At 73.8% G+C, this 114,225-nt stretch carries 111 protein-coding genes and 1 riboswitch (1 of these 112 only partly in view); of the genes, 41 read left to right on the top strand and 70 right to left on the bottom strand.

Annotated features, from left to right (window positions below; all coding sequences use genetic code 11):
* Positions 1-136: the beginning of a PEP/pyruvate-binding domain-containing protein gene (locus NHG27_RS03865; protein ID WP_497014810.1), read on the bottom strand. The gene continues 1,148 nt to the left of window position 1, outside the view; the window shows 136 of its 1,284 coding nt (coding positions 1-136); it begins with the start codon at positions 134-136; its stop codon lies beyond the left edge, outside the window.
* A 57-nt stretch (positions 137-193) separates the two neighbouring features.
* Between NHG27_RS03865 and NHG27_RS03860 the strand changes: the two genes are divergently transcribed.
* The 5 genes from NHG27_RS03860 (at position 194) to NHG27_RS03840 (ending at position 3,282) form a co-directional block, all read left to right on the top strand.
* Entirely contained in the window at positions 194-628 is a 435-nt protein-coding gene (locus NHG27_RS03860) for a DNA-binding protein (protein ID WP_497014809.1), read from the top strand.
* Positions 625-1,257 carry a transcriptional regulator gene (locus tag NHG27_RS03855; RefSeq protein ID WP_497014808.1) on the top strand — a complete coding sequence of 211 codons (633 nt, stop codon included), beginning with the start codon at positions 625-627 and terminating at the stop codon, positions 1,255-1,257. Before NHG27_RS03860 ends, NHG27_RS03855 begins: the two co-directional genes overlap by 4 nt.
* Positions 1,258-1,365: 108 nt before the next feature.
* Positions 1,366-1,833 (top strand): hypothetical protein, encoded by a 468-nt coding sequence (locus NHG27_RS03850; protein ID WP_497014807.1) that lies wholly within the window; start codon positions 1,366-1,368, stop codon positions 1,831-1,833.
* 81 nt (positions 1,834-1,914) lie between these two features.
* Positions 1,915-2,601 (top strand): DUF6766 family protein, encoded by a 687-nt coding sequence (locus tag NHG27_RS03845; protein WP_497014806.1) that lies wholly within the window; start codon positions 1,915-1,917, stop codon positions 2,599-2,601.
* A gap of 102 nt (positions 2,602-2,703) precedes the next feature.
* The gene (locus NHG27_RS03840) at positions 2,704-3,282 is read left to right on the top strand and encodes a Dps family protein (protein WP_193719694.1); all 579 of its coding nucleotides are present in this window, start codon (positions 2,704-2,706) and stop codon (positions 3,280-3,282) included.
* A gap of 127 nt (positions 3,283-3,409) precedes the next feature.
* On the opposite strand, the gene helR is transcribed toward NHG27_RS03840, so the two are convergent.
* From helR to NHG27_RS03805, 7 genes are all read right to left on the bottom strand, one after another.
* Complete coding sequence (gene helR / locus NHG27_RS03835; RefSeq protein WP_497014805.1) at positions 3,410-5,662, bottom strand: RNA polymerase recycling motor ATPase HelR; 2,253 nt, start codon at positions 5,660-5,662, stop codon at positions 3,410-3,412.
* A gap of 185 nt (positions 5,663-5,847) precedes the next feature.
* On the bottom strand, positions 5,848-8,238 hold the full coding sequence (locus NHG27_RS03830) for an ATP-binding cassette domain-containing protein (RefSeq protein WP_497014804.1): 2,391 nt from the start codon (positions 8,236-8,238) through the stop codon (positions 5,848-5,850).
* Between the two features lie 137 nt (positions 8,239-8,375).
* Positions 8,376-10,154 (bottom strand): MMPL family transporter, encoded by a 1,779-nt coding sequence (locus NHG27_RS03825; protein ID WP_497014847.1) that lies wholly within the window; start codon positions 10,152-10,154, stop codon positions 8,376-8,378.
* 8 nt (positions 10,155-10,162) lie between these two features.
* Positions 10,163-10,525, bottom strand: a complete 363-nt coding sequence (locus NHG27_RS03820) for a hypothetical protein (protein ID WP_497014803.1) — start codon at positions 10,523-10,525, stop codon at positions 10,163-10,165.
* A 115-nt stretch (positions 10,526-10,640) separates the two neighbouring features.
* Positions 10,641-11,906, bottom strand: coding sequence for a kynureninase (locus NHG27_RS03815; RefSeq protein WP_497014802.1), 1,266 nt, complete (start codon positions 11,904-11,906; stop codon positions 10,641-10,643).
* On the bottom strand, positions 11,903-13,000 hold the full coding sequence (locus NHG27_RS03810; RefSeq protein WP_497014801.1) for an amidohydrolase family protein: 1,098 nt from the start codon (positions 12,998-13,000) through the stop codon (positions 11,903-11,905). The genes NHG27_RS03815 and NHG27_RS03810 overlap by 4 nt, the downstream gene beginning before the upstream one ends.
* Positions 12,997-13,860 (bottom strand): tryptophan 2,3-dioxygenase, encoded by an 864-nt coding sequence (locus tag NHG27_RS03805; RefSeq protein WP_497014800.1) that lies wholly within the window; start codon positions 13,858-13,860, stop codon positions 12,997-12,999. The genes NHG27_RS03810 and NHG27_RS03805 overlap by 4 nt, the downstream gene beginning before the upstream one ends.
* 75 nt (positions 13,861-13,935) lie before the next feature.
* Between NHG27_RS03805 and NHG27_RS03800 the strand changes: the two genes are divergently transcribed.
* A complete protein-coding gene (locus NHG27_RS03800; protein ID WP_497014799.1) occupies positions 13,936-14,499 on the top strand; it encodes a GNAT family N-acetyltransferase in 564 nt (187 codons plus the stop codon).
* Between the two features lie 133 nt (positions 14,500-14,632).
* A complete protein-coding gene (locus tag NHG27_RS03795; RefSeq protein WP_497014798.1) occupies positions 14,633-15,841 on the top strand; it encodes a beta-ketoacyl-[acyl-carrier-protein] synthase family protein in 1,209 nt (402 codons plus the stop codon).
* A gap of 132 nt (positions 15,842-15,973) precedes the next feature.
* Here the strand turns inward: NHG27_RS03795 and dapA are convergent, their stop codons facing one another.
* The gene (gene dapA, locus NHG27_RS03790) at positions 15,974-16,948 is read right to left on the bottom strand and encodes a 4-hydroxy-tetrahydrodipicolinate synthase (RefSeq protein ID WP_497014797.1); all 975 of its coding nucleotides are present in this window, start codon (positions 16,946-16,948) and stop codon (positions 15,974-15,976) included.
* A gap of 124 nt (positions 16,949-17,072) precedes the next feature.
* Here dapA and NHG27_RS03785 point away from each other — a divergent pair, with 124 nt between their 5' ends.
* Both NHG27_RS03785 and NHG27_RS03780 read left to right on the top strand, forming a co-directional pair.
* Complete coding sequence (locus tag NHG27_RS03785) at positions 17,073-17,591, top strand: hypothetical protein (protein ID WP_497014796.1); 519 nt, start codon at positions 17,073-17,075, stop codon at positions 17,589-17,591.
* Positions 17,588-18,070, top strand: coding sequence for a hypothetical protein (locus NHG27_RS03780; protein ID WP_497014795.1), 483 nt, complete (start codon positions 17,588-17,590; stop codon positions 18,068-18,070). The genes NHG27_RS03785 and NHG27_RS03780 overlap by 4 nt, the downstream gene beginning before the upstream one ends.
* Positions 18,071-18,121: 51 nt before the next feature.
* Here NHG27_RS03780 and NHG27_RS03775 read toward each other — a convergent pair whose 3' ends face one another.
* From NHG27_RS03775 to NHG27_RS03765, 3 genes are all read right to left on the bottom strand, one after another.
* Positions 18,122-18,880, bottom strand: a complete 759-nt coding sequence (locus NHG27_RS03775) for a DUF4118 domain-containing protein (RefSeq protein WP_497014794.1) — start codon at positions 18,878-18,880, stop codon at positions 18,122-18,124.
* Positions 18,881-18,985: 105 nt separating this feature from the next.
* On the bottom strand, positions 18,986-19,909 hold the full coding sequence (gene yidC, locus NHG27_RS03770; RefSeq protein ID WP_193719684.1) for a membrane protein insertase YidC: 924 nt from the start codon (positions 19,907-19,909) through the stop codon (positions 18,986-18,988).
* Positions 19,910-20,018: 109 nt separating this feature from the next.
* On the bottom strand, positions 20,019-20,378 hold the full coding sequence (locus tag NHG27_RS03765) for a hypothetical protein (RefSeq protein WP_497014793.1): 360 nt from the start codon (positions 20,376-20,378) through the stop codon (positions 20,019-20,021).
* 113 nt (positions 20,379-20,491) lie between these two features.
* Between NHG27_RS03765 and hrpB the strand changes: the two genes are divergently transcribed.
* The 3 genes from hrpB (at position 20,492) to mgtE (ending at position 25,166) form a co-directional block, all read left to right on the top strand.
* On the top strand, positions 20,492-23,035 hold the full coding sequence (gene hrpB / locus NHG27_RS03760; RefSeq protein WP_497014792.1) for an ATP-dependent helicase HrpB: 2,544 nt from the start codon (positions 20,492-20,494) through the stop codon (positions 23,033-23,035).
* 120 nt (positions 23,036-23,155) lie between these two features.
* Positions 23,156-23,716, top strand: coding sequence for a dihydrofolate reductase family protein (locus tag NHG27_RS03755; protein ID WP_497014791.1), 561 nt, complete (start codon positions 23,156-23,158; stop codon positions 23,714-23,716).
* 121 nt (positions 23,717-23,837) lie between these two features.
* Positions 23,838-25,166, top strand: a complete 1,329-nt coding sequence (mgtE, locus tag NHG27_RS03750) for a magnesium transporter (RefSeq protein WP_193719681.1) — start codon at positions 23,838-23,840, stop codon at positions 25,164-25,166.
* Positions 25,167-25,202: 36 nt separating this feature from the next.
* Here mgtE and NHG27_RS03745 read toward each other — a convergent pair whose 3' ends face one another.
* Positions 25,203-26,363 carry a CAP domain-containing protein gene (locus tag NHG27_RS03745; protein WP_497014790.1) on the bottom strand — a complete coding sequence of 387 codons (1,161 nt, stop codon included), beginning with the start codon at positions 26,361-26,363 and terminating at the stop codon, positions 25,203-25,205.
* Between the two features lie 193 nt (positions 26,364-26,556).
* On the opposite strand from NHG27_RS03745, the gene NHG27_RS03740 reads away from it, so the two are divergent.
* From NHG27_RS03740 to NHG27_RS03720, 5 genes are all read left to right on the top strand, one after another.
* Positions 26,557-26,829 (top strand): hypothetical protein, encoded by a 273-nt coding sequence (locus NHG27_RS03740; protein ID WP_497014789.1) that lies wholly within the window; start codon positions 26,557-26,559, stop codon positions 26,827-26,829.
* 295 nt (positions 26,830-27,124) lie between these two features.
* Complete coding sequence (locus NHG27_RS03735; protein ID WP_497014788.1) at positions 27,125-28,732, top strand: SulP family inorganic anion transporter; 1,608 nt, start codon at positions 27,125-27,127, stop codon at positions 28,730-28,732.
* A gap of 156 nt (positions 28,733-28,888) precedes the next feature.
* On the top strand, positions 28,889-29,557 hold the full coding sequence (locus NHG27_RS03730) for a GAP family protein (protein WP_497014787.1): 669 nt from the start codon (positions 28,889-28,891) through the stop codon (positions 29,555-29,557).
* 14 nt (positions 29,558-29,571) lie between these two features.
* Complete coding sequence (locus tag NHG27_RS03725) at positions 29,572-30,090, top strand: Fur family transcriptional regulator (protein ID WP_193719676.1); 519 nt, start codon at positions 29,572-29,574, stop codon at positions 30,088-30,090.
* Between the two features lie 430 nt (positions 30,091-30,520).
* A complete protein-coding gene (locus tag NHG27_RS03720) occupies positions 30,521-30,982 on the top strand; it encodes an HNH endonuclease (protein ID WP_193719675.1) in 462 nt (153 codons plus the stop codon).
* A 3-nt stretch (positions 30,983-30,985) separates the two neighbouring features.
* Here NHG27_RS03720 and NHG27_RS03715 read toward each other — a convergent pair whose 3' ends face one another.
* The gene (locus NHG27_RS03715) at positions 30,986-31,186 is read right to left on the bottom strand and encodes a hypothetical protein (RefSeq protein WP_193719674.1); all 201 of its coding nucleotides are present in this window, start codon (positions 31,184-31,186) and stop codon (positions 30,986-30,988) included.
* A 198-nt stretch (positions 31,187-31,384) separates the two neighbouring features.
* On the opposite strand from NHG27_RS03715, the gene NHG27_RS03710 reads away from it, so the two are divergent.
* Positions 31,385-32,113, top strand: coding sequence for a PAS and ANTAR domain-containing protein (locus NHG27_RS03710; RefSeq protein WP_497014786.1), 729 nt, complete (start codon positions 31,385-31,387; stop codon positions 32,111-32,113).
* Between the two features lie 120 nt (positions 32,114-32,233).
* Here the strand turns inward: NHG27_RS03710 and NHG27_RS03705 are convergent, their stop codons facing one another.
* The 3 genes from NHG27_RS03705 to NHG27_RS03695 all read right to left on the bottom strand — a co-directional run bounded on the left by NHG27_RS03705 (position 32,234) and on the right by NHG27_RS03695 (position 34,578).
* On the bottom strand, positions 32,234-32,998 hold the full coding sequence (locus NHG27_RS03705; RefSeq protein ID WP_497014785.1) for a GAF and ANTAR domain-containing protein: 765 nt from the start codon (positions 32,996-32,998) through the stop codon (positions 32,234-32,236).
* A gap of 137 nt (positions 32,999-33,135) precedes the next feature.
* Positions 33,136-33,552 carry a CBS domain-containing protein gene (locus NHG27_RS03700; protein WP_193719671.1) on the bottom strand — a complete coding sequence of 139 codons (417 nt, stop codon included), beginning with the start codon at positions 33,550-33,552 and terminating at the stop codon, positions 33,136-33,138.
* 162 nt (positions 33,553-33,714) lie between these two features.
* Positions 33,715-34,578 (bottom strand): SDR family oxidoreductase, encoded by an 864-nt coding sequence (locus NHG27_RS03695; protein ID WP_497014784.1) that lies wholly within the window; start codon positions 34,576-34,578, stop codon positions 33,715-33,717.
* A gap of 223 nt (positions 34,579-34,801) precedes the next feature.
* Here NHG27_RS03695 and NHG27_RS03690 point away from each other — a divergent pair, with 223 nt between their 5' ends.
* Positions 34,802-36,631, top strand: coding sequence for an FAD-dependent oxidoreductase (locus NHG27_RS03690; RefSeq protein ID WP_497014783.1), 1,830 nt, complete (start codon positions 34,802-34,804; stop codon positions 36,629-36,631).
* 162 nt (positions 36,632-36,793) lie between these two features.
* On the opposite strand, the gene NHG27_RS03685 is transcribed toward NHG27_RS03690, so the two are convergent.
* Entirely contained in the window at positions 36,794-37,546 is a 753-nt protein-coding gene (locus NHG27_RS03685; RefSeq protein WP_193719668.1) for an endonuclease/exonuclease/phosphatase family protein, read from the bottom strand.
* 88 nt (positions 37,547-37,634) lie between these two features.
* Here NHG27_RS03685 and NHG27_RS03680 point away from each other — a divergent pair, with 88 nt between their 5' ends.
* Positions 37,635-38,255 carry an L-threonylcarbamoyladenylate synthase gene (locus tag NHG27_RS03680; RefSeq protein ID WP_193719667.1) on the top strand — a complete coding sequence of 207 codons (621 nt, stop codon included), beginning with the start codon at positions 37,635-37,637 and terminating at the stop codon, positions 38,253-38,255.
* Between the two features lie 24 nt (positions 38,256-38,279).
* Here the strand turns inward: NHG27_RS03680 and NHG27_RS03675 are convergent, their stop codons facing one another.
* On the bottom strand, positions 38,280-38,483 hold the full coding sequence (locus NHG27_RS03675) for a hypothetical protein (RefSeq protein ID WP_193719666.1): 204 nt from the start codon (positions 38,481-38,483) through the stop codon (positions 38,280-38,282).
* A 193-nt stretch (positions 38,484-38,676) separates the two neighbouring features.
* Here NHG27_RS03675 and NHG27_RS03670 point away from each other — a divergent pair, with 193 nt between their 5' ends.
* On the top strand, positions 38,677-40,089 hold the full coding sequence (locus tag NHG27_RS03670; protein WP_497014782.1) for a UTP--glucose-1-phosphate uridylyltransferase: 1,413 nt from the start codon (positions 38,677-38,679) through the stop codon (positions 40,087-40,089).
* A gap of 166 nt (positions 40,090-40,255) precedes the next feature.
* Here NHG27_RS03670 and NHG27_RS03665 read toward each other — a convergent pair whose 3' ends face one another.
* Positions 40,256-40,927, bottom strand: a complete 672-nt coding sequence (locus NHG27_RS03665; RefSeq protein WP_497014781.1) for a YigZ family protein — start codon at positions 40,925-40,927, stop codon at positions 40,256-40,258.
* A gap of 93 nt (positions 40,928-41,020) precedes the next feature.
* Between NHG27_RS03665 and NHG27_RS03660 the strand changes: the two genes are divergently transcribed.
* Both NHG27_RS03660 and NHG27_RS03655 read left to right on the top strand, forming a co-directional pair.
* The gene (locus NHG27_RS03660) at positions 41,021-42,235 is read left to right on the top strand and encodes a Fic family protein (protein WP_497014780.1); all 1,215 of its coding nucleotides are present in this window, start codon (positions 41,021-41,023) and stop codon (positions 42,233-42,235) included.
* 72 nt (positions 42,236-42,307) lie between these two features.
* Positions 42,308-42,961: a tyrosine-type recombinase/integrase gene (locus NHG27_RS03655; protein WP_497014779.1), complete on the top strand. Its 654-nt coding sequence runs from the start codon at positions 42,308-42,310 to the stop codon at positions 42,959-42,961.
* On the opposite strand, the gene NHG27_RS03650 is transcribed toward NHG27_RS03655, so the two are convergent.
* The 7 genes from NHG27_RS03650 to NHG27_RS03620 form a co-directional block, all read right to left on the bottom strand.
* Positions 42,933-43,448 carry a VOC family protein gene (locus NHG27_RS03650; protein WP_497014778.1) on the bottom strand — a complete coding sequence of 172 codons (516 nt, stop codon included), beginning with the start codon at positions 43,446-43,448 and terminating at the stop codon, positions 42,933-42,935. The genes NHG27_RS03655 and NHG27_RS03650 overlap by 29 nt on opposite strands.
* 235 nt (positions 43,449-43,683) lie before the next feature.
* Entirely contained in the window at positions 43,684-44,241 is a 558-nt protein-coding gene (locus NHG27_RS03645; protein ID WP_497014777.1) for a hypothetical protein, read from the bottom strand.
* Complete coding sequence (locus tag NHG27_RS03640) at positions 44,238-45,575, bottom strand: DUF58 domain-containing protein (RefSeq protein ID WP_497014776.1); 1,338 nt, start codon at positions 45,573-45,575, stop codon at positions 44,238-44,240. Before NHG27_RS03640 ends, NHG27_RS03645 begins: the two co-directional genes overlap by 4 nt.
* Positions 45,572-46,561 (bottom strand): AAA family ATPase, encoded by a 990-nt coding sequence (locus NHG27_RS03635; RefSeq protein WP_497014775.1) that lies wholly within the window; start codon positions 46,559-46,561, stop codon positions 45,572-45,574. The genes NHG27_RS03640 and NHG27_RS03635 overlap by 4 nt, the downstream gene beginning before the upstream one ends.
* Positions 46,562-46,586: 25 nt before the next feature.
* A complete protein-coding gene (locus NHG27_RS03630) occupies positions 46,587-47,099 on the bottom strand; it encodes a hypothetical protein (RefSeq protein ID WP_497014774.1) in 513 nt (170 codons plus the stop codon).
* Positions 47,096-47,863, bottom strand: a complete 768-nt coding sequence (locus tag NHG27_RS03625) for a DUF4129 domain-containing protein (RefSeq protein WP_497014773.1) — start codon at positions 47,861-47,863, stop codon at positions 47,096-47,098. Before NHG27_RS03625 ends, NHG27_RS03630 begins: the two co-directional genes overlap by 4 nt.
* Positions 47,860-49,032, bottom strand: a complete 1,173-nt coding sequence (locus tag NHG27_RS03620) for a DUF3866 family protein (RefSeq protein ID WP_193719656.1) — start codon at positions 49,030-49,032, stop codon at positions 47,860-47,862. The genes NHG27_RS03625 and NHG27_RS03620 overlap by 4 nt, the downstream gene beginning before the upstream one ends.
* A 35-nt stretch (positions 49,033-49,067) precedes the next feature.
* Between NHG27_RS03620 and NHG27_RS03615 the strand changes: the two genes are divergently transcribed.
* The 9 genes from NHG27_RS03615 (at position 49,068) to lnt (ending at position 60,354) form a co-directional block, all read left to right on the top strand.
* Complete coding sequence (locus NHG27_RS03615; protein ID WP_497014772.1) at positions 49,068-50,135, top strand: helix-turn-helix transcriptional regulator; 1,068 nt, start codon at positions 49,068-49,070, stop codon at positions 50,133-50,135.
* On the top strand, positions 50,128-51,120 hold the full coding sequence (locus NHG27_RS03610; protein WP_497014771.1) for a helix-turn-helix transcriptional regulator: 993 nt from the start codon (positions 50,128-50,130) through the stop codon (positions 51,118-51,120). The genes NHG27_RS03615 and NHG27_RS03610 overlap by 8 nt, the downstream gene beginning before the upstream one ends.
* A gap of 10 nt (positions 51,121-51,130) precedes the next feature.
* The gene (locus tag NHG27_RS03605) at positions 51,131-51,457 is read left to right on the top strand and encodes a hypothetical protein (protein ID WP_193719653.1); all 327 of its coding nucleotides are present in this window, start codon (positions 51,131-51,133) and stop codon (positions 51,455-51,457) included.
* A 45-nt stretch (positions 51,458-51,502) separates the two neighbouring features.
* Entirely contained in the window at positions 51,503-51,700 is a 198-nt protein-coding gene (gene tatA, locus NHG27_RS03600) for a Sec-independent protein translocase subunit TatA (RefSeq protein WP_193719652.1), read from the top strand.
* 42 nt (positions 51,701-51,742) lie between these two features.
* Complete coding sequence (gene tatC, locus NHG27_RS03595) at positions 51,743-52,489, top strand: twin-arginine translocase subunit TatC (RefSeq protein ID WP_193719748.1); 747 nt, start codon at positions 51,743-51,745, stop codon at positions 52,487-52,489.
* Positions 52,482-53,528 carry a diacylglycerol/lipid kinase family protein gene (locus NHG27_RS03590; protein ID WP_497014770.1) on the top strand — a complete coding sequence of 349 codons (1,047 nt, stop codon included), beginning with the start codon at positions 52,482-52,484 and terminating at the stop codon, positions 53,526-53,528. The genes tatC and NHG27_RS03590 overlap by 8 nt, the downstream gene beginning before the upstream one ends.
* A gap of 100 nt (positions 53,529-53,628) precedes the next feature.
* Positions 53,629-56,673, top strand: coding sequence for a DEAD/DEAH box helicase (locus tag NHG27_RS03585; protein ID WP_497014769.1), 3,045 nt, complete (start codon positions 53,629-53,631; stop codon positions 56,671-56,673).
* 75 nt (positions 56,674-56,748) lie between these two features.
* Positions 56,749-58,413: an amidohydrolase gene (locus tag NHG27_RS03580; protein WP_497014768.1), complete on the top strand. Its 1,665-nt coding sequence runs from the start codon at positions 56,749-56,751 to the stop codon at positions 58,411-58,413.
* 339 nt (positions 58,414-58,752) lie between these two features.
* Entirely contained in the window at positions 58,753-60,354 is a 1,602-nt protein-coding gene (lnt, locus tag NHG27_RS03575) for an apolipoprotein N-acyltransferase (RefSeq protein WP_497014767.1), read from the top strand.
* A 180-nt stretch (positions 60,355-60,534) separates the two neighbouring features.
* Here lnt and NHG27_RS03570 read toward each other — a convergent pair whose 3' ends face one another.
* On the bottom strand, positions 60,535-60,879 hold the full coding sequence (locus NHG27_RS03570; protein WP_138824427.1) for an RNA polymerase-binding protein RbpA: 345 nt from the start codon (positions 60,877-60,879) through the stop codon (positions 60,535-60,537).
* Positions 60,880-61,223: 344 nt separating this feature from the next.
* Between NHG27_RS03570 and NHG27_RS03565 the strand changes: the two genes are divergently transcribed.
* From NHG27_RS03565 to NHG27_RS03535, 7 genes are all read left to right on the top strand, one after another.
* Positions 61,224-62,468 carry a Fic family protein gene (locus NHG27_RS03565; RefSeq protein WP_497014766.1) on the top strand — a complete coding sequence of 415 codons (1,245 nt, stop codon included), beginning with the start codon at positions 61,224-61,226 and terminating at the stop codon, positions 62,466-62,468.
* Positions 62,469-62,569: 101 nt separating this feature from the next.
* A complete protein-coding gene (locus NHG27_RS03560) occupies positions 62,570-63,655 on the top strand; it encodes a site-specific integrase (protein ID WP_193719646.1) in 1,086 nt (361 codons plus the stop codon).
* Between the two features lie 450 nt (positions 63,656-64,105).
* A complete protein-coding gene (locus NHG27_RS03555; protein ID WP_497014765.1) occupies positions 64,106-64,372 on the top strand; it encodes a DUF1905 domain-containing protein in 267 nt (88 codons plus the stop codon).
* Positions 64,373-65,127: 755 nt separating this feature from the next.
* Positions 65,128-65,574 carry an iron chaperone gene (locus tag NHG27_RS03550; protein WP_497014764.1) on the top strand — a complete coding sequence of 149 codons (447 nt, stop codon included), beginning with the start codon at positions 65,128-65,130 and terminating at the stop codon, positions 65,572-65,574.
* A gap of 727 nt (positions 65,575-66,301) precedes the next feature.
* Complete coding sequence (locus NHG27_RS03545; RefSeq protein ID WP_497014763.1) at positions 66,302-66,640, top strand: hypothetical protein; 339 nt, start codon at positions 66,302-66,304, stop codon at positions 66,638-66,640.
* 202 nt (positions 66,641-66,842) lie between these two features.
* On the top strand, positions 66,843-67,988 hold the full coding sequence (locus NHG27_RS03540; RefSeq protein ID WP_497014762.1) for a tyrosine-type recombinase/integrase: 1,146 nt from the start codon (positions 66,843-66,845) through the stop codon (positions 67,986-67,988).
* A gap of 81 nt (positions 67,989-68,069) precedes the next feature.
* On the top strand, positions 68,070-69,323 hold the full coding sequence (locus NHG27_RS03535; RefSeq protein WP_497014761.1) for a phospholipase D-like domain-containing protein: 1,254 nt from the start codon (positions 68,070-68,072) through the stop codon (positions 69,321-69,323).
* 266 nt (positions 69,324-69,589) lie between these two features.
* On the opposite strand, the gene NHG27_RS03530 is transcribed toward NHG27_RS03535, so the two are convergent.
* Together NHG27_RS03530 and NHG27_RS03525 are read right to left on the bottom strand one after the other, a co-directional pair.
* Positions 69,590-70,486, bottom strand: coding sequence for an MBL fold metallo-hydrolase (locus tag NHG27_RS03530; RefSeq protein WP_497014760.1), 897 nt, complete (start codon positions 70,484-70,486; stop codon positions 69,590-69,592).
* A 66-nt stretch (positions 70,487-70,552) separates the two neighbouring features.
* Complete coding sequence (locus NHG27_RS03525) at positions 70,553-71,113, bottom strand: TetR/AcrR family transcriptional regulator (protein ID WP_497014759.1); 561 nt, start codon at positions 71,111-71,113, stop codon at positions 70,553-70,555.
* Positions 71,114-71,166: 53 nt separating this feature from the next.
* Between NHG27_RS03525 and NHG27_RS03520 the strand changes: the two genes are divergently transcribed.
* Positions 71,167-71,979, top strand: a complete 813-nt coding sequence (locus tag NHG27_RS03520) for an SDR family NAD(P)-dependent oxidoreductase (protein WP_497014758.1) — start codon at positions 71,167-71,169, stop codon at positions 71,977-71,979.
* A gap of 81 nt (positions 71,980-72,060) precedes the next feature.
* Here NHG27_RS03520 and NHG27_RS03515 read toward each other — a convergent pair whose 3' ends face one another.
* The 9 genes from NHG27_RS03515 to clsA form a co-directional block, all read right to left on the bottom strand.
* Complete coding sequence (locus NHG27_RS03515) at positions 72,061-75,459, bottom strand: pyruvate carboxylase (protein WP_497014757.1); 3,399 nt, start codon at positions 75,457-75,459, stop codon at positions 72,061-72,063.
* 233 nt (positions 75,460-75,692) lie between these two features.
* Positions 75,693-76,283: a MerR family transcriptional regulator gene (locus NHG27_RS03510; RefSeq protein ID WP_193720243.1), complete on the bottom strand. Its 591-nt coding sequence runs from the start codon at positions 76,281-76,283 to the stop codon at positions 75,693-75,695.
* Between the two features lie 266 nt (positions 76,284-76,549).
* Entirely contained in the window at positions 76,550-77,050 is a 501-nt protein-coding gene (locus tag NHG27_RS03505; RefSeq protein WP_193720265.1) for a bifunctional nuclease family protein, read from the bottom strand.
* A 123-nt stretch (positions 77,051-77,173) separates the two neighbouring features.
* Positions 77,174-77,986 carry a transcriptional regulator FtsR gene (gene ftsR, locus NHG27_RS03500; RefSeq protein WP_497014756.1) on the bottom strand — a complete coding sequence of 271 codons (813 nt, stop codon included), beginning with the start codon at positions 77,984-77,986 and terminating at the stop codon, positions 77,174-77,176.
* Positions 77,983-78,474 carry an FHA domain-containing protein gene (locus tag NHG27_RS03495; protein ID WP_497014755.1) on the bottom strand — a complete coding sequence of 164 codons (492 nt, stop codon included), beginning with the start codon at positions 78,472-78,474 and terminating at the stop codon, positions 77,983-77,985. Before NHG27_RS03495 ends, ftsR begins: the two co-directional genes overlap by 4 nt.
* Before the next feature lie 186 nt (positions 78,475-78,660).
* On the bottom strand, positions 78,661-80,055 hold the full coding sequence (locus tag NHG27_RS03490; RefSeq protein ID WP_497014754.1) for a DUF881 domain-containing protein: 1,395 nt from the start codon (positions 80,053-80,055) through the stop codon (positions 78,661-78,663).
* A gap of 7 nt (positions 80,056-80,062) precedes the next feature.
* Positions 80,063-80,395, bottom strand: coding sequence for a small basic family protein (locus tag NHG27_RS03485; protein ID WP_056651935.1), 333 nt, complete (start codon positions 80,393-80,395; stop codon positions 80,063-80,065).
* The gene (locus NHG27_RS03480; protein WP_497014753.1) at positions 80,392-81,327 is read right to left on the bottom strand and encodes a DUF881 domain-containing protein; all 936 of its coding nucleotides are present in this window, start codon (positions 81,325-81,327) and stop codon (positions 80,392-80,394) included. Before NHG27_RS03480 ends, NHG27_RS03485 begins: the two co-directional genes overlap by 4 nt.
* Positions 81,328-81,392: 65 nt before the next feature.
* Positions 81,393-82,022, bottom strand: a complete 630-nt coding sequence (clsA, locus tag NHG27_RS03475; protein ID WP_193720239.1) for a cardiolipin synthase ClsA — start codon at positions 82,020-82,022, stop codon at positions 81,393-81,395.
* A gap of 398 nt (positions 82,023-82,420) precedes the next feature.
* Here clsA and NHG27_RS03470 point away from each other — a divergent pair, with 398 nt between their 5' ends.
* Entirely contained in the window at positions 82,421-84,343 is a 1,923-nt protein-coding gene (locus NHG27_RS03470; protein WP_497014752.1) for a DEAD/DEAH box helicase, read from the top strand.
* 83 nt (positions 84,344-84,426) lie between these two features.
* Here the strand turns inward: NHG27_RS03470 and NHG27_RS03465 are convergent, their stop codons facing one another.
* From NHG27_RS03465 to NHG27_RS03315, 31 genes are all read right to left on the bottom strand, one after another.
* Positions 84,427-84,579 (bottom strand): hypothetical protein, encoded by a 153-nt coding sequence (locus NHG27_RS03465; RefSeq protein ID WP_497014751.1) that lies wholly within the window; start codon positions 84,577-84,579, stop codon positions 84,427-84,429.
* 52 nt (positions 84,580-84,631) lie between these two features.
* Positions 84,632-85,111 (bottom strand): PH domain-containing protein, encoded by a 480-nt coding sequence (locus NHG27_RS03460; RefSeq protein WP_497014750.1) that lies wholly within the window; start codon positions 85,109-85,111, stop codon positions 84,632-84,634.
* Between the two features lie 189 nt (positions 85,112-85,300).
* Positions 85,301-86,155 carry an ATP phosphoribosyltransferase gene (gene hisG / locus NHG27_RS03455; protein WP_193720236.1) on the bottom strand — a complete coding sequence of 285 codons (855 nt, stop codon included), beginning with the start codon at positions 86,153-86,155 and terminating at the stop codon, positions 85,301-85,303.
* 170 nt (positions 86,156-86,325) lie between these two features.
* Positions 86,326-86,589, bottom strand: coding sequence for a phosphoribosyl-ATP diphosphatase (locus tag NHG27_RS03450; RefSeq protein WP_030151355.1), 264 nt, complete (start codon positions 86,587-86,589; stop codon positions 86,326-86,328).
* Positions 86,590-86,663: 74 nt separating this feature from the next.
* On the bottom strand, positions 86,664-87,131 hold the full coding sequence (gene ribH, locus NHG27_RS03445; RefSeq protein WP_193720235.1) for a 6,7-dimethyl-8-ribityllumazine synthase: 468 nt from the start codon (positions 87,129-87,131) through the stop codon (positions 86,664-86,666).
* Positions 87,128-88,537: a 3,4-dihydroxy-2-butanone-4-phosphate synthase gene (gene ribB, locus NHG27_RS03440; RefSeq protein WP_497014749.1), complete on the bottom strand. Its 1,410-nt coding sequence runs from the start codon at positions 88,535-88,537 to the stop codon at positions 87,128-87,130. Before ribB ends, ribH begins: the two co-directional genes overlap by 4 nt.
* On the bottom strand, positions 88,534-89,250 hold the full coding sequence (locus NHG27_RS03435) for a riboflavin synthase (RefSeq protein WP_497014748.1): 717 nt from the start codon (positions 89,248-89,250) through the stop codon (positions 88,534-88,536). The genes ribB and NHG27_RS03435 overlap by 4 nt, the downstream gene beginning before the upstream one ends.
* A complete protein-coding gene (ribD, locus tag NHG27_RS03430) occupies positions 89,250-90,422 on the bottom strand; it encodes a bifunctional diaminohydroxyphosphoribosylaminopyrimidine deaminase/5-amino-6-(5-phosphoribosylamino)uracil reductase RibD (RefSeq protein ID WP_497014747.1) in 1,173 nt (390 codons plus the stop codon). Before ribD ends, NHG27_RS03435 begins: the two co-directional genes overlap by 1 nt.
* A gap of 112 nt (positions 90,423-90,534) precedes the next feature.
* Positions 90,535-90,660: riboswitch (FMN riboswitch) on the bottom strand.
* 145 nt (positions 90,661-90,805) lie between these two features.
* Positions 90,806-91,468 (bottom strand): ribulose-phosphate 3-epimerase, encoded by a 663-nt coding sequence (rpe, locus tag NHG27_RS03425; protein ID WP_497014746.1) that lies wholly within the window; start codon positions 91,466-91,468, stop codon positions 90,806-90,808.
* A 99-nt stretch (positions 91,469-91,567) separates the two neighbouring features.
* Positions 91,568-93,205 (bottom strand): RsmB/NOP family class I SAM-dependent RNA methyltransferase, encoded by a 1,638-nt coding sequence (locus NHG27_RS03420; protein WP_497014745.1) that lies wholly within the window; start codon positions 93,203-93,205, stop codon positions 91,568-91,570.
* Positions 93,202-94,155, bottom strand: a complete 954-nt coding sequence (fmt, locus tag NHG27_RS03415) for a methionyl-tRNA formyltransferase (protein ID WP_193720230.1) — start codon at positions 94,153-94,155, stop codon at positions 93,202-93,204. The genes NHG27_RS03420 and fmt overlap by 4 nt, the downstream gene beginning before the upstream one ends.
* Positions 94,156-94,242: 87 nt before the next feature.
* Positions 94,243-94,893, bottom strand: a complete 651-nt coding sequence (locus tag NHG27_RS03410) for an HAD family hydrolase (protein WP_321575420.1) — start codon at positions 94,891-94,893, stop codon at positions 94,243-94,245.
* Positions 94,890-97,193 (bottom strand): primosomal protein N', encoded by a 2,304-nt coding sequence (locus NHG27_RS03405; protein WP_497014744.1) that lies wholly within the window; start codon positions 97,191-97,193, stop codon positions 94,890-94,892. The genes NHG27_RS03410 and NHG27_RS03405 overlap by 4 nt, the downstream gene beginning before the upstream one ends.
* A gap of 52 nt (positions 97,194-97,245) precedes the next feature.
* A complete protein-coding gene (gene metK, locus NHG27_RS03400; protein ID WP_497014743.1) occupies positions 97,246-98,454 on the bottom strand; it encodes a methionine adenosyltransferase in 1,209 nt (402 codons plus the stop codon).
* Between the two features lie 65 nt (positions 98,455-98,519).
* Positions 98,520-99,755 (bottom strand): bifunctional phosphopantothenoylcysteine decarboxylase/phosphopantothenate--cysteine ligase CoaBC, encoded by a 1,236-nt coding sequence (gene coaBC, locus NHG27_RS03395; protein ID WP_497014742.1) that lies wholly within the window; start codon positions 99,753-99,755, stop codon positions 98,520-98,522.
* A gap of 64 nt (positions 99,756-99,819) precedes the next feature.
* Complete coding sequence (gene rpoZ / locus NHG27_RS03390) at positions 99,820-100,092, bottom strand: DNA-directed RNA polymerase subunit omega (protein ID WP_193720226.1); 273 nt, start codon at positions 100,090-100,092, stop codon at positions 99,820-99,822.
* A 164-nt stretch (positions 100,093-100,256) separates the two neighbouring features.
* Positions 100,257-100,871: a guanylate kinase gene (gmk, locus tag NHG27_RS03385; protein WP_193720260.1), complete on the bottom strand. Its 615-nt coding sequence runs from the start codon at positions 100,869-100,871 to the stop codon at positions 100,257-100,259.
* A gap of 1 nt (position 100,872) precedes the next feature.
* Positions 100,873-101,184 carry an integration host factor, actinobacterial type gene (gene mihF, locus NHG27_RS03380; RefSeq protein WP_193720225.1) on the bottom strand — a complete coding sequence of 104 codons (312 nt, stop codon included), beginning with the start codon at positions 101,182-101,184 and terminating at the stop codon, positions 100,873-100,875.
* Between the two features lie 128 nt (positions 101,185-101,312).
* Complete coding sequence (locus tag NHG27_RS03375) at positions 101,313-102,209, bottom strand: tyrosine-protein phosphatase (protein ID WP_497014741.1); 897 nt, start codon at positions 102,207-102,209, stop codon at positions 101,313-101,315.
* 131 nt (positions 102,210-102,340) lie between these two features.
* Positions 102,341-103,228: an orotidine-5'-phosphate decarboxylase gene (gene pyrF, locus NHG27_RS03370; protein ID WP_497014740.1), complete on the bottom strand. Its 888-nt coding sequence runs from the start codon at positions 103,226-103,228 to the stop codon at positions 102,341-102,343.
* Positions 103,225-106,572 (bottom strand): carbamoyl-phosphate synthase large subunit, encoded by a 3,348-nt coding sequence (carB, locus tag NHG27_RS03365; RefSeq protein ID WP_497014739.1) that lies wholly within the window; start codon positions 106,570-106,572, stop codon positions 103,225-103,227. The genes pyrF and carB overlap by 4 nt, the downstream gene beginning before the upstream one ends.
* A gap of 3 nt (positions 106,573-106,575) precedes the next feature.
* Positions 106,576-107,829: a glutamine-hydrolyzing carbamoyl-phosphate synthase small subunit gene (gene carA / locus NHG27_RS03360; RefSeq protein ID WP_193720221.1), complete on the bottom strand. Its 1,254-nt coding sequence runs from the start codon at positions 107,827-107,829 to the stop codon at positions 106,576-106,578.
* Complete coding sequence (locus tag NHG27_RS03355) at positions 107,826-108,389, bottom strand: PH-like domain-containing protein (RefSeq protein WP_497014738.1); 564 nt, start codon at positions 108,387-108,389, stop codon at positions 107,826-107,828. Before NHG27_RS03355 ends, carA begins: the two co-directional genes overlap by 4 nt.
* The gene (locus NHG27_RS03350) at positions 108,386-109,732 is read right to left on the bottom strand and encodes a dihydroorotase (protein WP_193720219.1); all 1,347 of its coding nucleotides are present in this window, start codon (positions 109,730-109,732) and stop codon (positions 108,386-108,388) included. Before NHG27_RS03350 ends, NHG27_RS03355 begins: the two co-directional genes overlap by 4 nt.
* A complete protein-coding gene (locus NHG27_RS03345; RefSeq protein WP_193720218.1) occupies positions 109,729-110,751 on the bottom strand; it encodes an aspartate carbamoyltransferase catalytic subunit in 1,023 nt (340 codons plus the stop codon). Before NHG27_RS03345 ends, NHG27_RS03350 begins: the two co-directional genes overlap by 4 nt.
* Entirely contained in the window at positions 110,748-111,401 is a 654-nt protein-coding gene (pyrR, locus tag NHG27_RS03340) for a bifunctional pyr operon transcriptional regulator/uracil phosphoribosyltransferase PyrR (RefSeq protein WP_193720217.1), read from the bottom strand. The genes NHG27_RS03345 and pyrR overlap by 4 nt, the downstream gene beginning before the upstream one ends.
* Positions 111,402-111,655: 254 nt before the next feature.
* Positions 111,656-112,072, bottom strand: a complete 417-nt coding sequence (nusB, locus tag NHG27_RS03335) for a transcription antitermination factor NusB (protein ID WP_193720216.1) — start codon at positions 112,070-112,072, stop codon at positions 111,656-111,658.
* A gap of 1 nt (position 112,073) precedes the next feature.
* Entirely contained in the window at positions 112,074-112,637 is a 564-nt protein-coding gene (efp, locus tag NHG27_RS03330; protein ID WP_056652011.1) for an elongation factor P, read from the bottom strand.
* 198 nt (positions 112,638-112,835) lie between these two features.
* Positions 112,836-113,387, bottom strand: a complete 552-nt coding sequence (locus NHG27_RS03325) for a hypothetical protein (protein WP_193720215.1) — start codon at positions 113,385-113,387, stop codon at positions 112,836-112,838.
* Entirely contained in the window at positions 113,384-113,998 is a 615-nt protein-coding gene (locus tag NHG27_RS03320) for a helix-turn-helix domain-containing protein (RefSeq protein ID WP_497014737.1), read from the bottom strand. Before NHG27_RS03320 ends, NHG27_RS03325 begins: the two co-directional genes overlap by 4 nt.
* Before the next feature lie 114 nt (positions 113,999-114,112).
* A partial coding sequence (locus NHG27_RS03315; RefSeq protein ID WP_497014846.1) for an integrase core domain-containing protein occupies positions 114,113-114,225 on the bottom strand: 113 nt, incomplete at its 5' end.

Genomic DNA, 114,225 nt, shown 5'->3' with positions numbered 1-114,225 from the left:
GAGGTGTCTCCCGGTAGGCGTCGAACGGTACGACGAACCCGTCCGGAACAGGCAGGCCGTCGCGCAGGAGCACGCCGAGCGCGGTGGCCTTGCCCCCGCACGTCTCGCGCGCGGCCTGCGCCAGGGGAACGAGCACCTCGACCGCCTTCAATAGAACGTTGACAACGATTCATTGATTGTGCAGGATCGTCGCATGCCCCGCAAGGACGAGGCCGCGCAGGCGGCCCACCACGACGAGTCGCCCCGGGCCGCCCATGCCGCCGCGAGCGCCGACCACGACCAGGCGCGCCGCGAGCAGGAAGCGCGCCGGCGCCTGCTCGCGCAGGGCGCGGACGCGCTCGACCCCCGTCCGTGGCAGCCCGCGAGCGTGCCGCCGTCCGCCGGGGACCTCGCGCGGTTCGCGCTCTGGAGGTCCGCCGACCTGCCCCCCGACGACCTGCTCGGCGCGCTCGCGCTGCTGCCCGCCGCGCGCGCAGAGGTCGACGGGCTCGAGGCCGGCCTGCTGTTCACGGCCCGCGGCGCAGGCCTGACCTGGGCGCAGATCGCGGACGCCATGGGGTTCAACTCGCCGCAGGCCTGCCAGCAGCACTTCCAGCGCCTCACCTCCAGGACGGACGGGCACCCGTGAACCCCTCGTCCACCGACGTGCTCGTCCTGCACGCCGTGCGCGTCACCGGGTTCGCCGACGTCCCTACCCTCGCCACCCGCTTCCGTCTGGACCCTGCCGGCACGGACGAGCTCCTGGGCGACTTCGAGGCCTACGGGTGGGTGCAGCGTTCCGCGTTCGCGGACCTCGAGGGGTGGTCGCTGACGCAGGCGGGACGCGTCGAGAACGAGCGTCGGCTCGCCGCCGAGCTCGCCTCCACGGGGCGCGGGGCGGAGGTCCGGGCGGTGCACCGCGAGTTCCTCCCGCTCAACGCCCGGCTCCGGCAGGCCTGCACCGACTGGCAGCTGCGCCCCGCCGCCGGGAGCAGGCTCACCCCCAACGACCACGCCGACCCCGCGTGGGACACCGCGGTCCTCGAGTCGCTCGCGACGGTCGACGACGCCCTGGGGCCGCTCGTGCACCGGCTGAGCAGCGTCCTCGCACGCTTCGAGGGGTACGACGCCCGCTTCGCTCACGCCCTCGACCGCGCTCGCGCGGGGGACGGGACGTGGGTCGACGGCTCAGACGTCGACTCGTGCCACCGCGTGTGGTTCGAGCTGCACGAGGACCTCGTCGCGACGCTCGGGATCGACCGCGGCCACCCGGTCTGAACCCGGGTCCGGCCACCGTCCGGCGCCCCGCAGCCGGCCCCGCGTCCGCCCCCTCTGCCTGGGGCCGTTCACCGGGCGCCGACCGGCCGGGAGCGCTACCGTCCCGGTATGTCGGTCGTGTCAGGTCTGGGGCAAGTGCGCCGAACGGTCGCGTACGTCCTCGCAGGAGCCGTGGCGCTCCTGTCCACCGGCTGCAGCCCGGGCCCGGGAGCCGACGACGCCGTCGGGGCGGCGCGGGCCTTCTTCGCCGCGGTGAGCGCGCACGACGCCGAGGGTGCGTGCGCGCTGCTCGCCCCGGCCACGCGTGAGTCGTTCGAGCAGGACGCGGTGTCGCCGTGCGAGCAGGCGCTGCTCGACGGCGAGGTGGGCCTCGTGCTGGCCCCCGTGACCCAGCGCGTCGAGGACGCCGACGGCCGCGGCGACTCGTCCGTCACGGTCGCGGGCCGCCAGGCCCAGGTCCTCCTGGGTGGCGAGGTCACCTTCCTCGCGGCGTCCGGCGGCACGTGGCTCGTCACCGCGACGGGTTGCGTCGCGCGACCCGAGCGGCCGTACGACTGCCTCCTGGAGGGGGACTGAGGTGCGCGGCGTCTTCCTCGGGCTCCTGGGCGGCGTCCTCGTCGCCCTCGCGTGCTTCCTCGCGGTGGGGCTGCTGCAGCGGTGAGCGCGCGGACGCCCGCGGCGCTGCGGGACAACGGGCTCACGCTCCTGTTCGTCGCGATCTTCGTGCTCGCGCTGGCCGGTCAGGCGGTGTTCGGTGTCGCGCTGTACAACCAGGAGCAGGTCTCGGCGGGCCTCGACCCGATCACGCTCGCCCAGTACGTCACGACGTCGGCGTTCGCGGTCGACGTGACCGAGAACTGGCAGTCGGAGTTCCTGCAGTTCCTCCTCTACGTCCTGGCGACCGTGTGGTTCGTCCAGCGGGGGTCCCCGGAGTCCAAGCCGCTCGGCCGGGCGGGTCGCGAGTCCGACGAGGACCAGCACGTCGCGGAGTTCTCGACACCGCAGTCCCCGTCGTGGGCCCGCGTCCGGGGATGGCGGCTCGCGCTGTACTCGCGGTCGCTCAGCCTCGTCATGGGGTCGATCTTCGCGCTGAGCTGGCTCGCGCAGTCCGTCGCGGGCTCGGTCACCTACAACGAGGCGGCGATGCGGGACCTCCAGGACCCGGTCACGTGGACGGAGTACCTGACCCTGCCCGACTTCTGGGGCAGGACGCTGCAGAACTGGCAGTCCGAGTTCCTCGCGGTCGCCTGCATGGTGGCGTTCTCGATCTACCTGCGCGAGCGCGGGTCGCCCGAGTCCAAGCCCGTGGGTGCTGCGCACACGGCCACGGGCGTCGAGGGGTGAGCGTGACCCGCCTCACGACCCCTCGCGCTGCGAGCGCCGACCACCGGGGCCACGATGGGAGGAGCGCAAGGCGCTGAAGGACCGAGCACCGAGGAGGAATACATGGCTGTCCGCAAGGAGCTGCCCGAGTACACCGTCCCGTCGCTGACCCTGAAGGAGGGGGGCAAGGTCGCCGAGATCCTGCAGAAGCGTCTGCACGCGCTCAACGACCTGGCGCTCACCCTCAAGCACATCCACTGGAACGTCGTGGGACCGCACTTCATCGCGGTCCACGAGATGATCGACCCGCAGGTCGACGCGGTCCGTGGCATGGTCGACGCCACGGCCGAGCGCATCGCCACCCTGGGCGTCCCGCCTCGCGGTACCCCGGGCGCGATCGTCGCCGAGCGCACGTGGGAGGACTACAGCCTGGGGCGCGCCTCGACCATCGCCCACCTGGGTGCCCTCGACGAGGTCTACCAGGGCGTCATCGCCGACCATCGCAAGGCGGCCGCGGACACCGAGGAGCTCGACACCGTGACCAACGACCTCCTGGTCGGTCACCTGCACGACCTCGAGCTGTTCCACTGGTTCGTCCGCGCCCACCTCGAGTCCTCGGGCGGTGAGCTCTCGACCACGGGCGCCACGACCGAGACCGGTGCGGCCCGCAAGGCGGAGTCGGCGGCCAAGAAGGAAGCCTGACCGACCCACGAGGCCCCTCTGCCTGCACGGCAGAGGGGCCTCGTGCTGCCCCGTGCCCGACGACGGCGCGCACCTCCGGTGACCGGGTCCCGGCCGCGCGGGCCGCCCGGGAGATGCTGTCGGGGGGTCAGGTGAGCGACGGGGCACCGGGCTCGAGGACCACGAGCTGCTGCGTCGCGCGGGTCATGGCGACGTAGCGGTCCACGGCCCCCTCGACGCCCTCGCCGAACGCCGCGGGGCGCACCAGGACCACGAGGTCGAACTCGAGCCCCTTGACGAGCTCCGGTGCCAGCGACCGCACGCGGTCCGTCGCCTCGAACGTCGGATCGCCCACGACGCACGCGACGCCCGGGTGCCCGGCGAGCCACCGGTCGAGGACCGCGCCCAGGTCCTCGGGCGCGCCACGCAGCACGGGCGCGTGAGCGCTGCGGACCGACGTCGGGACGTTGGCGTCCGGCAGCACCTCCCGGATCACGGGCTCGGCGGCGGCCATGACCTCCTGCGGCGTGCGGTAGTTGATCGTCAACGACGCCACGTCGACGCGTGCGAGGCCCACGCGCCCGAGCCTCTCTCGCCACGACTCGGCGAACCCGTGCCGCGCCTGCGCGCGGTCGCCGACGACCGTGAGGCTGCGCGAGGGGCAGCGCAGCAGCAGCATCTGCCACTCGGCGTCGGTGAGCTCCTGCGCCTCGTCCACGACCACGTGCGCGAACGGCCCCGCGAGGGGGTCCTTCACGGCCTCCGTCGGCCCGGGATCGTCGACCAGGGCGACCTGCAGGTCCTGTCCCCGCAGCATCGACATGACCTGCAGCTCGGAGTCGTCGGCCGCGACCAGGTGGTCGACGACCCGGTCCATCTCCGCACGCTCGGCCGCTGCAGCCGCCTGCCGCCGGCGCCGCCGCCGGGAGGCCTCGGGGTCGCCGAGGCGTTGCCGGGCGGCGTCCAGGAGAGGCAGGTCGGAGACCGTCCACGCCTGCGGCTCGGTGCGCTGCAACGCCCGCACCTCGTCGGGCGCGAGCCAGGGAGCGCACATCCGCAGGTAGGCGGGCACGTCCCACAGGTCCCCGACGAGGTCGGTCGGCTCGATCAGCGGCCACGCCGCGTTGAGCGCCTGGGCCAGGTCGTGGTGCGTCTCGAGCGACCGGCGCACGAGCCCCCGGGGAACCTGGTCGTCCCGGTCCTCGTCGGGGACGCCGTCGCCGCCGAGCTTGTCCAGCAGGATCGTCACCAGGGCCTCCCAGACCACGTCGCGGGCCTCGTTGTGCGGCGTGCCGGGGTCGGGGGAGGCGAAGGCGTCGGCCCAGTCCTCGGGGCCGAGCCACAGGTCGACCCACGGGGTCTCGACCGTCGTGCCCGTCCTGGGCGGCCTCTCGTACAGCCGCACGGCCGGCTCGATCGCCCCCACCATGCGGGCCGAGGACTTCAGGGCGGCCACGACGGGGTCCGCCTCGACCGTTGCCTGCGCCCCCTCGGGGACGAGGTCGCGCAGCGTGCACGTCCGCACGCCCTCCTCGCCCAGGCTCGGCAGGACGTCCTCGACGTAGTCCAGGTACGGCTGGTGCGGCCCGACGACGAGCACCCCGCCGTGGTGGCTCCCCAGGTGCGGGTCCGAGTAGAGCAGGTAGGCCGCGCGGTGCAGCGCCACCACGGTCTTGCCCGTCCCCGGGCCGCCGTCGACCACGAGCGTCCCGTCGGAGCCCGCACGGATGATCGCGTCCTGGTCCGCCTGGATGGTGCCCAGCACGTCGCGCATCCTCGCGGACCGTTCGCTGCCCAGGCTCGCGATGAAGGCCGACTGGTCGTCCAGGGAGGCGGGGGAGACCAGGGAGAGGGCGCCCGAGGCACCGTCGGCGCCTGCACCGCTCCCCGGTGCCGGGTCGTCGGTCGTGAAGACCTCGTCCCAGTAGTCGCTGACGCGGCCCCGGGTCCAGCGGTAGCGGCGCCGGCTCGAGAGCCCCAGGGGCTGGGCGGTCGTCGCGCCGAAGAACGGGGCGGCGGTCGGGGAGCGCCAGTCCACCAGCAGGCGGCGCCCCGCGTGGTCCGTGAGTCCCAGGCGACCCACGTAGACGGGGTCGGAGCCGTCGGTGCCGACCATGCGGCCCAGGCACAGGTCGACGCCGTAGCGGCGCAGCGTGTGCAGGCGGGAGGACAGGCGGTGGATCTCCTGGTCCCGTTCCAGGGCGAGCGTCCCGCTGCCGCCGGGCGACCTGCGGGCCGCGTCGAGGCGGGCGGACACGTCCCTGGTCGCGTCGTCGATGCACTGCGCGACGGCCGCGAGGTGCTCCTCGTCCCGCGCGACCAGCGCAGGGCTCGCCTTGGCGGACAGGTGCGGCGGGAGGGCGAACACGCTCGTGCTGGAGGTGGGCGGGGAGGTGGTCATGGCGGTGGCTCGTTCCGTCGTGCGGGGCTGGCCGACCATCGTGCGCCACGACGGGGGCCTTGCCGCAAGACCCCCTGTGCGCTGTAGATTGACAGTGGCGAGAGGTTCGACGAACCGCTCGCCACTGCTGTGCCGGGAGCCGGCGTGCCGGAAGCAGCCGCCGTGCCTGCGCCGTGCCCGGCCCCTCAGGCTCCGACGTACTCCGCGAGGTGCTGGCCCGTGAGCGTCGAGCGGGCCGCGACGAGGTCGGCGGGCGTGCCCTCGAAGACGATGCGACCTCCGTCGTGCCCTGCGCCGGGGCCCAGGTCGATGATCCAGTCGGCGTGCGCCATGACGGCCTGGTGGTGCTCGATCACGATGACCGACCGCCCGGCCTCGACGAGCCGGTCGAGGAGCCCGAGGAGCTGGGCGACGTCGGCCAGGTGCAGACCCGTGGTCGGCTCGTCGAGGACGTAGATGTCGCCCTTGGCGCCCATCTGCGTCGCGAGCTTGATGCGCTGGCGCTCGCCGCCGGACAGCGTCGTGAGGGGCTGGCCCAGGCTCAGGTACCCGAGCCCGACGTCGACCAGCCTGCTCAGGATCGAGTGGGCCGCGGGGATGCGCCCGTCACCCTCGGCGAAGAACTTCTCCGCGTCCGTCACCGACATCGCGAGGACCTCGGCGATGTTGCGCCCGCCGAGCGTGTACTCGAGCACGGCGGCCTGGAACCGCTTGCCGCCGCACTCCTCGCACGTGGTCTCGACCGTGGCCATGACACCCAGGTCCGTGTAGATCACGCCCGCGCCGTTGCACACCGGGCACGCGCCCTCGGAGTTCGCGCTGAAGAGCGCGGGCTTGACCCCGTTGGCCTTGGCGAACGCCTTGCGGATCGGGTCGAGCAGCCCCGTGTACGTCGCGGGGTTGCTGCGCCGGGACCCACGGATCGCGCCCTGGTCGATCACGACGACGCCCTCGCGGTCCGCGACCGAGCCGTGGATCAGCGAGCTCTTCCCCGACCCGGCGACGCCCGTGACGACGCACAGCACGCCGAGCGGGACGTCGACGTCGACGCCCTGCAGGTTGTGCTCGGTCGCGCCGCGGATCTCGAGCCTGCCGCTCGGGGTCCGCACGACGTCCTTGAGGGTGGCCCGGTCGTCGAGGTGGCGGCCGGTCACGGTGTCGGACGCGCGCAGGCCGTCGAGCGTGCCCTGGAACACGACCTGGCCGCCTGCGGTACCGGCCCCGGGGCCGAGGTCGACCACGTGGTCCGCGATCGCGATGGCCTCGGGCTTGTGCTCGACCACGAGCACCGTGTTGCCCTTGTCGCGCAGCTGGAGCAGGAGGGCGTTCATGCGCTGGATGTCGTGGGGGTGCAGGCCGATCGTCGGTTCGTCGAACACGTAGGTGACGTCGGTGAGCGAGGAGCCGAGGTGGCGGATCATCTTGGTGCGCTGGGCCTCGCCGCCGGACAGCGTCCCCGACGGGCGGTCGAGCGAGAGGTACCCCAGCCCGATCTCGGCGAACGAGTCGAGCAGGTGCTGGAGGCCCGTGAGCAGGGGAGCCATGGAGGGCTCGTCGAGGCCGCGGACCCACTCCGCGAGGTCCGTGATCTGCATCCTGCAGGCGTCGGCGATGCTCGTGCCCGCGATCGTGGACGAGCGGGCCTCGGGGCTCAGGCGGGTCCCGTCGCACTGGGGGCACGTCTGGAACGTCACGGCCCTCTCGACGAACGCCCGGATGTGGGGCTGCATCGCGTCGACGTCCTTGGACAGGAAGGACTTCTGGATCTTGGGCACGAGACCCTCGAACGTGACGTTGATGCCGTCGACCTTGATCTTGGTCGGTTCCTTGTACAGGAGGTCGTGCAGCTCGCGCTTCGTGAAGTCCTTGATCGGCTTGGTGGGGTCGAAGAACCCGGAGCCGCGGTAGATGCGCCCGTACCAGCCGTCCATGGTGTACCCGGGGATGGTGAGCGCTCCCTCCTCGAGCGACCTGGTGTCGTCGTAGAGGGCGGTCAGGTCGAAGTCGGTCACGTTGCCCATGCCCTCGCACCGCGGGCACATGCCGCCGAGCTGGTGGAACGTCGCCTTCTCGGCCTGGGTCCTGCCGCCCCGCTCGATCGTGATCGCGCCGCTCCCGGAGACCGAGGGCACGTTGAACGAGTACGCCTGGGGTGAGCCGATCTGCGGCTGCCCGAGCCGGCTGAACAGGATCCGCAGCATCGCGTTGGCGTCGGTGACCGTCCCGACCGTCGAGCGCGGGTTGGCTCCCATGCGCTCCTGGTCGACGATGATGGCCGTCGTCAGGCCCTCCAGGTGGTCGACCTCGGGGCGGGCCAGCGAGGGCATGAAGCCCTGCACGAACGCGCTGTACGTCTCGTTGATCATGCGCTGGGACTCCGCGGCGATGGTGCCGAACACGAGCGAGCTCTTGCCCGAGCCCGAGACGCCCGTGAAGACCGTGAGCCGGCGCTTGGGGATCTCGACGCTGACGTCCTTGAGGTTGTTCTCGCGTGCCCCCTGCACGCGGATCATGTCGTGGCTGTCGGCGAGGGGCAGTGCGGACGACGGCTCGCCCGTCCTCGTGGCCGTGCTCATGGGCTCTCCATCTGTCGGGTCGGGGCGGCGCGTGGCCCCTGGCTCTGCCGGGCGGTCGTGGTGCGTCCAGCCTAGGTCGCGTCACCGACACACGGCAGGGGCAGGAACAGGGATCGGTCCGTCCGCGCCTTCGCGTCTCAGCCCGACGGCGTCACGTCCGCGACGTCGTCGGGCACCGGTCCGGGCGGGGGCACGGGGGCGGCGACGGCGGTCCGCCGGGTGGGCCACCAGAAGGTCCGGCCCTCGAGCGCGGCCAGCGCGGGCACGAGCAGGGGCGCCATGAGGAACGCGGCGGCCACGATCCCGACCGCTACCCCGAAGCCGAGCTGGGCCAGGTTCGCGATGCCCGTGAGCATGAGCGAGGCGAACGTGCAGGCGAGGATGATCCCGGCCGCGGCGGCGGTCGGTGCGTCCTGGGTGATCGCGACGCGGGCGGCCTCCCGCGGGGTCGCGCCGGCGCGGTACTCCTCGTGCATGCGCGCGGCGATCAGGATGTTGTAGTCGGTGCCGATCGCGACGACGAACAGGTACAGCACGATCGGGATCGAGAAGTCGATGCCCGCGTAGCCCAGCGCGTGCAGGTACAGCAGGACGACCGCGCCCAGCGTCGCGGTGAAGGTCAGGGCGACGCACACGAGCAGGCTGACGGCGCCGAGCACCGCGGTCAGGAGCAGCCCGAGGATGACGACGATGATGACGGCGGCGACGGGGAACACGCGTCCGGTGTCGGCGCGGAGCTGGTCGCGCACGTCGACGAACGCGGAGGTCTGGCCACCGACGTACACCTCGGCCCCGGGGACCGACCCGTGCGCGGCGTCGCGCAACGGCCCCTCGACCGTGGCCATCGCGGCGTCGGAGTAGGGGTCGTCCGCGAGCACCACGGTCAACAGTGCCGTCGTCCCGTCGGTCGTCGTGGTGGGCGGGGCGACCGACGTCACGCCGGGGACCGCCGCGAGGTTGGTCGCGAGCGCGGTGAGCGAGGCCGGGTCGAGCGGCGCCGTCCCCACGACGTAGACCTGCGTGGGGCTCAGCGCGCCCGCGGGGAACGACGCGTCGAGCGTGGCGTAGGCCTGGCGCGACGCGGTGTCGGCCGGGAGCTCGTCGAGCGTGTCGTAGGTCGCCTGGTACCCCGAGGCGAACAGCGTGAGGACCACGAGCCCGGCACCGACGGCGAGCGCCGGCACGGCCGGGCGACGGGCCGTGAACGAGCCCACGGCCGCGAACGGGCTGCGTCGGGGGTCGTGGCCGGGGCCGAGGGGCCAGAACAGGGCGCGGCCGAGCAGCACGAACACCGCGGGGATCAGGGTCAGCGCCGTCACGAGCATGACGGCCACGGCCACGATCAGTCCCGGTGCCAGGGTGCTCAGCGACTCGAGCTGCGCGAAGAGCAGCGCGGCGAAGGCGCCGATCACGGTCAGGGCGGAGGACGCGACGACCCGTCCCACGGTGCTCACCGAGGCGTTGAGCGCCGCGCGGTGGTCCTCGCCCCGGCGCAGGTGCTCGCGGTAGCGGAACAGCACGAACACGATGTAGTCCGTGCCGATCCCGAACAGCACCACGACGAGGATCGGCTGCAGGGTGTCGCTCACCTGGAAGTCGAGCAGGTCGGCGAGCCACGCCGTGAGGCCCGTGACGACGGAGAGCACGACGCCGATCACGAGGATGGGGACGACCGCGATCACCGGGCTGCGGAACACCAGGCCGAGCAGCACCACGATGAGCAGGACGGTCGCGATGGTGATGGTCCGCTCGGCGCTCGCGTAGGCCGTGGTGGTGTCGACCTGGATCGCGGCGTTGCCCGTGAGCGCACCGGTCAGGTCGGTGCCCGCGAGGGCGGCGTCGGTCGCGGTCCGCAGGGCGGGCACGGCGTCGTCGACGGCCTCGTCGCCGGGCTGGCCGTCGAACGCGACGGACAGGGCAGCGGTCAGGCCGTCCGGGAGAAGGACTGCGGCGTCTCCTGCACCGAGACGACCCCGGGCACCGCGTCCCCCTGCAGGGTGGTCACGAGTCCCGCGACCGTCGTCTGGTCGTCCGGGGTGAGGGCCGCGCCGTCGGTCCGGACGACCACGAGGCTGCCCGTCGCCCCCGACTGCGCGGGGAAGCTCTCGTCACCCGTGTCCTGGGCCTTGACCGACTCGAAGGACGCCGGCAGGAACGACTGCTGGTCTCCCGTCGTGTAGTCGTCGAGGCTCGGCGAGAAGACGACGACGGCGGCCGCGAGGAGCACCCAGACGCTGATCACGCGCCACGGGTGAGCGATCACCGTGCGAGCGATGCTGGCGAACATCGGTGCGCCTTCCTCGGCGACGTCCCGGTACCACGACCCCTCCAGCGTGGCACCGGCGCCGGGGCGCGACAACCGGGGCCACGACCGGCCGACCACGACCGGCCGGTCGGCCCCCTCAGGCGCTCGCGGGCTCGTCGAGGAGCGCCGTGCGGATCGCCTCGACCCCGACCTGCACCTCGGTGAAGCTCGTCGACAGGGGCGAGAGCCCGAGCCGCAGGCCGTCGGGCCGCCGGAAGTCCGGGACGACGCCCTGCGCCCACAGCCGCCGCAGGACCTGCTCGAACGCCGCGTGGTCGATCGTCACGTGGCTGCCGCGCCGCGCCGGGTCGCGAGGTGAGGCGACGCGGACCCCGAGCGGGACGAGCAGCTCGTCGACGAGGTCCAGGGCGAACCCCGTCAGTCGCACGGACTTGGCCCGGACGGCGTCGATGCCGGCCTCCGCGAGCAGGTCGAGCATGTCCTGCATCGCGAGCATCCCGACGACAGCGGGCGTCCCGCTGAGGAACCGCCGCACGCCCTCGTGCGGCGCGTACGCGGGTCCCATCTCGAAGGGGGCGTCGCTGCCCATCCAGCCCTGGATGGGCTGGGTCATGGTCGCCTGGAGGCCTGCGCGCACGTACCCGAACGCGGGCGACCCGGGACCGCCGTTCAGGTACTTGTAGGTGCAGCCCGCCGCGAGGTCCACGCCCCAGGCGTCGAGCTCGACCGGGACGGCCCCCGCCGAGTGGCACAGGTCCCACAGCACGAGCGCCCCCGCGTCGTGGGCGAAGCGTGTGATCGCGTCGGCGTCGGCGAGGTGCCCGGACCGGTAGGCGACGTGGCTCAGGACCACGAGCGCCGTCCGCGGCCCGACGACGCCCGCGACCTGGGCAGGGGTCACGCCCGCGTCGGGCTCCGGGGAGAGCCAGCGCAAGGTCGCGCCCCGCTCCGCCGCGATGCCCTGGAGCACGAACCGGTCCGTGGGGAAGTTCCCCGTGTCGACCACGATCTCGGTGCGGTCCGGGCGCGCGTCGAGGGCCGCGCGCACGAGCTTGTAGAGGATCACGGTCGTCGAGTCGCCCACGAACGTCTGACCCGGCGCCGCACCGAGCACGGTCGCCCCGATCCGGTCGCCGACCGTGAGCGGCAGGCCGTACCAGGACTCGTCCCAGCCGCGGATCAGGCGCGCGCCCCAGTGCTCGGTCGCGAAGCGTGCGAGGCGCTCGGCGCTCGCTCGCGTGGGCCGGCCGAGGGAGTTGCCGTCGAGGTAGGCGACCACGTCCTCGGAGGGCACGAACTCCTCGCGGAACCGGGCGAGCGGGTCGGCCCGGTCGAGGGTGGCCGCGCGCTCGGCGGGCGAGCCGGTGGAGGTGGTCGGGGACGCGCCGGGCGAGCTGGTCACGGGAGGTCCTCACTGTGGGTGGGCGGGGTGGGGTGCGGGCGGCCGTGCAGGTCGTGGGGCGTGAGGACACGGGCACCGGCGAACCAGGCGGCGAGCTCCTCGGGGGAGGCCCCGGGCCCGGGGCGGGGGCCGGGCAGGTGCGTGAGCGCGGCGGTCGCCGGACCCGACGTCAGCGCACGCAGCAGCGCGTCCTGGGTGAGCCCCACCGCCAGGAGCGCGCGCAGCTCGCGCGCGTCGATCCCGGCGGGCAGCGGACCGTTGCCCTGGTCCGTGCCGTAGACGACGGTCCCGCCGGCAGCGACGAAGCGCGTCAGGTTGTCGAGCGCCACGGCGTGCTGGTCCGTGGGCTCGCCCCAGCCGTGGACGTCGAGCGTGCTGACCCACGTCTGCCCCCTGGCCATGGCCGCGACGAGGTCGTCGGTCAGGCGCTCGCTGAACGGTGCGTGGGCGAGCCGGTCCACGCCCGCCACGAGCGCGCGCCGGGCCTGGCCCGCGCCCTCGGTGTGCGCGACCACGGGTCGGCCCCGCTCGTGGGCGCGACCGACGAGCGTGCGCAGGGTCGCGTCGTCGGGCACGGGGCCCGCCCCGGCGTGCAGGGCGACCTTGACGAAGCTCGCCCCGGCCGCGACCTGACGGTCGACCGCGGCCACGGCACGGCCCGCGTCGGCGACCTCCACGACCGAGCCGCGCGGGGCCCACGAGCGGTCGGAGGGGTAGCCCCCGGGAGCCGTGAGGAAGGCACCGGCGAAGCGGACCTCGGGCAGCCCGGGCGCACCGGGGCGGGGGACGGGCCGGGCCGCGCGGGCAGCCAGCGCGGCCAGTGCCACGGGGTCGCCGCCCAGGTCGTCGACCGCCGCGAGGCCGCCGCGGGACAGGGCCTCGGCGTCGACCAGCCCCAGGTGCACGTGCGTGTCACGGAAGCCGGGCAGCAGGGCGCCCGCCAGGTGACGGGTCGGTGCGGGGTCGGCACCCGACGCGGGCCGGAAGCCGTCCGGGGTGGCGACGAGCGCCGTCGGGCCGGACCACCCCGTGCCCCGCTCCCACCGCGCGTCGACCGTGACGGTCACCGCGCGGGCGGGCGCGACGTCGCTCACGCCCGCCCGATCTCGGTGCGCACCGCGAACAGCTCGGGGACGAAGGTCAGGCCGAGGGCCCGCTCCAGGAAGCCCACGCCGCTCGAACCGCCCGTGCCGCGCTTTGTCCCGATGATGCGCAGCACGGTCTTCATGTGACGGAAGCGCCACAGCTGGAAGTTGTCCTCGAGGTCGACGAGCTCCTCGCAGCTCTCGTACGCGAGCCAGTTCCCCTCCGGGTCCTCGTAGATCGCGCGGATGGTCCCGACCACGTCCTCGTCGAGCGTGTACCCCTGCGTCACGTCGCGCTCCAGGACGCGGGCGGGCACGTCGTGGCCGTGGCGCGCGAGGTAGCGCAGGAACTCGTCGTAGACGCTCGGCTCGTGCAGCAGACGGTCGAGCCCGGCACGCGCCGCGGGCTCGGCGTCGAACACCGACAGCATGCGCGCGTTCTTGTTGCCCAGCAGGAACTCGACCGCGCGGTACTGCCAGGACTGGAACCCCGACGCGTGCCCCAGGAAGCCCCGGAACTGCGCGTACTCGCTCGGGGTCAGCGTCGCCAGGACCGACCACTGCTCGGTGAGGGTGCGCTGGACGTGCTTGACCCGCGCGATGCGCTTGAGCGCGGACTGCAGGTCGTCGGCCGCGATGAGCGCGCGCGCCGAGACCAGCTCGTGCAGGACCAGCTTGAGCCACAGCTCGGTCGTCTGGTGCTGGACGATGAAGAGCATCTCGTCGTGGTGCGCGGGCTCGCTGACCGGGACCTGCGCGTCCAGGAGCGCGTCGAGACGCAGGTACGAGCCGTACGTCATGCGGTCGCGCAGATCGGTCACGATGTCTGGCTCGAGCGGGCGCTCGGCGCCCGGCGACGGCGTTGTCATCTCCCGAGAGTAGGGCTCGCGCGCGCCGGGCGTCAGGGTTTCGCGGGCCGCGGGCGCCCGACGTAGGGTCTCCCGGTGACGGACGAGACCACTGGGCGAGCGACGAGCATCGACGTCGGGATGCTCGACGACCTCGCGGGGGACCCGCCCGCGCGCCGCGACCTGCTGCGAGCGCTGCGCGGCGTCACGGGCGCTCCCGGGCAGGACCGGTTCTCCGCGTCCGCCACCAGCATCCTCACGCTCGCCGAGGCGGGCCCCGCACGCCACGTGCTCGTCGTCCGGCACGACGGCGACGTCGCGGGCCTCGGGGTCCTGCACCCGGGCGGCGCGAACGACCGGATGCTCGCCCTGCTCGACGGCGCCCGCCCCCAGGACGTCGTCCTGTTCCGCGGGTTCCTCGTGGACCACCGCCACCAGGGGGTCGGCGTCGGGACCGCGGTCGCGGCCGCGCTCCCGGGCCTCGTGGCGGCACTGGCCAGGCGGACCGGTCGCGAGGCGTTCGCCCTGGTCGTCCTCGTCGTCGACGCGGAGAACGCCGCCGGCCTGCGCGCCTACACCCGCGCCGGGTTCGCGGCCCGCGGCACGTACGTCGACGAGGACGGGCACACGCAGACCGTCATGGCGCTCGCGGCCTCCTGAGCGCGCGCCCTGAGCGCACCTGCGCGGTGGGATCGCTCCCTCGCCCATCGCGCGCCGCGGAGCGAGTCCGGGACGCGCGTCCTACAGTGCAGCCCAGGACCGGGCGGTACCGCGACGGCGACGGGAGCTGCGGATGGCACGCGTAGTGGTGACAGGCCTCGGGGCCGTGACCCCGCTCGCGACGACCGCGCCCGCGACCTGGGCCGCGCTCGTGCGGGGCGACCAGGGTGTCCGCGCGGTCGCGGACGACTGGGCGCGCGACCTCCCGGTGCGCATCGCCGCCCGGGTCGACGACACGTTCGCGGACGGTCTCGGGGTCCGGGTGCTGCGCCGGACCGACCGGGCCGAGCAGCTCGCGCTCGTCGCAGGCCGGGAGGCGTGGGACGACGCGGGACGCCCCGAGGTCGACCCGGAACGGCTCGCCGTCGTGGTCGGCTCGGCGAACGGCGGGATCGCGTCGACCCTCGCGCAGAGCCGCCTGCTGGACACGCAGGGCTACCGCCACGTCTCCCCGCACGCCGTGACCATGCTCATGGCCAACGGCCCCGCGGCATGGCTCTCGATCGAGCTGGGGGCCAAGGCGGGGGCTCGCGCCCCGATCAGCGCGTGCGCGGCGGGCAGCGAGGCGATCATCACGGGACGCGAGATGATCCTGGCGGGAGCCGCCGACGTCGTGGTGTGCGGGGGAGTCGAGGCCGGTGTCGAGGCGTTCTCCCTCGCCGCCTTCGCCCGGGCACGGGCCATGTCCACGCGCAACGACGAGCCCGCGCGCGCCTCGCGGCCGTTCGACCTGGCCCGCGACGGGTTCGTGATGGGCGAGGGGGCCGCGCTCGTCGTCCTGGAGAGCGAGGAGCACGCCCGCGCGCGGGGTGCACGGGTCCTCGGCGCCGTGGCCGGGGCCGCGCTCACGTCGGACGCCTTCGACATCGTGGGCGGCGACCCGGTGAATCAGGCGCGCACGATCACGCTCGCGCTGCGCTCGGCGAGGCTGGACCCCGGCGACCTGGGGCTCGTGCACGCGCACGCCACGTCGACCCCGGTCGGCGACCGCAACGAGGCCGACGCGCTGCGGGCGGCCCTGCCCGACCCCCCTCCGGTCACCTCGACCAAGGGGGCGACCGGCCACCTGCTGGGCGCGTCCGGCTCGCTCGGCGTCGTCGTCGCGCTGCAGGCCCTGCACCACGGCGTCGTGCCGCCCACGCTCAACCTCGACGAGCTGGACCCCACGATCGGCCTCGACGTGGTGCGAGGCTCCGCCCGCCCCACCGCTGCTCGCCACGCCCTCGTCGACGCGTTCGGGTTCGGCGGGCACAGCGCGAGCATCGTCGTCTCGCGCGACTGAGCCGGCGGGCGGCAGGGCTCGTGCCGCGGTGGCCGCGTGGCGCACGAGGCTCCCCGGCCCCTCCGGGCCTTGCCCGGCACGTGCGGGCAGTGCAGGGCAGTGCGGGCAGTGCGGGGGTGGGGCGACGCGGACCTACGCGTCGACGAGCCGGGCGGCGACCGCACCTCCCGCGGCGGCATCGAGGTCGAGGCGGACCCCGGTGGTCCGGGCGTCGGGGAGCGAACGGACGCGGTCGAGCTCGCGGCTGACGGCCCTCGCGGCCCGGGGGTCCGGCCCGACCAGGGGCAGCCGGACTCGTGGGCTCCCGATGCGCCCGAGCGCGTGGAGCACGAGCTTGGTGGCGACCGCGGGCGGCATGAACGTGTTGAGGGCCCGGGCGAGCGGCTCGATGCGCTGATGGACGCCCGTCGCCGCGCGGAGCTCCCCGGCCGCGACGGCGTCGAGCAGCTTCCGGTACGAGCCCGGCGCGACGTTGGCGCTCACGCCGACGATGCCCGCACCGTCGATCGCGAGGGTGGGGAGCGCCGCCGCGTCGGACCCGGCGAAGTAGAGCAGGTCGCCGCTGCCGATGAGGTGCGCCGCCCTCGCGAGGTCGCCGTCGGCGTCCTTCACGGCGCAGACGTTCGGATGCCTCGCGGCCGACAGGAGGGTCGCGAGCTCGAACCCGGTACCGGTGCGGGCCGGCACGTCGTCGAGCATGACGGGCAGGTCGGTCGCGTCGGCGACGGCGCGGACGTGGGCCAGGACGCCCTCCTGGCCCGGGCGCACGTACGCGGGAGACGCGACCAGGAGGCCGTCCGCGCCGGCCGCCTCGCACGCCAGGTGGTGCGAGATCGTGTGGGCGGTGTCGCTCGACCCCCCTCCGGCGACCACGGTCGCGCGCCCGGCCGCCACCTCGCGGGCGGTCTGCACGAGCCGGATCTTCTCCCGGTCGGTCAGGGTGCTGGACTCTCCCGTCGTGCCCGCGACCACGACGCCGTCGGCCCCTCCGGTGACGACGGCGTCGACGAGGCGCTCGACATCGGTCCACGCCACCTCGCCGTCGGGCGTGAAAGGGGTGACGAGAGCGACGAGGAGCTGACCGAAGGGGTTCTGCTGAACAGGCATGCGTCCACGCTAGGGCGACCCGAACGCCCAGGTCTGTCCGAGAACCGTCAAGATCGCGGCGGTGCCCGTCCGGGTTCCGTCAAGACGCGCGACGCCGCGCGGGCGCCGGCCGTAGACCGGGACCATGACCTTGACATCGATCCTTCCCACGCTCCGTGCGAGCATCCCCGACCCGATCGCCACCGACCGTTGGCCCGTGGGCACCCGGGCGACCGTGACGGACGTCCTGGTGGCGGGCGTCTCGCTGGCCCACCTGGCCGCGCTGTGCCGCACCCCGTGCGTGCACGTCGCAGACGTCGCCGCACCGGCGCCCGGGCGTCCCGGCGACCCCGCGGGGACGGTCGTGGTGACCTCCGTGACCGCGGTCCACGACGTCGGTACCGGCCTGCCCTGGCTGACCCTCGACGCCGACGTGCCGGCCGGTTCCGCGTCGTGGTCCGAGGTGCGGCTCGTCGGGCGAGCCTCGACGGCCCGCCACGCGCGCGCGAGGCTCCGGGGCGGCGGGCACGCGACGCTCACGCTCCCGGCCGACGTCCGCGCGGGCGACCTGCTGGCGGTCCCGTGCCGTGGTCTGCTCGCGTTGCGAGACGTCCGTGTCGCGCGGACCGCGACCGACGCCGCCCCCGAGGGGAGCCTGGTGTGACTCTCCTGCACACGATCCTCTCGAGCCGCGTCGCGGCGCTGCGGTCCGCCGAGACCCTCCTCTGGCCCGCCGGGACCCTGCTGACCCCGGAGGACGTCCTGGTCGCGGGGACCTCGCTGGCCGACCTCGGACGCACGGTCGGGACCCCGGCCCTCTGGTCCGACGGCGCCCCGGAGGCGCAGGGCGTCCCCGGGGCCCCCGGTCGTCGGGTCGTCCTCGTGGTCCAGGTCGAGGCCGTGGTCCCACCGCTGCACCGACACAGCGAGGCATGGGTGGACGCCGAGCTCGAAGGCTGCTCTGCGCTGCTGCCCGCGGTGCGGCTGCTGGGGCGGGCAGGGTCTGCGCGCACCACGCGCTACCGGCTCCGACCGGACCGGGAGGACGCGCTGCCGGGCCTCGTGCGCCTCCCGGTCGACCTGCACCGCCACGACCTGCTCGCGAGCCTGGCGCCCGTCGCGCTCGAGGACGTCGCGCGCTGAGGTCCGCGTCGCCAGGACCCGCCCAGGTGCGTCCGGACGGACCTCCGGCGGTTAGGCGCGGCGCTCGCCGCTGCGGGGTGCGGCGAGCGCCGCACCGACGAGCTGTGCGAGGGTGACGGCGACGACGCGCTGGTCGAGGTCGGGGCGACGCACCCGGGTCGACGCGTCGAGGAGGAAGCGGCCGTGGACGGCCCCGGCATGCTCGATCAGCAGCTCGATCCGGTCGCCCGTGGGCAGACCTTCCCGGTCGACGTCGACGACGCGCCCACCGCTCGTCACGCTCCCGTCCGCGTGCAGACGCGGGTGGGCCCCACCGGTCGCGGTGTCGAAACGGCACTCGTCGACGTCCAGCGCCTCGACGACCTGTCGCTGGACGTGGTTGATCAGGACCGACGGCGGGGTGTCGGCCGCGGCGACCAGGCGGGCCGATGACACGATCCCCGCGAGGAAGCCCACGCGACGGCTCGACCGCGCCTGCTGACGCCGGCCCCACAGGGCGATCTCGGTGACGGCCACGCCCACGAGCAGCAGCAGGACCGTGGTCTCGACGTCGGTCCGGTCGGTGATCGTGAGCCGGTGGTGCGGCTCGGTGAGGAAGTAGTCGAACCACACGCCGCTCGACAGGGCCGCCCCGATCCCCGCGGCCCTGCGCCCGGTGGCTGCCGCGCCCACGACCACGAGGACCAGGACCAGGGCGGCGTTGGTGTTCGCCACGTCCGCGCGGAACGGTGCGAGCACCGCGCACACGACGAAAGGTGCGACCAACGCCCCCGTCACCACCAGGACGGCCCGGCGAGACCTCGTTCCCATCTCTCCATCAACCTGCCGCGGCGCGTCGAAGTCAAGGCGCCTTGACGGGATCCTGACGCGTGCCGGCCCGGGCGCAGGCCTTGGTCCCCTCACCTCCGGAGGCGCTCACCCCCGGCGTCCTCGCCTCGTGCCGCCGCGCCGCGGCTGCGGGCGCTGACCGCCGCGCGGTCCGGCGGTCGCGGGGGCCGACGTCGCGGGCCCACCGACGTCCTCTCCTGCGCCCGTGCCGGTCAGGAGCCGCCCGACCACGAGCTGCTGGCCCAGCCCCCACAGCGAGGACGTGGCCCAGTACAGGACGACACCCACGGGGAAGCCCACGGACACGACCGCGGAGACCGCGGGGAGCACCAGCATGAGCACGCCCTGCTGCCGGGCCATCGGGTTCGTGGGGTCGGCAGGCGGGTTGCTGCGGGCGCTCAGCCGCTGGGTCAGGACCTGCGCGGCGTACATGACGACGATCAGGACCGCGGGCACCAGGACTCCGGCCAGTCCTCCCGCACCGCCCAGCGCCGCGGTCAGCGACCCGGACAGCGGTGCGCCGAGGAGCGCCGCGGCGTCGGCCTCGCGCACCAGGTCACCGGTCAGGGCACCGACGGGCACCTGGCGCCCGATCCCCGAGAGCACCGAGTACAGCGCGAAGAGGACCGGCGCCTGCACGAGCACCGGCAGGCAGCCCGCGAGCGGGTTGGCCCCGGTGCGCGACATGAGCTCCTGCTGCTCGCGGCGGGCCGCGTCCCGGCTCGCAGGGTCCGTCTTCCCGCGGTACCTCTCCTGGATGCGGCGGATCTCGGGCGAGGCCGCACGCATCGCGCGCATGCCCCGGACCTGTACGACGACGAGCGGGACGAGCAGGACCTTGACGACCACGACCAGGCCCACGATCGCGAGGCCCCACGCGGCGCCTCCGGCGGGATCGAGACCGAGCGCGGTCAGCGCCGAGTGGAGATGGACGAGGGTCCAGGCCACCAGCAGCTCGAGCGGGTGGACGAGCGTGGACAGGGTACGGGTGAGGGCATCGACGACGGGCACGGCAGGACTCCTGCGGGTGGAGGGGAAGGGGAGCGCGAGGCTCCCGCGCCAGTTCCGCAGGGAAGTCCGGCAGGCCCCGGCCGTCGACGGCTCGGGACGTGCTGGTGGTTCAGGCGGCGCGCGGGAGCGGGGCCGCTCCCGGTGCTCGCGGCTGAGGGCGCCCGGGCGTCGTGGGGCTGTGCTGCCGCGCGGGGGCGGGCAGCGGCAGCGGCTCGGGGCCCACGGGCACCGCGAGCAGCAGCAGGACGGCGACCGCGACGCACGCGAGCGCGACGCCGAGCACCCCCGCGGTGGCCGCGAGGGTCGCGGCTCCGAGCAGGGACAGGACGCCGCCCAGGGACGTCGAGCCGAACGACTGCCCGACGGTGAGCGCCAGCACCAGCACGAGCGGCACCAGGGCGACGGCTCGCGCGGAGGAGGCGGACGTCAGGCGGTCGTAGCGCTCGCGCAGGGCATGTGCCGTCGCCATCCTCGCCACCTCCTGTCGTCCGTCCACGGTCCTCAGGTCCTTGCCCACGGTACCGGTCCACCGTGTCCGGTCAGCGTACCGCCCGTCGGTCGGGCGGCAGGGACAATGGCCCCGTGGACCTGGACCCGATCACCCGCCTGCTCGCCTCCCCGCCCGACCTCCCGGTCCGCCACCACCTGGACGACCTCGTCGACGCGGTGCGCGCCCGGGGCGTCGCGGTGCTCCAGGCCCCGCCCGGCACGGGCAAGACGACCCTGGTCCCGCCGGCGCTCGCGGCCATGACCGCTTCCCCGGCGACGGGCACGACCGCGGGCACGGGTCCAGTGCCGGCCGGCCCCGCGTCGCCCGGGCCGGCCCGTGCCGGTCGCGTGGTCGTGACCCAGCCCCGACGGATCGCGGCGCGGGCCGCGGCGCGCCGGCTCGCGCACCTGCTGGGCGAACCCGTCGGGCGCACGGTCGGCTTCTCGGTGCGTGGCGAGTCCCGCACCGGGCCCGAGACCCGCATCGAGGTCGTCACGACGGGCGTCCTGCTGCGTCGTCTGCAGCGCGACCCCGAGCTCGCGGGGGTGGGGGTCGTGGTGCTCGACGAGGTCCACGAGCGGCACCTCGACGCCGACCTGACCCTGGCCCTGCTGGTCGACGTCCGGGCGACCCTGCGCCCCGACCTGGCCGTCGTCGCGATGTCCGCGACGATCGAGGCAGAGCGCACCGCGAGCCTGCTGGGCGACGGGGCCCCCGCCCCGGTCGTGGTGGCCGACGGCAGCCTCTTCCCGGTGCGCGAGGTGTGGGCGCCGTCGCCCGGCCCGCGACTCGACGAGCGGGGCGTGCCGCGCGCGTTCCTCGACCACGTCGCGGCGACCACGCGACGGGCGCTCGCCGAGCAGCCCGGCGACGTCCTGGTGTTCGTGCCCGGCGCGGGCGAGGTCGACGGCGTCGCACGGCGGCTGGGCGGGGTCGACGCGGACGTGCGCCCCCTGCACGGGCGGCTGCCCGCGCGCGAGCAGGACCTGGCCCTGACGCCGGGCCCGCGTCGCCGGGTCGTGGTCTCGACGGCCGTCGCCGAGTCGTCGCTCACCGTGCCCGGGGTGCGGGTCGTCGTCGACGCGGGGCTGTCGCGCGAGCCACGCACCGACCACCGTCGAGGCCTCGCGGGGCTCGTGACGGTCCGCGTGAGCCGCGCGGCCGCCGAGCAGCGCGCCGGCCGTGCCGGGCGCGAGGGGCCCGGCGCGGTGTACCGGTGCTGGTCGCCCGGCGAGCACGCCCAGCTCGTCGCGCACCCGACCCCCGAGATCCTCACCGCGGACCTCGTCGCGTTCGCGCTCGAGCTCGCCTGCTGGGGGAGCCCCGACGGTGCGGGCCTCGCGCTGCTCGACCCGCCGCCCGCGGCCGCGATGGCGGTGGCCCGCGCGACGCTCGAGGCGCTCGGGGCCGTCCACCCCGACGGCACGGTGTCCCCCCGGGGGCGTGAGATCGCTCGCGTCCCGGCCGACCCGCGGCTCGCGCGCGCCCTCCTGGACGCGAGCGACGTCGTCGGGCCGCGGCTCGCCGCCGAGGTGGTCGCCCTCCTGTCCGACGACGTGCGTGCGCCCGGGGCGGACCTGGTCGCCGCGCTGCGGGACGCCCGCCGCGGCGGCCCGGCGAGCGGGGCGTGGCGGGCGCAGGTCGAGCGCCTCCAGGGGCTCGTCCCGACGGCCGGACGGGGGCGCCGCGAGGACCTGAGTCTGGACCTGGCGGTCGGGCTCGTGGTCGCGCTCGCGCACCCCGACCGGGTCGCCCGTCGGCGGGCGAACGGCTCCACGTACCTCATGGCCTCGGGCACGGGGGCCGCCCTGCCGCCCGGGTCCCCCCTCGCGGGCTACGACTGGCTCGCCGTCGCGGACGCCGACCGCGGCGCCGGCCGCCGCGACGCGACCGTCCGGTCGGCCGCCCCGATCGACGAGGACCTCGCGTACGAGGCCGCGTCCGCGGCCCTGCGCGAGGACGAGACCGTCACGTGGACGGGCGGACGCGTCCAGGCTCGGCGCACGACGCGCCTCGGCGCGATCGAGATCGCCTCGCAGCGGATCACCGACCCGCCCGCCGACCGGGTCGTCGCGGCGCTGCGCGACGGGCTCGAGCGCGACGGGCTCGACGTCCTGCCCTGGCGCGAGTCCGCCCGCGAGCTGCGGCACCGGCTCGCGTTCCTGCACCGTGCCCTGGGCGACCCGTGGCCCGACGTCGGCGACGACGCGCTCCTCGCCGGCCTCGACAGCTGGCTCGGACCCGACCTCGCCCGGGTCCGCACCGCGGCCGACCTCCAGCGCCTCGACCTGACCGGCGCCCTGCGGCGGCTGCTGCCCTGGCCCGCGGCCGGCCGGCTCGACGAGCTCGCGCCCGTGCGCGTCGACCTGCCCGGAGGGCGCGGTGCGCGCCTCGACTACACGGGGGACCAGCCCGTGCTCGCGGTCAAGGTCCAGGACGCGTTCGGGTGGCGCACCACGCCCCGCGTCGCCGACGGGCGCGTGCCGGTGCTGCTGCACCTGCTGTCCCCGGCCCGCCGACCCGCGGCGATCACCGCGGACCTCGAGTCGTTCTGGCGCACGGGGTACGCGCAGGTGCGCGCCGAGCTGCGCCGCCGCTACCCCAAGCACGACTGGCCGGAGGACCCGACGGCCTGACCGCCTGAGCACGCACCCCCGCGCACGCCCCGTGCACCGTGCGTCCTGCCCCGTGCGCGGCCTACCCTGGTCGGGAGCCGCGCCGGGGCCCGTACCGCCCGGGCGGGGGAGGAGCGCACCGTGGCACACCTGACCTGCACCGGCATCATGTCCCTCGACGGCTACGTCGCCGACGCCTCGGGCTCGTTCGGGTGGAGCGCCCCCGACGAGGAGGTGCACGCGTTCGTCGACGACCTCGAGCGCGACGTCGGCACCTTCCTCCTGGGCCGCCGCGTCTACGAGGTCATGCGGGTGTGGGACGACCCCGCCCTGCTCGAGGACGACTCGCCGGCCGTCCGTGACTACGCGCGCATCTGGCGCGCGACGGACAAGGTCGTGTACTCGACCACGCTCGACGACTCCGGCGCCCCGCGCACCCGGCTCGAGCGGTCGTTCGACCCGCAGGCCGCACGCGCCCTGGTCGACCGTGCCGAGCGTGAGGTCGGCATCGGCGGGCCGACCCTCGCCGCGCAGGCGCTCGCGGCCGGGATCGTCGACGAGCTGCGGATCCTCGTGCACCCGGTGCTCGTGGGCGGCGGGACGTCGTTCTTCCCGGCGGGCGTCCGGCTCGACCTCGAGCTGCTCGACGAGCGGCGCTTCACGGGCGGCGTCGTGTACTCCCGGTACCGGCTGCCTCGCTGAGGCCCTGAGGCCCTGAGGCCCTGCGGCGCGGCGCCCCGGGCCGGCGCCGGGCGGCGTGCGCCTGGTCACGTCGGGCGCCCTCGCCGGGCCGTGGTCCCGCAGCCTTTGAGAAGGTGGGGCCATGCGTGCACACCCCGACGTCCGGACCGAGCTCCCTCGCGACCTGGAGGACCTGCAGCACCGCATCGCGGGCATGGACACCCAGGAGGTGGTCGACGAGCTCGGGCGCCTGGGCGACCAGCGGCGTGCGGTCGCGTTCCGGCTGCTGCCCAAGGGGCGTGCGGTCGAGGTCTTCGAGGACCTCGACCCGGCGATCCAGGCCGAGCTCGTCGAGGCGCTGCGGTCCGAGGCGACCGCGGAGATCTTCGCGGCCCTCGACCCCGACGACCGGGCGTCTCTGCTCGACGAGCTGCCCGCGGGCGTCGCGGCCCGTCTCCTGGGCGGCCTGGGGCCCGACGAGCGGGCCCTGACGACCGCCCTGCTGGGGTATCCGGAGGACAGCGCGGGGCGACGCATGTCTCCCCGCGTGGCCTCGGTGCGGCGCGGCACGACCGTCTCGGGGGCGCTCGACGCGCTGCGCCGGGCGGGCGACGACGTCGAGACGATCTACACCGTGCCCGTGCTGGGTCCGGGGCGGGTCGTCGAGGGTGTGGTGTCGCTGCGGCGCCTGCTCGTGAGCGACCCGGGCGCGCTGGTCGAGGACGTCATGTCCCCGGCCGTGACCGTCGAGGCGACCGACGACCAGGAGCACGCGGCCAACGTGGTGCGCGACGGCGGGTACGTCGCGGTGCCCGTGGTCGACCACGAGCACCGCCTGCTGGGGGTCCTCACGGTCGACGACGCGATGCGCATCCTCGAGGCCGAGGACGACGAGGACTCGGCCCGGGTGGGCGGCTCGGAGCCGCTGCGCCGCCCGTACCTGACGGTGTCCGTCCTGGGGCTCGTGCGGGCTCGCGTGGTCTGGCTCCTGCTGCTGATCGTCGCGGCGAGCCTCACCGTGGGCGTGCAGAGCTACTTCGAGGCCGAGCTCGACGCGGTCGTCGCCCTCGCGCTGTTCATCCCGCTGCTCATCGGCACGGGCGGGAACGCGGGCTCGCAGGCCGCCACCACGGTGGTCCGCGCCCTGGCGGTGGGGGACATCCGTCGGGGTGACCTGCTGCGCGTGGTGGGTCGCGAGATGCTCACGGGCCTGCTGCTCGGGACGGTGCTCGCGGCGGTCGGCTTCGGTCCTGCGGCGTGGGTCGCGGGGGTGCAGATCGCGCAGGTCCTCGCGATCACGGTCGTGGGCGTGTGCCTGCTCGCGACGACGGTCGGGTCGAGCATCCCGATCCTGGCGCGCCGCGTCGGCATCGACCCGGCGATCGTCGCGGCCCCCTTCATCTCGACCTTCGTCGACACGCTGGGCCTGGTCATCTACTTCTCGGTCGCGAAGGTGGTCCTGGGCATCTGAGCAGCGCTCGGGGCTGCGCTACCGCGCGGACGGCCCTCAGTCCTGCGGTGGCCGCGCCCTGCGGACCTGCGCCGACCGGCGACGGGCGCCCACGACGCTGAGCGACATCGCGGCCAGGACCGCGAGGGCCGCGATCACCCAGCCGTAGGCGGGCACGGCGGGGAGCGCCTCGTCGGTGGGGGAGCTCGGGCCCGGGCTCGGCGTGGGGCCGGAGGCGCTGCCCGACGGCGCCGCGCCCCGCGCGTCCTGGGCGCGGTCCGCCGCGCTCACCTCGCGCGCCGCGGCGGCACGGTCGGCGTCGGTCGGCCCGGCGGGCGGTGCCTGCGCCTCGGGGGACGCCGGGGCGGGCGTGACCGGCGGTGCCGGGTCGAGGGCCAGCGCGGCCAGGGTCGCGGGACCCACGATCCCGTCCGGGTCGGGGCCCCGGGTCCTCTGGAACGCGATGACGGCGGCCGCGGTCGCGGGCCCGTAGGCGCCGTCGGCCTCGAGGACCTGGCCGTGCACCTGCAGGCGTTCCTGGAGCGTGCGGACGTCGGCGCCCGACGCACCGAGGACGAGGCCCGTGGGGGCACGGGGTGCGACCGCCGCGCCGCTATCCGTTATGTCCCTTTCGCTCGCGCGACCCGTGCTCTCCGTGCCGTCGGCGCCCCCCTGTCCTCCCGCGCCTCCCGCGCCTGTCGAGGACGTGTCGGGGGCAGCCTGCGCGGGCGGCGGCTGCGGGGCCGGTGCGGCGGCGCCCGGGTACGCCGCGAAGACCTCGGCGACGTACGCGCCCCCGGCGCCGTCGGTCGCGTACCCGACGCCCACCGACGTGAACGTCGGCGACAGGATGTTCGCCCGGTGCCCCGCAGACCCCATGAGGTTCGCGTGCAGCCCGGCGGGGGAGGGATCGGTGGACCAGGCCACGTTCTCGGCCCAGGCCGACCAGCCGCCCGGGATCCGGGCGCCCGTCGACGGGTTGTGGCTCAGGGAGCCGTCCGCGGCCATCTGCTCGGCCCAGGCCTGGGCGACGCCCGCGAGCCGGGAGTCCGGCGTGAGGGGACCCAGCCCCGCGGCCGAGCGGGCTCCGTTGACGAGCCCCGTCACGTCCCCGGCCCCCGCGGCGCGCGCCGGTGCGCTCGCGCCCAGCCCCACCGTGACGGTCAGTGCGGCGGTCGTGAGCGCGACGAGGAGCAAGGTCAGCCTGCGTGCACGCACGGGATCTCCCAGGTGATCGGGCGTGGACGGGTCGGATCCACTGTGACGTGCCCTGGCCGTTCGCGCGCGCGGGCGCCCTGGCCGCCCGGTGCCCCCGGCTCCGGCCCGCGGGTGCCCCCCGCCCCGGACAGGTGTGTGAGACCCTGGCGCCGTGCGCGCGACGACGAGGAGGTGGAGGAGCACCGTCAGGCAGGTGCTCCTGCTGCTCAACGAGGTGGACCCGTACGGCCTGGAGCCCGGCCTCCCCGAGGGGGCGCCCGAGGACGAGTACGAGTACGAGGCCGCCCCCATCGCCGTGCGGCTGTTCAAGGACGGCACCATCACCGCGGCCCAGGTCGACGCGATCTGGCTCCGGTGGTTCGGCGAGACCCTCACCGAGGCCCTCGGCCCGGCCCGGGTCGACCAGCTCGTGGCGCGGCTCGACAGGATCGTGGAGCCCCACGACCGTGCCACGCGCACGACATGACGTCCCCCGGGACGTGAGCGGCGCCGTCGGGCAGCACGCCGCCCCCTGACGCGCTCCTGATGCCGAGCGCGGCCCGCGCGGATACGTTCGCCCGGAGGCGCGCACCGCGCCCGCGGGCGAGAGGCAGGGCGCATGCCGACCAGCACCAGGACGACCACCCGGCGGCCGTGGCCCCTGTTCGCGTCCCTGCAGGGGTACCGCGGGGCATGGCTGCGCCGGGACGTCCTCGCGGGCCTGACCGTGTGGGCCGTGCGAGTCCCTCGCCTACGCGACGATCGCGGGCGTCTCGCCCGTCGTGGGCCTGTACGCCGCGGTCCCCTCGCTGGTCCTCTACGCGGCGTTCGGCAGCTCGCGCCACCTGGTCGTGGGGCCCATGTCCGCGACCGCGGCCCTGTCCGCGAGCGTCGTCGCGGCCTTCGCGCCCGGCGACGACGCGGCGTTCGTCGCGCTGACCACGGCCGTCGCGCTCGTGACCGGCGTGCTGTGCCTCGTCGCGGGGATCGCCCGCCTGGGGTTCCTGGCCTCGTTCGTCTCCGAACCCGTGCTCAAGGGCTTCATCGTGGGCCTGGCCCTGACGATCGTCATCGGGCAGGTGCCCGCGCTGCTGGGCGTCGACAAGGGCGAGGGGAACTTCTTCGAGAAGCTCTGGGCGATCCTCACCGAGCTCGGCACCGCGCACCCCCTGACCGTCGTCCTGGGGCTCGGATCGCTCGCCGCGGTGCTCGCGATCAAGCGCTGGCTGCCCAGGGTGCCCGGCTCGCTCGTCGTGGTCGGGGCCGGGATCGCCCTGGTCCTGCTGCTCGGGCTCGACGACGACGGCGTCGACGTCGTCGGCCCCATCCAGGCCGGTCTCCCCACGCTCGGCCTGCCGACCGGCGTCGACTGGACCACGTACACCGACCTGATCGGGCCCGCCGCGGGCGTCATGCTCGTGGGCTTCGCCGAGGCGCTGGGCGCCGCCAAGGCGTACGCGTCGCGCGAGGGCTACGACATCGACGCCGACCGCGAGCTCGTCGGCATGGGCGCCGCGAACCTCGGCTCGGGCCTCGCGTCCGGGATGGTCGTCAACGGCAGCCTGTCCAAGACCGCGGTCAACGGCGGAGCGGGGGCCCAGAGCCAGGTCTCGGGCCTCGTCGCGGCCGCCCTGACCCTCCTGACCCTGCTGTTCCTCACGCCCGTGTTCGAGTCGCTGCCCGAGGCCACCCTCGCGGCCGTCGTCATCGGGGCCGTGGTCGAGCTCGTCGACGTCGCGGCGCTGCGCCGCCTCTACCGCCTCGCGACCCCACGCAGCACGGCCCTGTACGGGGGCGCGGCCCGGCACGACTTCTGGGCGGCGCTCGCGGCCATGGTCGGCGTCCTGGTGTTCGACACCCTGCCCGGCCTGGTGCTCGGGATCGTGCTCTCGCTGTTCCTGCTCCTGGGGCGGGCCTCGCGCCCGCACGTGGCCGTGCTCGTGCGCAGCCCGCACGGCGTGTGGGTCGACCGCGCGCGCCGCGTGGCCACGGGCAAGGACGGGGGCCAGGGCGTCGAGGGGGCGCTCGTGGTGCGTGTCGAGTCGGGCCTGTTCTTCGCCAACGCCAACGCCGACACCGTGCGCGCGGCCGTCCGGCGCCTGGCCGCCGACGCGTCGCCCCGGGTCGTGGTCCTCGACGCGGAGACCGTGCCGTTCGTCGACGTCGAGGCCGCCGAGATGCTCGCCACGCTGCGCCGCGACCTGGACCGCACGGGCGCGCGGCTCGTGCTGGCCCGGGACGTGGGCCAGGTGCGCGACGTGCTGCGCGGCGCCGTCGGGCCCGACGACCTGCCCCCCACGTACCCCGACGTCGACACCGCCCTGCGCGACCTCCTGCCGACCGCTCCCGGGCGCGTCGGCCCGGCCCAGGCGGACGCGCCGCCCGCCTGAGGCCCGACGGCGCCGCCCACCCCGCGCGGCCACCGCCGCCCTCGCGCGCGGTCCGCCGGGCCCGGCACTACGGTCGGGGTGACCGGCCCGCGGGCAGCCCGCAGCGCCGGGGACACGACGCCCCACCCGGGGCGCCGCACGACGGAAGGAAGTGCCGTGGGCCCAGCCATCGGTCAGTCCCTGCCCATCGCGGTCGGGGTCCTCATCAGCCCCATGCCGATCGTCGCGGTCGTGCTGATGCTCGTCAGCGCGAGGGCCAGGGCCAACGGCTTCGCGTTCCTGCTGGGGTGGATCGTGGGGATCGCGGCCCTCGGGACGATCGTGCTGCTCGTGGCCGGGGCCGCGACGCCCGCCGCGGGCGGGCCGCCGGCCTGGGCGAGCGTCGTGAAGATCCTCCTGGGCGTGCTCCTGCTGCTCCTCGCCGTCACGCAGTGGCGCGGGCGCCCGCGCGCCGGCACGACCCCCGCGACACCGAGGTGGATGACCGCGATCGACGCCTTCACGCCCGCCAAGGCGTTCGGCCTCGCCGTCCTGCTCGGTGCGGTCAACCCCAAGAACCTGCTCCTCGTCGTGTCCGGGGCCGCGGCCATCGCCGCCGCGACCTCCCAGACCGGTGAGCAGCTCGGGGCGCTCGCGGTGTTCGTCGTCGTGGCGAGCCTCGGCGTCGCCGCCCCCCTCGTGATCTACCTGTCGATGGGCGAGCGCGCGGCCACGCTCCTCGACGGGCTCAAGACCTGGATGACCCGGAACAACGCCGTCATCATGGCCGTGCTGCTCGTGGTGCTCGGGGCCAAGATGGTCGGCGACGGGATCGCGGCGCTGTGAAGGGAGCGGAGGACATGACCGTGGACGACGCGACGGACAGGGGGACGGGACCCGGGCCGGGAGGCGACCGTCCCGGTCCCGGTCGGGTCGAGGAGGCCCTGGGGCTGCTGCGCTCGGGAGGGCACCGCGTGACCGAGGCCCGGCGCGCGGTCCTCGAGGTCCTCGCGACGGGGGAGGGGCACCCCAGCGCCGACGAGCTCTGCGCCCGGGTGCACGAACGCCACCCGGGCATCCACCGAGCGACCGTCTACCGCACGGTGGACCGGCTCACGACGCTGGGCGTGCTGACCCACGTGCACATCGGCGGCGGAGCCACCGCGTACCACCTCGCGGCGGGTTCCCCCGCCCGCGAGCACCTGCACGCGATCTGCGACGTGTGCGGTCGCATCATCGACCTGCCCGGCGACCTCCTGGACCCCGTCACCACGTGGCTCGCGACCGAGGCAGGCTTCACGCTGGCGCCCGCGCACGTCGCGCTGTCCGGCACGTGCGCGACGTGCCGGACCGCCTCCCACGTCCCGGACGGTCCGTGACCGCCCGGGCCCCGCCTCGCCGATCCTGCGGAAAACCCTTGCCCTCGCCCCGGGGGACCCCGCTACTGTGGTGCTCGTCCGGTCAGGAGACCGGTCGCCGCACGGCCCAGCCCGGGCGGCACCCCTCCTGGCCCGTTCTCATGAGGTGCCGCCCCGGCGGCCCGCACGAGCTGACGCACACGAGACCGCGCCACGGTGGTAGCGCGGCGAGCCAGGCACATGAACCTGGCCACGACGGGGACCCGTGGTGTGCGTGGAGGTCCCAAGTCGCCCGGACTGCAGTCGGGCGGCACCCCTGGAGAGGCATGTGCCAAGGATGGCGACGGAACGCACCAGCGTCCCGTGGGCGGGTTCGATTCCCGCCCTCTCCGCAGACGACGTGGGCGGTCGCGGGGCCTCACGGCTCCGGGCCGCAGACAGGAGCCGGTCGATGAGCGAGGTCCTCATCTACAACCTGGGTGGCGGGCAGGTCCTCGGCCGCGTCTCGCTCGGACACGCGATCCGCATGCTGCACCGGCGCGTCGCGGCCGTGCGCGAAGCGGTCGAGGGAGAGACGTTCGGCCCGTACCAGCGTCCCGTCTCGGTCGAGCTCGTCCGCTACGTCCACACCCGCTGGGTCTACGAGCGCACGGGCCGCGTCCCCTACTCGCGCGCCGCGCTGCTGCGCCGCGACCGGCACCGGTGCGCGTACTGCGGTCAGCCCGCGACGACCATGGACCACGTCGTGCCCCGCTGCCAGGGCGGCGCGACGACCTGGCTCAACGCCGTCGCGGCGTGCGAGCCGTGCAACTCCGCCAAGGCCGGGCGCACGCCCCAGGAGGCGGGCATGACCCTGCGCTCGCGGCCGTTCGAGCCCGTGCTCGCCGACGTCTACCCGCACGGGAAGCGCTGAGCCTCAGCGCTGCGGGGAGTTCTCGACCCGGATCGTGCCGTCCTGCTCGAGGACGAGCCGGTGCGGGTCGCCGTCCGCGAGGTTCAGCGCGTGCTCGAGCGCGACCTGCGGCACCTCGAGGGCCCAGTCGGGCAGGTAGCGGTGCGTGCGCAGCGCCTGCAGGATGGGGCCGGGCGGGATGCGGCGGGACGTCAGGTCGGACACGACCCCAGGATCGCACGGGCCCGGCCCGGTGGCGCGGTGCCCGGGTGCCCGGGGCCCGTCCTGCGGTCGGCCCCGGGGGCTGTGCCCGAGGGCCGGTGCAGGGTACTCGCTGGTTCTCCCGCTCGCAGCCGACTACGATGGGCCACCAAGGAGTCAGGAAGAGGCCCCTCGACACGCACGTGCTGAGAGCGAGCCCCCATGCCTACCGAACAGTCCCCCCGTCGACGCCGACGCGACCCGCTCGCCGAGGCGCTGAGCGTCGGGCGAGCCCATCCTGCCGGCCAGTACCGCGTCGACCTGCGGACCGGCGAGTGGTGGTGGTCCGAGGAGGTCTACCACCTGCACGGGCTGACCCCGGACGCCGCGGCGCCCAGCGCGGGCCTCCTGGCCTCCCACAAGCACCCCGACGACCGCGACACGGTCCTGCGCGAGCTCTCGGTCCTGCGCACGACGGGGCGCCCCTTCAGCTGCAGCCACCGGATCGTGGACGCCCGCGGCCGCACGAAGACCGTGACCGTCACGGGGCAGGGCCGGCGGGACGCCTCCGGGGCGGTCGTGGAGGTCATCGGCATGGTGATCGACACCTCGGCCGCGTACGAGGAGACGCTGCGGCGCGAGGTGACGCGCCAGGTCGCGGTCGGGCTCGAGGACCGCGCGGTCGTCGACCAGGCCAAGGGCGTCCTCATGGCCTCCCACGGGCTCGACCCGGACGGTGCGCTCGACCTGCTCGTCGTCCACGCGAGCGAGAGCAGCCGACGCCTGCCCGACGTGGCACGCGAGCTGATCGGTGCCCTGGCGGTCGAGGGGGGCCTGGGGGAGGACGCCAAGGAGCGCGTCGAGGCCCGTCTGGCGGCCCTCGAGCCGGGCAGCGTGACCCGCCTGGGAGGCGCACAGCTCTTCCGTCGCAAGGGCGCGCTCCCGGGCTGACCCGCCGGCCCCGCCGCCCCCCTCGCCGGGGTGACGGCGGGGGCCGGGGGCAGCGACGGCGCCGGACCCGGGGCGCTCACCCCGGGGCCGGCGCCGTTCGCCGTCCGCCGGACGGCCGCGCTACGGGACCGGCAGCTCGCGCGTCTCGACGACCTGCCGCGCGAGGTCGAAGAGCTTGACGTTCGAGTCCTGCGAGACGCGGCTCAGGACCGAGAAGGCGCGCTGGGGGGAGAGCTGGTAGCGCTCCATGAGGATGCCCTGCGCCTGGCCGATCACGGTGCGGGTCTGCACGGCGCTCGTGAGCTGCTCCTCGGTGCGTGCCGCGGTCAGGGCGGCTGCAGCGACCGCGGCGAACGTCGAGACGATCGACAGCGCGGTCGCGGGGAAGGCGCCCGTGGAGCGGGAGTACAGGTTCAGCGCGCCGTGCGACGTCTCGCTCGTGAAGAGCTGGACGCACAGCATCGAGCGCACGCCGAGCTCCTCCTGGACCTGGTCGGCCCAGGTCTGCCAGCGGGGCTCGGCCGCGAGGTCGTTGGTGCGCACCAGGTCGGTCTCACGGATCGCGTCGAGGCACGGCCCCTCGTTCAGCGCGTACTGGAGCTCGTCGCCGCGCCGGGCCAGCGCGTGGGAAGCCGCGGGGGTCTCGATCCGGCCCTTGCGGGTCACGAGGGAGATCCCTGCGGCGTCGCACCCGTCGACCATCGCGACCGCGAGCTCGACGGTGCGGTCGAGAGTCTCCTGGAGGGACGGTTCCTCGGCCAGCGTCCGGGCCGCGGAGGCGATCGAGGACTCGATGGCGGTGGCCGGGGTCGCCCCGGTGCCGTACTCGGCGCTCGTGGGGACGTCGAGGGCGTCGTCCTTCGTCTGCTGCAGATCCTGCGTCATCGTGCGTTCCCGTTCGTGCTCGGGGTGGGCGGTCTCCGGCGCACGAGCGCGCCGTTCCTCCACCTGTCGGGGACAACGCTACGCGGTCCGTGGGCGCTGCGGGGCCGTGCGTGCCCGGTGGTGCGCGGGGTCGCAGGTCAGGCGTCCTGGAGGTCGTCGTCGCGGGCGCCCACCGTGACCTGGCCGCGCTCGATCGCGGTGACCAGGTCGGAGAGCCGGACGATGCCCACGAGCTCTGCCCCGACCATGACGGGCAGGCGCAGCAGGGCGTGGCGCTCCATGATCCGCACGGCTTCGCGGGCCGGGTCCTGCGGGCTCAGCACCACCAGGTCCTCGGTGCAGAGGTCTCCGACGGGGTGGTCGGTCGAGGCGTCGGCGGCCAGCGCCCGCACGATGCTGCGGTCGGTGAGGATGCCGACGACGTCGCCGTCGTCCAGCACGACCGCGTCCCCCGAGTCGTCGTCGACCATGGCACGGGCCGCCTGGGCCACGGTCGCGGTCTGCTCGACCGTGGAGAACGTCGTGGACATGAGCTGCGCGATCGTCGTCGGCATCGTCGCCTCCGTGTTCCTGCGAACTTCCTGCGAACTTCCTCCGAGCGAGGTCGAGCCGCTCCTCGACCCGGCCTCCAGACTAGCCCCGGACGGCGCGGGAGGCGGTCCGGGGAGAGCCCGGTCCGGACCGCCTCCCGGAGGCGTCGAGGAGGGGTACGGCTGTCAGAAGACGGGCTTGCCGCCCGTGACGCCCAGGACCGTGCCCGAGACGTAGCTCGCGTCGGACGGCGAGGCGAGGAACACGAACGCGGGCGCCACCTCCGCGGGCTGCCCGGCGCGCCCCAGCGGGGTGTCGGTCCCGAACGCCTCGATCTTCTCGGGCGGCTGGGTCGCGGGCTGCAACGGGGTCCAGACGGGTCCCGGAGCCACGGCGTTGACCCGGATGCCGCGCACCCCCACCTCGGCTGCCAGGTTGACCGTGAAGTTGTTGATCGCGGCCTTGGTCGAGGCGTAGTCCAGGAGGGACGTGGACGGCTGGTAGGCCTGGATCGAGGAGACGTTGATGATCGATCCCCCCTCGCCCAGGTGCTCGAGCGCGGTCTGCGTGACCCAGAACAGCGCGTAGAGGTTGGTCTTGAGGACCTGGTCGAGGTCCTCGGTCGTCACGTCGGCGACGGACCCGCGCCGGGCCATCTGGAAGCCCGCGTTGTTCACGAGCACGTCCAGGCCGCCCAGCTGCTCGACGGCGCCGGTGACCGTCGCCCGCGAGGTCGCCTCCTCGCGCAGGTCCCCGGGCAGCAGCACGGCCGTGCGTCCCGCGTCGCGGACCCAGCGGGCGGTCTCCTCGGCGTCCTCCTGCTCCTGCGGCAGGTAGCCGATCGCGACGTCGGCGCCCTCGCGGGCGAACGCGATGGCGACCGCCCGCCCGATCCCGGAGTCGCCGCCCGTCACCAGGGCACGTAGACCCTCGAGCCGGCCCGACCCCCGGTAGGAGTGCTCCCCGTGGTCCGGCTGCGGGTCCATGGGGCTCGTGAGCCCAGGAGGCTCCTGCTGCTGCGCGGGGAAGGCGGGGTGCTGCTCGGCCATGTGGTTCTCCTTCTGACGGTCCGCCCGGGGACGGAGGTGGCGGCGGTGACGGCGCGGCGCGGAGGGGGTCCGGGGCCGTCACGGGTCTCGTCCACGCTAGGTCGGCGCTCGCGGCCTCGCAGCGTGGGGCGCCGTGCCGCACCGCGGGCCCGCGTCCCGGTGGCAGGATGAGCACCTGCCGGTCACGACGGGGTGCCGGCCGGCGGAACGAGGTGGCACACGCATGACCCAGGACGACGGGCACCACGCCCGGCAGGACACCGGTCGCGACGTCGACGTGCTCGTGGTCGGCTCGGGCTTCGGCGGGTCGGTCGCGGCCCTGCGCCTCACGGAGAAGGGGTACCGGGTCGCGGTCCTCGAGGCCGGGCGCCGTTTCGCGGACGAGGACTTCGCCGCGACCTCCTGGCACCTGCGCGACTTCCTGTGGGCGCCGCGCCTGGGCTGCCTCGGCATCCAGCGCGTGCACCGCCTGCGCGACGTCCTGGTCCTGGCCGGTGCCGGGGTGGGCGGCGGCTCGCTCGTCTACGCCAACACCCTGTACGAGCCGCTCGACGCGTTCTACACCGACCCCTCGTGGGGTCACCTGGCCGACTGGAAGGCCGAGCTCGCGCCGTACTACGACCAGGCGCGGCGCATGCTCGGCGTCGTCACCTACGCGGGCCGTACGCCCGCCGACGAGGCCATGGCCCAGGTCGCCCGCGAGATGGGCGTGGGGGACACGTTCACGCCCGCCCCCGTGGGCGTGCTCTTCGGCGCCCCGGGCGTCCCGGTGCCCGACCCGTTCTTCGGCGGTGCGGGGCCCGAGCGGCGCGGCTGCCTCGAGTGCGGGCAGTGCATGACCGGGTGCCGCCACGGCGCCAAGAACACCCTGGTCAAGAACTACCTGCACCTCGCCGAGGGTGGGGGCGCCACGATCCACCCCCTGACGACCGTGACCCGCATCGCCCCGCTGCCCGACGGGCGCTACGAGGTCACGGCCCGGCGCACGGACCGTCCCTTCGCCCGCACGCACCGATGGACCGCCGAGCACGTCGTCCTCGCCGCGGGGGCCCACGGCACGCAACGGCTCCTGCACGCCCAGCGCGACGCGGGCACCCTCCCGCACCTCTCCGAGCGCCTGGGGATGCTCACGCGCACCAACTCCGAGGCGCTCCTGGGCGCGACGGCCGACCGGCGCCCCACCGGTGCCCCCGTCCCCGACTACACGCGCGGCGTCGCCATCACGTCCTCGTTCCACCCGGACGCCCACACGCACGTCGAACCCGTGCGCTACGGCCGCGGGTCCAACGCCATGGCCCTCCTGCAGACCGTCCTCGTCACTCCCCGGGGCGCTCGCGGCCCGTCCACGGGTGGCGTCCCGGGGGAGGTGCCCGACGGCGCCGCGCACCCACGATCCTCGCCCTCGCCCCGGGGGTGGTTGCGCGAGCTGTGGGCCCAGCGTCGACGGCTGCCGGCCATGGTCGACCTGCGGGGCTGGTCCGAGCGGACCGTGATCGCCCTGGTCATGCAGAGCCACGACAACTCGCTGACGACGTACACGCGTCGGACGTGGACCGGGCGGCGCCGGATGACGTCGCGCCAGGGCCACGGCGCCCCGAACCCCGGCTGGATCCCCGCGGCGCACGAGGCCGCGAGGCGCTTGGCCCGGGTCATGGGCGGCTCACCGGGCGGGAGCATCGGGGAACCCTTCGGGATGCCGCTCACCGCACACTTCCTGGGCGGGTGCGCGATCGGCGCGTCCTCGGCGGACGGGGTCGTGGACGCCTACCAGCGGGTGTTCGGGCACGAGGGCCTGCACGTGCTCGACGGTGCGGCGGTGAGCGCGAACCTGGGCGTCAACCCGTCGCTCACGATCACGGCACAGGCCGAGCGGGCCCTGGCTCTGTGGCCGAACCGCGGCGAGGCCGACCAGCGGCCGCCGCTCGGCAGCGCCTACCGGCGGCTGGCCCCAGTGGCACCCCGTGCCCCGCGGGTCCCGGAGTCCGCCCCGGCGGCCCTGCGCCTTCCGGTGGTCCGGATCACCTCCGGGGAGAGGGAGGCGACGGGGCGTTGACCTCCGGCGAGGTGCCCTGGCCCCACGGGCGGGCGAGAAGTCGAACGCCTGTTCGAGGGATTCTGCCGCTCGACGACTCGTGCGTCGAACAGGTGTTCGAGTGATCGCTCTCGGGGCGCCTTGACGTGTCGAACACCTGTTCGATGCGATGCTCGTGGGAGGTCAGGCGCCGCCCGGCCCGTCGAGCTCGACGTCGACGACGAGCGCCCGGTGGTCCGACAACCCCGTGTCGACCGCCCGGCCCGGCGCGAGCGGCCGGACCTCGCCGTCCGCCAGCACGTGGTCGATCTGTAGCATCGGGTGAGCCACCGGGTACGACCGTGCGACCACCAGAGGGCTCCACCCCGTGACGATCGCCGGGGTCTCCGAGCGCAGGTTCAGGTCACCCAGCAGCACGAGCGGCCGCGGCGCGCCCTCCAGCCCCCGCGCCAGCCGCTCCAGCTGGTGCTCACCCCACCCGTCGAGGAAGCTCAGGTGCGTCGCGACCACGGTCAGGCGGCCCTGCGGCGTCGCGACCACCGCCACGACCGCGGTCCGCGGCTCGTCCCACCCCCACCGCAGACGCCGACCCCCAGCCCCTCGGGGCAGCGGCCGCCACCACGGGCGGCGCGGCAGCGGCAGCGTGCGCCACTCCAGCACCGGGAAACGCGACAGCAGCGCCACCCCGTACTGAGACCGCCCGCTCGCCCCCCACCGGTCCAGCGTCGGCGCGAAGCGCACGTCGACCGCACCCATGGCCTCTGCCGCCACCCGGGCGAGGTCGGCCCGCCCCGAACGGCGCTGGTTGCGGTCCACCTCCTGCAGCGCGAGGACGTCCGCGTCGAGGTCCGCCACCGCACGGGCGAAACGGTCCACGTCCACGACGTCGTCCGCCGTGGACCGACCGTGCAGGATGTTGAAGGTCGCAAGTCGCATCGCACCGATTCTGCCCCCACCCCGGGAGCGCCGCCCACCGTCGGGCCCGCGCCCTGCACCCCCGGCCACGCAGGCCTAGGCTCACGCCATGGCCAAGTACTTCGACGTGCACCCCGTCGACCCCCAGCCCCGCGCGATCGACCAGATCGTCACGCTCCTGCGCGACGACGCCCTCATCGCCTACCCCACCGACTCCTGCTACGCGCTCGGCGCCCGGATCGGCTCCCACAGCGCCACCCAGCGCATCCGCGACATCCGCCATCTCGGCGACAAGCACCACTTCACCCTCGTGTGCGCCGACTTCGCCCAGCTCGGGCAGCTCGTCAAGATCGACAACGCCGCCTTCCGCGCCATCAAGGCCTCCACCCCCGGCAGCTACACCTTCATCCTGCCCGCGACCGCAGAGGTCCCTCGACGCCTCGCGCACCCCAAGAAGAAGACCGTCGGCGTCCGCATCCCCGACCACGCCGTCACCCAGGCCATCCTGCGCGCCCTCGGCGAACCCCTGCTGTCCAGCACCCTCCTCCTGCCCGGCGAGGACGAACCCATGACCCAGGGCTGGGAGATCAAGGAAGCGCTCGACCACCAGGTCGACGCCGTCGTCGACTCCGGGGACTGCGGCACCGAACCCACCACCGTCGTCGACTTCTCCTCCGGCAGCGCCGAGGTCGTCCGCGTCGGCGCCGGCGACCCCACCCGCTTCGAGTAGCCCCGCCCGTCCGGGCCGACCCCCTCAGGACCCCCCGGCCCCCTGCACCGGACCCGTCCCCGGACCCTTCCCCGGCCACCCGATGTCGATCTCCGGCAAGAACTCCCGCAGATCGAGCACCAGCGCCAGGTCCCGCAGCACCCGCACCGCATCCTCCTTGGTGACCAGGCTCGCGTCCGACTCGACGTGATCAGCCACCTGGGTGAGCAACGCCGTCGAGATCTTCACGCGATCCCGGTGCGAGACAGGCCCGCTCACCACGCCCGCCCCCGCACCCGTCCAGCCCCGCCCCCAGGAACGCACCCCAGCATCGTCATGCCGCCGAGCGTAGGGGCGCCGCACCGCACAGGTCCATGCCCCGTGACCGACACCCCACCGCCCGACCGGCACGACCAGCCCCACCCGCCCTAGCATCGACACCATGAGCAGCCAGGGCCTCACCCACTCCCAGCACAAGATGGCCGACGCCGGCGTCCACCGCACCGCGATCGACGTCTTCAGCCGCTTCTACGAACTCCTCGACAGCGGCGCCACGGGCACCGTCCCCGAGACGGACGTCCGACCCCTCACCGGCGTCACCCATCGCGACGACCTCACCGTCGCCCCCGACGACGCCAACGCCGCCCTCTCCCGCACCGTCCTCATCAAGCTCAACGGCGGCCTCGGCACCTCCATGGGCATGGACCGCGCCAAGTCCCTCCTGACCGTGCGCGACACCGACGACGGTGCACTCACCTTCCTCGACATCATCGCCCGCCAGACCCTCTCCGCCCGCTCCACGACCGGCGCGCCCCTCCCGCTGCTCTTCATGAACAGCTTCCGCACCCGCGACGACACGCTCGCGGCGCTCGCGGCCTACCCGGACCTCGCGGTCGACGGCCTGCCCCTGGACTTCCTGCAGAACCGCGAGCCCAAGCTGCGCGCGGACGACCTCGAGCCCGTGGAGTGGCCCGCGGACCCCGACCTCGAGTGGTGCCCGCCGGGCCACGGGGACCTCTACACGGCCCTGGTCACGTCGGGGGTGCTCCAGCAGCTCCTCGACGCGGGCTACCTGTACGCGAGCGTGTCCAACTCCGACAACCTCGGGGCGGCCCCCGACGCGGCGATGGCGGGCTGGTTCGCGGCGTCGGGAGCCCCGTTCGCGGCCGAGGTGGCTCGCCGGACCCCTGCGGACCGCAAGGGCGGCCACCTGGTGGTGCGGCGCTCGGACGGTCGGCTGGTGCTGCGCGAGACCGCGCAGACGCCGCAGGAGGACCTCGCCGCGGCGGGGGACATCGAGCGTCACCGGTACTTCAACACGAACAACCTGTGGCTCGACCTGCGGGCGCTGGCCGCCGAGCTCGACCGGACCGGGGGAGTCCTCGAGCTGCCGCTCATCGTCAACCCCAAGACGGTCGACCCGACCGACGCGTCGTCGACGCCGGTGATCCAGGTCGAGTCCGCGATGGGCGCGGCGATCGAGGTCTTCGAGGGCTCGACCGTCATCGAGGTCGACCGCAGCCGCTTCCTGCCGGTCAAGGCCACGAGCGACCTGCTCCTGCTGCGCTCCGACGTGTACGAGCTGGGGGAGGACTTCACGCTCGCGGCCCAGGTCGGGGCACCGCTCGTCGACCTCGACAGCACGTATTACAAGCTCGTCGGGGACTTCGACGCGCGGTTCGGCCGCGGGGCGCCCTCGTTGCGGGGCGCGTCGGGGCTCACGGTGCGGGGCGACTGGACGTTCGGCCGGGATGTGGTGGCCGAGGGGAGCGCGGTCCTGCAGGACGCGGGAGAGCCCTCGACCGTCCCGGACGGCGCGCGCGTGGGGCCCGAGGGCATCGTCGGCACGGTCTGACGCGTGCCCTGCCGCGGACCGCTCGGCGTCGTCGCGCTCGGACCTCCTGGCGGCCCCCCAGGGTGCTGACACGCCCTGGGGGGCCGCGAGACGCCGTCGGGCGGTTGCTGGTGCCCGACGGCGCCGCGCGGCCGGGAAGGGGCCCTCGCCGGGCGCACGGAGGGTCTCAGGCGGGGACGTCGACGATGCGGCTGTCCCCCACCGCGGGGGAGAGGGTGCCGCTCGACGCCGACGCGACGTCGGCGTCGAGCGCCCCGAGCCGTGCCGGCGGGACCAGGAGGCGGAAGACGGCGGACCCCGCGTAGTCGGTGCCCTCGAGGACCGCGCCGTGGGTCTGGCACCACTCGTGCAGGACGTTGCTCATCCGGCCCGCGTCCGCGTGCGGGACCTCGACCGTGACCTCGACCATGATCTCGCGGCGCAGCATCGGGGCCATGTCGAGGGTCTCGCTCACGGCGTTCGAGTAGGCCCGCACGAGCCCTCCCGCGCCGAGCAGGACCCCGCCGAAGTAGCGCGTGACGACCGCGACGACGTCGGTCACGTGACGGTGCCGCAGGACCTCGAGCATGGGGATGCCGGCCGTCCCCGACGGCTCGCCGTCGTCGCTCGACCGCTGCTGGTCGGCGTGCGTCCCCACGACGAGCGCCGTGCAGTGGTGCCGGGCGTCCCAGTGCTCCTTGCGGACGCGAGCGATCACCGCCTCGGCGTCCGCGACGGACGTGACGGGGTGCAGGAGCGTGATGAACCGCGACTTCTTGACCACGAGCTCGTGCTCGACGGGTCGGGCGACGGTCGAGGGGAGCGGCGCGCGCTCGGGGGAGAACGGGGCGGAGGACATCGTCGGCCAGCCTAGCCAACCTGGACTTGTGGTGGCGCAAGTCCAGGTTAGGGGGCATAACCTTGACGTGAAGAGCGACAAGGAAGGGTTGTCATGACGGACGAAGGTGCCGGGAGGGCCGCTCCGGCGGGTGTCACGTGGCCGCCGCACGGTGCCGAGGTCAGGCCGTGGGCGTCGGCCTCGCGCGGTCCGCGCGAGGACCGCATGCTGCGCGAGATCACGGTGTCGTTGCCACCCCTGATCGCGGACCTCGCCTACGTCCCGTCGGCCGAGGAGGCCGCAGACATCGAGCGGGCCGCGGTCGACATCACCCGGCTCGACGCGGTCCACGGGCCCGTGCTCTCGTCGTTCGCGACGTTCCTGCTGCGCACCGAGGCGGTCGCCTCGTCGCGGATCGAGCGTCACGACGCGAGCCTGGCCGACCTGGCCAGGGCGACGATCGGCATGAAGGCAGGGAAGGACGCCCAGGTCACGGTCGCCGCCGCCCGGGCGGTGTCCCGGCTCGTCGACGCCGCGGGCAGCGCGGGGGTGATCGAGCTCGAGGACCTCCTGGCGGCTCACCGGACGCTCCTCAAGGACGACCCGCTCGACGGGCCCACCGCGGGCAGCCTCAGGACGGTGCAGAACTGGATCGGCGGGTCCGACTGGTCGCCACGCGGGGCGGTGCACGTGCCCCCGCCGCCCGAGCTCGTGCCCGGGTACATGGAGGACCTGATCGTCTTCCTGGGGCGCGAGGACCTCCCTGCCGTGGCGCAGGCGGCCATTGCGCACGCCCAGTTCGAGTCCATCCACCCGTTCACCGACGGCAACGGGCGGATCGGCCGCGCTCTGATCGGGGCCGTGTGGCGGCGGCGTGGGCTCGCCCCGACGCTGGTCGTCCCGGTCGCCTCGGCCATGCTGGCCGACACGGGGGAGTACTTCTCCCGCGTCAACGCCTACCGGGACGGGCAGGTCGCACAGTTCGTGCGGTACCTGGCGACCAGCGCCTCGGCTGCTGCGCGCGAGGCCCGGATCTCCGCCGACAACCTCTCCGAGCTGCCGGCGGCGTGGCGGGGGGAGGTGCGCCCGCGGGCAGGTTCGGCGGCGGCGGCGATCCTGGACAGGTTGCTGGACCACCCGGTGCTCGACGGGGACCTCGCCCGGCAGGTCGCCGGGACCTCGTCGGCGGCCGCCTACGAGGCGCTCCACCGGCTGACCGAGGCAGGGGTGCTGTCGCAGCTCTCGACGTCCCAGCGGCACGGGGTGTGGGCGGCCACCGAGGTGCTGGGCGAGATCGACGACCTCACGCGTCGCCTGCGGGAAGGCTGATCGACGGAGGCGTCCGACGGCTCATCGTCGTCGCCTCTTGGAAAGAGTGTGCCAAGCGGATAGGTTCGCTCCATGGTCACCGACGACACCGACTCACCGCAGGACGCCTCGACAGCCGAGGAGGCCCCGCAGGAGGAGGCCCATGCGCTCGCCCCGCGCTACCCCCGCCCACCGGTCACGCGCGACGAGGCCGAGTGGGTCTGGCGCGAGCTGTCGGTCGGAGCCATGCACGACGCGACCAAGCCGGAGCTGGTGCGTCTGGCGGTCGTCGTCGGGCTGACGCGCGCGACCGGGGCCCGGTACTCGGACCTGCTGCGGTGCACGGTCGACTCCCTGGACCTCGGGCCCGTCGGCGCGCAGGTGGGGGAGGGGGGCGTCGTCGTCCAGCACGGCAAGCACAGGACGGTGCGCGTGCACCGCCTCGAGCCGGGCGTCGTCATGGTCCTGCGCCGCTGGTTGGACGTCCGGGAGGACCTCTGCGCCGAGCTCGAGGGCTCGGTACCGCGCGCGCTGCTCCTGACGGTCCACCACACGCACGACAACGGGGTGACCGTGGCGAGCGGCCTGCCCATCACCAAGCAGGGGCTGGTGCTGTCCTGGCGCAGGTTCGTGCAGCGCACCAACGCGCGCTACGGCGGGGTGCGCCCGCCGCTGCCGACGCGCTTCGAGCAGGTCCGCCGGGCCTGGCACGCGGACGTCACGGACGAGGCCGTGTCGCCCGGGTAGTGCCGCGAGGAGACGGCCCGACGGCGTCGCTCACCCTGTGGGCCCGGCCTGCGCGGGGGAGCGGGGAGGGGCGGGGGGAGAGCTCCTGGAACACCGTGACCTGCAGGCCCGCGGGCGCCTCGAGCCGCGCGTTGAGCGAGTCCCACGGCGTGCGGACGGGTGGGGCGAGGAGGGTGGCGCCGCCGTCGACGAGGTCGGACGTGACCGACGCGGCGTCGGTGACCTCGAACGCGACGCGCAGTCGGGGGGCGACCTGCCGGCCCACCTCGACGTCGTCGATCATGCGCTTCTGTGCGGGGTTGGCGATCTCCAGGGTGGCGCGGCCGGCGTCGAGGATCGCGACCTCGGCGTCACCCTCGCCGCTGTACGCCTCGAGCTGGGGGAGGCCCAGCGTGTCGCGGTAGAAGGCGAGCGCCGCCTCGTAGTCCTCCGCCTCGACCACGAGACGGAGCTGCAGGACGGGGGGACGTGCGTCGGTGTCGGTCATGGGTCCACGGTAGCCAGAGGTCGATCATCTGCTTCCGTTGTTCGAGGAATAAATAGTGTGCCAAGCGTCGAGACGACACCACGCCAGTCAGTTGTTCGACTCACCGAACAGCCCAGAAGGACAGGGGCGAGGGGAAAGGCCCCGGACCGAGGGGCCGGGGCCTTTCGTCGAGGGAGCTGATCGGACCTGAGACGTCAGCGAGGGCGCGCTCGGGGACCGCGGGCCGAAGGACCCGTCACGGCCACCAGGAGCGTGGGACCGTGAGAGCGACGAGGCCAGCCAGGGCGACGGCCGCCACGACCAGGAAGAGCCCGCTCCCGTCGAGCGTGGTCGCCGCGTACCCGACCAGGGCGAGGCCCTGGCTCACGGCCTGGACCGCTCCCGCACGTCGCAGGTCCAGCAGGAGGACGGAGCGCTCGACGCGACCCGCTGGGGGGACGCGCGCGACCCACCAGGACGCTCGCAGCACGGTGTGCGCGAGAGGGAGGAGCAGGAAGACCACGGGCGAGAACGCCGTGTCCGCCCCGAGCATCGCGGCACCGCCGGCGAACAGGACGAGCTGGGGGACCGGGGTGTGCGGGCGGACGAGGACGACCACCGTCAGGAGCACGCCCACCACCACGCCGCCCACCGGCGACGGGACCAGGCCGTGCACCGCGAGGACGCCGAACAGGAACGTCGCAGCGGCCAGGACCACCCGCAGGTGCCTCCCCGAGACGGTGGGCCCCGTGTCCACCTCGTTCGCAGGAGGGCCGTGGGGCTCGTCCGACCGGTCGACGGACAGTGCGCTCATGGGGTCACCCCTCGCTGGCTGTGGCGTTGCCGTCGAGCGGCGAGCTCGAGGGCGGACCGTGCCCCGCCCGGCCCGGAGGACGCGGCGCTCCACCGGACCACCACGACCCCTTCCCGTCGGACGGCCTCGAGCCGCTGCTCGCGCTCGAGGCGGGTGATGCGCCAGGCCAGGGCGGCGCCGGGCTCGTCCCGGGGGACCTCCACGGTCGGCAGGATGTCGACCGCGACCACCGGGTGTCCTGTGGCGCGCCACGTCTGGGCGATCGTGGCGCTCTCGTCGTCGAGGAAGGTCGAGAACATGTACACGAGCGCGCCCGCTGGGATCTGCGGAGGACGCATGCGACGACGGGGCTCGCCCACGGGGTGCGCGAGCGCGAGCGCGTGGACGATCCGCTGGAGCTGACGCTTGCCCGCGGCCGGCGGGAGAGGGCTGCGGACCCAGCCGAGGTCCTCGAAACCCACCCGGTCACCGCCGTCCAGCGCGGTCTGCGCGACCGAGGCTGCGGCATGGCGGGCGATGTCCAGCGACGTCGCCCGGTCCATCGGCAGCGGGCCACGTCCGCGCCAGGTCGTCACGTCCGGACCCACCTCGTCGCGCGAGTCCAGCACCAGCACGACGGTCGCCTCTGCCGTCGCCTGGGTCCGCCGGACGTACAGCGTCTCGAGCCCGGGGGACCGGCGCGCCGTGGCGCGCCAGTCGATGCGGCGCAGCCGGTCACCGGGAGCGAACGGGTGGATGTCCCGGAGCTCGGTACCGTCCCCCAGCCGACGCGTCGTGTGCGGGCCGGTGAGCCCCGCGAGCTGTCGCGGCAGGGGGAGCAGGCCGAGGGGGCGGGCGGTGGGCAGCACGAGCGTCCCCGGCGCCTGGACCGCGTCCGGGACGGACTCGAAGGCGCCCTCCGGCCCCACCCCGACGTGGTCGACCCTGAACATGCGGTGCGGCCCCGTGCGTGCCGAGTGCGTCGTCAGGTCGAGGGTCCTGGTCCGGTCGACGAGGACCGTGACGTCCGCGTCCGCGTTCCCGGGGCTGGTGACGCGCAGACGGACCGGTGTGGCGTCGTCGGGCACGTCGAGGCGCAGCCGCGCCCGCAGCTCCCCCGGCCGCCGACCCGCGGCGTCCGTCGGGACGAACGTCGCGACGACGCCCTCGCCCCGTGGACGGGTCGTCCACCCCCAGGCCGCCCCGAGCAGGGCGGGTGCGCCGAGCACGGCGACGTCCGCGCGCCCGGCGAGGAGGCCGGTCGTGAGGAGCACCAGGCCCAGCACCACGCCGCCGGCCAGGCTCGTGGTCTGCTGCCAGCTCGTCAGGCGCCCGGTCGTGGCGAGCGAGGTCATCGCGTCGTGCTGGCGACCGCAGCGGGGCCGGGCACGCGGTCGAGGATGGCTCGGACGATGGTCTGCGGCTGCGCGTTCGACGCCCAGGCCGTGGGGGTCAGGGTGAGCCGGTGCGCGAGCACGGGGACGGCGACCCGCTTGACGTCCTCCGGCAGCACGTAGTCCCGGCCGTCGAGGGCTGCGACGGCACGCGCGAGCAGGACGAGGTTCTGCGACCCGCGGGGCGAGGCGCCGACCTCGAGCTGAGAGTCCGTGCGCGTCGCCGCGACCAGGTCCACGCAGTACGTGAGCACGTCCGGGTCGACGTCGGTCGCCTCGACCCCGGCCTGCATCGCGAGCACGGTCCGTGCGTCGACGACCTGACGGACGTCGGCCTGCTCCTGGCGACGGTCGAGACGACGGCGCAGGACCTCGCGCTCGTCGTCGCGGCCCGGGTACCCGACGCCGAGACGCACCATGAAGCGGTCGAGCTGCGCCTCGGGCAGCGGGTAGGTGCCCTCGTACTCGACCGGGTTCGACGTCGCGAGCACGTGGAACGGGCGCTGCAGCGGGTACGTGCTGCCCTCGATCGAGACCTGCCGCTCGGCCATGGCCTCCAGGAGCGCGGACTGCGTCTTGGGCGCCGTGCGGTTGATCTCGTCCGCCAGGAAGACGCCCGTGAAGACGGGGCCCGGGCGGAACACGAACTCGGTCGTCGCCGGGTCGTAGACCGACGAGCCCGTGATGTCCGCGGGCAGCAGGTCCGGGGTGCACTGGAGTCGCGCGAAGTCCAGCCCCAGGGCGGTCGCGAGGCTGCGTGCGGCGAGCGTCTTGCCGAGCCCGGGCACGTCCTCGAAGAGCACGTGCCCGCCCGCGAGGATCGTGGCGAGCGCGAGCTCGAGCGAGTCGCGCATCCCGACGACGGCCGTGCCGACCTCGTCGAGGATGCGGCGGCCGTGCGCGGCCACCTCGGGGATGCTGAGCGCGGGGGCAGGGGAGTCCGTCATCGGGTTCGCCTCTCGGTGCGGGTGGCTACGGGGTGGGTACGTGGTGGCTGCTTGCGGGGGCGTCGGCCAGTGCCTCGACCGCGCTCACCCAGGTCCGCAGGACGTTGATGGTCGGCGGGCGGGTGTCGGACGTCATCTGCCGGTGCACCGTCGGACCGAGCCTCTCGGCGGCCGCCTCGGCCTGCGCGGGGTCGGTGCTGAACAGGTCGATGCCCTCGTCCGCGAGCGCCCTGGCCGCGAGCGCCCGGACGCGTCGGTGTGCGCGTTCGCTGACGCGTCCGTGGGAGCCGTGCATGGCCCAGGTGAGCTCGGAGAGGTCTCGGCGGGCGCCGTCGCGGTTGACGTCGGGGAGCGCGTGGTGCTCGGCGTCGTACCCGGGGTCGGTGCGTCGGTAGAGGACGAGGAGGACGAGGGCGCTGGTGGTGAGGGCGAGGGTGTGGGGCAGGTCGAGGCCGAGGAGGGCGAGGAGGAGCCCGGCCGTGCCGAGGAACGCTGCGTGGGGGAGGAGCGTGCGGTCGGCGGTGATCCGGTGCTTCATGCCGTCTCTCCTCGCGTGTCCTGGGGGGTGCTGGTGTGGACGTCGTCGGGGAGGGGGTCGTCGTCGGGTGGGGTGAAGGCGATGGCGAGGCGTTCGAGGCAGTGGCGGGCGGTCTCGACGTCGTGGGGGGTGAGGTCGTGGGTGGTGAAGCGTGCGCGCTGGTAGAGGCCGAGGAGGGTGGTGACGGCGTCGGGGTCGGCGGGGGTGGCGTCGAGGACGGTCGTGGTGAACTCGGTGGGGGTCTGGGCGGGGTGCCTGCGGTGGCCGGTGTCCGCGGCGGCGTCCTCGAGCGCGATCCAGGCGGCGGTGACGGCGTCGCGGGGGGTGCCGGCGGTGTCGAGCAGGTGTCTGGCGTGCTTGACGCCTCGGCGGAGGGCGGGGAGCTGGACGTCGAGGGCGGGGATCGCGAGCGCGTCTCCTGCGGTGACGTGGTGGCGGGGGGTGCTGATCTCGGGGGGTTCGAGCCTGCGGCGGCGCAGGTAGACGATCGTGATGACGACGAGGGCGACGGCGACCACGAGGGCGAGGGCGGTCATGTACTGGCCGATGGTGAGGCCTGCGGCGCGGTCGTCGAGGCCTTCGCGGAGGAGCTCGACCTCCGGGGGGTGCTCGTCGACCGGGGGCGGGGGTGGTGGCGTGGAGGTGTCGGGTCCGCTGGAGAGCCACCCGGGGCGGTGGTAGGTCCAGCGGTTGCCTGCGGCGGCGCCGACGAGGACGAGAGCGATCAGGACGACGACACCCCCCAGTCGTGTCCGCTTGCTCATGCGGGTCGGTTCCTCTCGGCGTGGAGGCCTGCGGTGGCGGCGGCCAGGAAGGCGGCGGGGTCGTCGTCGAGCCCGCGGCCCATGGTGGACAGGCCGACGGGGGTGGTGCGCAGGGCGCTGAGGAGGGCGGCGTCGGCGTCGGCGTGGACGAGGCGGTGGCGCCCGTGGGGGGCGGCGAGCCGTGCGGCCTGCTCGGTGATGCGGGTGGTGAGGGTGGTCCCCCACCCGGGGAGGGCTTCGACGTCGGGGCTGGGGACGGGGACGACGACGTCGCTGGCCGCGAGCGCCACGCGGCCGTAGGCGGTCAGGGAGTGGTGGGAGATGCCGAGGTGGCGGTCGCGGGGGTCTGCGCCGGAGACGCGCAGGGAGGCGACGGGGAGGCCGCCGAGGGTGGCGGTGGCGTTGAGGGCTTCGCCGGCGGCGACGCCGGAGAAGCCCCAGCGGGTGCCGGTGCCGAGGTTGCCGGGGCCCTGGGTGACGATGGTGAGGTCTGCGCCGGTGACGTGGCGTGCGGCGAGGAGCCCGGTGTGGACGGTGACGGCCTCGTGGTCGCCGCCGTAGGCCTGGCCGACGGTGAGGCAGGTGTGGAGCCATCCTGCGTCGCGCAGGCCGGCGACGGTGCGGGAGAACGCGGCGGGCAGGGCGCCGCCGTCGGTCATGACGTAGGCGATGCGGGGGGCGGGGCGTCCGTCCTGGGCGGCGGCGAGGCGGGCGCCGGCGACGATGGCGGGCAGCGCGGAGTGGAGGTCGGCGACGACGACGGGCATGCCGTGGAGGTCGTCGGCGTCGCGCAGGGTGTCGTGGTGGGGGGACTCCTGCTCGTCGACGCCGAGGACGAGGGCTTGCAGGGGGGTGTAGCGGGCCTTGACGAGGTGGCCGGGGCCGGGCGCCGGGTCGGTGGGGAGCGCGTCGGGGAGGGCGACGACGAGGGCGTAGCCGCCGGTCCCGAGGCCGCGGGCGAGGGCGCTGACGTTGAGGAGGACCTGGTCGCCTTCCTGGGGGTCGCCGACGACCTGCGTGTAGGCGAGGGCGCGCACGGTGCGGGGGCGTTCCTCGGCGCCTGGGGCGGCCGTGGAGGGCAGGGGGTGGTCGAGCTCGACGGTCAGCTCCTGCGCGCCTTGCCAGGCTCGGCCGCGGGAGATCACCCTTGCTGTACGCCACGTCATCACACGGGTGAGGATAGCGTTCGTTAGCGTGGGTGCCGATGCCTGATCAGACGAGTCAACCAGTCAACCCTGCCGCGAGGCTTCTGAACCTCGTGATCGCCCTCGTGAACACGAGCGTGTCGATGACGAAGCAGCAGATCCGCACGAGCGTCGCGGGGTACGCCGACGCGCCGTCCCCGGAGGCGTTCGAGCGCATGTTCGAGCGCGACAAGGACTCGTTGCGCGACCTGGGGATACCGATCGTGACGGTCGACGCCGGGGGGCACAGCGACGACGTCGGGTACCGGATCGACCAGGACGCGTACGCGCTGCCTGCGGTGGACCTGACCCCGGCGGAGTTCGGGGTGCTGTCCCTGGCGGCGCAGTTCTGGCAGGACAAGACGTTGCGCACGGACATCTCGCGCGCCCTGACGAAGCTGCGGGCCGCGGGCGCGGGGGAGGTCGCGAACGACGCGGTCGCGGGGCTGGCTCCGCGGGTGCGGGCCGTGGGCGACGCGTACGGGCCGCTGCTCGACGCGATCGACGCCCTGCGGGTCGTGTCGTTCACGTACCGGGCGGCGTCGACGGGCGAGGTGCGGACGCGCACGGTCGAGCCGTGGCGGATCGCGGCCCGGCGGGGCGGCTGGTACCTGCTCGGGTTCGACCGCGAGCGCCTGGCGCCGCGTGCGTACCGGTTGAGCCGGATCGAGGGCAGGGTGCGGCTGCTGGGCCGCGGGGGGGCTTTCACGATCCCGGACGGGGTGGACGTGGACGCGTTGCTGGGGGCGAGGGCGGGCACGGAGCAGGAGGCGCGGTTGGCGATCGGGCCGGAGCGTGCCGAGGCGTTGCGGGCCCGTGGGCGCAGCGACGGCGACGGTGCGGGCGCGGGTCCGCGTGCGGACGGGCGGGACGTGGTGCACGTGACGTTCACGAACCCGCACGCGTTCGCGGACGAGATCGCGGGGTACGGCGACGCGGTCGTGGTGCTGAGCCCTGCGGAGCTGCGTGACGCGGTCGTGCGCCGGCTGCGGTCCGCGGCGGCTCTGGGGCGGCCGCCTGTCGCGGTGGCCGGTCAGGTCGGGTCCGACGAGCAGGGTTCGACGAGCACGGAGGAGCAGCGTGGCTGAGCGCGCGGACGACCGGTTGGTGCGGCTGCTGGGCATCGTGTCCTACCTGGACGGTGCGGGCGGGGTGCCCGTGGAGGAGCTCGCGGCCCGGTTCGGGGTGTCGACGCGCCAGATCGTTGAGGACGTCGACGCCCTGTGGGTGTCCGGCACCCCGGGGTACTGGCCGGACGACCTGATCGACTTCGACGCGGACTCCCTGGAGCGGGGCGTGGTGCGGCTCACGGAGGCGCGCGGCATGACGCGTCCCCTGCGGCTGGGGACGCGGGAGGCGGTGGCGCTCATCGCGGCGCTGCGCGCCATGGGGGAGACCCCGGCGGTGCGCTCGGACCGGGCGCGGGCCGACGTCGTCGCGTCCGTCCTGGACAAGCTCACGGGCGCGACGGGCGAGGCCGCGGCGGCCCTGGACGTGCGGCTGTCTCCCGACGGCGCCCCCGAGGTCGTGGCCGCGGTGTCGTCGGCGCTGGCGAACCGGCACCGGCTGCGCGTGCGGTACGTGACGAGCTCCGACGTCGTGTCCGAGCGCGAGATCGACCCCGTGGCCCTGCACACCCAGGACGCGTACTCCTACCTCCTCGCGTGGTGCCACCGGGCGCAGGGGCAGCGCACGTTCCGGCTCGACCGGCTCCTGGCCGCGACCGAGCTCGACGTGCCCGCGGGCGAGCACGACCTGCCGACCGAGGTCGACTTCACGCCCACGGGCGACGCACCGCTGGCGACGATCACGTTCGCGAGCCCGGCGCGCTGGGTCGCGGAGCAGGTCCCCGTGGAGAAGGTCCGCAACCTGCCCGACGGCGCGTTCGAGGTGTCCTTGCGCGTCACCAACCCGGTGTGGTTGCGCCGCCTGCTCCTCGAGCACGCCCGCCACGTCCTGGCGGTCACGCCCCAGGAGGTCGCCGACGACGTCGCGCAGGCTGCGAGCGCCGCCCTGGCCGCGTACGGGCACGAGTTCGAGGACCCGGCCCCGGGCGCGCCGTCCGCGAACTAGGCTGGACGGCATGTGGTTCACCATCTGGTCGGTCCTGGTCGTCGGCACGCTCGTCGGCGCGTTCTTCCTGGGGCGCGACCTGTGGCGCAAGGCGAAGGCGCTCCTGCGGCAGGTGTCGGAGGCGTCGGTCGTGATGGACCGGTTCGCGCAGCGGACCGACGAGATCACGGCGGCCCTGCAGGCTTCCCAGCCCAGCACGGCGCCCACCCTGTTCGACGACCCGGAGCCGCTGCGCGAGCGCGTGGAGGAGCTGCGGGAGCAGCGCGCCGAGCGTCGGGCGCTGCGCAGGACACGCAACCAGGAGACGTGGGTCCGGTGGCGCCGATTCAACGCGTAGGATCTGCGACAACAAGACTTGCGTCCGACTCCGAGGAGCCATCTCATGGGCATGCTGAAGCCCTGGCACATCATCGTCCTTCTTGTCGTCGTGCTGCTCCTGTTCGGGGCGAAGCGACTTCCTGACCTGGCGCGCAGCGTGGGCCAGTCGCTCAAGATCTTCAAGAGCGAGGTCAAGGACCTGCGCGACGACGACAAGCCCGCGGAGCCTGCCGTCAAGGATGACGACGCCCCCAAGGCCTGACCCGTGGCCGGTTCGAAGACGGCCAGGTCCCCCGAGGGGCGCATGCCCCTGCGTGAGCACCTGCTGGAGATCCGCAAGCGGCTCTTCCTGGTCTCGTGCGGGCTCGTCGTGGGTGCGATCGGCGGGTGGTTCCTGTACGAACCGCTGCTGGCCGCGCTCCAGGCTCCTCTCGAGGCGGCCGCGGCCGCGCAGGACAAGGTCATCAACCTGAACTACTCGGGCATGGCGACCGCGCTCGACATGAAGATCAAGGTCTCCTTGTTCCTCGGGGTCCTGGTGTCGTGCCCGTGGTGGCTCTACCAGCTGTGGGCGTTCATCACCCCGGGACTGACGCGCAAGGAGCGCCACTACGCCGTGGGGTTCCTCGGGGCGTCGGTGCCGCTCTTCCTGGGCGGGGTGTTCCTGGCGTGGTGGGTCCTGCCGCACGCGGTCGACATCCTGGCGTCGTTCCTTCCGGACGGGGCGTCCAACCTCACGGACGCCCAGGGGTACCTGAGCTTCGTGATGCGCCTGGTCCTGGCGTTCGGGCTCGCGTTCGTCCTGCCCGTGGTCCTGGTCGCGCTGAACTTCGCCGGCCTGCTGCGGGCGACGACCCTGCTCGCCGGGTGGCGCTGGGCCATCCTCGTGGCGTTCGTGTTCGCGGCCGTCATGACCCCGACGCCCGACGCGCTCACCATGATCTTCGTGGCCCTGCCCATCTGCTTCCTGTACTTCGCCGCGCTGGGGATCGCGATCCTGCGCGACCGCAGCACCGACAAGCGCCTGGCCGCCGCGCTCTCCGGTGCCTGAGCGGCCCGCACCCCGCCCTGCCCGCCTCGCCGTCGTCGTCAACCCGACGGCCGAGCGCGGGCGGGGACGGGGGGACGGGCTGCGCACCCTCGCCCTCCTGCGGGAGGCCGGCCACGACGTCGTCGACCTCAGCGCCCCCAACGCACCCCTCGCGCTCGAGAACGCCCGCGACGCCGTGGCGGGCCGCGGCCCGGCCGGGCGGGTCGACGCGCTCGTCATCGTCGGCGGCGACGGCATGGTCCACCTCGGCGTCAACGCCGTCGCCGGGACGCAGGTCCCGCTGGGCGTCGTCGCGGCAGGCACCGGCAACGACTTCGCCTCGGCCCTCGACCTCCCCGTGCACGACGTGCCCGCCGCCGTCGGGCTCCTCACCACGGCCCTCGCCGCCCGCTCGGCGGGGACGGGCGGGGTGCGGGTCGTGGACGCCGCCCGCGCCGAACCCCTCGACACCGACCTCGCACCCCGCCCGGGGCGCGCACGCTGGTTCTGCGGCGTCCTGTCCGCGGGGCTCGACGCCGCCGTCAACGCCCACGCCAACGCCCTGACGTGGCCGCGCGGCGGCGCCAAGTACGTGCGCGCCGTCGCGAGCGAGCTCGCCCGCTTCCACCCCTACGGGTACCGCATCACCGCCGACCTCGCGCCCGGCGACGGGCCCGACGCCGCAGCGCACCCCTTCGTGTGGTCCTCGCCCGGGACCGTGGTCGCCGTCGCCAACGGCCACCGCTTCGGCGGCGGCGTGCAGATCGCCCCCGACGCCGCGATCGACGACGGCCTCCTCGACCTCGTCACCGCCGGACCCCTGACCCGCCTGGGCGCCGCCCGCGTCTTCCCCGGCATGTACCGGGGGAAGCACGTGCACCACCCCGCGGTCGACGTCCGCCAGGTCACGTCCGTCCTCCTGGAGGCGACCGACGCAGGACGCCCACCACCCCCGGCCTTCGCCGACGGGGAACGCATCTCCCGGCTGCCCGTGCGCGTGCGCGTCGTCCCCGGTGCGCTGCACGTCCTCGACGGACGCACCACCGCGCCGCAGGACTGACCCACCCGGTCGGGAGCGCAGCCCCGCGCACCCGCGGCCCGTGCGCGCCCGACGGCGAAAAGCCCCACGGACCGACACCCCCGGACCGTAGGGTGGTGGCATGACCGCAGCACCCCGCACCGCCGGCACCTCCGGAGACGACGACACCCACGGCCCGGCGAGCCCCGCGGAACGGTACGCGGCCTCACGCGCCCTCCAGGCCGCGTCCCGCACCCAGCTCGCCGCGTTCCGCGAGGTCGTCGGCTTCCCCTTCGACGACTTCCAGGTCCGCGCCTGCCAAGCCCTCGAGGAGGGCCGCGGCGTCCTCGTCGCCGCCCCCACGGGCGCCGGCAAGACCGTCGTGGGGGAGTTCGCCGTCCACCTCGCGCTCGCCGGCGGCCGCAAGGCCTTCTACACGACCCCCATCAAGGCCCTGTCCAACCAGAAGTACGCCGACCTCGTCCGCCGCCACGGCGCCGACCAGGTGGGCCTGCTCACGGGCGACACCTCCATCAACGGCGACGCCCCCGTCGTCGTCATGACGACCGAGGTCCTGCGCAACATGCTCTACGCGGGCTCGCGCGCCCTCGACGGCCTCGCGTTCGTCGTCATGGACGAGGTCCACTACCTCGCCGACCGCTTCCGCGGACCCGTCTGGGAAGAGGTCATCATCCACCTCGACGACGACGTCCAGCTCGTGTCCCTGTCCGCGACCGTGTCCAACGCCGAGGAGTTCGGCGACTGGCTCGAGATGGTCCGCGGCGACACCGCCGTCATCGTCAGCGAGCGCCGACCCGTCCCCCTGTGGCAGCACGTCCTCGTCGGCTCGCGCCACCGCGGCCCCCGCACCCCGGGCGAGGTCGTGCGCCCCGGCACCGGGGCGGACCTGATCGACCTGTACGCGGGGCACGTCGACCCGACCGACCCCGGGGTCAACCCGCCCATCAACCCCGACCTCCTCGCCGCGTTCCGCAGCGGCTCCCGCGACGGCGGGTACCCCGGGCGCGGCGGCCGGGGAGGTGACCGCGGCTATCGCGGACGCGGGGGCCGCGGCGGGCCGGGTGGGTACCGCGGCGGCGGGTCGGGGGACGGGGGCGGACGCCGCACCCCGCCGCGGTTCGCCGTGGTCGACGCCCTGGACGCCGACGGCCTGCTGCCCGCGATCTTCTTCATCTTCTCCCGCGCGGGGTGCGAGGCCGCCGTGACCCAGTGCCTGGCCGCGGGGCTGCGGCTGACGACGCCCGCGCAGGAGGCCGAGATCCGCGCGACCGTCGAGGAACGCAGCGCGACCCTGCCCGCCGAGGACCTCGACGTCCTGGGGTACTGGACGTGGAGCGAGTCCCTCGCGCGCGGCATCGCCGCCCACCACGCCGGGATGCTGCCCATCTTCAAGGAGATCGTCGAGGACCTGTTCAGCAGGGGACTGGTCAAGGTCGTGTTCGCGACCGAGACCCTCGCCCTCGGCATCAACATGCCCGCCCGCTCGGTCGTGCTCGAGAAGCTCGTGAAGTGGGACGGGACCTCGCACGTCGACATGACCCCGGGGGAGTACACCCAGCTCACGGGGCGCGCCGGACGGCGAGGCATCGACGTCGAGGGGCACGCCGTCGTCGTCGACCACCCCGGGCTCGACCCGGTCGCCCTCGCGGGACTCGCGTCCAAGCGCCTGTACCCCCTCAAGTCCTCGTTCCGGCCCACGTACAACATGGCCGTCAACCTCGTGGCGCAGGTCGGCCGCGAGCGCGCCCGCGACGTCCTGGAGACGTCGTTCGCCCAGTTCCAGGCCGACCGTGGCGTCGTGGGCCTGGCCAAGCAGGCCCAGGCGCACGCCGAGGCCCTCGAGGGGTACGCGCAGGCCATGACGTGCGACCGCGGCGACTTCAGCGAGTACGCCCGGCTGCGGCGCGCCATCGCGAACCGCGAGGCCGACCTGTCGAAGTCGGACCAGCGGGCCCGGCGCGCCCAGGTCGTGGCCGACTTCGAGAACCTGCGCGTGGGCGACGTCGTCGAGCTCCCCACGGGCCGGCGCGCCGGCTACGTCGTGGTGCTCGACCCGGGCAAGGACGGCGGCTTCGACGGCCCGCGCCCCACCGTGCTGACCGAGGACAAGCACGTCAAGAAGCTCACGGTCGCCGACGCCCCGTCAGGGATCCGCACCGTCGGCAAGGTCCGCATCCCCAAGACCTTCAACCCGCGCGTCCCCGCCGCCCGCCGCGACCTGGCCTCGTCGCTGCGCAACGCCCTCGGCGCGTTCGTCGACACCCCCGGCGCACCCGCCCACGGCAAGGCCCACCGGGTGCGCGCGGCCGCCGCCGACGACAAGGAGCTCAGCCGCCTGCGCGCCGCCCTGCGCGCCCACCCCTGCCACGACTGCCCCGACCGCGAGGACCACGCCCGCTGGGCCGAGCGCTGGGCCCGGCTCAAGAAGGAGCACGACGCCCTGGTGCGCCGCGTCGAGGGCCGCACCGGGTCGATCGCGCGCGTCTTCGACCGCATCTGCGACATCCTCACGGGCCTGGGCTACCTCGAGGTCGACCCGCACCCCGCGAGCGGTGGCGCACTCGAGGACACGCCCGCCGCGGGCCCGGGCACGACCGGGACAGCACCCGCCACGACCCGCCCCCGACCAGGACGAATGCCCGCCCCCGACGTCCGGGTGACCGACGCCGGCCAGTGGCTGCGCCGGCTCTACGCCGAGAACGACCTGCTGCTCGCCGAGTGCCTGCGCCGCGGCGTGTGGGACGACCTCGACCCGGCAGGGCTCGCCGCCGTCGTCTCGGCCCTCGTCTTCTCGGCGCGCCGCGAGGAGCCGGGCGAGCCCTACGTGCCCGGCGGCCCCCAGGGCAGGCTCGCACGGGCGCTCGACGCGACCGTCGTCGTGTGGTCCGAGGTCGACGACCTCGAGGAGGCCCACCACATCGACGCGACCGGCAGCCTCGACCTGGGGCTCGTCGCGGCCGTGCACCGGTGGGCGACCGGCCGCAGCCTCGACGCCGTCCTGCGGGGCTCCGAGCTCGCCGCGGGCGACTTCGTGCGCTGGTGCAAGCAGATCATCGACGTCCTCGACCAGCTCGCGACCGCGGCACCCACCCCCGCGATGCGCAGGACCGCGGTCCGGGCCATCGAGGCCGTCCGCCGCGGGGTCGTGGCCTACTCGAGCGTGTGACCTTCGCGTCACGGGCGCCCGGCGCACCCCCGTGAAGGGGCGCACCGGGCGCACCGTGGCATATCGTGTGGTTTCGTGGCCTCCACCCTGTACCGCAACGGCGTCATCCACTCCTCGACCGACCCCTTCGCCGAGGCGATGCTGGTCGACGACGGGGTGATCACCTGGATCGGCGCGAACGACACCGCCGCCGGGCTCGCCGCGCGCGCCGACCGCGTCATCGACCTCGACGGCGCCCTCGTCGCCCCCGGCTTCGTCGACTCCCACGTCCACGTCCTCGAGACCGGCCTCGCCCTCGCAGGCGTCGACCTGTCCGCGAGCGCCGGCGTCACGTCCCTCGCGGGCGCCCTGGACGCGTTGAGCGCCGCGGCCGCGGCCCGCCCGGCCGCGGAGGCCGACGACGTCCTGCTCGCGTTCGGGTGGGACGAGCAGGAGTGGCCCGAGCACCGTGCCCCGACGCGCGCGGAGCTCGACGCGGCGTGCGGGGGAGCCCCCGTGTACGCGGCGAGGGTCGACGTGCACTCGGCGGTCGTCTCGACGTCCCTCGCGCAGCGTGCGGGCCTCGAGGGTCGGCAGGGCTGGACGGACAGCGGCTGGGTCACGCTCGACGCGCACCACGCCGCCCGGGACGCGGCGCGCGCCCTGAGCCCCGAGCGGCGCACCGCGCTGTACCGTGCGGCCCTGGACGCCGCGGCCCGGCGTGGCATCGTGTCGGTGCACGAGAACAGCGCCCCCTCGATCGACACGCGGGACGGCCTGCGCGAGCTCATCGCGCTCACGCGGGACCCCCAGGGTGCCCTGCCGCACCTGGTCGCCTACCGGGGCGAGCTGTGCGCCACGTCCGACGACGCGCGCGCCCTGCTCGCCGACCTGCCGGGCCTGACGGGCATCGCGGGGGACCTCAACGTCGACGGCTCGCTCGGTTCGCGCACCGCGGCCCTGCGGCACCCGTACTCCGACTGGACCGGCACCCCGGGGGAGGCCGGTCCTGACGGCCGCGGCAACCAGTACCTGAGCCCCGAAGAGGTCGCGGCGCACCTGTCCGCGGTCGCGGCGGCCGGCACGCAGGGCGGGTTCCACGTCATCGGTGACCGCGCCATGGACACGTTCCTGGTGGGGCTGCGCGCCGCGGCGGAGGCCGACGGCGCCGCCGCGCACCGCCGGGCGGGGCACCGAGTCGAGCACGCCCTGTTCGTCGACACCAACGCCCTGTCGACGCTCTTGCTCTTCGGGGTGTCCCTGAGCATCCAGCCCGTGTTCGACGCCGCGTGGGGCGGCCCGGACGGCATGTACGCCTCTCGCCTGGGGCCCACGCGCGTGGCCGGGCTGTCGCCGTTCGCGGACCTGGCGGGCGCGGGCGTCCCGCTCGCGTTCGGGTCCGACTCGCCCGTGACCGCGATGGACCCGTGGTCAGCGGTCCGGGCGGCGATGTCGCACGCCGACCCCGACCAGCGCATCTCCGCCCGTGCGGCGTTCCGTGCGCACACGCGCGGGGGCTGGCGCATCGCCGGGCTCGACCACACCGGCGCCGGTCAGCTGCGCGTCGGCGCCCCCGCGCACCTCGCGGTCTGGCGGGCCGAGCACCTCGCGGTGCAGGGCACGGGGACCGCGGTGTCCTCGTGGAGCACGGACGCCCGCGCAGGCACGCCCCTGCTGCCCGACCTCACGGACGACGCCCCCGACCCGACGTGCCTGCAGACGGTGCGCGACGGCGTCGTGCTGTACGACACGTTCGACTGAACGTCGTCACCGCCGCTCCCACCCCTCGTCCGCGCCCTCGTGCGTACAGGTCGCAGGACCGCGGCGGACGAGGGACCTTCGTCCCGGGTGTTCGGATTGACACCACACGGAGGGAAGGTAAGTTCGTTGACGTGTTCCGGCCGTCAGCGCCACAGGGGAACGAGCCACCATCTCACCGTTCGTCCTGCCGGTTCTGGCGCGCATCGGTTCGACCCGCGCGTTCAGTAGACAACACGGCTCCACCGGTGGCGGTGGGACGTGGTCCGAAGGACGCGCGGGTCGGCCCACATCCCCCGGATCCACGGGCCGACCTGCAGGTACGTGGCGTACCCTGCACTGGTGTCGACCCGTGAGCCGAACCGCTGGCTGCTGATCCTTCTCGCCGTCGGTGGCGGCTTCCTCACCAACACCGCCTTCCCCGACCGCGGGTGGTGGCCCATGGCGTTCGCCGGGGTCGCTGCCCTGTTCCTCGCCCTGCGGCGCGACGGCGCGTGGTGGAACGCTCTCGTCGGGCTCCTGTGGGGACTGGCGTTCTTCCTCCCGCACATCCAGTGGGCCCAGATCGCGACGGACACCGTGCCGTGGCTCGCGCTGAGCGTCCTGGAGGCCGCGTTCCTCGCGCTCTTCGGCGCGATGTGGACCTGGGTGCGGCGGCTGCCGTTCGTCGCCCGCAACCTCGCCTGGCAGGTCGTGACGTTCTCGGTCGTGTGGGTCGCGGTCGAGCAGTGGCGCTCGGAGTTCCCCTTCGGCGGGTTCCCCTGGGGGCGGCTCGCGTTCTCCCAGGTCGACTCCCTCCTGGGACGCACGGCCTGGCTCGGCGGCGGACTGCTCGTGTCGCTCCTGACGGCCGCGATCGGTGTCCTCGTCGCGGTGTTCCTCGTCGAGGCGCGCCGGGTCCGCACCCTGCCGGCCCTGTGCTCGCTCGGCACCGCCGCGGTCATCCTCGGGGTCGGCCTCGTCGTCCCGCTCGACGTGCGCCCCGAGACGGGCACGCTCACGGTCGGCGCGGTCCAGGGCAACGTCGGAGAGCCGGGCCTCGGCTCGTTCGCCAACCGCGGCGAGGTCCTGCAGAACCACGTCGACGGCACGCTCGCCCTGCTCGAGGAGGTCGAGCCCGGCGAGCTCGACGTCGTCCTGTGGCCGGAGAACGGCTCGGACCTCGACCCCCAGACCACACCGGACGTGGCCGCCGACATCGACGCGGCCGCGAGCGCCGTCGACGCCCCCGTCCTGGTCGGGGCGCAGGAGTTCCCCGAGACGGGCGGGCGCTACAACGTGTCCCTGCTGTGGGCCCCGGGGGAGGGCGTCATCGACCGGTACGCCAAGCAGCACCCGGCCCCGTTCGGCGAGTACATCCCCCTGCGCGACTTCGTGCGGATCTTCTCCGACCAGGTGGACCGGGTGACCACCGACATGATCGCGGGCGACGAGGTCGCCGTGATCGACCTGCCCTCCGAGCGGCTGGGGCGCGTCGTGCGGCTCGGCAACGTCATCTGCTTCGAGGTGGCGTACGAGGAGCTGATCCGGGACGCCGTCAACGAGGGCGCCGAGATGCTGGTCGTCCCGACGAACAACGCGTCGTTCGGGTACAGCGCCGAGTCCACGCAGCAGCTCGCGATGTCGCGCCTGCGGGCCATCGAGACCGGTCGCGCGACCGTGCAGATCTCGACCGTCGGCGTGAGCGGCGTCATCGCCCCCAACGGGGCGCTGCTCGAGAGCACCGAGCTGTTCACGGCCGACCAGATGATCGCGACGCTCCCGCTGCGCGACTCGCTGACCCCGGCCGTTCGCGCCGGGTACTGGCCGGGATGGATCGCCGGCGGGCTGACCGTCCTGCTCGTCGTGGGGGGAGTGGTGGCCCGGGTGCGACGGGCGCCGGCAGCGAGCGCCCCGGCCCGCAAGCAGGTCGCCGGCCGCCCGGTCGCCGGGAAGCGCCGCTAGCCCGCACGGCGGGCACGCAGCCGGCAGCGAGCGCGCCGCCCTCGACGTCCTGAGCCGGACCGTCGTCGACGTGGTGACGCGAGCCGACGGCGGGGGCGTCCTGCGCAGCGCACGATCCGGTCCGCGCACGACGAAGGGCCCGGAAGCTCCGAGGAGTTCCGGGCCCTTCGAGGCAGTCGGTCAGGCGCTGCGGCGCAGCTTGCCGGCACGCAGCAGGCCGAGGCGCTCGTCGAGGAGCTCCTCGAGCTCCTTGATCGTGCGGCGCTCGAGCAGCATGTCCCAGTGCGTACGGGCGGGCTTGCCGGCCTTGGGCTCGGGGCGCTCCGCGTCACGCAGGAGGGCCTCCTCGCCGCACCGACACTCCCACACCGCCGGGACCTCGGCCTCGGTCGAGAACGGCAGGATGATGGTGTGGCCGTTGGGGCAGTCGTAGTGCGCCTGGAAACGAGGGGCGAAGTCGACGCCCGCGTCGGACTCCATGCTCTTCGCACCGATGCTCATTCCACGTAGGGACCGGTCTGGCATGTCGTCCTCCAAGGGGTAGCGGCAGGGTTGTCTATGGGGGTCAACGTCCCGGCGGGAACGCATGTTCCGCAGGGGCGTGAAGGTCCGGTGAACGCAGGAGGCGCGCCAAACCCACCCGTCGAGGCTGCCCAGCAGACCACGCGCATCGGGGAGGACGCGCACACCCGCGAGACCACCGACCAGGTTTCCGGTTTTCGCAGGTCGGCGCAACTCCACACGCACGAACACGGGTGTGATGTTGCCCGAGGCAAGGCCTGTGAGGCAGCGCGCCTCGACACGCAACCGTGCGTCACCCGCTCCCTTGTCCAAGGTTATGGCATGATCCTTGGACAAGGAGGTGGCGCATGCACGGAACCGACAGCTCCCCGCTCGTTCCGGCGGCGGGCGGGCCCTGGCCCTCGATCTCGTTCGAGGAGCACCCGTGGCGACTCTACGCCGACTCACCCGTCTCTCGGCGCCAGCGTGAGCTGCACGCGGGGCCGTACAGGTCGGCGCTCACCCCGGCGATCGCAGGCCGCGAGGTGCCGCTGCCCGCCGCCCTCGCCGCGGAGTGCGAGGACGCCGCCACCGAGATCGCCCGCTTCGACGTCGAGATGGACACCCTCCTCGGCACCGGCGAGCTCGCACCGCTGCGCAGCGTTCTTCTCCGCAGCGAGTCGGCAGCCTCCTCCCAGATCGAGAACCTGACCGTCGGGGCACGACAGCTCGCCCTGGCGGAGATCGGCGAGGACGCCTCCCGCAACGCCACGACCGTCGCAGGCAACGTCCACGCCATGCAGGCGGCGATCGACCTGGCGGACCGCCTCGACGGCGACGCGATCTTGGCCGTCCACCGTGCGCTCATGGGCGAGCGCGACGGCTCGGCCGGTCGGTGGAGGCAGGAGCAGGTCTGGATCGGGGGGACGTCCGCCGGCCCTCACCTGGCCGAGTACGTCGCGATCCATCACGAACGCATCCCGGCCGCGATCGACGACCTGGTCGCCTTCGCGCGCCGCACCGACCTCCCGGTGCTCGCCCACGCGGCCCTCACCCATGCGCAGTTCGAGACCATCCACCCCTTCACGGACGGCAACGGACGGTCGGGCAGGGCACTCATTCACGCGATGCTCCGCCACGCCGGGCTCACACGCCGAGTCACCGTCCCGGTCTCCGCCGGGCTCCTCGTCGACACCGATGCCTACGTCGACGCCCTGACGGCCTACCGTCGCGGAGACGTCGTGCCCATCGTCCACCAGGTCAACGAGGCTGCGCTCGTCGCCGTCGGGAACGGCAGGGCACTGGCCGACGAGCTCTCGCAGGTGCGGAACGCCTGGACCGCACGGCTCGACGCCCGTCGAGGTGCAGCCGCCTGGCGGGCGATCGACGTCGTCCTGGGACAACCCGTCGTCACGGTCTCGTTCCTCGCAGACGCGCTCGGGGTGAGCCTGCCCGCAGCGCAGGGCGCGATCGATCGCCTCGTCGACGCAGGCGCCCTGACGCCGACCGACCCGCGCCGACGACGAGGCCGGACCTGGCAGGCGACCGAGGTGCTGGCCGCCCTCGACGCGTTCGCGGCACGCGCTGGTCGGCGACGCGTCGCAGGATCCTGAGCCCCGGGGGCGTCCTGTCCGGATCGTCGTCAATGCGCTGAATCGCGGTACCGTTCGTCCTGTGAGGAACCAGGCACACGAGGCACGGCGGACGGGCGGTCATGGCGACCGTTGAGGCGTACGAGACCACGGCCGGACGGCGGTACATGGTCCGATTCCGTACCCCCGAGCGCAAGCAGACCAAGAAGCGCGGCTTCAAGACCAAGCGCAGCGCCGAGGCCTTCGCGTCCTCGCTCGAGGTGTCCATCCTGCGCGGGGAGTTCATCGACCCCACGGCCGCCCGCTCGACCGTGCACGAGCTCGGGGGAGCGTGGCTCCAGCGCCAGACCCACCTCAAGCCCTCCACGGCCCGCGCGATCGAGAGCTCGTGGCGCCTGCACGTCACGCCTCGCTGGGGGAGCGTGCCCGTCGCGGAGATCCGGCGCACCGCGGTCCAGGCGTGGGTCTCCGACCTGAGCGCGACGTACAGCCCCACGACCGTCGCCCGCGCGCACGGCGCACTGGCATCGTTGCTCGACGACGCGGTCGACGACCGCCGCATCCTGACGAACCCCGCCCGCGGAGTCAACCTGCCGCGCAAGGTCCGTCGCGAGCACACCTACCTCGACCACCAGCAGGTCGCCGCGCTCGCCGCTGCCGCCGGGAGGCACGAGACCCTCGTCCTGGTCCTCGCGTACTGCGGCCTGCGATGGGGAGAGGCCGCGGGGCTGCGCGTCCGCGACCTCGACATGCTCCGACAGCGCATGCGCATCAACCAGAACGCCGTCGAGGTCGGCTCCGACATCGTGATCGGCACACCCAAGTCGCACGAGCGGCGCTCCGTCCCGTTCCCCGCCTTCCTGTCCCTGCGCCTCGCGGCGGCGTGCGAGGGCAAGGGGCGCGACGACGTCGTCTTCCACGGCGACCGCGGCACGTACCTCAAGCGCTCCAAGTCCGGCACGGGCTGGTTCTCGCGCGCGGCCCGCGAGGCGGGCATCGACGACCACCTCACCCCGCACGACCTCCGGCACAGCGCCGCGAGCCTCGCCGTGTCCGCGGGCGCGAACGTCAAGGCCGTCCAGCGCATGCTGGGACATGCTTCCGCGAGCATGACTCTGGACGTCTACGCGGACCTCTTCGAGAAGGATCTCGACGGCGTCGCGGTCGCCCTGGAGACGGCCCGGCTGCGCGCGGTCTCGCCCGGCTAGTGCCCAGGGTGTGCCCACGGACCTCCGAAGGGGGCGCGGTCGGCGGCTCAGAACGTTGAGTTTGCAAGGGAAACCGGGGGAGACCGGCTGCTCGCCCCGTGGGTCTAGAACTCACGGGGCAGGCGGCAGACGCGGGCGAAACGGTCATCGCCGACAATCCTCGAACGAGCCGCGACCCACCCGAAACGACGGAGTCGCACCGAGACGCTCGACGCTCTCAACGCTTCCTGGGGAAGTCTGTCGACATCAAGAGACTTTGGTGCAACGGACCCCCGACGACCGATCGCGGAACTCGACCACGACCAGAGACGTCGAGGCCCGGGCCGCACACGGACGGCGCGCACCGAGCGCTCTGTCCGTGTCGCTCGATAGGGTCGGAGCGACGACGTGCGGGCACACGAGCCCCGTCGACGACGAGGGAGGTACGTGGTGAGCGCCAGGCCAGGTCCGATGGATGTCACCTTCACCGCACCGATCGGCGTGACGGTGCGCGACGACGTGTGGTCGTGCGTCGAGATTCCCGACTCGCTCGAGCTGCTGGGAACGGGCAAGGCCGTGCGGGTCGTCGCGACCGTGGACGACCGCCACCTCACGGCCGGGCTGATGCCGACAGGGTCCGGCGGGCACATGCTCTCGATCAGCGCCAAGCTCCGCACACAGCCCGGCAAGGGCATCGGGGACGCCGTGACCGTTCACCTGTCCGAACGATTGACCTGAGCCGCGGACGAGCATTCTGAATTCCCGACCGCGCACGCCGCGACAAGGCGCCGCGCAATTGCCAGAGAAAACATTCACCTGCTGGCAGTACCGCAAAGACGGTCCGCCGCTCGGCCACGCCGGCGCCCTGCACACGCCGCACGAGTAGCCAGCGGCCACCGCGCCCACCGGGCCAACCCCGTCGCCCGGTCGAGCGTGCCCTGACGCTTCAGGGGCCCGGTCCCGGTGCCGGGCGCCACGTAGAGGGGGCGTACGGCGCCCGGAGCGCTCCGGGTGAGATCCGCTGCACCTGGTCGTCTTCGCAGGTCAACCCTGCTTTCGGCGGAGGCGACGAGCGGGTGCTGCGGTTCTCAGACGGCAGACGACCTCGTCGAGGCGCGGGCTCGGCCGGGACGCGCCAGCCCGGGGGAGCGGCGGTACGGGGGCGGCGGTACGGCCGCCGAGGAGCCGGCGGTCGGGACAGCATGTCCGTCGGCGGAACACCCGGTCGGAGGTGGTCACGTCCATCGCCGACGATCGAGGACGTCCGGAGCATCCGGACGGGGAAACAACCGTGCGCATTCTGGGCAGTATTCATTGCCGCCAGCTCATCCTTTCCGTCCACGAGGCGGCAGGGAAATACGCGGTGCACATTCCGCCCGCTGACTGCGCCTGGCTTCCGCCGTGTCGGGATCGAGCAGATCTGGAGAAGCGGCGTCCGGCCCCGCTCAGTAGCGTCGATCCTGACGTACGACACACCGAGGAGGGGAACCACGATGACCGGCACCACGAAGTCGACCAGGACCAGCAAGGCGTACGAAGGATTCTCGGCCGAGGAACGCGCGGCGATGAAGGAGCGCGCCAAGGAGCTCAAGGCGTCCGCGAACCGTGCGGACGCGGAAAAGGCCCAGCTCGAGAAGATCGCGGAGCTCTCGGAGCCCGACCGTTCCATGGCGTCCAGGATCCACGAGCTCGTCGCGGAGCACGCGCCCTTGCTCGCACCGAAGACCTGGTACGGGATGCCCGGGTGGGCCAAGGACGGCAAGATCCTGTGCTTCTTCCAGCCCGCGGAGAAGTTCGGTGCGCGCTACCCGACCTTCGGCTTCAACGACGTCGCCCAGCTCGACGAGGGCACGCTGTGGCCCGTCGCGTACGCCCTCACCGAGCTGACGGCGGAGAACGAGGCGACGATCGCACAGCTCGTCAAGAGGGCGGCAGGCTGATCGTCCGTGGCGCCCGGGCGGCTTCGCGACCGGGGCAAAATGGCTTCTGACCTGCGACGATGCACGAATCGGAGGCGATGGCCCGGGGGAGTGGCAGCAGGATTCCCCGGGCTGCGGCCATCGCACGGGTGTCTCGACGGGCCGAGACGCCGCCACCAGGAGGATCGCACGGACCATCGTCGACACACGCCGTTCGCTGCCGTCGGTGCACTCGACGGCCGGGTGCGGATGGCTGGCCCGAGCAACATGTCGTGACGTGGGGTTCGTGGCGAACCAGCGGCCGATCCGGTCTGAGGTTGCCGTGCGCAGAGTTCTGTCTCGGGGTGCCGCACCCGGCTCGTGCCGGCGCGCACGTGCCGGGTGCGGCGGCAGCCCCGCGGAACGTCATGGACGCGCGAGCCTCGTGAGAAGTGTCCAGCGACGACGGTGGTGGCCATGGTGCGGACGAACCGCTCGGGCGCTCGGGTACTGCGATCGCGCCGTTTCTCGCCCCTCTCGACCGCTTCCAGTCAACGCCGATAATGTACATTATGTCATTACGACGATCTGACCACGCCCCTCTCGGTCGCGGGTCGCCCGGTTCCTTGCGCCCACGAGGTGGCGCCGACACACGCCTCCGTCACCCTGCGCGAGCTCGGCCCCGCCGGCGCATCAGACGGCGCTGCGACGTGCTCCCTCTGCTGTGACGGCGTCGACAGCACGCCCGAGGCGCACCAGGAGTCGGGACATGAGCTCAGGACCGTTCGAGAGCATCCGCGCCAGCGCGGCGCCCGTGGATCTGGGCGCCAGTTCGTCCAGACGCATCCTGCGGGCATCTGGCAGCTCGACGATCGACCGGTCGGTGCGCGCGATCTTCTCCGCAGCGCTCCTGGTGGTGCTGGTCGGTCTCGCCGCGCTTGCGGTCGTCCTGACGGTCGTCACCGTCGCGGTGGCGTCGCCGTGGTGGATCTACCGACTCGCGTCCGCCCCCGCCGGGAACCGGTCCCCCCGTGCGGCGCGGTCACCTTCTCGCTCCAGGGCCGAGGCACGAAGGCGGCCTGGCGTGACGGCGCCGTCGGGCGGGTGATGCGACACGAGGCGCGCTCCCTTCCATCTCGTGGCGCGCTGCGGTAAGGTCGCTGAATTGGGACATGCAAGACAAACCATTGTGTTTAGCACAACACCGTGGTCAGAGACGGTCAACCGTCGGGCCCCTCACCCCCGTCGCTGTCAGTGGCGCCCCCTATGCTCCGGATGTCCGGTCTCGTCCCGTCCCCAGGAGCCTCTCGGTGGTCGCCCCTCCCCGCCTCAACCGCGTCACCGTCGCGGAGGCCGTCGCCACGTACCTCTCTTCCGTGTCTGCGGAGACCCTCAGGGGCGTCCTCTCCCCCACGACCCAGCGGAACTACGAGCGCGACCTGCGCGAGTTCTCCTCGCTCGCCGGACCTGACACGGTCCTCGACGACATCACCGGCGCCGACGTCGACGACTTCCTCCTGCGCTACCAGGTCACCCCCGACGGTCGCTACGCGGACCCGCGGACCAAGCCCGACGGCCCGGGGCGATCGGCCGCGACCGTCAACCGCTTCCGCCAGTCGATCTCGCGCTTCTTCACGCACGCCGCGCGCGACGGGTGGGTGCAGGCCGACCCCATGCAGTGGGCCGCTCCCCCGGCCCGGCTCCGCGGCGGCCTGCGGGTCGCTCGTACCGCGCTCTCGGCAACGGCTGCGCAGGCTCTCCTCGTGACCGCGAGCACCAAGCCGCGCGCGACCGACTCGCCGTCCCCGGCCGCGTCGCCCAGCACCCCCACCCCCCGACCGGACCACGACCTCGCTCTTCGGGACCGGTTTATCATCGCGCTCCTGCTCATCCTGGGGCCGCGGGTCTCGGAGGTCGCCCGCGCGGACCTCGACGACTTCGTGCGTGAGCCGGACCAGACCCGCTGGCGCATCAAGGGCAAGGGAGGCGCGGTGCGGACGGTCAGCCTGTCCGAGCCCCTGTCACGCGCCCTCGACGAGTACCTCGCGACGCTGCGCCCCTCGCTGCTCGCGCGCCGACCAGGCGACCCCGACGCCGCGCGCGCTCTCCTGCTGACCTGGCGAGGTCGACGCATCGACGCGCAGGCGATCCGGGCCCTCCTCAACCGGTGCATCGCCCGGATGCCCGAGGAGTACCGCCGAGCAGCCACCCCCCACGCGCTGCGCCACACGACCGCGACCCTCCTCGTCGCCCAGGGCTGGGACGTCAAGGTCATCGCCGAGCTGCTCGGCCACGCGTCGATCGCGACGACCGGTGTCTACCTCGACCGGATCGAGGGTGAGCTCGCGGCCGCGATCCGGTCCCACCCGTTGTCGACCGGGTTGCCCGCGGAGATGGGCAGCGAGCCGCCGGCCGAAACGGACAAAGAGAAGGAAACCACACCCTCGGCCGGGTGACCGGAGGCCGTCGCGGCCGCAACGACCAACGTCACGCGTTTTCTCCGGGTGTGCTCGGCGTCCTGAGGCTACGGTGAGCAGGTGCGCCCCTCGAAGACCTCCCCCGTCCAGCTCGCCCGAACGGTGATGGCCCGCGCGGCAGTGCTCGCGGTCGCCGTCCCCATGACCGTCGCGACCGGCCTCGTGATCGCGGACGCCATCCGCAAGCGTCGCGTCACGGACCCCAGCAGGTTTCCCCGCTCGGCCCCTGCCGAGGGCAGCGTCGGTGAGACCTCGACGACGATCTTCACCTACGGTGACGACCTCTACCGCGAGATGCTGGCCGCGATCCGGGGCGCGAAGCGACGCATCATGCTCGAGACGTACATCTGGAAGGGTGACGAGCTGGGCCAGGAGTTCAAGGACGCGCTGATCGAGGCCACCGAGCGCGGCGTCGAGGTCTTCGTGATCTACGACGGTTTCGCGAACCTCGTGGTCCCTCGCGACTTCCTGACCTTCCCGGCACCCATCCACGTCATCCGCTACCCGGTCTTCCGCCCGGGCGTCCTGATGCTCAACGTCCGCAAGTCCGGACGGGACCACCGCAAGATCCTGGTGGTCGACGACGAGATCGGCTTCGTGGGCGGGTACAACATCGGGGCCATGTACGCGACGCAGTGGCGTGACACGCACATCCGGCTCGCGGGCCCCTCCACGTGGGAGCTGCGCAACGCGTTCGTCGACTTCTGGAACTCGAACAGGAAGCCCGGCCAGCCGCACCTCGAGGACCCGGGGTCCCGGCTGTGGCTCCCCGAGCTCCGCGCGGCGCGCAACGCCCCCGCCCACCTCGTCTTCCCGATCCGCGGCATCTACCTCGATGCGATCGACCGCGCGTCGGACCACATCTACATCACCCAGGCCTACTTCATCCCCGACCGCGAGATCCTCGACGCGCTCCTCATGGCGGCACTGCGTGGCGTCGACGTCAGGGTCCTCGTGCCCGAGCGCTCCAACCACGTCGTGGCGGACTGGCTCTCCAAGGGCCTCTACACGACCCTGCTGCGCGGTGGCGTGACCATCTGGCTCTACAAGGACGCGATGGTCCACGCCAAGACCGCGACGATCGACGGGCGCTGGACCACGATCGGCACGGCGAACATCGACCGCCTCAGCCTCACGGGCAACTACGAGGTCAACCTGGAGATCGTCGACGCCGGCATCGCGGCCCAGATGGAGAAGGTGTACGACGTCGACCTCAGCAACTGCCGCGAGCTCACGCTCGAGGAGTGGTCCGGGCGGTCCCTCGCGGCCAAGTTCGGCGAGGTCGCGCTCGCTCCCCTGCGACCGCTGCTGTAGGCAGAGGACGACGCCGCCCGACGCACGTCAGGTCGCGCCCAGCACGTCCGCGGGAACCTGCAGCCGGCACGCCGGTCGCGCGGTGAACCCGTGGTCCTGCTCGTAGACGCACTCGCCGCACCGGTCGTTCCCGTCGACGGCGGCGTCGTACGGGGTCCCGGGATGTTCGCCCCACGGATGGCCGCACGCCGTGCAGGGCCTGCTCAGAGCGCGTCGTCGTGCTCGTCGCGCACCCCGGGCGCCCGCCGGTGTCGCTTCCGACGGGTTCACGGCGCCACGCCGGCGCCTGTGGCCCCCTCCTCCCGTGCGGCATCCGCGACCTCCTCCTCCGGGCGGGGCGGCACGGTCTCGTCGATCTCGATGGCAGGGACCTGATCGAACTCGGGGTGCTCGCGCAGGATCGCCTCGGCGACGGCCTCGGGGTCTCGGTGCAGGGGTCCGTCCGGCGTCGGGTCCTCGCCCCTGGCCGTCTCCTCCGTGAGGTGCTGGGGGGTCGCGTCGTACCGCTCGCCCACGCCGAGCGGGCGAAAGTCGTAGGTGCCGCCGGTGCGTGCCTCACCGAACAGCCGGTGGACGAGGCCGAGGCCGGCCTGGGAGAGGATCGCTTCGTGGATCGGGACCACCGTCCACGGGTCGAGCGAGCGGACGAAGTCGATGCCTTCTGCGACCTTCATCCAAGGGGCCGACACGGGCGCGAACAGGACGTCGAGGCGGTCGTCGGTCAGCGGCGGGCTGAACGAGTCGCCCGGGTGGTAGACCCGCACGCCGCCTGCCGCCACGAGGTAGGTGAGGTTCGCCACCCGCGGCACGTCCGGGTGGATCAGGGCGTGCTGCCCTCCCCCGACCAGCACGGAGAACGATCCGACCGTCAGGACGTCACCGGGTTCGACCAGCACGAACCGGGCGTCGTCGGGCGTCCGTCCCAGCCGGTCGAACACGGCCTGCGGGCCGATCACCCGGACCTCCGGGTCCCGGTCCAGGGCGGCCTGCACGGCCTCGACGTCGAGGTGGTCGAGGTGGTCGGGGTGCGCGTGGGTCACGAGCAGCGTGCCGGGGGCGTCGAGTGCCGTCGCGGTGTCGGCGAACGTCCCGGGGTCGAGGGTGAGCGTGGTGCCGGCGTGGTCGAGGGCCACGCACGAGTGGCCGTGAGACGTGATGCGCATCGGGTGCCTTCGGTGGGGGGCGGGAGGTTCCAGTCTGCCGTGAGGCGCCCTGGACGTCGCGTCGGGTCAGGGGGCGAGCAGCAGGTCGACGAGCCGCTGCGCCGCGGCGTCGGTCCTCTGCAGGTCGCCCGAGACGAGCCGGTCGAGCAGGAGGCCCTTGAACCCCGAGGTGAGGAGCGTGGCGTCGGTTCGCGCGACGTCCGGCGGGCTGCCGGTGCCGACGAGGAGCTTCTCGACGTGCTCGACCCACGCGCTGATCGCGTCCTGGGCGATCGCGTGGTGCGGGTGCCCGTCCTCGAGGGAGGCCGTGAGGACCTGGAGCATGAGGGTGAAGTGCCCGGTGCGCGCCGGGTCGGTCATCGCCGCCCAGGCTGCCTGCGCCGTGGCCCGAGGGTCGGTGGTCGCGACGGCGTCGAGGCCCGCGATCATGCGCCGACGGTGCTCCGTGAGGACCGCATCGAGGAGCGCGTCCCTGGTCCCGAAGTAGTGCACGAGCATCCGCGCGCTCGTGCCGAGGTGGGGTGCGAGCGATCGCAGGGTGAAGGTGCTGAGGCCCGCCCCCTGCAGGTGGTCGAGCGCGTCGGCGACGAGCCGGGCTCGGCGTTCTTCGTCGGGGGTGCGTGGCACGGGTGCTCCCGGAGGGGTTGACGGGCGGGTCCGCCCAGCCTACGTTGACGGCCATGAATGTAACGCGCGTTACAGCATCGCTGCCGGAACCGTCCGCAACCCGGCGCGCCTCCCCCGGCCCACGCTGGACCGCGGCCCTCGTGACCGGCGGGAGCTCCGGCGTCGGGCTGGCGCTCGCACGGCGCCTCGTGGCGGACGGCACGACCGTGCTCGTGTGCGGGCGCGATCCCGGCCGCCTCGCGGACGCCGCGGCCCGCGTCCCCGGCCTGCGGACCCTGGTCGCGGACCTCTCCGACCCCGACGACGTCGCGCGGCTCGCGCACGCCGCAGCCGACCTGCCCGGCCTCGACCTCCTCGTGCACAACGCGGCGGTCCAGCTCGACCGGGACTGGGTCGTCACGCCCGGTCCCGGCAGGGCCGCAGCCCTCGTCCAGGACGCGGCGACCGAGCTCGCGACGGACCTCGGCGCTCCCCTGCACCTGACCGCGCACCTTCTCCCCGTCCTCGCCGAGGCGCCCCGGGCGGCGGTCGTCTCCGTCACGTCGGCGCTCGGGACCGTCCCCAAGCGTTCGGCGCCGGTCTACTGCGCGGCCAAGGCGGGCCTGAGCGCCTTCACCACCTCGCTCCGCTACCAGCTCCGGTCGGCGGCCCCGCACGTCCGGGCGGTCGAGGTCGCGCTCCCCCTCGTGGACACCGCGATGACGGCGGGCCGTGGGGCACGGAAGATCACGCCCGACGACGCCGCGGCAGCCGTCCTGTCGGCCCTCGCCGGGCGCAGGGACAGGGTGCACGTCGGGGCCGTGAGGCCGTTGCTCGCGATCCACCGGGTCGCGCCGCGCCTCGCCGCGCGGATCGTGGCGGACTGACCGGCGCCCCGACCCGGACGACGACGGGCCGGGCAGGGAGCGCGACGCTCCCGACCCGGCCCGAGGACCGTCCGTACCGGACTAGACGACGACGAGCACCAGGTCCCCGCCCTCGAGCTGCTGGACCGCGCCGATCGCGACGCGCTGCACCGTCCCGCCGACGGGGGTCGTGATCGCGGCCTCCATCTTCATGGCCTCGACCGTCGCGACGGTCTGCCCGGCCTCGACGACCTCGCCCTCCTGGACCACCGGCGTCACGGCCCCCGCGAACGGCGCCGCGATCTGGCCCGGTGCGGCCGGGTCGGCCTTCTCGGCGAGCGACGAGTCGACCTCGATCGATCGGTCGCGGACCTGGAGCGGGCGGAGCTGGCCGTTGAGCGTGAACATGACCGTGCGCATGCCGCGCTCGTCCGGGACGCCCACGGCCTCGAGCCCCACGAGGAGCTTGACCCCGCGCTCGAGCGAGACCTCGACCTCCTCGCCGGGCGTGAGCCCGTAGAGGTACGCCTGGGTGTCGAGCACCGAGACGTCGCCGAACGCCGCCCGCGTCGTCTCGTAGTCCTTGGTCGGGCCGGCGAACAGCAGGTGGTTGAGCCGGTTGCGCCGTGCGGCCGAGTCCCCGTCGAGGTCCGCCTGGTCCTCCGCGGTGAGCGGCGTCACGGGCGTACGCACGACGCGGCCTGCAAGGGCCTTGCTGCGGAAGGGCTCGGGCCAGCCGCCGGGAGGATCGCCGAGCTCGCCGCCCAGGAACGCGATGACGGAGTCGGGGATGTCGTAGTCCTGCGGGTTCTCGGCGAAGTCCGCCGGGTCGGCCTGCCGCGCCACGAGCTGGAGGGCCAGGTCGCCGACCACCTTCGAGGACGGGGTCACCTTGACCAGGCGCCCGAGGATGCGGTCGGCCGCGGCGTACGTGGCCTCGATCTGCTCGAACCGGTCGCCCAGGCCGAGCGCGATGGCCTGCTGGCGCAGGTTGGAGAGCTGGCCGCCCGGGATCTCGTGCTCGTAGACGCGACCCGTGGGGCTCGACAGGCCCGACTCGAACGGGGCGTACAGGCGCCGCACGGCCTCCCAGTAGGGCTCCAGGTCGCACACCGCGCGCAGCGACAGGCCCGTGTCGCGCTCGGTGTGCTCGAGCCCTGCGACCAGGGCGGACATCGACGGCTGGCTCGTCGTTCCGGCCATCGCCGCGCTCGCGACGTCGACTGCGTCGACCCCTGCCGCGACGGCAGCCATGAGGGTGGCCATCTGCCCGCCCGACGTGTCGTGCGTGTGCAGGTGGACGGGCAGGTCGAAGCGCTCGCGCAGGGCCGTGACGAGGCGCGCCGCGGCCGCAGGACGCAGCAGGCCGGCCATGTCCTTGATCGCGAGGACGTGCGCCCCCGCGTCGACGATGCGGTCGGCGAGCTCGAGGTAGTAGTCGAGCGTGTACAGGGACTCGGCCGGGTCGAGCAGGTTGCCCGTGTAGCACAGCGCGACCTCGGCGACCGCGGTGCCGGTCGCCCGGACGGCGTCGATCGCCGGGCGCATCTGCTCGACGTCGTTGAGCGCGTCGAAGATGCGGAAGATGTCCACGCCCGTGGCCGCGGCCTCACGGACGAAGGCCTCGGTGACCTCGGTGGGGTACGGGGTGTACCCGACGGTGTTGCGGCCGCGCAGGAGCATCTGGAGCGCGACGTTCGGCATGGCCTCGCGCAGCGCCGCCAGGCGGGCCCACGGGTCCTCGCCGAGGAAGCGGAGCGCGACGTCGTACGTCGCGCCGCCCCATGCCTCGACCGAGAGCAGCTGCGGCGTCAGGCGCGCGACGTACGGGGCGACCGCGAGCAGGTCGTGGGTGCGCACCCGGGTCGCGAGCAGGGACTGGTGGGCATCGCGGAACGTGGTGTCCGTGACCTTGACCGCGGTCTCGGCGCGCAGCGCGCGGGCGAAGCCCTCCGGCCCCAGCTCGAGCAGCTGCTGACGGCTGCCCGGCACGGGGGCCAGCGACAGGTCGACCTCGGGGAGCTTGGCGACGGGGTCGATCGCCCCCTGGCCGGGTCCGTGCGGGCGGTTGACCGTCACGTCGCCCAGGTAGCTCAGGAGCCGGGTGCCGCGGTCTGCGCTCTCGCGTGCGGCCAGCAGCTCGGGGCGCTCGTCGATGAAGGACGTCGACAGGTTCCCGGCGATGAACTCGGCGTCCGAGAGCACCGCCTGCAGGAACGGGATGTTCGTCCGGATGCCGCGGATGCGGAACTCGGCCAGGGCACGGCGGGCCCGGCGTACGGCCGTCGGGTAGTCCCTGCCGCGGCACGTGAGCTTGACCAGCATCGAGTCGAAGTGGCCCGAGATCTCCGACCCGGCGGTCGCCGTCGCGCCGTCGAGGCGGACTCCCGCGCCACCCGGCGAACGGTAGGCCACGATGCGGCCCGTGTCCGGGCGGAAGCCGTTGGAGGGGTCCTCCGTCGTGATGCGCGACTGCAGGGCCGCGCCGTTGACGTGCACGTCCTCCTGGCGGATGCCCAGGTCCTCGAGCGACTCCCCCGCGGCGATGCGCATCTGCGACGAGACGAGGTCGATGTCGGTGACCTCCTCGGTCACGGTGTGCTCGACCTGGATGCGCGGGTTCATCTCGATGAACACGTGCTGCCCGGCCCGCTCCCCCACGGTGTCGAGCAGGAACTCGACGGTCCCGGCGTTCTGGTACCCGATCGACCGCGCGAACTTCACGGCGTCGGCGCACAGCGCGTCCCGGACCGCGGGGTCGAGGTTGGGCGCGGGCGCGATCTCGATGACCTTCTGGTGGCGCCGCTGGACCGAGCAGTCGCGCTCGTACAGGTGCACGACGTTGCCCTGCCCGTCGGCGAGGATCTGCACCTCGATGTGACGCGGTCGCAGGACGGCCTGCTCGAGGAACATGGTCGGGTCGCCGAACGCGCCGTCGGCCTCGCGCATCGCGGCGGCCAGCGCCTCGGGCAGGTCCTCCCGCCGGTCGACGCGGCGCATGCCGCGCCCGCCACCACCCGCGACGGCCTTGGCGAAGATCGGGAAACCGATCTCGTCGGCTGCCGCGATGAGCTCGTCGATGTCCGACGACGGCTCGCTCGACGCGAGGACCGGGATGCCGGCCTCCTTCGCGGCCTTGAGGGCGCGCACCTTGTTCCCGGCGAGCTCGAGGACCTCGGGAGGCGGCCCGACGAACGTGATGCCCGCCTGCTGGCAGGCCCGTGCGAGGTCGGGGTTCTCCGACAGGAAGCCGTAGCCGGGGTAGATCGCGTCCGCGCCGGCGTCCTTGGCGACGCGCACGATCTCCTCGATGTCGAGGTACGCCCGGACCGGGTGCCCCTCCTCGCCGATCCGGTACGCCTCGTCCGCCTTCAGGCGGTGCTCGGAGTTCCGGTCCTCGTAGGGGAAGACCGCCACCGTCCGGGAGCCGAGCTCGTACGCCGCGCGAAACGCCCGAACCGCGATCTCCGCGCGGTTGGCGACCAGAACCTTCGAGAACACCAAGTACCCCATCCGTCATCGTGGGTCGAGCACGCGCACCCTCGCGAGAAGAGGGCCGTGTGCTCGCTCGTCACGGGCGGTCCTCCCGGCACGAGCCGGGGACGCCCACAGGCGATCTTGCCACGGCCGTCCGGGCGGGAGGGCACCGGAAGGGGGCGAACGGTCGAAAAAGGTGGCGATCGCCACGTCCTGGGCGGCGCGCGGTCCCCGCCAGGCAGTCCGGCGGCGGTCTCTCAGCCGGCCGAGCGTGCCCGACGACGGAGCTCGAGCTCGTCCTCGGAGGGCGGGCTGGGCGTCTCGTCCTCGCCGAGGGACTCGGCCGGCATGTCGCTCAGCGTCCCCTCGACCTCGCGCCAGACGCGTCCGACGGCGATGCCGAACACTCCCTGGCCACCCTGCACCAGGTCCACGACCTCGTCGGGGGACGTGCACTCGTACACGCTCGCGCCGTCGCTCATGAGCGTGATCTGCGCGAGGTCGTTGACGCCGCGCTCCCGCAGGTGCTCGACCGCGGTGCGGATCTGCTGGAGGGACACCCCCGTGTCGAGGAGCCGCTTGACGATCTTGAGGACGAGGATGTCCCGGAAACCGTAGAGACGATGCGTCCCCGACCCGGACGCGGGACGGACGGTCGGTTCGACCAGGCCCGTGCGGGCCCAGTAGTCCAGCTGCCGATAGGTGATGCCGGCCACCCTGCAGGCCGTCGGCCCGCGGTACCCGATGCTGGTGTCGAGCTCGGTGATGTCCTCGCCGAACAGCAGGCCCTGGGCCGCGTGGGGAACAGGAGCCCCCGGCTCCGCACCAGCTCTGCCGCTGCTGTTCACTGTGCCTCCAAGGATGATGTGGACTCCACGCTAGGCCCGGTGCCGGGGAGCGTCAACGACTGAGCCGCTGAGAGCTGCGCGTGTCGCAGCCGCCACTCCCCCTGCGACGCCCCTCCCCGGCGGGTGAGGCGGTCACCGTCGGCAGGAGAGCGGTATTGCGAAGGACCAGACGATGTATGCGTTTTGTCGTGAACGAAAGGCGTGGTTTGTCTGACTTTCCTCCCGTGCGACGCCGCCAGTGGCGCGGGCCCCGACCGACACCGGCCTCATGGATCGTCCGACTCCCCGCCGCGGCCGGGTGAACCGAAGTCGTCGGGTGAAACGTGCTCCAGGAAGTCTCGGAACTCGGCGACCTCCCGCTGCTGCTCCGGGTCGACGATCTCCACCCCGGCCAGTGCGACGATCTCCGCCGAGCACATGACCGGGCTGCCCGTACGGACCGCCACCGCGATCGCGTCCGAGGCGCGAGCATCCACCCTGACCCCCGTGCTGAGCACCATCTCGGCGAAGAAGATCCCGTCGTCCAGCGCGACGATCTCCACCCGCAGCAGGCCGACGTGCACCGCCTCCAGGACGTCCCGCAGCAGGTCATGGGTCATCGGTCGAGGGGCGGTCAGGTGCGCCTGCGCCATCGCGATCGCGCTCGCCTCCCGCGGCCCGATGATGATCGGGACCACCAGCTCCGCAGCGGGGTCGAGCAGGAGCACCACGATCTCCTGCCCTGCCCCCTGCTGCTGGCGCACGCCGAGGACCTCCACCGGGACCATCGGCACCTCGTTGCTCACTCGTCCACCGTACGACGGCAGACGCTGTCCGTCAGAAGGAGGGACGCACGACCACCATGACCGCTCGCGGGACCGCCGGGCCGCTGGCTCGTCCGGGCACGACGCTCAGGTCGTGAGGTCGCCCACGCCCTGCCGGAGCCACACCGTGTGCAGCTTCGCGAAGAGCTCGCCGACCTCGCCCGCCAGCGCACCTGCGTGCGCTCGTGCCGAGGCGGACTGCTGGCTGCGCCACGGCGCGACGACCTGCTCGACCAATCCGACGTGGCGGTCGGCGGACGTGCGCAGCAGACGCAGGTGCCGCGGCTCGATGCCGTACTCGCCTAGTGCTGCGGCGAGCTGCACGACCTCGAGCGACCAGGCGTCGAGCTGACCGCCAGGGGCCTGCCGCAGGACACCTGCCGAGATCAGGCCTTCGACGAGCGAGACGTCCACGCCCACCGTCGTCGCGAGCGAGCCGACGGTGTACCGCTGACGGACGGCCGTGACCTCGGTCTCGCCATCGCTGGCTGCCAGCCGCAGGGCCGGGTTCTCCGCGGTCTCTCCGGCGTCGAGCGCAGCCAGGTTCTCCTTGATCACCTTGAGCGGCAGGTAGCGGTCGCGCTGCTCGAGCAGGACGTAGCGCAGCCGCTCGACGTCGGCCGCACTGTACTGCCGGTAGCCGGACGGGGTGCGCTCGGGGTCGATCAGCCCTTGCTCCTCGAGGAACCGGAGCTTCGAGTGGCTGACGGTGGGGAACTCCGTGCGCAGGGCGCGCAGGACGTCCGAGATGCGCATCGTGGCACGCCGGGAGATCCCCTGCGGCCAGGGTTCGCGCGATCCCTCGAAGTCCTCGTCGGCGTCCGCGGACCCCGAGGTCAGCGCACCGGTGCCGTCGAACCGGTTCTCGTGCCCCCAGGGGGAGCGTGCCGGCTGGTTCACGGGTGCCCTGCCGCGCCTTCCGCCGACTCCGCGGGCTGGCCGAGGACCGGGCTGGTGCAGAACGTGAGGCGGTACTTGCCGATCTGCACCTCGTCGCCGGAGACCAGCGCCACGGCGTCGACCCGGTTGCGGTTGACGTAGGTGCCGTTGAGGGAGCCGATGTCCCGGACGACGAACTCGTCGTTCTCACGGACGAACTCCGCGTGCTTGCGCGAGACCGTGACGTCGTCGAGAAAGATGTCGGCGTGCTCGCTGCGACCGGCGACCGTCCGCTCGGCGTCGAGCAGGAAGCGGGAGCCGACCGCCGGGCCACGCTGCATCACGAGAAGAGCAGAGTGCCGGGGCAGCGCGGAGATGGCGGCCTGTTCCTCGGCGGAGAGTCCGCCGGGCTGGGTGCCCTCCTCGATCGGCAGCTCGATGCGTCCGAACGTGACGGTCGTATCGCTGCCTCCCCGGCGTGGCTCCGCAGATTCACCTGGAGTGGTCATCTCGCCTCCTCGGGAGTTTTGACGCATTCAGAGCAAAATGCCTTGGGCGGAAAGGTACTACACCCCTCTGCGCACTTCCCGACAGGAGGCACGGTGATGCGGGCAATACCCGTCCAACCCGTCCAACCTACCCCGCCGGACGGTCCGGAGAAAAGTATCCGCCCACGTCACGACCGCCGGAAGCACTCAGTCGCCGCTCTCCGCAGGGACCGGTGTCGCGAACTGCGGGGCCTGCGGCTCCCGTGTGGACGTGATGGTCACCAGGTCCTGCTGCGTGATGACAGGGTCCGCACCTTCGTTGCGGACCGAGGCCATCGCGCCCCCGGGGATCTCGAGCGCGGTCTCGAGCGTCGAGGGGTCGCCGATCGCCTTCCACCGGTAGGGCGAGGAGATCACCTGCCCGTCCACGACCATCCCCCGGCTGGTCTCCTCGAAGTAGCTGCTCGTGACCAGACGGACACCGTTGACCTCGACGACCTCCACGCCCGCGTTGCGGAGCTCTTCGAGGATGTTGAAGAGCTTGCTGGCCGGGATGCTCCGGTCGCCCTCCGTGATCGTGAGCTCGATCCCCGGCCCCTCGGCAGGCAGCCGGCCGGACAGGATCCCCTGGGACTCGGCCTGACGCTGGGCGAGCTCGAGGGCCGCCCGCTGCTGGCCCGAGCCCGAGCTGAGCTCGTCACGGGTCTCCTGCAGGCTCGACACACGAGCCTCGAGCTCGTTCGCCCGCTGGGTGACGTCGTCCAGGAGCCGCACGAGGTCCGTCTGACGCAGCGAGGACAGCTGCTCCTCCTGGGTCTGGCTCACCTGGACGGCCAGCGCGAACCCGAGCAGGGCGCACAGCAGCCCCGCGAGGAGCTGTGAACGGTTCGCCGTCGGCCGCATCGCACGAGCGAGCTTCGACCAGCCCGAGGTCCGCGCCTCTGTCCCTGCCGTTGCCTTCGGTGCCGGTGACGGTGACGGTGACGGTGCCGACGACGGGGTCGCGGCCGGTGCGACGTTCTCCTCGGCGGCGTCAGGTCGGCCGCCCGGACTGCCCGTGGCCGACCCGGCTGCGGTTTGCGCGCCCGCGGCCCGTGCGTCTGGGGCGTGGCCCGTCGGACGGTAACGGTCGACGCCGGCGGCTGCCTCCTTCGTCGTCGGCTCGGCGGAAGGCGCGGGCGTCACGTCGGGTGCCGCCTGGATCGGGACGTACGGGGCGTCGTCGCCCAGTTCTGCGGCGACGTCCCACGGGACCTCGGCAGCGGTCCACCGCTCGAGGGGGTGCGGGGCGGTCTCCGCCGTACCGAGGGGCACGGAGGGCTCGCCCTCGGCCACGACGGCAGCGTCGGCGGGTTCCTCGTCCGGCGCGGTCCCGGTCGCGGCTTCGGTGGCCTCCGGCGTCGTGCCGGCGGGGGCGTCCTGCGCTGCGTCGACCGGCTCCTCGCCGGGGACGTCCTCGGCCGAGGCTGCGGGCGGGTCGTCGGGGGTCGAACCCTCGTCGACCGGGCGCGTCTCGTCCGCCGGGGACGGGACCGCGTCGTCGTCCTCGGGACGCTCGGGGTTCACGGGAGGGGTGCCGTCGGGCGTCGACCTCGTCGTCATCGCGGGCCTAGGCCTTGAACAGGTGCCGACGGATCGCGGCCGCGTTGGAGAAGATGCGGATCCCGAGGACCACGACGACGCCGGTCGAGAGCTGCGTGCCCACGCCGAGCTGGTCGCCGAGGAAGACGATGAGCGCCGCGACGACGACGTTCGAGAGGAACGACACGAGGAAGACCTTGTCGTCGAAGAGGCCGTCGAGCATGGCCCGCAGCCCGCCGAAGAGCGCGTCGAGCGCCGCGACGACCGCGATGGGCAGGTAGGGCTGCAGGGCGACGGGGACCGTGGGTTGGAGCACGAGGCCCGCCACGACTCCGAGGACCAGTCCGACGACTGCGATCATTCCGTGCTCTCCTGCCCTGCGAGTGAACTGTCGGCTCCGGCGGGACCGGTCGACGACCGAAGGCTCTCGCTCCCCTGCGTCGACGGGCTGTCCTGACCGGTCGGCACCCCAGGCTCGTCACCTGTGGTTGCCGTGGAGTCTACGGCTTGCGCGTAGAAGAGTCGTTGGATTCCGTCCCCTGGCAGGGAGAGCTTGCTCTGGGAGATCCGGCTGGACTGGATCCCCCACTTCGAGCTGAGGATGCTGAGGTATCCCGGGGCGTCGGAGCGGGCGAACTCGGTCTCGAGCGTCGCCGGGTCTCCGATCGCCTCGACGCGGTACGGCCCGATCAAGGGCTGCAGGTCCACGAGGATCGCCTCGCCCGCGCTACGGATCGCACTGAGCGGCGTCAGCCGCTGCCCGTTGATCGCGATGGCCTCCGCACCCGACGCCCACAGGGCGTTGACCACCCGCTGGAGGTCGCTGTCCTGGACCTTCTCGTTGAGCGACTGGTCGTCCGCCCCCACGCCCGCCGGGGCGTCCTGGAGCGTGAGGACCAGGCCGGGCCCCGTGACGGCAAGGGACCCGCTCGCGACGCCGTCGATCTGGAGAGTCTCCAGGAGTGCGGGGTCCACGTCGGCGAGAGCCTCGGTCTGCAGGGTCTCGATCTCGTCGCTCACGGCGGTGGCCTGCGCCGACAGCGCGTCGACCTGCTCGCGCCGGTCGAGGATCTCCTTCTCGAGGACCTTGCGCGCCTCGATCGCCGCGCCCTGAGGTGCACGCAGGTCGATCGTCGCCGCCGCGGTGACGAACCCGAGGGCGACCGCCAGCACCGCGACGAAGACCCACGTCCCGGTCCGGCGAGGCGGCTCCTGGCCCGTGGTGCGTCGTGCGGCGGCTTCCGCGTAGCCCGGGTCCAGGGGCCGGTCCATGACCTCGGTGAGCAGGGTCATGGAGGCGTCGAGAGGCGGTCGCCTGTGCCGGGATGCGGAGGTCGCCTCGTTGCGGGTGTCGTGGGTCATCCTGCGGCCGTGTCCTGGGTGTCGGGGCGGTTCGCCCGGTCGTCCGTGGGGACGGCGTGACCGGAGACGAGCTGGCGGGTCTGACGGATGTACTGGATCCCGGCGAGCCAGTAGAGGCCGATGCCCCAGCCGGTGAAGGCCCAGCCGATGATGGAGGCGGCCGCCCCGAGGGCGCCGGGGGCCTCCGCCAGGAGAAGGAGGGGGAACGCGTAGAGCAGGGCGAACGTGGCGGCCTTGCCCACGAAGCTCACCGGGAGCGGGCCGTACCCGTGGCGGGTCAGGACGGGAAGCAGGCACAGGAGCGTGAGGTCACGCAGCAGGATGACGACGAGGACCCACAGGGGGACGACGTCTCGCCACGCGAGGCCGACCAGCGTCACGAGGATGAAGAGCCGGTCGGCTGCGGGGTCGAGCATCTGCCCGAGCTTGGTGACCTGGTCGAGACGCCGGGCGAGCACGCCGTCGAGCCAGTCGGACGCCCCCGAGACCGCGAGGACCGCGAGCGCCCACTCGTCCTGTCCCTGGACGATGAGGACGGCGAAGACGGGGACGAGGGCGAGCCGGAGGAGGCTGATGGTGTTGGGGATCGTGAGGATTCGTGAGCTGACCTCTTGATCTGCTGTCACGCCCACCGCCCGTTGCTCACTGCGTCCTGTGTGTCCTGTCCGTCTTCATCCTACGGTGGGCCATCCTAGGGCTGGGCGGGGCGTCGTGGGCGGGATGGTGCCCGTGTCGGGTGGTGACGTGTCTGCTGGGGCGGGTGACGTCGTCGGGCGGGGTGGGGTGCGCCGGGCCTTGTGTTGGACGTCACCGGGTCCCGGTTCTCCGCCCTGGGTGGGTGTCGCGTAGAGTAGGGGCACAATCTGGAGTTCGTCGCTGTTCCCGCGTGTTCGTGTGAGTGTGGCCTGCCGCTGTTTCTGCGCGGGCGAGTCACCGGTGTGTGTTCGGGAGTGCGGCCAGTGGAGAGCCGACTTGGCAACCACGCGTAACTCCCACCCTCAGCGAAACGGTTGAACACATCTCTATGTCTCTTGACACCTCTGCGCCCACGCACGCCCTCGACCTGGTCGAGACCGCCCAGACGCCGGCTCCTGCCGAGCAGTCGGGCCCCACGTTCGCGGACCTGGGTCTGCCGACGAACATCCTCAAGGCCGTGACGGACCTCGGCTTCACGATCCCCTCCGCCATCCAGGAGCGTGCGATCCCTGCACTGCTCTCCGGGCGTGACATCACGGGTGTCGCCCAGACGGGTACGGGCAAGACCGCTGCGTTCGGTCTGCCGATGCTCGCGGCGATCGACCCGAACCTGGGCCGTGTCCAGGGTCTGGTCCTCGCCCCGACGCGCGAGCTCGCGATGCAGGTGGCCGAGGCCATCGAGACCTTCGCCAAGCACGTGCCCGGCATCGAGGTCGTCGCGGTCTACGGCGGTTCCCCCTACCAGCCTCAGCAGCGCGCGCTGCAGCGTGGTGCCCAGATCGTCGTCGGGACCCCCGGCCGTGTGATGGACCACCTGGAGCGTCGCAGCCTCGTGCTCGACGACATCCGTTACCTGGTCCTGGACGAGGCCGACGAGATGCTGCGCATGGGCTTCGCGGAGGACGTCGAGAAGATCTTCGGTCAGGCTCCGCGCGAGCGTCAGGTCGCGCTGTTCTCCGCGACCATGCCGGCCCCGATCCGTCGCGTGGCTGCCCAGCACCTGAACGACCCGGTCGAGATCGCGGTCACCCGTCAGTCCTCGACGGTGACGTCGGTGCGCCAGACGTACTCGGTGGTGCCGTTCCGTCACAAGACCGGTGCCCTGGTGCGCGTGCTCGCGACGTCGGACGCCGACGCGGCGATCGTCTTCACCCGGACGCGTGGCGCGGCCGAGGAGGTCGGTTCGGCTCTCGTCGAGCGTGGCATCTCGGCGGCGACGATCTCGGGTGACGTGGCGCAGAAGGACCGCGAGAAGATCGTCGAGCGTCTGCGCTCGGGTGCCCTGGACGTGCTGGTCGCGACGGACGTCGCGGCGCGTGGCCTGGACGTGGACCGTATCGGTCTGGTCGTGAACTTCGACCTGCCGGGTGAGCCCGAGGCCTACGTGCACCGCATCGGCCGTACGGGCCGTGCCGGTCGTACGGGCGAGGCCCTGAGCTTCGTGACGCCGGGCGAGCGCAACCGCCTGAAGTTCATCGAGAAGACGATCCGTGCGAGCCTCGAAGAGGTCGACGTGCCCTCCCCCGCGGACGTCTCCGCGCACAAGGCGCGTCGCATCCTCGGTCAGGTCGCGGAGCGTCAGGCTGCCGGTCGTCTGTCGATGTACCGCGACCTGGTCGCGGCGTACGTCGCCGAGTCGGACGTGGACCCGATCGACCTGGCAGCGACCCTGGTTGCCCTGTCGGTCGGTGACGACGGCCCCAAGGCCCGCGAGGAGCAGGAGCTCTTCGAGGCGCAGCGCGCCGAGGCCAAGAACGCCCGCCGTGAGCGCGAGTCGCGTCCGTACGGCGAGCGTGACTCGCGTGGTCCCCGTGAGGGTGGCCGTGGCGGCGAGCGCGGTATCCGTCGTGACGCCGTGGGGACCCGCTACCGTCTGGCGGTCGGGCACACGCACGGCGCCCAGCCGTCCGGGATCGTCGGCGCCCTGACGAACGAGGGTGGCCTCAACGGCAAGGACCTGGGCAAGATCGACATCTTCCCGAGCTTCTCCCTCGTGGACATCGCGACCCCGCTCGACTCCGCGACGATCGACCGCATCTCGCGGGCCCGTGTCGCGGGCAAGTCGCTGCGCATCCAGGTCGACCAGGGTGCCCCGCAGGGTGCCCGTGCTCCCCGTACCGGTGGTTCGGCGCCTCGCTCGGGCGGTTACGCCGGCGGGCACTCGGGTCACGGCCCGGCCGGTCGCTACGACGAGCGCTCCGAGCGCGGCGGCGAGCGCAAGGCTCCCCGTTACCGCACGGGTGAGCGCTGATCGCTTCGCGGGCCTGATCTCAGGCCGCTGAGCACGACGTGAGGGCCTCCGGAACCGTCAGGTTCCGGGGGCCCTCACGCGTCTCACGACGTCGTCCTGGCGGGCGCGCCCCGTGACGGTGGTGCGGCCAGGTGCCGAGCCTGGTCGAGCCACGCGGCCCGTTGCTGCGGGGTGGACCCGCCCAGCGGGCTCGCGAGGAGTCGCTCGACGACGGCGTCGCCGAGGTAGGCGCCCACGCAGCGCTCCCAGACGGCCGCGAGCGGGTCCCCGGGGACCGACGGCGTCGCGTCAGTCCTCGTGCGCCTCGCCCAGGGCCGCGACCAGGGCCGCCAGGCGGGCCGCCTCGCTCTCGCTGCGTCGCGCCCCGTCCGCCCGCTGGATGCCCATGACCGCGAGCGCCTTGCCGTCCGAGAGGTCCAGGCGCACCCAGGGGTCGCCGGGGCCGAAGCGCACCGAGAGGACCTCTGCCCATTCGAGGTGGCGGGTGAAGAGGATGTTGTGGACCGTGAGGTGCTCGGGGGTGACGGTGGCCCGGACCTGTCCCAGGCGCCACAGGACGAGTGCGCAGAAGGCCCCGACGCCGATGGTGGCGGCCTTGTTCCATCCGGAGTCGGTCCCGGGGCCGGTCGCGACGAGGGCGACGAAGGTGCACCCGGCGAGGATCACGACGGCGGCGGTGTAGGCGACGGCGGTGCCCCAGCGGGGCCGGAAGGGGGCGTAGGGGTCGCCGGGCAGTTCCCCGGGTGGTGGTGCGACGTAGCTGCTCACGTCTTCATCCTCCCCCGTGCGTGGTGCCGGGTCGACGGCGTGGTCTGCGGGGGGTGTGGCCGCGGCTCGTCCTGGTGCTGGGCGCGGGCTGCTGGGTCCGGGTGTCCCGGGGGCGACGCTGCCCGGTGACCCTGCGCGCCGGGCGGAGGGTCACCGGGCAGCGTCACCGGGTGGAGGGGCTGGGGGGCCTCAGAGGCGGCAGGCGTGGATCGAGGTGACCAGGATCGCGCGGGCACCGACCTCGTAGAGGGCGTCCATGAGCTTGTTCGTCTGGTCGCGGCGCACCATGGCGCGCACGGCCGCCCAGTCGCGGTCGTGCAGCGGGGACACGGTCGGGGACTCCAGGCCGGGCGTGAGGGCGACGGCAGCCTCCACCAGGTGCGCGGGCACGTCGTAGTCCATGAGGACGTACTGGCGGGCCGTGAGGACGCCCAGGAGGCGGCGGGTGAGGGTCTCGAGGCCCGTGGAGACGGCGTCGTCGGTCACCGAGGCGGGGCGGATGAGGACGGCCTCGGACTTCAGGATGGGGTCGCCGAAGACCTCCAGGCCGGCCCCGCGCAGGGTCGTGCCCGTGGACACGACGTCCGCGACGACGTCGGCGATGCCGAGCTGGACGGCGGACTCGACCGCACCGTCCAGGTGCACCACGGAGGCCGTGACGCCGTGGGCGCGCAGGTGGTTCTCCACCAGGACCTCGTAGGAGGTGGCCACGCGCAGTCCCTCGACCTGGTCGAGGGACGTGATGGTGCCCACGGGGGCCGCGTACCGGAACGTGGAGCCGGCGAAGCCGAGCTGCATGTGCTCGACGGCCGCTGCGCCGGAGTCGAGCAGCAGGTCGCGGCCGGTGATGCCGGCGTCGACCGTGCCGGTGCCGACGTACACCGCGATGTCGCGGGGGCGCAGGAAGAAGAACTCGACGTCGTTGTCCGGGTCCGCGAGCACGAGCTCGCGGGTGTCGCGGCGCTGGCGGTAGCCGGCCTCACGGAGCATGTCGACGGCGGGCTCGGACAGGGAGCCCTTGTTGGGGACGGCGATGCGGAGCACGAGATCCTCGCGTTTCTGGAGGGTTCAGGGGGAATGATCTGGGTCGTCGACCACGACGAGCGCGGCCGGCGGACGAGCGGGACTGCGGGGGACGGCGGACAAGCGTGAGGGAAGCGACCCGGGTGCCTGGGCTCCCGTGCGCCTCCCCCTGGACCCGGACCTGGCCGGGTTCACAGATGCTTGTACACGTCCTGCAGGGTCAGGCCCTTGGCCAGGAGCAGCACCTGTACGTGGTACAGGAGCTGGGAGATCTCCTCGGCCGTCTTGTCGTCGCCCTCGTACTCGGCCGCCATCCACACCTCGGCGGCCTCCTCGACGATCTTCTTCCCGATCGCATGGACACCGGCATCCAGCTCCGCGACCGTGCCGGAACCGGCGGGTCGGGTGGTGGCCTTCTCGGTGAGCTCGGCGAACAGCCCTTCGAACGTCTTCACCCGACAAGGGTAGTCGCCCGGTGACCGGTGGGCCGAACCGTCCCGCCCACCGGTCACCGGGCTCCCTGCGGCCCCTACAGGTCGCGCAGCGCCACGACGGTCGCGATGGCGGCCTCGACGGCCTCCGCGCCCTTGTCCTCGCGCGAGCCGGGCAGCCCGGCACGGTCCAGGGCCTGCTGCTCGTCGTCGCACGTGAGGACCCCGAACCCGACCGGGACCCCGGTGCGCACCGAGACGTCGGTCAGCCCCGTGGTCGCGGCCGAGCACACGTACTCGAAGTGCGGGGTCCCCCCGCGGATCACGACGCCGAGCGCGACGACCGCGTCCGCGCCGTGCTCGGCCGCCCGCACCGCCGCGACGGGCAGCTCGAACGAGCCGGGGACCCGGACCACCCGCACGTGCGTGACGTTCGCGGCCGCGAGCGCCCGGTGGGCCCCGGCGAGGAGGCCGTCCATGACCTCGGTGTGCCAGCTGGCGGCGACCACGGTGACCCGCAGCCCGGTGCCGTCGACGGTGATCTGGGGTGCTCCTGCGCCGCTCATCGGTCGCTCTCCTCGGTGGTGGTGGGGTGTTCTGGGGTGATGGTGCGCTCGGGGGTGACCTCGACGGTGTCCAGGAGGTGGCCCATGGCGACCTTCTTGGTCATGAGGTACCCGTGGTTGTGCTCGCCGTGCCCGACCTCGAGCCGGTGGGCGTCGACGACGTCGATGCCGTGGGCTGCGAGCCCGGTGACCTTGGCGGGGTTGTTCGTGAGCAGGGTGATGCGTTCGAGGCCGAGGTCGTGCAGGATCGCGGCCGCGGCGCCGTACTCGCGCCGGTCCACGGGCCACCCGAGCTCGAGGTTGGCCTGGACGGTGTCGAACCCGGCGTCCTGGAGCTCGTAGGCGCCGATCTTGGCGAGCAAGCCGATGCCCCGGCCCTCGTGCCCGCGCAGGTAGACGACGGCTCCTCCCTGGGCGGCGACGCGTTCCATGGAGGCCTGGAGCTGGGGGCCGCAGTCGCAGCGCAGCGACCCGAACGCGTCACCGGTCAGGCACTCGGAGTGGACGCGCACGAGCGGTGCGGCCGGGGCGTCGGGCCCGGGGTCGACGGCGCCCCCTCCCCCGGCGGGCACGGCCAGGGGGACCAGGGCCACGTGCTCGGCGCCGGTGCGCAGGTCGCGGTAGCCGTGGACGCGGAAGTGTCCGTGCGCGGTGGGCAGGTCGGCGACGCTCGTGGCCTGCACGCGGGGCGCGGTCGTGGGCTCTGCGCTCTGCTCGGGCACGACGGGGTCGTGCTCGCGGCGCCAGGCGATGAGGTCCGCGATGGTGATCAGGACCAGGCCGGCCTCCGCGGCGGCGTGCGCGGCGTCGTCGAGCCGCATCATGGTGCCGTCGTCGTTGACGAGCTCGGCGATGCCCCCGACCTCGCCCGCGCCGGCCAGGCGGACCAGGTCGACCGCGGCCTCGGTGTGCCCGGCGCGGTGCAGGACCCCGCCCGGGACGGCGCGCAGGGGCAGGACGTGCCCGGGGCGGATGAGGTCGCCCGCACCCGAGGCGGGGTCGGCCAGGACGCGCAGGGTGCGGGCGCGGTCGGCGGCGGAGATGCCCGTGGTCACGCCCGTCGCGGCGTCCACGGTCACGGTGTAGGCGGTGCGCCGCGGGTCCTGGCTGTGCGGGACCATGAGCGGCAGGTCCAGGGCGTCGGCGCGGGCGGCCGGCATGGGGGCGCACAGGTAGCCCGAGGAGTGCCGGATGGTCCAGGCCACCCACTCGGGGGTCACGGTGCGGGCCGCGAAGACCACGTCGGCCTCGTTCTCGCGGTCCGGGGAGTCCGCGACGAGGACGGGGCGGCCCGCGCGGATCGCGTCGAGGGCTTCCTCGACGGTGCCGGTGCGCACGTGCCCCGGGTGCTCGGGCGCGTCGTGGGAGGCGCCCTGGGGGTGCTCGGCGCCGGGCAGGGTGGTCATCGCTGGCCTCGTTCCTGGGTCGTGCCCGTGCCGTGGGCGTCGTCCGGGCCGGTGGTGGCCGCGAGCGCCGCGGCTGGGGGTGCGGGCTCGCCGGTCGCCCCCCCGGGGGCGATCCCTGCCAGGAGGAGCCGTTCGACGTACTTCGCGATGACGTCGACCTCGAGGTTGACGCGGTCGCCGGGGACCAGGGAGCCGAGGGTCGTCGCGGCGAGCGTGGTCGGGACGAGGGAGACGCCGAACGTGGCGTCGTGCACGTGCGTCACCGTGAGGGAGATGCCGCTGACCGTGATCGAGCCCTTCTCGGCGACGTAGCGGGTCAGGGCCGGGGGGGCGGACAGGACCAGGTCGTCCCACCGGTCCCCGGGTGTGCGGCTGACCAGGGTGCCGACGCCGTCGACGTGGCCCTGCACGATGTGCCCGCCCAGGCGGGTGTCGGCCCGTACGGCACGTTCGAGGTTCACGGCGGACCCGGCCCGCAGGTCGCCCAGCGCGGTGCGACGCAGGGACTCGGGCATGACGTCGGCCGTGAACGTCCCGTCCGGGCCGAGGCCCGTGACGGTCAGGCACACCCCGTCGACCGCGATCGAGTCCCCCGGGTGGGCGTCCGAGGTGGCGAGGGGCCCGTGCACGGTCAGCACGGCGTCGGACTCCTCACCCCCTGGGAACGCGACCTCGCGGACGGTGCCGATCTCTTCGACGATTCCGGTGAACATCACTTCTCCTGTTCGGGGGTGGTGCGGTGGGTGGGGCGCAGGGAGCCGGGGGCGGTGCGGGCCACGACCAGGACGTCCTCGCCCAGGCGGCGCACGTCGTGCGTGACGAGGCGCGGCGCGTCCGCGAGGGTGGTCACGCCCAGGTCGCCCACGGCGCCCCGGCCCGCCCCGAGCAGCACGGGGGCGAGGTAGGCGTGGACCTCGTCGACGACGCCGGCCGCCAGGAAGGCGGTCGCCAGGTCCGGGCCGCCCTCGACCAGGACGTGGCGCACCTCGCGCGCGGCGAGGTCGGCCAGGACCGCGTGGACGTCACGCGTGCGCAGGTGCAGCACGGGCCCGCCGCCGTCGGAGGTCCATGCGCCCGCGGGCGCGAGCCGCACGTGCGGGGGGAGGTCGCGCAGCCCGACGACGACCCGCACCGGCTGGTGCTCGGCGAGCCCGGGTCCCGGCCCGGCCACGTCACCCGTGCGGGCTGTGAGCGAGGGGTCGTCCGCGACGACCGTGCCCGTGCCCACGACGATCGCGTCGACCTGTGCCCGCACCCGGTGGGCGTGCTCGCGCGCCGCGGGCCCGGTGATCCACTGCGAGGTGCCGTCCGGGGCCGCCACGCGCCCGTCGAGGGTCGAGGCGAGCTTGAGGGTCACGTACGGGCTCCCGCGGCGCACGGCGACCAGCCAGGGGCCCAGGAGGGCCTCCCCCTCGGCCTCGCGCAGCCCTGCGGCGACGCGCACCCCCGCACCGCGCAGGCGCTCGCCTCCCCCGCGGGCCACGGGGTCGGGGTCGGCCACGGCGTAGACGACCTCGGTCACTCCCGCGTCCAGCAGCGCCTGCGTGCACGGCCCGGTGCGGCCCGTGTGGTCGCAGGGTTCGAGCGTCACCACGGCCGTCGCGCCGCGCACGTCCACGCCGCGCTCACGGGCGTCGGCCAGTGCCGCGGCCTCGGCGTGCGCCGTCCCGGCACCACGGTGGAAGCCCTCGGCGAGCACGGCCCGGGGCGAGGCGTCCACGGGGCCGGGGGCGGCGCCGTCGGGCAGGGAGCCCAGCGGGCGCGGCCGCGGGGCCAGCAGGACGCAGCCCACGCGCGGGTTGGGGCCGTGCGCGGGGCCGCGAGCGCCCAGCTCGAGCGCGCGCACCATCGCGGCGTCGACCGTCAGTGTGGGCCTGGCGCCCATGGGTCCTCCTCCCGGTGAGCACGATGCTCCGGGGTGAGGGGTGGGCGACGTCACGGGACCCGAGGGTCCACGGACGTCACGACACCACGGCACAGGGCTCCGCCCCGCGCCGCCACGTACTTCCTCCCATCCGGACTTTCACCGTCGGTCCTGGAGTTCCACCAGGTCAACCACGCCGAGGCGTGGGTCGCGGACTGTCACCGCCGGCTCGGAATTGCACCGACCCCGGAGCACGTGTGTGCGTACTGCTCGATCTCTGTCGTCGAGCCCGGGCCTCGCGCACCGAGGGTGCGCGTCGCGCCCGGGTTCTCGTCCTTCCCAGCATGCCACACGGGGCCGTGCGCACGGTGCGGGCCGCCCGCGGGCTGGGACGACGTGACGGGTCAGTGCGCGTGCTGGTCCGCGAGCGCCCGCAGGGCCGCGATCTCCTCGGGGACGTTCTCCGCCCCGTACACGGCGGAGCCCGCGACGAACACGTTGGCACCGGCCTCGGCCGCGCGCTCGATCGTGGCGCGCGAGATGCCGCCGTCGACCTGGACCCAGACGTCGAGCCCGGCCTCGGACACGGCGTCGCGGATGCGGCGGATCTTGGGCAGCGTGCCCTCGATGAAGGACTGACCGCCGAACCCGGGCTCGACCGTCATGACCAGGAGCATGTCGAACTCGGGCAGCAGGTCCAGGAACGGCTCGACCGACGTCGCGGGGCGCAGCGCGAGGCCCGCGCGCGAGCCCTGGCGGCGCAGCTCGCGCGCCAGGCGCACGGGGGCGGTGGCGGCCTCGGCGTGGAACGTCACGGACGCGGCGCCCGCCTCTGCGTAGCCGGGGGCCCAGCGGTCGGGGTCGGCGATCATGAGGTGCGCGTCGAGCGGCACCGGGGACACCTGGGCCAGGCGCTCGAAGATCGGCAGCCCCAGGGTCAGGTTGGGCACGAAGTGGTTGTCCATCACGTCGACGTGCGCGTAGTCGGCGCTCGAGATCGCGCCCAGGTCGCGCTCGAGGTTCGCGAAGTCGGCGGACAGGATGCTGGGGGCGATGAGTGCGGACATGGTCACCAGCCTAGAGGGCGCCCCCGGCCCGTGCGCAGACGCGAGGAGGGCCGGGCGGGGTGGCCTTCACCACCCGGCCCGGCCCCTGGCCGAGGCGTCTCAGGCCCGACGGCGCAGCAGCGTCAGGTGCATCGCGTCCGTCCCGTGGACGTGGGGCCACAGCTGCACGTCGGTGCGGTCCGCGAGGGGGATGTCGTCCCCGGCGACCTGCCGCACGGCCGCGGCCGCGTCGAGGACCTCGACGTCGTCGCGCCCGGCCAGGACGTCCTTGACGACGAGCTGGGTCTCCGCCAGGTGCGGGGAGCACGTGACGTACCCGACGACGCCGCCGGGGCGCACGGCGTCCAGGGCCGAGCCCAGGAGCTCGCGCTGCAGCGTCGTGAGGGTCGCGATGTCCCCGGGGGTGCGGCGCCAGCGCGACTCGGGGCGCCGGCGCAAGGCCCCCAGGCCGGTGCAGGGCGCGTCGACGAGCACACGGTCGTACGCGCCGGGCTCCTCGACCCCGACCCGGCGTCCGTCGCCCACCTGGACGCGCTCCACGGCGTCCGCGGGCACGGCCGCGAGCGCCTGCTCGACCAGTCGTGCCCGGTGGGGGGCGACCTCGTTCGCGACGATGCGCGCGCCCTGCTCGCCCGCGAGGGACGCCAGGAGCGCGGCCTTGCCGCCCGGGCCCGCGCACAGGTCGAGCCAGCGCTCGTCGGGGTTCTGCCCGGCGGTGGTGGCGCCCCCTGCGTCCCCTGCGGGCGCTGCGAGCGCTGCGGGCGTGGTGGGCGTGGTGGGCGTGGCCGCGAACGCGAGCGTCACGAGCTGGCTGCCCTCGTCCTGGACCCCGGCGGCGCCGTACCGGACCGCGGGGATCGCCGCCGGGTCGGAGCCGGACAGGACCAGCGCCGTGGGCGCCCACCGTCCCGGCGTGGTCGTGGCGTCGCCGCGCACGTCGTGCGCGACCTCCCCGGCGAGGCGCTCGCGGCTGACCAGGCCCGGACGGGCGACCAGGGTCACGCGCGGCGCCGTGTTGTCCGCCTCGAGGAGCTCGGCGAGGTCGTCGGCCGAGCGTCCCGTGCCGACCAGGGCCTCACGCATCGCGCGCGCGATCCACACCGGGTGGGACTGGGTGGTCGCGAGGCGCGTGACGTCGTCGGGCGCGTCCTCGGTGATGACCTCGAGCCACTCCTCGAGGGTCGAGCGGGAGATCTTGCGCAGGACCGCGTTGACGAACTGGGCGCTGCCGGCCCCGGCACGGGCGCGGGCCAGGCCCACGGTCTCCGAGACCGCGGCGTGCTGGGCCACGCGCATGCCCAGGAGCTGGTGGGCGCCCAGGCGCAGCAGGTCGAGCACGTTCGGGTCGACCTGGTCCAGGGGGCGGTCGACGCACCGGGCGATGATCGCGTCGTAGCGCCCGCGCAGGCGCAGCGTGCCGTACGCGAGCTCGGTCGCGAACGCCGCGTCGCGCCCACGGATGCCGCGGGCGCGCAGCAGCGGGGGCAGGACGAGGTTCGCGTACGCGTCGGAGCCGGCGACCTCCTGCAGGACGTCGAACGCGACGTTGCGCGCCGGGTCGGCGCCCTTGGCGCGCTGGGAGGGCGCCGCCTCGGAGCGCTGACCGGCCCCCCGGGCGCGGGCCGCCCCACGCTCACGTCCGCGCGCGTCACGGCGGTCACCGCGGTCACGGCCACCGTGCCCGCCGTGCGTGCCGTCCTGCCCGGGGGTGCCGCCGGTACGTGCGTCGCCGCTCATGCCTGGTCCTTCGTCTCGTCAGGGGTGCCCAGGACGACGTGCTCGCCCAGGCGGGCGCCGCGGGCCCAGTCGGTCGCGGCCATGTGCTTCTTGCCCACGGGAGCCACCTCGCCCAGCGCGACGGCGTGCGTGCCCGTGCCCACGAGGACCTCGCGCTTCGCGGCGCGCAGCTCACCCGGGGCCAGGTCGGTCACGTCGGGGCGCGGGACCACGGGGCCCAGACCCAGCCGGGCGCCGTCGGGCAGCGTGGTCCAGGCACCGGGGGCGGGCGTGCAGCCGCGCACCTGACGGTCGATCGCGAGCGCGGGGCGGGCCCAGCGCACGTGCGCGTCCTCGGGCGTGAGCTTCGCGGCCGTGCTGACGCCCTCGGCGGGCTGGAGGACGGGGGACGCGGCGCCGTCCTCGATCGCGTCCAGGGTCGCGACGAGCAGCCCGGCCCCCGAGGTCGCGAGGCGACCCAGGAGGTCACCTGCCGTGTCGCGGGGACGGATGGTCTCGGTCATCGTGCCCAGCACGGGCCCCGAGTCCAGGCCCTCCTCGATGAGGAACGTCGTGGCGCCCGTGACCTCGTCGCCCGCGATGATCGCGCGCTGCACGGGGGCCGCGCCGCGCCAGGCGGGCAGGACCGAGAAGTGCAGGTTGACCCAGCCGAGACGCGGCACGTCGAGGACCTCGCGGCGCAGGATCTCGCCGTACGCCACGACGGGCGCGCAGTCGATCTCGAGCGCGCGCAGCCGGGCCACGAACTCCTCGCCGCGCGGGCGGTCGGTGATGACCGGGATCCCGGCCTCCTCCGCACGCACGCGCACGGGGCTCGGGGTCAGCCTCCGGCCGCGGCCCGAGGGCGCGTCGGCGCGGGTGAGGACGGCGACCACCTCGTGCCGGGAGTCGATCAGGGCATCGAGGGCCGGGACGGCCACGTCCGGGGTTCCGGCGAAGAGCACACGCATGAGGCGAGTCTAGGTGGTGCGCCCCTCCCGGCCCGCGCCGGGCCGGGCCTGCGGCGCTCCCCCGGGCAGGCGGCGACCGGCGCCCGCTCAGGCCTCGCGGACCCCGACGCCCAGCTCCCGCAGCCGCGCGCGCAGGCCCGCGGCGTCCTCGAAGCGCAGCGTCCGGAAACCCAGGGCCTGCGCGGCGGTGACGTTCGCCACGGAGTCGTCGACGAAGAGGGTGCGCGCCGGGTCCAGGTCGAAGCGTCCGGTCGCGACCTCGAAGATGCGCGGGTCCGGCTTGACGAGCCCCACGCGCCCGGAGACCAGCACGTCCTCCATGAGCCCGACCGCCGGGGCCGCTGGCTCGGCCTCGTGGAACATCTCCGCGGACCAGTTCGTCAGCCCGTACAGCCGCACCCCGAGGTCGCGCAGCTCGCGCACGACCTCCTCGGTGCCGGGCACGGGGCCCACGAGGCTCGCCGCGAAGTTCTCGGTGTACACGTCGAGCGTGCTCACGTGCTCGGGGTGGTGCTCGGCGACCTCGCGGCGTGCGTCGGCCCAGGACCGACCCGCGTCCTGGCGCGCGTTGAACGTCGGGAAGTCGACCGCCTCGAAGAAGGCCTCGACGTCGGTACGGTCCATGCGTCCCGCGTACGCGGCGTACGGGTCCCAGGCCACCAGGACGTTGCCGAAGTCGAACAGCACGGTGTCGACCACCGGGCTCGCGGGAGGGGTCGGGGACGGGACGGTGCTCACAGCATCTCCTTGGGGTCGAGCTGGACGCGGACGCTCCCACCCTCGCGCTTCGCGGACCGTACCGCCAGGGAGGCCGAGAGCTCGCGCGCGAGGAGGCGTCCCTCGCGCAGCGGCACGCGCACGATCGTGCGCACGGGAGGTTGCAGCGACGGGTCGCGGCCGGCACCGCCGCGTGCGGGCCGGCCGACGGCCTCGGGGACCTCGACGGGTCCCAGGGTCGTCGAGGCGTCGGCGAGACCCACCCGGGCCACGACGGCCTCCACGGCCTGGCGGTCGCCCGTGACGGCCGCGACCCGCACAGCGGGCGGCAGGTCGAGCTCGCGACGCTCGGCGAGCTCACGGTCCGCGAACCCGGCCGGGTCCCAGCGCACCAGGGCGTTGGTGGGCCCGGGTGCCGCGTCCCCCACGAGGAGCACCTGCCCGCCCTCGCGGGCCGAGCGCACCAGGCCCGCGGCCGCGAGCCAGCGGTGCAGGGCGTCCTGGGCCACGGCGAGGCCCACGTGCGCGGTGCTCAGCGCGGCGTCGAGCAGCAGGGCGGCGGCGTAGCCGCCCTCCGCGACGGGCTCCGCGCCCGGGGTCGCGACGATCACGGCCGGACGCGGCCCGACGACGGAGATCACCCCGCCCGGTGCGCTCGCCCCCGACACGCGCACCGCGACGCCCGGGAACGCCCGGCCCAGCTCCTCGGCGGTGCGCCCCGACCCGACCCGCACCGAGCGCAGGCCCGTCCAGTGGCACTCGTCGCAGGACCACGCCCCGGCCAGGGCCCCGCACCACGCGCACTGCGGCGGTGCGCCCGGCCCGGGAAGCATGAGCGGCCCGTGGCACGTGCCGCAGTGCGCTGCCGTCCGGCAGCGTGCGCACGCCACGACGGGCAGGTAGCCCGCGCGCGGGACCTGCACCAGCACCGGCCCGGACGCCAGGGCGTCGCGCACGGCCCGCCACGCGGCGCTCGGCAGGCGGGCCGCGGCCGCCGCGCCCTCCGCCGCGAGCTCGACCGACGTCAGGGCCCGCACCCGGGGGGCGCGGGCGCGCAGCACCTCGCGCGGTGCGGCCACCTCCCGGGCCCAGCCCGACTCGAGCAGCGCCTGCGCCTGGACGGTGCGGCTGACCGAGCCGAGCAGGAACGCGGCCCCCTCCAGCTCGCTGCGCAGCGCGAGGACCTCGCGGGCGTGCGGGTAGGGCGAGCGGGGCTCGGCGAGGGTCTCCTCGCCGTCGTTCCAGCACGCGACCAGGCCCAGGTCCTGGACCGGTGCGAACGCCGCCGCCCGGGTGCCGATCACGATCCGTACCTCGCCCCGCAGCGCCGCGAGGAAGCTGCGGTACCGCGGGGAGGGGCCCTCGTCCGCGGTGAGGCGCACGAACTGCCCGGTGCGGCGCGCGGTGTGCGGGGCGTACCCGGCGAGCTCGAGGGCGCGCGCCATCTGGTCGACGTCGCGCGCGTCGGGCAGCACCACGAGCGCGCCCCGCCCGCCGGTGACCGTCGCACGCACGGCCTCGGCCAGGGCCAGGGCCCAGTGCTGCACGGCCTGCGCGGGGTCCTCGGGCTCCTTGTCCGCGGCGCCGGCGCGCGGTGCCTGGGCGGGGGCGCCCTCCGCGACCCGGCCCGGCAGGGCCGTCCAGACGGCGCGCGGCGCGGACCCGCCCACGAGGTGGTGCAGGAACGCTGCACCGCCGCGGTAGGGGGCCCACGCGGAGGGACGGGCGGGGTCCGGCGCGGGGGCGTGCTCGGCGACCGCCGCGGGAGGCGCCGCGTCACCGGGGGCGCCGGCGTCGGCCGCGCCCTGCACCTCGGTGGGGGCGTCGGCCTCCCCGCCCGACGGCGCCGCCTCGGCCCGGGCGTGCCGCGGCGGGATCGCGAGGCGCAGCACGTCCGAGAGCGTGCCCGCGTAGTGGTCGGCGACGGTGCGGCACAGCGCCGCGACCTGCGGCGTGAGGACCTGCTCGGCGGACACGAGCCGCTTGAGCGGCACGAGGCGCCCGTCGTGGTCGCTCGAGGCGGCCCGCGCCAGGACGTACCCGTCGACCTCCTGCGGGCCGAACCGTGCCTTGACCCGGACCCCGGGCTGTGCGCCGGCCGCCATCGAGGCCGGGACCAGGTAGTCGAACGTCTGGTCGAGGTGGTGCGGGACCAGGTCCAGCACCACCCGGGCCACCGGGAGGTCGGAGGCGATCTCGAGCGCCCCCACGGGGCGGGCCGTCCTGCCCGGCGCGCGTCCCGTGCGCGCCGGCGCCTGCGGGACGGGGATCAGCGTGAGCTGCTCCCCCGCGTCCTCGGGGGCGGCGTCCTGGCTGGTCATGGACCTATCTCAGCACGCGCCACCCACGCCGGGCGAACCCGTCGCGCGCGCGTCAGACGGCAGCCTGCAGCGCTGCCACGCGGTCGGTGCGCTCCCACGTGAAGTCGGGCAGCTCGCGCCCGAAGTGCCCGTAGGCCGCGGTCTGTGAGTAGATGGGCCGCAGCAGGTCGAGGTCGGCGATGATCGCCGCGGGGCGCAGGTCGAAGACCTCGTCGATGGCCGCACGGATGCGCTCGACCGGGACCGTCTCGGTGCCGAACGTCTCGACGTACAGGCCCACGGGGTGCGCCTTGCCGATCGCGTAGGCGACCTGGACCTCGCAGCGCCGTGCGAGGCCGGCCGCGACGACGTTCTTGGCGACCCAGCGGGTCGCGTACGCGGCCGAGCGGTCCACCTTGGACGGGTCCTTGCCGGAGAACGCGCCTCCGCCGTGACGGGCCATGCCGCCGTAGGTGTCGACGATGATCTTGCGGCCGGTCAGCCCGGCGTCGCCCTGGGGGCCGCCGATCACGAACTTGCCGGTCGGGTTCACGAGCAGGCGGTAGTCCGAGACGTCCAGGTCGAGGGCCTCGACGACCGGCGCCACGACGAGCTCGGCGACCTGCTCCCGCAGCCGCTCCTGGAGGACCTCCTCGTCGTGCTGCGTCGACAGGACCACTGTGTCGAGGCGGACCGCGCGGTCGCCGTCGTACCCGATGGTGACCTGCGTCTTGCCGTCGGGGCGCAGCCCGGGCAGCGAGCCGTCCTTGCGGACGAGCGCGAGGCGCTCGGCCAGGCGGTGCGCGAGGAAGATCGGCAGGGGCAGGAGCGTGGGCGTCTCGTCGCTCGCGTAGCCGAACATCAGGCCCTGGTCGCCGGCCCCCTGCGCGTCGAGCGGGTCGCGCGAGACGCTCGGGCCGGACGAGTCGTCGCGCTCCTCGAGGCTCTTGTCGACGCCCTGGGCGATGTCCGGGGACTGCTGGCCGATCGAGACCGAGACGCCGCACGAGTCGCCGTCGAACCCGATCGCGGACGACGTGTAGCCGATCCCCCGGACGACGTCGCGGATGATCTGCGGGATCTCGACGTACGCGTTGGTCGTGACCTCGCCCGCCACGTGGACCAGACCCGTGGTGACCATGGTCTCCACCGCGACACGCGACGTCGGGTCCTGCTCGAGGAGGGCGTCGAGGATCGCGTCGGAGATCTGGTCGCAGACCTTGTCGGGGTGGCCCTCCGTCACGGACTCGGACGTGAACAGGCGCAGGTCGTCAGAACTCATGGGATCCAGCGTACTGTCCCGCTAGGTGATACCCGGCATCCGACCACTGAGACGTGAAGGAGATCTCAGTGGGTGGGCGCCGCGGGTGGGGGCGAGACCTTGAGGACCGCGTCCCATACCGCGTCCGCGACCTCGCGCTTGGTGCCCTGGGCCTGGGCGACCGTCTCGCCCTGGGCGTCGACGATCGTGACCTCGTTGGTGTCCGTCCCGAAGCCCTTGCCGTGGCCGACCGGGTTGATCACCAGGAGGTCGGCCCCCTTGCGCCGCGCCTTGGCGCGGCCGTGGTGCCACACGTCGCCCGACGCGTCGCCCGTCTCGGCCGCGAAGCCGACGACGACCTGGCCGGGCCGGCCGCGGTCGCGGGCCAGCTCCGCGAGGATGTCGGGGTTCTCGACGAGCTCGATGGGGGCGGGCCCCTGGCCGGGGACCTTCTTGATCTTGGACGCGGGGGTGTGCGCGGGACGGAAGTCCGCGACCGCGGCGGTCATGACCACCACGTCCGCGTCGGGCGCGAGCGAGAGCATGGCCTCGCGCAGCTCGGCCGTGGAACCGACCGTCACGACGTCCTCGAGCCCGTCGAGCGGCTCGCTCAGGTTGGCCCCGACGAGCGTCACGCGCGCGCCGCGGTCCTGCGCCGCACGGGCCAGGGCGATGCCCTGCCGGCCGCTCGACCGGTTGCCGATGAACCGCACCGGGTCGATGGGCTCGCGCGTGCCGCCTGCCGAGACCACCACGCGCAGGTCCGACAGGTCCTGCGCGGCCTGCGGCTCGCCCGACCGGGCGGCGACCTCCAGCGCGACCCGGGCGATGTCCTCGGGCTCGGGCAGGCGGCCCGGTCCCGAGTCCTTGCCCGTCAGCCGTCCGCTCGCGGGCTCGATCACGTGCACCCCGCGCGAGCGCAGGGTCGCGACGTTCGCCACGGTCGCCGGGTGCTGCCACATCTCGGTGTGCATGGCCGGTGCCATGACGACCGGGCACGACACGGTCAGGAGCGTCGAGGTGAGCAGGTCGTCCGCACGACCGGCGGCCGCGCGCGCGAGGAGGTCCGCCGTGGCGGGGGCGACGATCACGAGGTCCGCGCCCTGGCCGAGCGCGACGTGCGCGACCTGCGGGACGTCGTCGAAGACCTCGGTGCTGACCTTCTCGCCCGAGAGGGCCTCGAACGTCGGCGCCCCGACGAACCGGAGCGCCGACTCCGTGGGGACCACGCGCACGCTGTGCCCCTGCTCACGCAGCAGCCGCAGCAGGAGCACGGCCTTGTAGGCCGCCACTCCCCCGCTGACCCCCAGCAGGATCCTCATCGTGAGATCCCTCTCCCCGCCCGGCACGCCAGGACCGCGGAGCCGCCCGCAGGCGGCCTCGCGGTCAGGAGGCCGGAGCCTCCACGGTCTCGATCGTGAGCAGGCCCTGGTTGATCTCGCGCATCGCGATCGACAGCGGCTTCTCCTGGTTGCGGGTCTCGACGAGCGGGCCCACGTTCTCCAGCAGGCCCTCGTTGAGCTGCGAGTAGTACGCGTTGATCTGACGGGCGCGCTTGGCCGCGTAGATCACGAGCGCGTACTTGGAGTCCGCGCGCTCGAGCAGGTCGTCGATGGGCGGGTCGGTGATGCCCTCGGGGGCAGCGATGGTTCCAGACACAGTCTCACTCCGTGAGTCAGGGGGGCCTGCAGCGGCTCGGACGGCCGTCCGCAGGTTGGATCAGAGGGGTTGCGCGCGCTCATGACGCACACGCCTGACGACCAGTCTACCGGGCAGGGACAAGTCGTCCCTGTTCCGGTCCCGGTGCGTCGGCGTGGACGACGTCACGCGACGGGCGTGAGCCCCATCGCCTCGACGAGCGCGTCGGTCGCCCGGTGCACCTCGTCGTTGACGATCACGACGTCGAACTCCGGCTCGGCGGCCAGCTCGACCCGGGCGGTGGCGAGCCGACGCTCGCGCTCCTCGGGCCCCTCGGTCCCGCGCCCGACGAGGCGGCGCTCGAGCTCCTCCCAGCTGGGCGGGGCGAGGAAGACGAACCGGGCCTCGGGCATGGACTCGCGCACCTGCCGCGCGCCCTGCAGGTCGATCTCGAGGAGCGCGGGGACCCCCGCCGCGAGCTTCTCCTCGACCGGACGGCGAGGGGTCCCGTACCGGTTGCGCCCGTGCACCACGGCCCACTCCAGCATCTCGCCCGCCTCGACCAGGCGGTCGAACTCCTCGCCGCTGATGAAGTGGTAGTGGACACCGTCCACCTCACCGGGGCGCGCGGGGCGGGTCGTCGCGGACACGGACAGCCACACCTGCGGGTAGCGTGCGCGGATGTCCGCCGACACGGTCCCCTTCCCGACGGCGGTGGGACCCGCCAGGACGGTCAGGCGGGCAGGGGTCGGTGGTGCGGCAGGCGCCGGGGCGGCCTGCTCGGCGGGCGAAGCGGAAATGTCAGCCAAACCTCTCGATGAGCGCCGCGGACTGGTGGGGTCCCAGCCCGCGGACACGACGTGTCTCGGCGATCCCGATCTCCTCCATGATCGCCCGGGCCTTCACCTTACCTACGCCGGGGAGCGACTCGAGCAGCGCGACGACGCGCAGCTTGCCGATCACGTCGTCCGTGCGACCCTGCTCGATGACCTCGGCGAGCGAGCCCTGGGAGTGCTTCAACCGGTTCTTGATCTCCGCGCGCACTCGACGGGCCTCGGCGGCCTTCTCGAGTGCCGCAGCGCGCTGCTCGGGGGTCAGGGATGGTAGTGCCACGCAAGTCACCTACTTGTCCTCAGACGGATGGGCCCACACGTGCACCGGGGTCGCCGACCGGGAATGCTGCCCCCGATGGCGACCTCGACACCCTCGAAACTAGCCACACCTGGCAGCTCCGGCAACGTTCACACGCCCTGAGCAGCGAACTTCCTCGCGATCTTCGCCCTGGTCGCAGGCCCGGCGCCGCACGCGTCGAGGTACCCGTCGATGCTCCCGAACTCCTCCTCGGCCAGCGCCCAGGCGTCCTGGAGGTACGCCGGCTCGACGCCCAGCAGGGGCGTGAGGGCGTCCTTGTCGAGGCCGGGGATCGGGGGGATCAGGGCCTCGAGCCCTTCGACGGCCGCACCGCTCGCGAGGTACTCGGCGAGCCTGTCCTGCGCGCCCACGCCGCACACGTGCTGGACGAGCGCGACGATCCACCCGGTCCGGTCCTTGCCCGCGGAGCAGTGCACGACGACCGCCCCGTCGGCGTCCGCGACGTCACCGAGCGCCTCCCCGACCGTCCGGCGGATGGTCGGGTCCGTGACGAACGTCGCATAGACGCCGTGCATCATGGCCCGCGCGAGCCCCTGCGGGTCCTCGGCACCGAGCAGGCGCCCGATCATCGCCGCGGTGTCCGCCGAGCGCTCCTCGTCGGCGTCCTCGCCGTGCGGCTCGCGGGGTGTCCCGGCCGGTCCGTCGGCCGTGCCCGCCGCCCGGAGCGCGTGCCCGACGCCGGCGCCCGGGTCCATCCGTCGGGCGCCCCCGGGCGTGGCCGCCGGGACCACGTCCTGCCCGTCGCGCTCGACCTCGTCCTGACCGCGCAGGTCGAGGTCGACGGTCACGCCGAGCGCCTCGAGGGCGGCCACGCCCTCCGGGGTCAGCTGCGACAGGCTCGCGGTGCGCACGAGCACCCCCGTCCGGAGAGGTTCGGTCGCACCGACCGGCACGGCCCGGCCCCCGACGTCGCGTGCGTTCCAGGTGCCGGGGATGTCGAGGACGCCAGGGGCCTGCGGCTCACCGGAGGCAAGGGAGGAAGTCATGGGTCGAGTCTGGCAGGCCGCCCGGCGCACGGCCCGACGGCCGCCGCGCCGAGACGCCGCGCCGAGACGCCACGAGGGCGCCCACCGGACAGGTGGACGCCCCCAGGGCATCGTGCGAGTGGTCGGGAGCCTCAGCCCCGCAGCGCCTCGACGGCCTCGCGAGAGGCCGCACGCGCCGCCGCGAGCAGAGCGCCGGCGTCCGGCCCGGCCGCCAGGACGCCCCGGGACGAGGACGCCAGCACCTGACGGCGCGCGTCACCGAAGACCGCGGCGAGCTCGGCAGCGCCCGCACCCTGCGCCCCGACCCCGGGTGCCAGGAGCGGCCCGTTGACGGCCGGGAGGTCGACCCCGGTGTTGCGCGCGGCGTCACCGATCGTGGCGCCCACGACCAGGCCGATCGACCCGAGCGGGGCCACGCCCGCGTTGAGCACCGCGGCCTCGGCCGCGATGCGCGCGGCGACCGACCGGACGTCGACCCCCGCACCCGTGCGGGCGTGCTGGACCTGCGCGCCCTCCGGGTTGGACGTCAGGCACAGCACGAACAGCCCGCGCCCCGTCTCGAGCGCCGCGTCCACGGCGGGCGTCAAGGACCCGAAGCCCAGGTACGGCGAGACCGTCAGGGCGTCGCCTGCGAGCGGCGAGCCGTCCCGCAGGTAGGCGTCCGCGTACCCGGCCATGGTCGACCCGATGTCCCCGCGCTTGGCGTCGACGATCGTCAGCGTCCCGGAAGGACCCGCCGCAGCAGCGGCTGCGAGCACCTCCTCGAGGGCCGCGACACCACGCGACCCGTGCCGCTCGAACAGGGCCGACTGCGGCTTGAGCGCCGCGACCTGCCCGCCCACGGCGTCCACGACCCGCAGGCCGAACTCACGGAGCCCCGTGGCGTCGTCGGGCAGGCCCCACGCCGCGAGCAGACCCGGGTGCGGGTCGATGCCCACGCACAGCGGCCCGTGCTCGTCCATCGCCGCGGCGAGCCGCTCCCCGAAGGGGCGGCGCGCCGCGCCCGACCCAGCGCTCACGCGCCCGCCCCGGCCTTGCGCGCGGCCGAGGCGGCCGTGTGCTCCTGCAGGCTCCACACGTCGAACGGGCCCGCGAGGACCGCCTCGATGCCCTGGACCGCGGCCGCGAGCTGCTGGGTCGTCGTGACGATCGGCTTGTCCGCGGCGGTCGTGGCCGCACGGATCTCGTAGCCGTCGGCACGCGCGCCCTGGCCCGACGGCGTGTTGATCACCATGTCGACCTTGCCCTCGGTGATGAGGTCGACGATCGTCGGCTCACCGTCCGCACCGCGGCCCGAGGAGAACTTGCGCACGATCGTGGCCGGGATGCCGTTGCGGCGCAGGACACCGGCAGTGCCCTGGGTCGCGAGGATCTCGAAGCCGAGCTCCGTGAGGCGCTTGATCGGGAAGACGATCGAGCGCTTGTCGCGGTCCGCGACCGACACGAACACCGAGCCCGAGGTCGGCAGTCCGCCGAACGCCGCAGCCTGCGACTTGGCGAACGCGCGCGGGAAGTCCCGGTCGAAGCCCATGACCTCGCCCGTCGAGCGCATCTCCGGGCCGAGCACCGTGTCGACCACGACGCCGTCCGTCGTGCGGAAGCGCTTGAACGGCAGCACCGCCTCCTTGACCGCGATGGGCGAGTCGAGGTCCAGCAGACCCCCGTCGCCCTCGGCGGGCAGGACGCCGCTCGCACGCAGGTCCGCGATGGACTCGCCCACCATGACGCGAGCCGCGGCCTTGGCCAGGGACACGCCCGTCGCCTTCGAGACGAACGGCACGGTGCGCGACGCGCGCGGGTTCGCCTCGAGGACGTACAGCACGTCCGAGACCAGCGCGTACTGCACGTTGAGCAGGCCGCGCACGCCCACGCCCTTCGCGATGGCCTCGGTCGAGCGGCGGATGCGCTCGATCTCGGCCTCGCTCAGCGAGACGGGGGGCAGCACGCACGCCGAGTCGCCCGAGTGGATCCCGGCCTCCTCGATGTGCTCCATGACGCCACCCAGGTACAGCTCGGTGCCGTCGTAGAGCGCGTCGACGTCGATCTCCATGGCGTCGTCGAGGAAGCGGTCGATGAGCAAAGGCGCGGGCAGCGAGCCCGTCGTGGTGCGGTCGTCCGTCGCGGCGGCGTGCAGCGCACGCTCCACGTACCCCGTGAGCTGCTCGGCCGAGTACACGATCTCCATGCCGCGCCCACCGAGCACGTACGACGGGCGCACCAGGACCGGGTAGCCGATGCCCTCGGCGACCTCGCGGGCCTGGGCCAGCGACGTGGCCGTGCCGAACGCCGGGGCGGGCAGACCCGCGTCGGCCAGCACGCGGCCGAAGACCCCACGGTCCTCCGCGGCGTCGATCGCCTCGGGCGACGTGCCCAGGATGGGCAGCCCCGCGTCCGCGAGCCGCTGCGCGAGGCTCAGCGGCGTCTGGCCGCCGAGCTGCACGATCACGCCCGCGACCGGGCCCGCGGCGAGCTCGGCCTGGTAGACCTCGAGCACGTCCTCGAACGTGAGCGGCTCGAAGTACAGGCGGTCCGAGGTGTCGTAGTCGGTCGAGACCGTCTCCGGGTTGCAGTTGACCATCACGGTCTCGTACTCGCCCTTGAGGGCGAGCGTCGCGTGCACGCACGAGTAGTCGAACTCGATGCCCTGGCCGATGCGGTTGGGGCCCGAGCCCAGGATGAGGACGGCCGGGCGCTCGCGCGGCGAGACCTCGGTCTCGAGGTCGTACGTCGAGTAGTGGTACGGGGTCTTGGCCTCGAACTCGGCCGCGCACGTGTCGACCGTCTTGTAGACCGGGCGCACGTCCAGGGCGTAGCGGACCTCGCGGACCGTCGACTCCCCCGCCGCCCCCATGCCGCGCAGCTTCGCGATCTGCGCGTCCGACAGGCCGTGGCGCTTGGCCTGGACCAGCACGTCGCGCGTCAGCGCGTCGGCGTCGGCGACCGCGGCCGCGACCTCGTTGACGAGCTGGATCTGGTCGAGGTACCACGGGTCGATCTTGGTCGCCTCGAAGACCTGCTCGATGCTCGCCCCCGCGCGCAGCGCCTGCTGGGTCGCGACCAGGCGGCCCTCGGTCGGGCGCGAGATCTCCGCCAGGAGCGCGTCGAGCTCCTCACCGGAGGCGGGCTCGCCGTCCCAGTGGAAGACCGCCCCGCCCTTGTCGATCGAGCGCAGCGCCTTGCCCAGGGCCTCGGTGAAGTTGCGGCCCATGGCCATGGCCTCGCCGACCGACTTCATGGTCGTCGTGAGGGTGTCGTCCGCCGCGGGGAACTTCTCGAACGCGAAGCGCGGGACCTTGACCACGACGTAGTCGAGCGTCGGCTCGAACGACGCGGGCGTCGAGCCCGTGATGTCGTTGGGGATCTCGTCGAGCGTGTAGCCGATCGCGAGCTTCGCGGCGATCTTCGCGATCGGGAAGCCCGTGGCCTTGGACGCCAGCGCCGACGAGCGCGACACGCGCGGGTTCATCTCGATGACGATGACGCGCCCGGTCTCCGGGTGCACCGCGTACTGGATGTTGCAGCCGCCCGTGTCGACGCCGACCTCGCGGATGACCGCGATGCCGATGTCGCGCAGCTTCTGGAACTCGCGGTCCGTGAGCGTGAGCGCGGGAGCGACCGTGATCGAGTCACCCGTGTGCACCCCGACCGGGTCGACGTTCTCGATCGAGCAGATCACGACGACGTTGTCCGCCGTGTCCCGCATGAGCTCGAGCTCGTACTCCTTCCAGCCCAGGATCGACTCCTCGAGCAGGACCTCGGTCGTGGGCGAGTAGTGCAGCCCCTGGCCGACGATGCGGCGCAGGTCCTGCTCGTCGTACGCGATGCCGCTGCCGAGACCGCCCATCGTGAACGACGGGCGCACGACCATGGGGTAGCCCAGGGACTCGGCCGCCGCGACGGCCTCCTCGACCGTGTGGATGATCTCGGAGCGTGCCGACTCGCCGCCGCACTTCTCGACGACGTCCTTGAACTGCTGGCGGTCCTCGCCCTTCTCGATCGCGGCGATGTTCGCCCCGATGAGCTCGACGCCGTACTTCTCGAGCACGCCGGCCTCGTCGAGCGCGATCGCGGCGTTCAGCGCCGTCTGCCCGCCCAGGGTCGCGAGCACCGCGTCCGGGCGCTCCTTCGCGATGATGGTCGTCAGGACCTCGGTCGTCAGCGGCTCGACGTACGTCGCGTCCGCGAACTCCGGGTCCGTCATGATCGTGGCCGGGTTCGAGTTCACCAGGACGACCCGCAGGCCCTCCTCCTTGAGCGCCCGGATGGCCTGGGTGCCCGAGTAGTCGAACTCGCAGGCCTGGCCGATGACGATCGGGCCGGACCCGATGACCAGGACGCTGTTGATGTCAGTTCTGCGAGGCACTGGTCAGTTCTCCTTTGCGGACGTCGACGGCGTGGCGGCCGAGAGGCCGGCGGCAGAGGCCGCGCCGGACGTCATGAGGTCGAGGAAGCGGTCGAAGAGGTAGGCGGCGTCGTGCGGGCCGGCAGCTGCCTCCGGGTGGTACTGGACCGAGAACGCGGGGATGTCGAGGCACTCGAGCCCCTCCACCACATCGTCGTTGAGCCCGACGTGCGAGACGACGACACGGCCGTAGCGGCCGCCGTCGTGCGGGGCGGTCGCCTGCTCCCCGATGGGGGCGTCGACCGCGAAGCCGTGGTTCTGGGACGTGATCTCGACCTTGCGCGTCGCGAGGTCCATCACGGGCTGGTTGATGCCGCGGTGACCGTACGCGAGCTTGTACGTGCCGAAGCCCAGCGCGCGGCCCAGGATCTGGTTGCCGAAGCAGATGCCGAAGTACGGCAGGCGGCGGTCCAGGACCTCGCGCAGCAGCTCGACCTCGTGCGTCGCGGCGCTCGGATCACCCGGGCCGTTCGAGAAGAACACGCCGTCCGGGTCGAGGGCCAGGATGTCCTCGATGGTCGACCACGAGGGCACCACGTGCACGCGGATCCCGCGCTCCGACAGGCGCTGGGGGGTCATCGACTTGATGCCGAGGTCCACCGCCACGACCGTCTTGAGGGGCTCACGACCCGCGAAGTCCCCCGAGGGCTCCACGACGTAGGCCGTGGGCGTGCTGACCTCGCGGGCCAGGTCCGCCCCCGCCATCGCGGGCGCCGACCGCACGAGCTCCACGAGCTCCTCGGTCGGGCGCGGGTAGCCGTCGCGCACCAGCGCGTCACCCGAGAACACGCCCGCACGCATCACGCCACGGTCGCGCAGGTGGCGCGTCAGGGCACGCGTGTCGACGTCGCTGATCCCGACGACGCCCTGCTCGACGAGCTCGTCCGTCAGCGAGCCGACCGAGCGCCAGTTGGACGCGCGCCGCGCAGGGTCGCGCACCACGAAGCCGCTGACCCAGATCTTGCGGGACTCGGGGTCGTCGTCGTTGACCCCGGTGTTCCCGATGTGCGGCGCCGTCATGACGACGATCTGCCGGTGGTAGGACGGGTCCGTCAACGTCTCCTGGTAGCCGGTCATCCCGGTGTTGAAGACGATCTCGCCGAACGTCGTGCCCAGGGCCCCGTACGGGCGCCCCGTGAGGGTCGTCCCGTCCTCGAGGACCAGGACGGCGGTCCGGTCGGTGTCCAGGGCGTCCGTGCTGGGGGTCGAGATGCTCACTGCTGCGGCTCCTTCGAGTCGTCGTTCGGTGCGCCGTCGGCGGCGGGAAGAAGCTCGCGCGCGGCGTTCAGGAGGGTGGCACGGTCCGGGGCGATCGGGGTCCGCAGCCCGGTGTCCAAGCGGGTCTCGGGGGCGTCGCCGGCCGCGGGGACCGTCCAGGTCAGGACGACCAGGCCGTCCTGACCGACGAACTTGCCCGCCATCCCCGGAGCCAGCGAGACGGCCTCCAGGGCGCTCGCGGGCACGAAGAGGTCAGGAGCGCCCTGCCGGGCGATCAGGACGCCCGAGCGGTGGACCGTCACGGCCGCGTTGGACCGGAAGCCGAGGCGGTGCGCTCCGACCCGCTCGAGCCAGTCCCCCGCGAGCGTGCTGGACACGTAGACCGCGGTGACGGGACCGGCGAGGACCTCACCGAGGTCCCCGTCCGGGACGGGCGGCGGGGCCGGGACGGTGTGGGCCGTGCGGGTCGTCAGTCGCTTGAGGCCCACGAAGACGACCGTGAGCAGCACGAGGCCGATGACGACCCAGATGCCGACCGCGACGGGCAGGGGGAGGTTCACGAGCGCACCCCCGCGACCTGCTCGACGGGTGCGCCGTCCAGGACCGTCGCGCGCCCGCGCAGGAACGTCGCGACGACCCGGCCCGGCAGCTCGCGGCCGTGGAAGGGCGTGTTGGTGCTCGCGGTGGACTGCGTGCGGCCGTCGACCACGCGGCGGGCCGCCGGGTCCACGAGCACCACGTTGGCGGGCTCGCCGACCTCGAGCGGGCGACCCTGCGCCGTCGGGCCCTCGTCGATGCGGCCGATGCGCGCGGGCGCGGCCGACAGGACGCGCGCCACGTCGGCCCACGTCATGCGGCCCGGGTCGACCATGGTCTGCTGCACGACGCTCAGGGCCGTCTCCAGGCCCGTCATGCCGAACGCGGCCGCGGCCCACTCGCAGTCCTTGTCCTCGCGCGTGTGCGGGGCGTGGTCGGTCGCGACGATGTCGATCGTGCCGTCGGCCAGGCCCTGGCGCACGGCCTCGACGTCGGCCGCGGTGCGCAGCGGCGGGTTGACCTTGAACGTCGGGTCGTAGTCCCGCGCGAGCTCGTCGGTCAGGACCAGGTGGTGCGGCGTGACCTCGGCCGTGACGTCGATCCCCCGGCCCTTGGCCCAGCGGATGATCTCGACCGACCCCGCGGTCGACAGGTGGCACACGTGCAGGCGCGAGCCCACGTGCTCGGCGAGCAGCACGTCGCGCGCGATGATCGCCTCCTCGGCGACCGCGGGCCAGCCCGCCAGGCCGAGCTCGGCCGAGACGACGCCCTCGTTCATCTGGGCGCCCTCCGTGAGGCGCGGCTCCTGCGCGTGCTGGGCCACGACGCCGTCGAACGCCTTGACGTACTCCAGGGCGCGGCGCATGAGGATGGGGTCCCAGACGCACTTGCCGTCGTCCGAGAAGACGCGCACCCGCGCGGCCGAGGCGGCCATGGCGCCGATCTCCGCGAGCTGGGTGCCCTCGAGACCCACGCTGACCGCGCCCACGGGGTGGACGTCGACCCAGCCCGCGTCGCGCCCGATGCGCCACACCTGCTCGACGACGCCCGCGGTGTCCGCGACCGGGGTCGTGTTGGCCATGGCGTGCACGGCCGTGAATCCGCCCACGGCCGCTGCGCGCGTCCCCGAGACGATGGTCTCGGCGTCCTCGCGGCCCGGCTCGCGCAGGTGCGTGTGCAGGTCGACGAGGCCCGGCAGGGCGACCAGGCCCGTCGCGTCGACGACCGTCTCGTCCTCGGCCACGGGGCTGTTCGCCGCGCGGACCTCGGTGATGACGCCGCCCGCGAGGACCAGGTCGACCGGGTCGGCGCCCAGCGGTGCCGCGCCCCGCAGGACGTAGGTGGGGGTGGTGGTCTGCTCGCTCATTCGAGTCCAGCCCTTTCCGTGGATGCTTCGCCCGCGAGGAGCAGGTAGAGGACGGCCATGCGGACCGCGACACCGTTGGCGACCTGCTCGACGATGACCGCGCGCGGTGAGTCGGCGGCCTCGGCGGAGATCTCCAGGCCGCGGTTCATGGGGCCGGGGTGCATGACGATGGTGTGGTCCGGCAGGAGCGCCAGACGACGCCCGTCGAGCCCGTAGTTGCGCGTGTACTCGAGCGGGTTCGGGAAGAACGCTCCCCCGCCCGCACCCGAGCCGCTCATGCGCTCGCGCTGGACGCGGAGCATCATCACGGCGTCGGGGGCGGTCTCCGCGAGGACCTCGTCCAGGTGGTACGACACGTCGCACGGCCAGGTCTCGACGCCCACCGGCACGAGCGTGGGCGGCGCCACGAGGGTCACGTGCGCGCCGAGGGTGTGCAGCAGGTGCACGTTGGACCGGGCCACGCGCGAGTGCAGCACGTCGCCCACGACCGCGACCTTGAGGCCCGCGAGGTCCTGGCCCGTCGGGTCGCCCGCGACCCGGGTGCCCCCGGCCCCGGCCGCGCCGCGCGCCACGAGGTGGCGACGCATCGTGAACGCGTCGAGCAGGGCCTGCGTCGGGTGCTGGTGCATGCCGTCGCCCGCGTTGACGACGGCGGAGTCGACCCAGCCGGCGTGCGCGAGCGTGTGCGGCGCGCCCGAGGCCTGGTGACGGATCACGACCGCGTCGGCACCCATGGCCTGGAGCGTGAGCGCGGTGTCCTTGAGCGACTCGCCCTTGGAGACGCTCGACCCCTTGGCGGAGAAGTTGATGACGTCGGCCGACAGCCGCTTGGCCGCGGTCTCGAACGAGATGCGGGTGCGCGTCGAGTCCTCGAAGAACAGGTTGACGACCGTGCGACCGCGCAGCGTCGGGAGCTTCTTGATCTCGCGCGACTGCGTGGCGGCCATCTGGGCGGCCGTGTCGAGGATGCGGATCGCGTCGGCGCGCGAGAGGTCCGCGGTGGACAGCAGGTGCTTCATCGGGTGGCCTCGCTCGGGGTGGTGGGCCGCTGGCTGATGAGCACCGCGTCGGTCACGGGCTCGCCCGACGACGCGGCGCCGTCGGTCTCCACGAGCCGCACGCTCACGCGCTCCGAGAGGGACGTGGGCAGGTTCTTGCCCACGTAGTCGGGGCGGATCGGCAGCTCGCGGTGGCCGCGGTCGACCAGGGCCGCGAGCTGGACCGCGCGCGGGCGGCCGATGTCGCTGATCGCGTCGAGCGCGGCGCGGATCGTGCGCCCGGAGAACAGCACGTCGTCGACGAGCACGACGACCTTGCCGTCGATCCCGGACGCGGGCAGGTGCGTGGCACCGATGGTCCGCACGGGGTGCTTGTGGAGGTCGTCGCGGTACATCGTGACGTCGAGCTCCCCGACGACGTCGGCGGCCACGAGGCCGGGCTCGATCGACGCGAGACGCTCCGCGAGACGGGCCGCGAGGGGCACGCCGCGGGTCGGGATGCCCAGGAGGACCACGTCGTGCGCGCCCTTGTTGCGCTCGACGACCTCGTGGGCGATGCGGGTCAGTGCCCGCGCGATCTCGGCTTCACCGAGAACGGTGGTCACGCCGTCCGAGGGGTCCTCGGGGGTGACGGGTGGTTCGGAAGACGGCACAGCAGGCCCAGAACTCATTCTGGTGACCTCCTTCCCCGCCTCACTGGACGGGCCTTAAAGGAAATCGGACGTTCTCACCCTACCGCCCGCCCGGACCGGGGTCCGGGGCTTCTCACGGGCTGGGCAGGCGTCGTTGGTCACAGTGCGCCGGCACGTCCCGCACGCGGCGTGAAGCACGTGTGCCGGCCCCGCCCCGAGGGCGGGGCCGGCACACGACGCACGCATCGCTCCACGAGCGGGGCCGAGGGCCCGTGGGGCGGGCACGACCTGGCTCAGGCCAGGATCGTCGGCTTCATCTCCTCGATGCGGGCCAGCAGCCCGTTGACGAAGCTCGGCGAGTCGTCCGTGGACAGCTCCCGGGCCAGGTCGACGGCCTCGTCGATCGCGACGGCGTCGGGGACGTCGTCGTTGTAGAGGATCTCCCAGCTGCCGATGCGCAGGAGCGCGCGGTCGACCGCGGGCATGCGCTCGAGGGTCCACCCGTGCGAGTAGGTCTCGAGCAGCTCGTCGATCCGCTCGCGGTGCGTCAGGACACCCTCGACGAGGTCCACGGAGTACTGCGGCAGGGGCGTCTGCGTGCCCGAGTCGACGATGCGGTCGGCGAGGAGGGTCTGCGGGTCCAGCTGGCGCTGCTCGGCCTCGAAGAGGACGTCGAGCGCGCGCTTGCGTGCCTTGGTTCGTGCACCCACGTCAGTCGTTCACGCGCCCCAGGTAGGAGCCGTCGCGGGTGTCGACCTTGACCTTGGTGCCCTGCTCGAGGAAGAGCGGGACCTGGATCTGGGCGCCGGTCTCGAGGGTGGCGGGCTTGGTGCCGCCCGTGGAGCGGTCGCCCTGCAGGCCCGGCTCGGTGTAGGTGATCTCGAGGACGACCGACGGGGGCAGCTCGACGTAGAGCGGGACACCCTCGTTGGTCGCGACGAGCGCGCTCTGGCTCTCGAGCATGTAGTCCGCGGCGTCGCCGACGGTCGCGGCCGGGACCGTGATCTGGTCGTACGTGGACGTGTCCATGAAGACGAAGTCCTCGCCGTCCTTGTACAGGTACTGCATGTCGCGCTTGTCGACGTTCGCGGTCTCGATCTTGAGGCCGGCGTTGAAGGTCTTGTCGACGGTCTTGCCGGACAGGACGTTCTTCATCTTGGTGCGAACGAAGGCGCCACCCTTGCCGGGCTTGACGTGCTGGAACTCGATGATGGTCCACAGCTGGCCGTCGAGCTTGAGCACGGTGCCGTTCTTGATGTCGTTGGTCGTCGCCACGTTCGGTCTTCCTGTCGCGTTGTCATGGTGCTGCCGACGGGGTGTCTCGCCGTGGGAGCCACGGGTGAGCCACTGATGCGCACACGTTCGGGTGCGCGCCCTGGCGGTAGCCGGCCTTCCCTGGCGGGCTCCCCGCGGCTCGCTGCGCACGCTCGGGCGCGACGAGGTCCTCGGGGGCCGCGAAAGGCCCGGCCCAGTCTACCGGAGGAGTCCCAGGATCGCTGCGCCCAGCAGTCCGGTCGCTCCGGCCCAGATCATCGAGGCGAGCGTGCCGATCATGAAGCGCTCGGCGCCGACCGGGTGCTCCCGCAGCTCGGGGTAGCGCCCGAGGCCCTTGATCGCCACCACGAACGCGATCCCGGCGGGGTACCCCGCGAGCAGGCAGCCCGTGATCGCGAGGCGTTCGAGGATCCCGATCCAGGTCCCGCCGCGCAGCGTCTGGACCGCCTCGGTCGCGAGCGGGTCGCCCGGTCCCGACGGCGCCGCACCGGCAGCCGGGTCGGGTGCGGGCGGCGGCGGCACCGGGACCCGCGTCGCGGTCGCCGCTCCCGGCCCCGTCGCGGGGCTGGTCCGCCCGGGAGGCGGCGGGACGGGACCGGGGTCCCGGACGGGGGGCACCTCCCCCTCGGCAGCCGAGCGGCGCGCGGCTGCCCGCAGGACCCACGGTGTCACGAGCATGCCGCCCAGGACGCTCAGCACGAGCGTCGCGACCACCACCCCTGCGACCGCCGTCCCTGTTGCGAAGCTCACGCGTCTGCCTCCTGGAGAAGTCTCGTCACGACCGGCCGGACGGCCGCTTCCTCGGGCCACAGGCTCGCGCGCAGCCGCTGGCTCACCGCCTGCTCGCTGATCCCGAGGACCCGGGCCACATCCTTCTGGGTACCGCCGGTACGCGCCAGCGCGTCCACGACCTCCCACCCCGCGGGCGTGCGCCGCCCGCCGACCGCGAGCAGCAGCCGCAGGAGCGCCTCGACCTCCCCTGCCGCCGCCGGGTCCGGGCCGTCGACCGCGCACGGGACGGGCGCCCCCCGGGTCTTGGCCCGTTCGACGGCCTCCCGGGCGTGCACGAACGCCGGCCCTGACGCCTCCCGCGAGACCGCGGGGAGCCGACCGCCCGGGCCGGTCAGCACGGACCCGATCCCCAGGCCCGTGCTCCAGCCGCCCCACCGCCCGATGGCGAGGACGATCTCCACGACGAGCGCGGCGTCGTCGAGCACGGCCTGGACCTCGTCACCGACCGTGCGGTCGAAGCCGATGACGATCCCGTCCCGCGCCCCGAAGGGCGCGAGGTCGGCCAGCAGCTCCGGCACGAGGTCTCCCCGGCGGGTGCTGGCCCTCTGGTCCACGGTCAGGACGAACATCTGTCCAGGGTAGCCGCTTGATGACGCATCATCAAGGGCTCAGGCTTGATGAGAAAGAATCAAGCTCTGTGCCTTGAGTGCTGAGGATCTAGGTGTACCCGGCCAGGAGGTTGGTTACAGCCTGCTGATCGGGGGTTGGCCGTCGAGGGCTTGGTGGCGACGGTGGGTGTTGTAGTGCTCGATCCAGGGTGCCAGGGCGGCAGCTCGTTCGTCGTTGGAAGTGAAGA

Source organism: Oerskovia sp. 140933 (assembly GCF_059651515.1).
Note: the sequence above shows the minus strand (reverse complement) of the source record. Positions and strands in the feature narration are given on the sequence as shown.

Coding starts and splice junctions, on each gene's coding strand:
- NHG27_RS03860 (WP_497014809.1), top strand. CDS start 194: ATGCCCCGCAAGGACGAGGCCGCGCAGGCGGCCCACCACGACGAGTCG.
- NHG27_RS03850 (WP_497014807.1), top strand. CDS start 1,366: ATGTCGGTCGTGTCAGGTCTGGGGCAAGTGCGCCGAACGGTCGCGTAC.
- NHG27_RS03840 (WP_193719694.1), top strand. CDS start 2,704: ATGGCTGTCCGCAAGGAGCTGCCCGAGTACACCGTCCCGTCGCTGACC.
- helR (WP_497014805.1), bottom strand. CDS start 5,662: ATGACCACCTCCCCGCCCACCTCCAGCACGAGCGTGTTCGCCCTCCCG.
- NHG27_RS03830 (WP_497014804.1), bottom strand. CDS start 8,238: ATGAGCACGGCCACGAGGACGGGCGAGCCGTCGTCCGCACTGCCCCTC.
- NHG27_RS03820 (WP_497014803.1), bottom strand. CDS start 10,525: ATGTTCGCCAGCATCGCTCGCACGGTGATCGCTCACCCGTGGCGCGTG.
- NHG27_RS03805 (WP_497014800.1), bottom strand. CDS start 13,860: ATGACAACGCCGTCGCCGGGCGCCGAGCGCCCGCTCGAGCCAGACATC.
- NHG27_RS03795 (WP_497014798.1), top strand. CDS start 14,633: ATGGCACGCGTAGTGGTGACAGGCCTCGGGGCCGTGACCCCGCTCGCG.
- dapA (WP_497014797.1), bottom strand. CDS start 16,948: ATGCCTGTTCAGCAGAACCCCTTCGGTCAGCTCCTCGTCGCTCTCGTC.
- NHG27_RS03785 (WP_497014796.1), top strand. CDS start 17,073: ATGACCTTGACATCGATCCTTCCCACGCTCCGTGCGAGCATCCCCGAC.
- NHG27_RS03775 (WP_497014794.1), bottom strand. CDS start 18,880: ATGGGAACGAGGTCTCGCCGGGCCGTCCTGGTGGTGACGGGGGCGTTG.
- NHG27_RS03765 (WP_497014793.1), bottom strand. CDS start 20,378: ATGGCGACGGCACATGCCCTGCGCGAGCGCTACGACCGCCTGACGTCC.
- mgtE (WP_193719681.1), top strand. CDS start 23,838: ATGCGTGCACACCCCGACGTCCGGACCGAGCTCCCTCGCGACCTGGAG.
- NHG27_RS03725 (WP_193719676.1), top strand. CDS start 29,572: ATGACCGTGGACGACGCGACGGACAGGGGGACGGGACCCGGGCCGGGA.
- NHG27_RS03720 (WP_193719675.1), top strand. CDS start 30,521: ATGAGCGAGGTCCTCATCTACAACCTGGGTGGCGGGCAGGTCCTCGGC.
- NHG27_RS03710 (WP_497014786.1), top strand. CDS start 31,385: ATGCCTACCGAACAGTCCCCCCGTCGACGCCGACGCGACCCGCTCGCC.
- NHG27_RS03705 (WP_497014785.1), bottom strand. CDS start 32,998: ATGACGCAGGATCTGCAGCAGACGAAGGACGACGCCCTCGACGTCCCC.
- NHG27_RS03700 (WP_193719671.1), bottom strand. CDS start 33,552: ATGCCGACGACGATCGCGCAGCTCATGTCCACGACGTTCTCCACGGTC.
- NHG27_RS03695 (WP_497014784.1), bottom strand. CDS start 34,578: ATGGCCGAGCAGCACCCCGCCTTCCCCGCGCAGCAGCAGGAGCCTCCT.
- NHG27_RS03690 (WP_497014783.1), top strand. CDS start 34,802: ATGACCCAGGACGACGGGCACCACGCCCGGCAGGACACCGGTCGCGAC.
- NHG27_RS03685 (WP_193719668.1), bottom strand. CDS start 37,546: ATGCGACTTGCGACCTTCAACATCCTGCACGGTCGGTCCACGGCGGAC.
- NHG27_RS03680 (WP_193719667.1), top strand. CDS start 37,635: ATGGCCAAGTACTTCGACGTGCACCCCGTCGACCCCCAGCCCCGCGCG.
- NHG27_RS03670 (WP_497014782.1), top strand. CDS start 38,677: ATGAGCAGCCAGGGCCTCACCCACTCCCAGCACAAGATGGCCGACGCC.
- NHG27_RS03665 (WP_497014781.1), bottom strand. CDS start 40,927: ATGTCCTCCGCCCCGTTCTCCCCCGAGCGCGCGCCGCTCCCCTCGACC.
- NHG27_RS03660 (WP_497014780.1), top strand. CDS start 41,021: ATGACGGACGAAGGTGCCGGGAGGGCCGCTCCGGCGGGTGTCACGTGG.
- NHG27_RS03655 (WP_497014779.1), top strand. CDS start 42,308: ATGGTCACCGACGACACCGACTCACCGCAGGACGCCTCGACAGCCGAG.
- NHG27_RS03650 (WP_497014778.1), bottom strand. CDS start 43,448: ATGACCGACACCGACGCACGTCCCCCCGTCCTGCAGCTCCGTCTCGTG.
- NHG27_RS03645 (WP_497014777.1), bottom strand. CDS start 44,241: ATGAGCGCACTGTCCGTCGACCGGTCGGACGAGCCCCACGGCCCTCCT.
- NHG27_RS03640 (WP_497014776.1), bottom strand. CDS start 45,575: ATGACCTCGCTCGCCACGACCGGGCGCCTGACGAGCTGGCAGCAGACC.
- NHG27_RS03635 (WP_497014775.1), bottom strand. CDS start 46,561: ATGACGGACTCCCCTGCCCCCGCGCTCAGCATCCCCGAGGTGGCCGCG.
- NHG27_RS03630 (WP_497014774.1), bottom strand. CDS start 47,099: ATGAAGCACCGGATCACCGCCGACCGCACGCTCCTCCCCCACGCAGCG.
- NHG27_RS03625 (WP_497014773.1), bottom strand. CDS start 47,863: ATGAGCAAGCGGACACGACTGGGGGGTGTCGTCGTCCTGATCGCTCTC.
- NHG27_RS03615 (WP_497014772.1), top strand. CDS start 49,068: ATGCCTGATCAGACGAGTCAACCAGTCAACCCTGCCGCGAGGCTTCTG.
- NHG27_RS03605 (WP_193719653.1), top strand. CDS start 51,131: ATGTGGTTCACCATCTGGTCGGTCCTGGTCGTCGGCACGCTCGTCGGC.
- tatA (WP_193719652.1), top strand. CDS start 51,503: ATGGGCATGCTGAAGCCCTGGCACATCATCGTCCTTCTTGTCGTCGTG.
- tatC (WP_193719748.1), top strand. CDS start 51,743: ATGCCCCTGCGTGAGCACCTGCTGGAGATCCGCAAGCGGCTCTTCCTG.
- NHG27_RS03585 (WP_497014769.1), top strand. CDS start 53,629: ATGACCGCAGCACCCCGCACCGCCGGCACCTCCGGAGACGACGACACC.
- NHG27_RS03570 (WP_138824427.1), bottom strand. CDS start 60,879: ATGCCAGACCGGTCCCTACGTGGAATGAGCATCGGTGCGAAGAGCATG.
- NHG27_RS03565 (WP_497014766.1), top strand. CDS start 61,224: ATGCACGGAACCGACAGCTCCCCGCTCGTTCCGGCGGCGGGCGGGCCC.
- NHG27_RS03560 (WP_193719646.1), top strand. CDS start 62,570: ATGGCGACCGTTGAGGCGTACGAGACCACGGCCGGACGGCGGTACATG.
- NHG27_RS03555 (WP_497014765.1), top strand. CDS start 64,106: ATGGATGTCACCTTCACCGCACCGATCGGCGTGACGGTGCGCGACGAC.
- NHG27_RS03550 (WP_497014764.1), top strand. CDS start 65,128: ATGACCGGCACCACGAAGTCGACCAGGACCAGCAAGGCGTACGAAGGA.
- NHG27_RS03545 (WP_497014763.1), top strand. CDS start 66,302: ATGAGCTCAGGACCGTTCGAGAGCATCCGCGCCAGCGCGGCGCCCGTG.
- NHG27_RS03530 (WP_497014760.1), bottom strand. CDS start 70,486: ATGCGCATCACGTCTCACGGCCACTCGTGCGTGGCCCTCGACCACGCC.
- NHG27_RS03520 (WP_497014758.1), top strand. CDS start 71,167: ATGAATGTAACGCGCGTTACAGCATCGCTGCCGGAACCGTCCGCAACC.
- NHG27_RS03505 (WP_193720265.1), bottom strand. CDS start 77,050: ATGGTCCCGGTGGAGGTCCTCGGCGTGCGCCAGCAGCAGGGGGCAGGG.
- NHG27_RS03495 (WP_497014755.1), bottom strand. CDS start 78,474: ATGACCACTCCAGGTGAATCTGCGGAGCCACGCCGGGGAGGCAGCGAT.
- NHG27_RS03490 (WP_497014754.1), bottom strand. CDS start 80,055: ATGACGACGAGGTCGACGCCCGACGGCACCCCTCCCGTGAACCCCGAG.
- NHG27_RS03485 (WP_056651935.1), bottom strand. CDS start 80,395: ATGATCGCAGTCGTCGGACTGGTCCTCGGAGTCGTGGCGGGCCTCGTG.
- NHG27_RS03480 (WP_497014753.1), bottom strand. CDS start 81,327: ATGACCCTGCTCACCGAGGTCATGGACCGGCCCCTGGACCCGGGCTAC.
- NHG27_RS03470 (WP_497014752.1), top strand. CDS start 82,421: ATGTCTCTTGACACCTCTGCGCCCACGCACGCCCTCGACCTGGTCGAG.
- ribH (WP_193720235.1), bottom strand. CDS start 87,131: ATGAGCGGCGCAGGAGCACCCCAGATCACCGTCGACGGCACCGGGCTG.
- ribB (WP_497014749.1), bottom strand. CDS start 88,537: ATGACCACCCTGCCCGGCGCCGAGCACCCCCAGGGCGCCTCCCACGAC.
- NHG27_RS03435 (WP_497014748.1), bottom strand. CDS start 89,250: ATGTTCACCGGAATCGTCGAAGAGATCGGCACCGTCCGCGAGGTCGCG.
- ribD (WP_497014747.1), bottom strand. CDS start 90,422: ATGGGCGCCAGGCCCACACTGACGGTCGACGCCGCGATGGTGCGCGCG.
- rpe (WP_497014746.1), bottom strand. CDS start 91,468: ATGTCCGCACTCATCGCCCCCAGCATCCTGTCCGCCGACTTCGCGAAC.
- NHG27_RS03420 (WP_497014745.1), bottom strand. CDS start 93,205: ATGAGCGGCGACGCACGTACCGGCGGCACCCCCGGGCAGGACGGCACG.
- fmt (WP_193720230.1), bottom strand. CDS start 94,155: ATGCGTGTGCTCTTCGCCGGAACCCCGGACGTGGCCGTCCCGGCCCTC.
- NHG27_RS03405 (WP_497014744.1), bottom strand. CDS start 97,193: ATGACCAGCCAGGACGCCGCCCCCGAGGACGCGGGGGAGCAGCTCACG.
- metK (WP_497014743.1), bottom strand. CDS start 98,454: ATGAGTTCTGACGACCTGCGCCTGTTCACGTCCGAGTCCGTGACGGAG.
- coaBC (WP_497014742.1), bottom strand. CDS start 99,755: ATGAGGATCCTGCTGGGGGTCAGCGGGGGAGTGGCGGCCTACAAGGCC.
- NHG27_RS03375 (WP_497014741.1), bottom strand. CDS start 102,209: ATGACTTCCTCCCTTGCCTCCGGTGAGCCGCAGGCCCCTGGCGTCCTC.
- NHG27_RS03350 (WP_193720219.1), bottom strand. CDS start 109,732: ATGAGCGAGCAGACCACCACCCCCACCTACGTCCTGCGGGGCGCGGCA.
- NHG27_RS03345 (WP_193720218.1), bottom strand. CDS start 110,751: ATGAAGCACCTGCTGTCCACCGCGGACCTCTCGCGCGCCGACGCGATC.
- pyrR (WP_193720217.1), bottom strand. CDS start 111,401: ATGAGTTCTGGGCCTGCTGTGCCGTCTTCCGAACCACCCGTCACCCCC.
- NHG27_RS03320 (WP_497014737.1), bottom strand. CDS start 113,998: ATGTTCGTCCTGACCGTGGACCAGAGGGCCAGCACCCGCCGGGGAGAC.